The organism is Amycolatopsis sp. 3B14 (assembly GCF_050958625.1).
GTDB lineage: Bacteria > Actinomycetota > Actinomycetes > Mycobacteriales > Pseudonocardiaceae > Amycolatopsis_E > Amycolatopsis_E thermoflava.
This window is the reverse complement of record NZ_JBHZEN010000028.1, coordinates 57,672-170,322: the sequence shown is the minus strand read 5'-3', so window position 1 is coordinate 170,322 and position 112,651 is coordinate 57,672. Positions and strand designations below refer to the sequence as shown.

The 112,651-nt window shown below is 71.7% G+C and carries 108 protein-coding genes, 2 pseudogenes and 2 riboswitches (2 of these 112 only partly in view); of the genes and pseudogenes, 54 read left to right on the top strand and 56 right to left on the bottom strand.

Going from position 1 to position 112,651, the window contains the following annotated elements; genetic code table 11:
* Positions 1-1,434, bottom strand: partial view of an adenosylhomocysteinase gene (gene ahcY / locus ACCP09_RS18120; RefSeq protein WP_017984727.1) — the 5' portion only. 39 nt of this gene lie to the left of the window's left edge; the window shows 1,434 of its 1,473 coding nt (coding positions 1-1,434); the start codon lies at positions 1,432-1,434; the stop codon falls past the left edge of the window.
* Between the two features lie 86 nt (positions 1,435-1,520).
* On the opposite strand from ahcY, the gene ACCP09_RS18115 reads away from it, so the two are divergent.
* Positions 1,521-3,821, top strand: a complete 2,301-nt coding sequence (locus ACCP09_RS18115) for a hypothetical protein (RefSeq protein ID WP_433748094.1) — start codon at positions 1,521-1,523, stop codon at positions 3,819-3,821.
* A gap of 49 nt (positions 3,822-3,870) precedes the next feature.
* On the opposite strand, the gene ACCP09_RS18110 is transcribed toward ACCP09_RS18115, so the two are convergent.
* From ACCP09_RS18110 to ACCP09_RS18100, 3 genes are all read right to left on the bottom strand, one after another.
* Positions 3,871-5,406 carry an amino acid permease gene (locus ACCP09_RS18110; protein WP_027934151.1) on the bottom strand — a complete coding sequence of 512 codons (1,536 nt, stop codon included), beginning with the start codon at positions 5,404-5,406 and terminating at the stop codon, positions 3,871-3,873.
* 80 nt (positions 5,407-5,486) lie between these two features.
* The gene (locus ACCP09_RS18105) at positions 5,487-6,401 is read right to left on the bottom strand and encodes a cation diffusion facilitator family transporter (protein ID WP_123684937.1); all 915 of its coding nucleotides are present in this window, start codon (positions 6,399-6,401) and stop codon (positions 5,487-5,489) included.
* A 56-nt stretch (positions 6,402-6,457) separates the two neighbouring features.
* Positions 6,458-6,916, bottom strand: coding sequence for a DUF2000 domain-containing protein (locus tag ACCP09_RS18100; RefSeq protein ID WP_027934149.1), 459 nt, complete (start codon positions 6,914-6,916; stop codon positions 6,458-6,460).
* Positions 6,917-6,996: 80 nt separating this feature from the next.
* Between ACCP09_RS18100 and ACCP09_RS18095 the strand changes: the two genes are divergently transcribed.
* The gene (locus ACCP09_RS18095; protein ID WP_017984732.1) at positions 6,997-7,449 is read left to right on the top strand and encodes an Lrp/AsnC family transcriptional regulator; all 453 of its coding nucleotides are present in this window, start codon (positions 6,997-6,999) and stop codon (positions 7,447-7,449) included.
* On the opposite strand, the gene ACCP09_RS18090 is transcribed toward ACCP09_RS18095, so the two are convergent.
* The 6 genes from ACCP09_RS18090 to ACCP09_RS18065 form a co-directional block, all read right to left on the bottom strand.
* Positions 7,446-8,066: a maleylpyruvate isomerase family mycothiol-dependent enzyme gene (locus ACCP09_RS18090; RefSeq protein WP_433748088.1), complete on the bottom strand. Its 621-nt coding sequence runs from the start codon at positions 8,064-8,066 to the stop codon at positions 7,446-7,448. The two genes, ACCP09_RS18095 and ACCP09_RS18090, sit on opposite strands and share 4 nt — an antisense overlap.
* Before the next feature lie 36 nt (positions 8,067-8,102).
* Positions 8,103-9,326, bottom strand: a complete 1,224-nt coding sequence (manA, locus tag ACCP09_RS18085; RefSeq protein ID WP_017984733.1) for a mannose-6-phosphate isomerase, class I — start codon at positions 9,324-9,326, stop codon at positions 8,103-8,105.
* Positions 9,327-9,395: 69 nt separating this feature from the next.
* The gene (locus tag ACCP09_RS18080) at positions 9,396-10,490 is read right to left on the bottom strand and encodes a hypothetical protein (protein ID WP_017984734.1); all 1,095 of its coding nucleotides are present in this window, start codon (positions 10,488-10,490) and stop codon (positions 9,396-9,398) included.
* Positions 10,474-10,686 (bottom strand): Trm112 family protein, encoded by a 213-nt coding sequence (locus tag ACCP09_RS18075; RefSeq protein WP_020422281.1) that lies wholly within the window; start codon positions 10,684-10,686, stop codon positions 10,474-10,476. The genes ACCP09_RS18080 and ACCP09_RS18075 overlap by 17 nt, the downstream gene beginning before the upstream one ends.
* A 9-nt stretch (positions 10,687-10,695) precedes the next feature.
* A complete protein-coding gene (locus tag ACCP09_RS18070) occupies positions 10,696-12,051 on the bottom strand; it encodes a phosphomannomutase/phosphoglucomutase (protein ID WP_433748083.1) in 1,356 nt (451 codons plus the stop codon).
* Positions 12,052-12,130: 79 nt separating this feature from the next.
* The gene (locus tag ACCP09_RS18065) at positions 12,131-12,487 is read right to left on the bottom strand and encodes a DUF3499 domain-containing protein (protein WP_084022740.1); all 357 of its coding nucleotides are present in this window, start codon (positions 12,485-12,487) and stop codon (positions 12,131-12,133) included.
* A 96-nt stretch (positions 12,488-12,583) separates the two neighbouring features.
* Between ACCP09_RS18065 and ACCP09_RS18060 the strand changes: the two genes are divergently transcribed.
* Positions 12,584-13,045 carry a metallopeptidase family protein gene (locus tag ACCP09_RS18060; protein WP_017984738.1) on the top strand — a complete coding sequence of 154 codons (462 nt, stop codon included), beginning with the start codon at positions 12,584-12,586 and terminating at the stop codon, positions 13,043-13,045.
* Between the two features lie 85 nt (positions 13,046-13,130).
* On the opposite strand, the gene ACCP09_RS18055 is transcribed toward ACCP09_RS18060, so the two are convergent.
* Together ACCP09_RS18055 and ACCP09_RS18050 are read right to left on the bottom strand one after the other, a co-directional pair.
* Complete coding sequence (locus ACCP09_RS18055) at positions 13,131-15,068, bottom strand: hypothetical protein (RefSeq protein ID WP_433748078.1); 1,938 nt, start codon at positions 15,066-15,068, stop codon at positions 13,131-13,133.
* 134 nt (positions 15,069-15,202) lie between these two features.
* Positions 15,203-15,526 carry a WhiB family transcriptional regulator gene (locus ACCP09_RS18050; RefSeq protein WP_026153473.1) on the bottom strand — a complete coding sequence of 108 codons (324 nt, stop codon included), beginning with the start codon at positions 15,524-15,526 and terminating at the stop codon, positions 15,203-15,205.
* A gap of 213 nt (positions 15,527-15,739) precedes the next feature.
* Between ACCP09_RS18050 and ACCP09_RS18045 the strand changes: the two genes are divergently transcribed.
* Positions 15,740-16,519 carry a site-2 protease family protein gene (locus ACCP09_RS18045; protein ID WP_027934143.1) on the top strand — a complete coding sequence of 260 codons (780 nt, stop codon included), beginning with the start codon at positions 15,740-15,742 and terminating at the stop codon, positions 16,517-16,519.
* Between the two features lie 3 nt (positions 16,520-16,522).
* Here the strand turns inward: ACCP09_RS18045 and ACCP09_RS18040 are convergent, their stop codons facing one another.
* The 3 genes from ACCP09_RS18040 to mshB are packed head-to-tail and all read right to left on the bottom strand — an operon-like array spanning position 16,523 to position 18,428.
* On the bottom strand, positions 16,523-17,233 hold the full coding sequence (locus tag ACCP09_RS18040; protein ID WP_027934142.1) for a hypothetical protein: 711 nt from the start codon (positions 17,231-17,233) through the stop codon (positions 16,523-16,525).
* On the bottom strand, positions 17,226-17,597 hold the full coding sequence (locus tag ACCP09_RS18035) for a hypothetical protein (RefSeq protein WP_020422288.1): 372 nt from the start codon (positions 17,595-17,597) through the stop codon (positions 17,226-17,228). Before ACCP09_RS18035 ends, ACCP09_RS18040 begins: the two co-directional genes overlap by 8 nt.
* Positions 17,598-18,428, bottom strand: coding sequence for an N-acetyl-1-D-myo-inositol-2-amino-2-deoxy-alpha-D-glucopyranoside deacetylase (gene mshB, locus ACCP09_RS18030; RefSeq protein ID WP_027934141.1), 831 nt, complete (start codon positions 18,426-18,428; stop codon positions 17,598-17,600). It lies immediately after the preceding gene.
* A gap of 384 nt (positions 18,429-18,812) precedes the next feature.
* Here mshB and ACCP09_RS18025 point away from each other — a divergent pair, with 384 nt between their 5' ends.
* The 5 genes from ACCP09_RS18025 (at position 18,813) to ACCP09_RS18005 (ending at position 24,775) form a co-directional block, all read left to right on the top strand.
* The gene (locus ACCP09_RS18025) at positions 18,813-20,564 is read left to right on the top strand and encodes an ABC transporter family substrate-binding protein (RefSeq protein ID WP_027934140.1); all 1,752 of its coding nucleotides are present in this window, start codon (positions 18,813-18,815) and stop codon (positions 20,562-20,564) included.
* Between the two features lie 168 nt (positions 20,565-20,732).
* Positions 20,733-21,713: an ABC transporter permease gene (locus ACCP09_RS18020; protein ID WP_017984746.1), complete on the top strand. Its 981-nt coding sequence runs from the start codon at positions 20,733-20,735 to the stop codon at positions 21,711-21,713.
* Positions 21,706-22,644, top strand: coding sequence for an ABC transporter permease (locus ACCP09_RS18015; protein ID WP_027934139.1), 939 nt, complete (start codon positions 21,706-21,708; stop codon positions 22,642-22,644). The genes ACCP09_RS18020 and ACCP09_RS18015 overlap by 8 nt, the downstream gene beginning before the upstream one ends.
* Complete coding sequence (locus ACCP09_RS18010; RefSeq protein WP_400988568.1) at positions 22,641-23,726, top strand: ABC transporter ATP-binding protein; 1,086 nt, start codon at positions 22,641-22,643, stop codon at positions 23,724-23,726. The genes ACCP09_RS18015 and ACCP09_RS18010 overlap by 4 nt, the downstream gene beginning before the upstream one ends.
* Positions 23,723-24,775, top strand: a complete 1,053-nt coding sequence (locus ACCP09_RS18005; protein ID WP_027934137.1) for an ABC transporter ATP-binding protein — start codon at positions 23,723-23,725, stop codon at positions 24,773-24,775. The genes ACCP09_RS18010 and ACCP09_RS18005 overlap by 4 nt, the downstream gene beginning before the upstream one ends.
* A gap of 263 nt (positions 24,776-25,038) precedes the next feature.
* Here the strand turns inward: ACCP09_RS18005 and ACCP09_RS18000 are convergent, their stop codons facing one another.
* Together ACCP09_RS18000 and typA are read right to left on the bottom strand one after the other, a co-directional pair.
* On the bottom strand, positions 25,039-26,766 hold the full coding sequence (locus ACCP09_RS18000) for an ABC transporter family substrate-binding protein (RefSeq protein ID WP_433748069.1): 1,728 nt from the start codon (positions 26,764-26,766) through the stop codon (positions 25,039-25,041).
* Between the two features lie 195 nt (positions 26,767-26,961).
* Positions 26,962-28,875, bottom strand: coding sequence for a translational GTPase TypA (gene typA, locus ACCP09_RS17995; RefSeq protein WP_123684931.1), 1,914 nt, complete (start codon positions 28,873-28,875; stop codon positions 26,962-26,964).
* 137 nt (positions 28,876-29,012) lie between these two features.
* On the opposite strand from typA, the gene ACCP09_RS17990 reads away from it, so the two are divergent.
* Positions 29,013-29,174, top strand: coding sequence for a hypothetical protein (locus tag ACCP09_RS17990; RefSeq protein WP_157358800.1), 162 nt, complete (start codon positions 29,013-29,015; stop codon positions 29,172-29,174).
* Here the strand turns inward: ACCP09_RS17990 and ACCP09_RS17985 are convergent.
* Positions 29,171-29,470, bottom strand: a complete 300-nt coding sequence (locus tag ACCP09_RS17985) for a YciI family protein (protein ID WP_027934134.1) — start codon at positions 29,468-29,470, stop codon at positions 29,171-29,173. The genes ACCP09_RS17990 and ACCP09_RS17985 overlap by 4 nt on opposite strands.
* Before the next feature lie 293 nt (positions 29,471-29,763).
* On the opposite strand from ACCP09_RS17985, the gene trpS reads away from it, so the two are divergent.
* On the top strand, positions 29,764-30,729 hold the full coding sequence (gene trpS / locus ACCP09_RS17980) for a tryptophan--tRNA ligase (RefSeq protein ID WP_027934133.1): 966 nt from the start codon (positions 29,764-29,766) through the stop codon (positions 30,727-30,729).
* 65 nt (positions 30,730-30,794) lie between these two features.
* Positions 30,795-31,289, top strand: coding sequence for a DinB family protein (locus ACCP09_RS17975; RefSeq protein ID WP_433748064.1), 495 nt, complete (start codon positions 30,795-30,797; stop codon positions 31,287-31,289).
* 1 nt (position 31,290) lies between these two features.
* Here the strand turns inward: ACCP09_RS17975 and ACCP09_RS17970 are convergent, their stop codons facing one another.
* The 3 genes from ACCP09_RS17970 to ACCP09_RS17960 are packed head-to-tail and all read right to left on the bottom strand — an operon-like array spanning position 31,291 to position 33,706.
* Complete coding sequence (locus ACCP09_RS17970; protein ID WP_017984755.1) at positions 31,291-31,677, bottom strand: (deoxy)nucleoside triphosphate pyrophosphohydrolase; 387 nt, start codon at positions 31,675-31,677, stop codon at positions 31,291-31,293.
* Complete coding sequence (locus ACCP09_RS17965) at positions 31,674-32,969, bottom strand: sensor histidine kinase (protein ID WP_433748159.1); 1,296 nt, start codon at positions 32,967-32,969, stop codon at positions 31,674-31,676. Before ACCP09_RS17965 ends, ACCP09_RS17970 begins: the two co-directional genes overlap by 4 nt.
* Before the next feature lie 32 nt (positions 32,970-33,001).
* The gene (locus ACCP09_RS17960; protein WP_020422302.1) at positions 33,002-33,706 is read right to left on the bottom strand and encodes a response regulator transcription factor; all 705 of its coding nucleotides are present in this window, start codon (positions 33,704-33,706) and stop codon (positions 33,002-33,004) included.
* Between the two features lie 144 nt (positions 33,707-33,850).
* Here ACCP09_RS17960 and ACCP09_RS17955 point away from each other — a divergent pair, with 144 nt between their 5' ends.
* The 3 genes from ACCP09_RS17955 to ACCP09_RS17945 are packed head-to-tail and all read left to right on the top strand — an operon-like array spanning position 33,851 to position 36,773.
* The gene (locus tag ACCP09_RS17955) at positions 33,851-34,909 is read left to right on the top strand and encodes a LolA family protein (protein WP_027934129.1); all 1,059 of its coding nucleotides are present in this window, start codon (positions 33,851-33,853) and stop codon (positions 34,907-34,909) included.
* Positions 34,906-35,910: an ABC transporter ATP-binding protein gene (locus tag ACCP09_RS17950; protein WP_123684928.1), complete on the top strand. Its 1,005-nt coding sequence runs from the start codon at positions 34,906-34,908 to the stop codon at positions 35,908-35,910. Before ACCP09_RS17955 ends, ACCP09_RS17950 begins: the two co-directional genes overlap by 4 nt.
* A complete protein-coding gene (locus ACCP09_RS17945) occupies positions 35,907-36,773 on the top strand; it encodes an ABC transporter permease (RefSeq protein WP_027934127.1) in 867 nt (288 codons plus the stop codon). The genes ACCP09_RS17950 and ACCP09_RS17945 overlap by 4 nt, the downstream gene beginning before the upstream one ends.
* Here ACCP09_RS17945 and ACCP09_RS17940 read toward each other — a convergent pair.
* The 3 genes from ACCP09_RS17940 to ACCP09_RS17930 are packed head-to-tail and all read right to left on the bottom strand — an operon-like array spanning position 36,770 to position 40,418.
* Entirely contained in the window at positions 36,770-37,777 is a 1,008-nt protein-coding gene (locus ACCP09_RS17940; RefSeq protein ID WP_378334128.1) for an ABC transporter ATP-binding protein, read from the bottom strand. The two genes, ACCP09_RS17945 and ACCP09_RS17940, sit on opposite strands and share 4 nt — an antisense overlap.
* 2 nt (positions 37,778-37,779) lie before the next feature.
* Positions 37,780-39,381, bottom strand: coding sequence for an ABC transporter permease (locus ACCP09_RS17935; RefSeq protein ID WP_433748057.1), 1,602 nt, complete (start codon positions 39,379-39,381; stop codon positions 37,780-37,782).
* Positions 39,378-40,418: a thiamine ABC transporter substrate-binding protein gene (locus ACCP09_RS17930; RefSeq protein ID WP_123684925.1), complete on the bottom strand. Its 1,041-nt coding sequence runs from the start codon at positions 40,416-40,418 to the stop codon at positions 39,378-39,380. The genes ACCP09_RS17935 and ACCP09_RS17930 overlap by 4 nt, the downstream gene beginning before the upstream one ends.
* A gap of 22 nt (positions 40,419-40,440) precedes the next feature.
* Positions 40,441-40,550: riboswitch (TPP riboswitch) on the bottom strand.
* Between the two features lie 33 nt (positions 40,551-40,583).
* On the opposite strand from ACCP09_RS17930, the gene ACCP09_RS17925 reads away from it, so the two are divergent.
* From ACCP09_RS17925 to ACCP09_RS17910, 4 genes are all read left to right on the top strand, one after another.
* Entirely contained in the window at positions 40,584-40,874 is a 291-nt protein-coding gene (locus tag ACCP09_RS17925) for a 4a-hydroxytetrahydrobiopterin dehydratase (protein ID WP_017984764.1), read from the top strand.
* 64 nt (positions 40,875-40,938) lie between these two features.
* Positions 40,939-41,157, top strand: coding sequence for a hypothetical protein (locus ACCP09_RS17920; RefSeq protein WP_378334126.1), 219 nt, complete (start codon positions 40,939-40,941; stop codon positions 41,155-41,157).
* A 353-nt stretch (positions 41,158-41,510) separates the two neighbouring features.
* Entirely contained in the window at positions 41,511-42,203 is a 693-nt protein-coding gene (locus ACCP09_RS17915; RefSeq protein ID WP_433748052.1) for a hypothetical protein, read from the top strand.
* An 867-nt stretch (positions 42,204-43,070) separates the two neighbouring features.
* Positions 43,071-43,484, top strand: coding sequence for a hypothetical protein (locus ACCP09_RS17910; RefSeq protein WP_433748050.1), 414 nt, complete (start codon positions 43,071-43,073; stop codon positions 43,482-43,484).
* Positions 43,485-43,546: 62 nt separating this feature from the next.
* Here ACCP09_RS17910 and ychF read toward each other — a convergent pair whose 3' ends face one another.
* Entirely contained in the window at positions 43,547-44,629 is a 1,083-nt protein-coding gene (gene ychF / locus ACCP09_RS17905) for a redox-regulated ATPase YchF (protein ID WP_027934120.1), read from the bottom strand.
* A gap of 106 nt (positions 44,630-44,735) precedes the next feature.
* Between ychF and ACCP09_RS17900 the strand changes: the two genes are divergently transcribed.
* Entirely contained in the window at positions 44,736-46,238 is a 1,503-nt protein-coding gene (locus tag ACCP09_RS17900; protein ID WP_433748045.1) for an AlkA N-terminal domain-containing protein, read from the top strand.
* Between the two features lie 21 nt (positions 46,239-46,259).
* On the top strand, positions 46,260-46,769 hold the full coding sequence (locus tag ACCP09_RS17895) for a methylated-DNA--[protein]-cysteine S-methyltransferase (RefSeq protein WP_378362908.1): 510 nt from the start codon (positions 46,260-46,262) through the stop codon (positions 46,767-46,769).
* Positions 46,770-46,772: 3 nt separating this feature from the next.
* Here ACCP09_RS17895 and ACCP09_RS17890 read toward each other — a convergent pair whose 3' ends face one another.
* Both ACCP09_RS17890 and ACCP09_RS17885 read right to left on the bottom strand, forming a co-directional pair.
* Positions 46,773-49,736 (bottom strand): AAA family ATPase, encoded by a 2,964-nt coding sequence (locus ACCP09_RS17890; RefSeq protein WP_433748042.1) that lies wholly within the window; start codon positions 49,734-49,736, stop codon positions 46,773-46,775.
* Positions 49,733-50,884, bottom strand: a complete 1,152-nt coding sequence (locus ACCP09_RS17885) for an exonuclease SbcCD subunit D (protein ID WP_433748039.1) — start codon at positions 50,882-50,884, stop codon at positions 49,733-49,735. Before ACCP09_RS17885 ends, ACCP09_RS17890 begins: the two co-directional genes overlap by 4 nt.
* A 164-nt stretch (positions 50,885-51,048) precedes the next feature.
* On the opposite strand from ACCP09_RS17885, the gene rmuC reads away from it, so the two are divergent.
* Positions 51,049-51,966, top strand: a complete 918-nt coding sequence (rmuC, locus tag ACCP09_RS17880; RefSeq protein WP_020422321.1) for a DNA recombination protein RmuC — start codon at positions 51,049-51,051, stop codon at positions 51,964-51,966.
* A gap of 156 nt (positions 51,967-52,122) precedes the next feature.
* On the top strand, positions 52,123-53,163 hold the full coding sequence (locus tag ACCP09_RS17875) for a DUF6542 domain-containing protein (RefSeq protein ID WP_433748035.1): 1,041 nt from the start codon (positions 52,123-52,125) through the stop codon (positions 53,161-53,163).
* Positions 53,164-53,745: 582 nt separating this feature from the next.
* Here the strand turns inward: ACCP09_RS17875 and ACCP09_RS17870 are convergent.
* Positions 53,746-54,699 (bottom strand): 4-hydroxy-3-methylbut-2-enyl diphosphate reductase, encoded by a 954-nt coding sequence (locus ACCP09_RS17870; protein WP_400988597.1) that lies wholly within the window; start codon positions 54,697-54,699, stop codon positions 53,746-53,748.
* Between the two features lie 135 nt (positions 54,700-54,834).
* On the opposite strand from ACCP09_RS17870, the gene ACCP09_RS17865 reads away from it, so the two are divergent.
* From ACCP09_RS17865 to ACCP09_RS17840, 6 genes are all read left to right on the top strand, one after another.
* A complete protein-coding gene (locus tag ACCP09_RS17865) occupies positions 54,835-55,443 on the top strand; it encodes a lipid droplet-associated protein (protein ID WP_027934113.1) in 609 nt (202 codons plus the stop codon).
* Complete coding sequence (gene xseA, locus ACCP09_RS17860) at positions 55,440-56,678, top strand: exodeoxyribonuclease VII large subunit (RefSeq protein ID WP_027934112.1); 1,239 nt, start codon at positions 55,440-55,442, stop codon at positions 56,676-56,678. Before ACCP09_RS17865 ends, xseA begins: the two co-directional genes overlap by 4 nt.
* A gap of 3 nt (positions 56,679-56,681) precedes the next feature.
* Positions 56,682-57,080 carry a hypothetical protein gene (locus ACCP09_RS17855; RefSeq protein WP_020421453.1) on the top strand — a complete coding sequence of 133 codons (399 nt, stop codon included), beginning with the start codon at positions 56,682-56,684 and terminating at the stop codon, positions 57,078-57,080.
* A complete protein-coding gene (locus ACCP09_RS17850; RefSeq protein ID WP_017984779.1) occupies positions 57,077-57,292 on the top strand; it encodes an exodeoxyribonuclease VII small subunit in 216 nt (71 codons plus the stop codon). The genes ACCP09_RS17855 and ACCP09_RS17850 overlap by 4 nt, the downstream gene beginning before the upstream one ends.
* Before the next feature lie 85 nt (positions 57,293-57,377).
* Positions 57,378-58,448 (top strand): class II fructose-bisphosphatase, encoded by a 1,071-nt coding sequence (glpX, locus tag ACCP09_RS17845; RefSeq protein WP_027934110.1) that lies wholly within the window; start codon positions 57,378-57,380, stop codon positions 58,446-58,448.
* Positions 58,445-59,299, top strand: coding sequence for a S1 family peptidase (locus ACCP09_RS17840; protein ID WP_433748028.1), 855 nt, complete (start codon positions 58,445-58,447; stop codon positions 59,297-59,299). The genes glpX and ACCP09_RS17840 overlap by 4 nt, the downstream gene beginning before the upstream one ends.
* A gap of 1 nt (position 59,300) precedes the next feature.
* On the opposite strand, the gene ACCP09_RS17835 is transcribed toward ACCP09_RS17840, so the two are convergent.
* Entirely contained in the window at positions 59,301-60,275 is a 975-nt protein-coding gene (locus ACCP09_RS17835) for an NAD(P)/FAD-dependent oxidoreductase (RefSeq protein ID WP_433748025.1), read from the bottom strand.
* 103 nt (positions 60,276-60,378) lie between these two features.
* On the opposite strand from ACCP09_RS17835, the gene ACCP09_RS17830 reads away from it, so the two are divergent.
* Positions 60,379-61,776 carry a class II fumarate hydratase gene (locus tag ACCP09_RS17830; RefSeq protein WP_433748022.1) on the top strand — a complete coding sequence of 466 codons (1,398 nt, stop codon included), beginning with the start codon at positions 60,379-60,381 and terminating at the stop codon, positions 61,774-61,776.
* Positions 61,777-61,818: 42 nt separating this feature from the next.
* On the opposite strand, the gene ACCP09_RS17825 is transcribed toward ACCP09_RS17830, so the two are convergent.
* On the bottom strand, positions 61,819-62,838 hold the full coding sequence (locus tag ACCP09_RS17825; RefSeq protein WP_433748019.1) for an aldo/keto reductase: 1,020 nt from the start codon (positions 62,836-62,838) through the stop codon (positions 61,819-61,821).
* 123 nt (positions 62,839-62,961) lie between these two features.
* Here ACCP09_RS17825 and ACCP09_RS17820 point away from each other — a divergent pair, with 123 nt between their 5' ends.
* On the top strand, positions 62,962-63,834 hold the full coding sequence (locus tag ACCP09_RS17820; RefSeq protein WP_433748016.1) for a helix-turn-helix domain-containing protein: 873 nt from the start codon (positions 62,962-62,964) through the stop codon (positions 63,832-63,834).
* Here ACCP09_RS17820 and ACCP09_RS17815 read toward each other — a convergent pair.
* On the bottom strand, positions 63,801-64,529 hold the full coding sequence (locus tag ACCP09_RS17815; protein WP_433748013.1) for a zf-HC2 domain-containing protein: 729 nt from the start codon (positions 64,527-64,529) through the stop codon (positions 63,801-63,803). The genes ACCP09_RS17820 and ACCP09_RS17815 overlap by 34 nt on opposite strands.
* Positions 64,530-64,698: 169 nt before the next feature.
* Between ACCP09_RS17815 and ACCP09_RS17810 the strand changes: the two genes are divergently transcribed.
* Positions 64,699-65,253 (top strand): sigma-70 family RNA polymerase sigma factor, encoded by a 555-nt coding sequence (locus ACCP09_RS17810; RefSeq protein WP_027934103.1) that lies wholly within the window; start codon positions 64,699-64,701, stop codon positions 65,251-65,253.
* On the opposite strand, the gene ACCP09_RS17805 is transcribed toward ACCP09_RS17810, so the two are convergent.
* Positions 65,242-66,294 carry a HoxN/HupN/NixA family nickel/cobalt transporter gene (locus tag ACCP09_RS17805; RefSeq protein WP_027934102.1) on the bottom strand — a complete coding sequence of 351 codons (1,053 nt, stop codon included), beginning with the start codon at positions 66,292-66,294 and terminating at the stop codon, positions 65,242-65,244. The two genes, ACCP09_RS17810 and ACCP09_RS17805, sit on opposite strands and share 12 nt — an antisense overlap.
* A 44-nt stretch (positions 66,295-66,338) precedes the next feature.
* Positions 66,339-66,508: riboswitch (cobalamin riboswitch) on the bottom strand.
* A gap of 46 nt (positions 66,509-66,554) precedes the next feature.
* Positions 66,555-67,157 carry a TetR/AcrR family transcriptional regulator gene (locus ACCP09_RS17800; protein WP_378334113.1) on the bottom strand — a complete coding sequence of 201 codons (603 nt, stop codon included), beginning with the start codon at positions 67,155-67,157 and terminating at the stop codon, positions 66,555-66,557.
* A 68-nt stretch (positions 67,158-67,225) separates the two neighbouring features.
* On the opposite strand from ACCP09_RS17800, the gene ACCP09_RS17795 reads away from it, so the two are divergent.
* Positions 67,226-68,152, top strand: coding sequence for a DMT family transporter (locus ACCP09_RS17795; protein ID WP_123684911.1), 927 nt, complete (start codon positions 67,226-67,228; stop codon positions 68,150-68,152).
* The gene (locus ACCP09_RS17790) at positions 68,113-69,639 is read left to right on the top strand and encodes an ATP-dependent DNA ligase (RefSeq protein ID WP_400988605.1); all 1,527 of its coding nucleotides are present in this window, start codon (positions 68,113-68,115) and stop codon (positions 69,637-69,639) included. The genes ACCP09_RS17795 and ACCP09_RS17790 overlap by 40 nt, the downstream gene beginning before the upstream one ends.
* 44 nt (positions 69,640-69,683) lie before the next feature.
* Here ACCP09_RS17790 and ACCP09_RS17785 read toward each other — a convergent pair whose 3' ends face one another.
* The gene (locus ACCP09_RS17785; protein ID WP_433748007.1) at positions 69,684-71,216 is read right to left on the bottom strand and encodes a CehA/McbA family metallohydrolase; all 1,533 of its coding nucleotides are present in this window, start codon (positions 71,214-71,216) and stop codon (positions 69,684-69,686) included.
* A gap of 120 nt (positions 71,217-71,336) precedes the next feature.
* Here ACCP09_RS17785 and ACCP09_RS17780 point away from each other — a divergent pair, with 120 nt between their 5' ends.
* The 4 genes from ACCP09_RS17780 (at position 71,337) to ACCP09_RS17765 (ending at position 75,187) form a co-directional block, all read left to right on the top strand.
* Positions 71,337-72,362: a FecCD family ABC transporter permease gene (locus tag ACCP09_RS17780; protein WP_433748004.1), complete on the top strand. Its 1,026-nt coding sequence runs from the start codon at positions 71,337-71,339 to the stop codon at positions 72,360-72,362.
* Positions 72,363-72,603: 241 nt separating this feature from the next.
* Complete coding sequence (locus tag ACCP09_RS17775) at positions 72,604-73,623, top strand: FecCD family ABC transporter permease (protein WP_433748001.1); 1,020 nt, start codon at positions 72,604-72,606, stop codon at positions 73,621-73,623.
* A gap of 20 nt (positions 73,624-73,643) precedes the next feature.
* The gene (locus tag ACCP09_RS17770; RefSeq protein ID WP_027934095.1) at positions 73,644-74,627 is read left to right on the top strand and encodes an ABC transporter substrate-binding protein; all 984 of its coding nucleotides are present in this window, start codon (positions 73,644-73,646) and stop codon (positions 74,625-74,627) included.
* A 173-nt stretch (positions 74,628-74,800) separates the two neighbouring features.
* Entirely contained in the window at positions 74,801-75,187 is a 387-nt protein-coding gene (locus tag ACCP09_RS17765; RefSeq protein WP_433747996.1) for a hypothetical protein, read from the top strand.
* 10 nt (positions 75,188-75,197) lie between these two features.
* On the opposite strand, the gene ACCP09_RS17760 is transcribed toward ACCP09_RS17765, so the two are convergent.
* A complete protein-coding gene (locus ACCP09_RS17760; protein ID WP_433747993.1) occupies positions 75,198-75,647 on the bottom strand; it encodes a DUF309 domain-containing protein in 450 nt (149 codons plus the stop codon).
* Between the two features lie 30 nt (positions 75,648-75,677).
* Here ACCP09_RS17760 and ACCP09_RS17755 point away from each other — a divergent pair, with 30 nt between their 5' ends.
* Positions 75,678-77,117 carry a GuaB1 family IMP dehydrogenase-related protein gene (locus ACCP09_RS17755; RefSeq protein WP_433747990.1) on the top strand — a complete coding sequence of 480 codons (1,440 nt, stop codon included), beginning with the start codon at positions 75,678-75,680 and terminating at the stop codon, positions 77,115-77,117.
* Positions 77,118-77,156: 39 nt separating this feature from the next.
* Here the strand turns inward: ACCP09_RS17755 and ACCP09_RS17750 are convergent, their stop codons facing one another.
* Complete coding sequence (locus tag ACCP09_RS17750; RefSeq protein ID WP_020421473.1) at positions 77,157-78,470, bottom strand: PhoH family protein; 1,314 nt, start codon at positions 78,468-78,470, stop codon at positions 77,157-77,159.
* A 418-nt stretch (positions 78,471-78,888) separates the two neighbouring features.
* Positions 78,889-79,665, bottom strand: a complete 777-nt coding sequence (locus ACCP09_RS17745) for an isoprenyl transferase (protein ID WP_020421474.1) — start codon at positions 79,663-79,665, stop codon at positions 78,889-78,891.
* Positions 79,666-79,754: 89 nt separating this feature from the next.
* On the opposite strand from ACCP09_RS17745, the gene trhA reads away from it, so the two are divergent.
* Complete coding sequence (gene trhA / locus ACCP09_RS17740) at positions 79,755-80,420, top strand: PAQR family membrane homeostasis protein TrhA (RefSeq protein WP_027934091.1); 666 nt, start codon at positions 79,755-79,757, stop codon at positions 80,418-80,420.
* Between the two features lie 22 nt (positions 80,421-80,442).
* Here trhA and ACCP09_RS17735 read toward each other — a convergent pair whose 3' ends face one another.
* A complete protein-coding gene (locus ACCP09_RS17735) occupies positions 80,443-80,541 on the bottom strand; it encodes a hypothetical protein (RefSeq protein ID WP_027934090.1) in 99 nt (32 codons plus the stop codon).
* Between the two features lie 26 nt (positions 80,542-80,567).
* Positions 80,568-80,906 (bottom strand): annotated as a pseudogene (locus ACCP09_RS17730) (FAD-dependent oxidoreductase); the annotation flags it as partial.
* Between the two features lie 5 nt (positions 80,907-80,911).
* Here ACCP09_RS17730 and ACCP09_RS17725 point away from each other — a divergent pair.
* Positions 80,912-81,528 (top strand): annotated as a pseudogene (locus ACCP09_RS17725) (TetR/AcrR family transcriptional regulator).
* A gap of 41 nt (positions 81,529-81,569) precedes the next feature.
* On the opposite strand, the gene ACCP09_RS17720 reads toward ACCP09_RS17725, so the two are convergent.
* The 6 genes from ACCP09_RS17720 to mca are packed head-to-tail and all read right to left on the bottom strand — an operon-like array spanning position 81,570 to position 87,588.
* Entirely contained in the window at positions 81,570-81,716 is a 147-nt protein-coding gene (locus ACCP09_RS17720; RefSeq protein WP_433747984.1) for a hypothetical protein, read from the bottom strand.
* A gap of 6 nt (positions 81,717-81,722) precedes the next feature.
* Positions 81,723-83,612 (bottom strand): acyl-CoA dehydrogenase family protein, encoded by a 1,890-nt coding sequence (locus ACCP09_RS17715; protein WP_433747981.1) that lies wholly within the window; start codon positions 83,610-83,612, stop codon positions 81,723-81,725.
* 42 nt (positions 83,613-83,654) lie between these two features.
* Positions 83,655-84,227 carry a hypothetical protein gene (locus ACCP09_RS17710; protein ID WP_017984804.1) on the bottom strand — a complete coding sequence of 191 codons (573 nt, stop codon included), beginning with the start codon at positions 84,225-84,227 and terminating at the stop codon, positions 83,655-83,657.
* Between the two features lie 55 nt (positions 84,228-84,282).
* On the bottom strand, positions 84,283-86,313 hold the full coding sequence (locus tag ACCP09_RS17705; protein ID WP_433747978.1) for a thioredoxin domain-containing protein: 2,031 nt from the start codon (positions 86,311-86,313) through the stop codon (positions 84,283-84,285).
* Positions 86,314-86,350: 37 nt separating this feature from the next.
* A complete protein-coding gene (locus ACCP09_RS17700) occupies positions 86,351-86,680 on the bottom strand; it encodes a hypothetical protein (protein ID WP_027934087.1) in 330 nt (109 codons plus the stop codon).
* Entirely contained in the window at positions 86,677-87,588 is a 912-nt protein-coding gene (gene mca / locus ACCP09_RS17695) for a mycothiol conjugate amidase Mca (RefSeq protein WP_017984807.1), read from the bottom strand. Before mca ends, ACCP09_RS17700 begins: the two co-directional genes overlap by 4 nt.
* A 103-nt stretch (positions 87,589-87,691) precedes the next feature.
* Between mca and ACCP09_RS17690 the strand changes: the two genes are divergently transcribed.
* The 3 genes from ACCP09_RS17690 to ACCP09_RS17680 all read left to right on the top strand — a co-directional run bounded on the left by ACCP09_RS17690 (position 87,692) and on the right by ACCP09_RS17680 (position 89,843).
* Complete coding sequence (locus ACCP09_RS17690) at positions 87,692-88,117, top strand: DUF4307 domain-containing protein (RefSeq protein ID WP_017984808.1); 426 nt, start codon at positions 87,692-87,694, stop codon at positions 88,115-88,117.
* Between the two features lie 189 nt (positions 88,118-88,306).
* A complete protein-coding gene (gene greA / locus ACCP09_RS17685) occupies positions 88,307-88,804 on the top strand; it encodes a transcription elongation factor GreA (RefSeq protein WP_026153483.1) in 498 nt (165 codons plus the stop codon).
* Between the two features lie 247 nt (positions 88,805-89,051).
* Positions 89,052-89,843 carry an MBL fold metallo-hydrolase gene (locus ACCP09_RS17680; protein WP_433747973.1) on the top strand — a complete coding sequence of 264 codons (792 nt, stop codon included), beginning with the start codon at positions 89,052-89,054 and terminating at the stop codon, positions 89,841-89,843.
* Here ACCP09_RS17680 and ACCP09_RS17675 read toward each other — a convergent pair.
* Entirely contained in the window at positions 89,822-90,334 is a 513-nt protein-coding gene (locus ACCP09_RS17675; protein ID WP_123684903.1) for an Lrp/AsnC family transcriptional regulator, read from the bottom strand. The two genes, ACCP09_RS17680 and ACCP09_RS17675, sit on opposite strands and share 22 nt — an antisense overlap.
* Before the next feature lie 81 nt (positions 90,335-90,415).
* On the opposite strand from ACCP09_RS17675, the gene hppD reads away from it, so the two are divergent.
* The gene (gene hppD / locus ACCP09_RS17670) at positions 90,416-91,579 is read left to right on the top strand and encodes a 4-hydroxyphenylpyruvate dioxygenase (RefSeq protein WP_027934083.1); all 1,164 of its coding nucleotides are present in this window, start codon (positions 90,416-90,418) and stop codon (positions 91,577-91,579) included.
* Here the strand turns inward: hppD and ilvA are convergent.
* On the bottom strand, positions 91,576-92,781 hold the full coding sequence (gene ilvA, locus ACCP09_RS17665; protein WP_017984813.1) for a threonine ammonia-lyase: 1,206 nt from the start codon (positions 92,779-92,781) through the stop codon (positions 91,576-91,578). The two genes, hppD and ilvA, sit on opposite strands and share 4 nt — an antisense overlap.
* 77 nt (positions 92,782-92,858) lie before the next feature.
* On the opposite strand from ilvA, the gene ACCP09_RS17660 reads away from it, so the two are divergent.
* Positions 92,859-93,140, top strand: coding sequence for a hypothetical protein (locus ACCP09_RS17660; RefSeq protein ID WP_123684902.1), 282 nt, complete (start codon positions 92,859-92,861; stop codon positions 93,138-93,140).
* 41 nt (positions 93,141-93,181) lie between these two features.
* Here the strand turns inward: ACCP09_RS17660 and ACCP09_RS17655 are convergent, their stop codons facing one another.
* The 5 genes from ACCP09_RS17655 to ACCP09_RS17635 all read right to left on the bottom strand — a co-directional run bounded on the left by ACCP09_RS17655 (position 93,182) and on the right by ACCP09_RS17635 (position 98,247).
* On the bottom strand, positions 93,182-94,339 hold the full coding sequence (locus ACCP09_RS17655) for a cystathionine gamma-synthase (RefSeq protein WP_433747968.1): 1,158 nt from the start codon (positions 94,337-94,339) through the stop codon (positions 93,182-93,184).
* Positions 94,340-94,348: 9 nt separating this feature from the next.
* A complete protein-coding gene (locus ACCP09_RS17650; RefSeq protein WP_228685079.1) occupies positions 94,349-94,801 on the bottom strand; it encodes a hypothetical protein in 453 nt (150 codons plus the stop codon).
* A gap of 2 nt (positions 94,802-94,803) precedes the next feature.
* Complete coding sequence (locus ACCP09_RS17645) at positions 94,804-95,268, bottom strand: hypothetical protein (RefSeq protein WP_433747965.1); 465 nt, start codon at positions 95,266-95,268, stop codon at positions 94,804-94,806.
* A gap of 125 nt (positions 95,269-95,393) precedes the next feature.
* Positions 95,394-96,749, bottom strand: a complete 1,356-nt coding sequence (locus ACCP09_RS17640; RefSeq protein WP_433747963.1) for a hypothetical protein — start codon at positions 96,747-96,749, stop codon at positions 95,394-95,396.
* 127 nt (positions 96,750-96,876) lie between these two features.
* Complete coding sequence (locus tag ACCP09_RS17635; RefSeq protein WP_027934077.1) at positions 96,877-98,247, bottom strand: cystathionine beta-synthase; 1,371 nt, start codon at positions 98,245-98,247, stop codon at positions 96,877-96,879.
* Between the two features lie 109 nt (positions 98,248-98,356).
* Here ACCP09_RS17635 and ACCP09_RS17630 point away from each other — a divergent pair, with 109 nt between their 5' ends.
* Complete coding sequence (locus tag ACCP09_RS17630) at positions 98,357-99,577, top strand: acetyl-CoA C-acetyltransferase (protein ID WP_017984820.1); 1,221 nt, start codon at positions 98,357-98,359, stop codon at positions 99,575-99,577.
* Positions 99,578-99,633: 56 nt separating this feature from the next.
* Here the strand turns inward: ACCP09_RS17630 and ACCP09_RS17625 are convergent, their stop codons facing one another.
* Together ACCP09_RS17625 and ACCP09_RS17620 are read right to left on the bottom strand one after the other, a co-directional pair.
* Positions 99,634-100,401, bottom strand: a complete 768-nt coding sequence (locus ACCP09_RS17625) for an LppU/SCO3897 family protein (RefSeq protein WP_378334098.1) — start codon at positions 100,399-100,401, stop codon at positions 99,634-99,636.
* A gap of 150 nt (positions 100,402-100,551) precedes the next feature.
* Entirely contained in the window at positions 100,552-101,388 is an 837-nt protein-coding gene (locus ACCP09_RS17620; protein WP_027934075.1) for a Bax inhibitor-1/YccA family protein, read from the bottom strand.
* A gap of 190 nt (positions 101,389-101,578) precedes the next feature.
* Here ACCP09_RS17620 and ACCP09_RS17615 point away from each other — a divergent pair, with 190 nt between their 5' ends.
* Together ACCP09_RS17615 and ACCP09_RS17610 are read left to right on the top strand one after the other, a co-directional pair.
* Positions 101,579-103,573, top strand: a complete 1,995-nt coding sequence (locus ACCP09_RS17615; RefSeq protein ID WP_433747958.1) for an SDR family oxidoreductase — start codon at positions 101,579-101,581, stop codon at positions 103,571-103,573.
* 60 nt (positions 103,574-103,633) lie between these two features.
* Positions 103,634-105,067: a cell division protein DivIVA gene (locus ACCP09_RS17610; protein ID WP_433747955.1), complete on the top strand. Its 1,434-nt coding sequence runs from the start codon at positions 103,634-103,636 to the stop codon at positions 105,065-105,067.
* A gap of 179 nt (positions 105,068-105,246) precedes the next feature.
* Here the strand turns inward: ACCP09_RS17610 and ACCP09_RS17605 are convergent, their stop codons facing one another.
* On the bottom strand, positions 105,247-106,548 hold the full coding sequence (locus ACCP09_RS17605) for an amidase family protein (RefSeq protein WP_433747952.1): 1,302 nt from the start codon (positions 106,546-106,548) through the stop codon (positions 105,247-105,249).
* A gap of 674 nt (positions 106,549-107,222) precedes the next feature.
* Between ACCP09_RS17605 and ACCP09_RS17600 the strand changes: the two genes are divergently transcribed.
* The 4 genes from ACCP09_RS17600 to ACCP09_RS17585 are packed head-to-tail and all read left to right on the top strand — an operon-like array spanning position 107,223 to position 110,995.
* Entirely contained in the window at positions 107,223-109,643 is a 2,421-nt protein-coding gene (locus ACCP09_RS17600) for a nitrate- and nitrite sensing domain-containing protein (RefSeq protein ID WP_433747949.1), read from the top strand.
* Positions 109,640-110,050, top strand: a complete 411-nt coding sequence (locus ACCP09_RS17595; protein WP_020421504.1) for a roadblock/LC7 domain-containing protein — start codon at positions 109,640-109,642, stop codon at positions 110,048-110,050. The genes ACCP09_RS17600 and ACCP09_RS17595 overlap by 4 nt, the downstream gene beginning before the upstream one ends.
* On the top strand, positions 110,050-110,424 hold the full coding sequence (locus tag ACCP09_RS17590) for a DUF742 domain-containing protein (RefSeq protein ID WP_017984828.1): 375 nt from the start codon (positions 110,050-110,052) through the stop codon (positions 110,422-110,424). Before ACCP09_RS17595 ends, ACCP09_RS17590 begins: the two co-directional genes overlap by 1 nt.
* A complete protein-coding gene (locus ACCP09_RS17585; RefSeq protein WP_026153485.1) occupies positions 110,405-110,995 on the top strand; it encodes a GTP-binding protein in 591 nt (196 codons plus the stop codon). The genes ACCP09_RS17590 and ACCP09_RS17585 overlap by 20 nt, the downstream gene beginning before the upstream one ends.
* Positions 110,996-111,038: 43 nt before the next feature.
* On the opposite strand, the gene ACCP09_RS17580 is transcribed toward ACCP09_RS17585, so the two are convergent.
* Positions 111,039-112,064 carry a polysaccharide deacetylase family protein gene (locus ACCP09_RS17580; protein ID WP_433747944.1) on the bottom strand — a complete coding sequence of 342 codons (1,026 nt, stop codon included), beginning with the start codon at positions 112,062-112,064 and terminating at the stop codon, positions 111,039-111,041.
* Positions 112,065-112,192: 128 nt separating this feature from the next.
* On the opposite strand from ACCP09_RS17580, the gene ACCP09_RS17575 reads away from it, so the two are divergent.
* On the top strand, positions 112,193-112,651 hold the 5' end (the start) of the coding sequence (locus tag ACCP09_RS17575) for a putative glycoside hydrolase (protein WP_433747941.1). The gene runs 1,116 nt beyond the window's last position; only the first 459 of its 1,575 coding nucleotides appear in the window; the start codon lies at positions 112,193-112,195; its stop codon lies beyond the right edge, outside the window.

Sequence of the window (112,651 nt, the reverse complement as noted above, 5' to 3'; positions counted from 1 at the left end):
GTCGACGTCGATGTACTCGGCCTGCTCCTTCGTCAGCTTGGTCAGCTCGCCGCCGAGGGCCTGGAGGTGGATGCGCGCCACCTTCTCGTCCAGCTTCTTCGGCAGGCGGTACACCTCCTTGTCGTACTCCTCGTGCTTGGTGAACAGCTCGATCTGCGCGATGACCTGGTTGGAGAAGGAGTTCGACATCACGAAGCTGGGGTGCCCGGTCGCGTTGCCCAGGTTCAGCAGCCGGCCCTCGGACAGCACCAGCACGCTGTGGCCGTCCGGGAAGACCCACTCGTCGACCTGCGGCTTGATGTTGATGCGGCGGATGCCGGGGTAGCGGGCGAGCCCGGCCATGTCGATCTCGTTGTCGAAGTGGCCGATGTTGCCCACGATCGTCTGGTGCTTCATCCGGGCCATGTGCTCGGCCATCACCACGTCCTTGTTGCCGGTCGTGGTGATCACGATGTCGGCCTCGGGCAGCGCCGACTCCAGCGTCTTGACCTGGTAGCCGTCCATCGCCGCCTGCAGCGCGCAGATCGGGTCGATCTCGGTCACGATCACCCGTGCGCCCTGGCCGGACAGCGACTCCGCCGCGCCCTTGCCGACGTCGCCGTAACCGCAGACCACCGCGACCTTGCCGCCGATCAGCACGTCGGTGCCGCGGTTGATGCCGTCGATCAGCGAGTGCCGGATGCCGTAGCGGTTGTCGAACTTCGACTTGGTCACCGAGTCGTTGACGTTGATCGCCGGGAACAGCAGCTCACCCGCCGCCGCCAGCTGGTACAGCCGCAGCACACCGGTGGTGGTCTCCTCGGTCACCCCGCGCACGCCCTGGCCGATCCGGGTCCACTTCTGCCCGTCCGCGGCGAGCGACGCCCGCAGCAGCTCGAGCACGACCTTCCACTCGTCGGAGTCGTTGTCGTCGGGCTGCGGCACGACGCCGGCCGCCTCGTACTGGGTGCCCTTGTGCACCAGCAGCGTCGCGTCGCCACCGTCGTCGAGGATCATGTTCGGACCCTCGCCGTCCCAGGTCAGCATCCGCTCGGTGCACCACCAGTACTCCTCCAGCGACTCGCCCTTCCAGGCGAACACCGGCACCCCCTGCGGCGCCTCCGGAGTCCCGTGCGGGCCCACCACGACCGCGGCCGCCGCGTGGTCCTGCGTGGAGAAGATGTTGCAGGACGCCCAGCGCACTTCGGCGCCGAGCGAAACCAGCGTCTCGATCAGCACCGCCGTCTGCACCGTCATGTGCAGCGAACCCGACACCCGCGCACCGCGCAGGGGGTTCACCTCCGCGTACTCACGGCGCAGCGCCATCAGCCCCGGCATCTCGTGCTCGGCCAGCCGGATCTCCTTGCGGCCGAACTCGGCCAACTCCAGATCCGCGACGGCGAATTCCACCCCGTTGCGGGTGTCGTGCCACTTCGCAACGCTTTCGGGGGTCATAGCGGCATTTCCTCCAACGATCGACTCCACCTGAACAGTACCGTTGTCCGTTCATCGCGGAACACCCGGAAAAGGAGACAGCCGACGTGCCGCTTCCTGGTCCCGACACCCGAGTGGTCGAACTACGCGTGCCGGGCCTGTCCGGCACCAGCGGCGAAGAGCTGCTGGACGCGGCCGGCACGGTGGAAGTCGCCGGGGACGGTGTGGGCCGGGTGATCCGCCCGTCGGACCGGCTGCGGCGCCCGGCGCCCGGTCCGGTGCTGCAGGCGCTCGGCCGCTCGGTCCCCCGCACCCTCGAGGGTTACCTGTGGAGCGGCATGACCTCCGGGGGCGCCACGAAGGCGGCGTGGGCGCTGCTGTTCCCGTTCTCGCTGGCCAACGTGGCGCACTGGATGCTGCCGCCGGTGCCGGACGGCAGCCGCGCGGCGGCCGCGCTGGGCGGGCTGTGCCGGGGTGTGCTGCGGATCGCCGCGCTGCTGCTCACGATGCTGCTCGTCGCGCAGGTCGCGGTCATCACGCTGGACCTGTTCGCCGCGCAGTGCCTGGCGCCCGGCCGCCGCTGCCTGACGTGGCTGCCGGAATGGCTGCGCGACGTCGAGCAGGTCCGCCTGACCGCGGGGCTGCTGCCTGCCGCGCTCGTGGTCCTCGTGTTGTTCCGGGTGTCCGGCACGAACTGGACCGTCCGGGCGCACACCCCGCCCCCGCCCGGGGACACGCTGCCCGGTGACGCGCTGCGCGGCGACACCGACTCGCCCGTGCTGCGCTGCGTGCACACCCTGGCGGCGCTGAGCACCGTCGCGCTGCTCGCCGTCGGCGGGCCGCTGCAGGTGCCCGGCGACGTCTTCGGGCGGCTGCTGTGGGCCGCGTCCCTGGTGCTCGCCGGGGTCGCGCTGGTCACGTCGGCGTCCGGGGTACGGGACCTGCCGCGGTGGGCGCGCGGCGGGCTGCTGTGGGTGGCGGTCGCGCTGCTGGTCGCGGTCGGGGTGCGCGGCGCCGTGCCCACCGGGTCGGACGCGACCGTGGAAGGCGTCGGCGCGGCGCTGCTCGGCGCGTGGCTGGTGTTCGCGTTGCTGCTGGTCCCGGCGGCGCTGCTGGCCCGCAGGACCTGGCGCGACCTGCCGAAGCGGCTGCGGCCGTGGGCGGGTGGCTGGGCGGCCGCGCCGGCGCTGGCGCTCGCGGCGCTGCTCGGCGGCGGGTTCGGCGCGGGCCTGGCGACCGGGCTGCGGCGGCTGGCCGGCGCGAGCGACCTGCGGCTGCCGGACAGCTACCGGCTGGTGACCGCGCTGTGGGGCGGCGGCCTGGTGCTGGCGATCGTGCTGGGCGTGCTCGGGTTCGCGGTGGCCGTGCCGCTGCGGCGGCGGTCGCGCGGGATTCCCGGAGTCGTGCGGATGCTGCAATCTCCGGCGGACCAGCAGGCCGCCGCTGCCGCATGGGCCCGGTCGGCCTGGGAACGGCGGCACCTGCACCACCTCGCGCTCGGCGTGATCGCGGGACTGTCGCTCGGCGCGGCCGCACTGCTGGTCGCCTGGTACGGCTTCGGCACGTTCCCCGGCTGGCTCGACCCGCTGTCCGCGGCCGGGGTGTTCGGGCTGGGCGTGCTGGCCGTCGGGTTGCTGCGGGTGGTCTACACCGCGGCCACGAAGCCAGGACGCAACCGGCACCTGGGCGCGCTGGCCGACCTCGTGTGCTTCTGGCCGCGGGCGGCGCACCCGGCGATCCCGCCGTGCTACGCGCTGAAGGTGGTGCCGGACCTCGCGGCCCGCGCGAAGGAACACCTGGCCGAGCCGAACACACGCGTCGTGCTGGGCGGGGAGAAGCTGGGCAGCGTGCTGGCGGTGATCGCGGCCGCGCGGCTCGTGCACACGGTGTCCCCGGCGGACCGGGAACGGGTGGGCCTGCTCAGCGCCGGGTCACCGCTGCAGTGGGGGTACCAGCGGGCGTTCCCGGCGGTGCTGCCGCACGCCGCGCTCGCCACGCTGTACGGATCGCTGGACGGGCGGTGGCGCGGGCTGGCGCGCGGCACGGACATCTTCGGCGGCGGCGTGACCACCTGGCGGCACCAGGTCGACGGCGACAAGCTGACCGGCGAGGGCTACCTGCCGGACGGCGGCTGGGGCGCGCTGCCGCCGGCCGCGGCGGGCGCGACCGGCGCGCTCGTCCTTGGCGGGGACCACTGGCTGCCCGATCCGGTCCATCCGCCCTCCGGCGCGCGCCGCTGGGCGGCCGGGGTGCTCGGGCACGCGGACTACCTGGTGGACCCGGAATGGGACCAGGCGGTGGCGATCGCGGCCGGCCTGGAGACACCGGGCAAACCGGCGCGCGGGGAGGCCGAGCAGGTTCCCCTGTTCCCCGACCTACCCCGGTTCCACCTGAACCTGGCTCGCTGACCGCGACGAAAAGGCCCCCTCCGCGCGGAGGGGGCCTTTTCGTCGCGGCCTAAGGCTTCGTCGGGTCGGCGCCTTCCACCGGCATCGGCGACTCGGTCGCGCCGCGCTTGCCGAGCAGGGAGTGGCGGCGGCTGTAGGCGAAGTAGATGACCACGCCGAGCACCATCCAGGCCAGGAACCGCAGCCAGGTCAGCACCGTCAGGTTCAGCATCAGCCACAGGCACGCCAGGATCGCGAGGATCGGCACCACCGGCACCCACGGCACCCGGAACGCGCGCGGCAGGTCCGGCCGCGTCCGGCGCAGCACCAGCACGCCCGCCGACACGAGCACGAACGCGAACAGCGTGCCGACGTTGACCATCTCCTCCAGCTTGTCCGCCGGGAAGAACGTGGCCGCCACCGCGACCAGCAGGCCGACCAGCATGGTCGCGCGCGCCGGGGTGCCCCGCTCGCTCGTACGGGCCAGCGAGCGCGGCAGCAGACCGTCGCGCGACATCGCGTACAGCACCCGGACCTGGCCGAGCATCAGCACCATCACCACGGTGGTCAGGCCGGCCAGCGCGCCGATCGAGATGACGTTCGCCGCCCAGTTGACGCCGTTCGCGGCGAACGCGGTCGCCAGCGTCTTGTGGCTGCCGTCGCCCGCGTCGGTGGCCAGGTCGGTGTAGGGCACCATGCCGACGACCACGAGCGACACGGCCACGTACAGCACGGTGACGATCGCCAGCGAACCGAAGATGCCGCGCGGCACCGAGCGCTGCGGGTTCTTCGTCTCCTCCGCCGTGGTGGCCACGATGTCGAACCCGATGAACGCGAAGAACACCAGCGAGGCGCCTGCCAGCAGACCGAACAGGCCGAACGAGCTGCTCGCCCCGCCCGCGATGACCGAGAACAGCGACTGGTCGACGCCCGACTCACCGCTGGCCGCAGGCGCACCCGGCGGGATGTAGGGCGAGTAGTTGGCGCCCTTGACGTAGAACAGGCCGAGCACGATCACGAACAGCACGATGCCGACCTTGATCGCGGTGATCACCATGGACACCCGGGACGACAGCTTGGTGCCGATCGTCAGCACCAGTGCCAGCGCGAGCACCAGGATCAACGCGCCCCAGTCGACGGTGACGCCGCCGATGTCGAACGTCGTCTTAGCGCCGTCGCCGAAGATGTAGCCCAGCACCGTCTCCAGGTACACCGACCAGCCCTTGGACACCGCGGCCGCGCCGACGGCGAGCTCCAGCACCAGGTCCCAGCCGATGATCCAGGCCATGAACTCGCCGAACGTCGCGTACGAGAACGTGTACGCGCTCCCGGCGACCGGCACCGTCGAGGCGAACTCGGCGTAGCACAGCGCGGCGAGACCGCACGCGATCGCGGCGAACACGAAGGCCAGCGACACCGACGGTCCGGCGTAGTCGCCGGCCGTGCGTGCGGTCAGCGTGAAGATACCGGCGCCGATCACGACCGCGACCCCGAACACCGTCAGGTCCCACGCCGACAGGTTGCGCCGCAACCTGGTGTCCGGCTCGTCGGTGTCCTTAATGGACTGCTCGATCGACTTCGTGCGCCACAGCCCGTTACCTGGCAAGGGTGTCTCCTCCCGGTGTCCTGGGTCTCAGGTCCGGTTGGTCACCCTAACGCGAACGGGTGAGGCGAGCGAATCGGAGGTCAGACGAGCTGACGGTCCAGGTCCGGCTCCAGGTAGATCAGCCGCGCGGACGGCACCCGCTCGCGCACCCTGGCCTCGGCCGCGTCGATCTCGCCCGCCACTTCGGAGAGCTCCAGGCGCGGGGCGAGCGCGAGCTTCGCGGCGACCAGCAGCTCGTCCGGGCCGAGGTACTGGGTGCGGATGTGGATGACGCGGTCGACGCGGCCGCCGGTCAGGGCCTCGCAGATGCTGTCCAGCTCGCGGTCGGTGGCGCCCTCGCCGATCAGCAGGCTCTTCATCTCGACGATCAGGATGATCGCGATGATGCCGAGCAGGACACCGATCATCACGGTGCCGATGCCGTCCCACACCGGCTCGCCGGTCACCTCGGACAGCCCGACGCCGATCAGCGCGAAGACCAGGCCGAGCAGCGCGCCGGTGTCCTCCAGCAGCACGACCGGCAGCTCCGGCGTGCGCGACTGGCGGATGAACTGCCACCACGTCGCGTCGCCCTTGATCTTGCGCGACTCCCCGATGGCCGTGACGAACGAGTAGGTCTCCAGGCCGATCGCGACGACCAGGATGCCGACCGCGACCAGCGGGCTGGTCAGCGGCTCCGGGTGCTCGATCTTGTGGATGCCCTCGTAGAGCGCGAACACCGAGCCGAGCGTGAACAGCATCAGCGCGACCACGAACGACCAGAAGTACCGCTCCCGGCCGAAGCCGAACGGGTGCTCCCGGGTGGCCCGCCGCCGCGCCTGGCGCTGGCCGAGCAGAAGCAGGCCTTGGTTCGACGTGTCGGCGACCGAGTGCACGGACTCGGCGAGCATCGACGACGACCCCGTGATCAGGAACCCGACGAACTTCGCCACCGCGATCCCGGCGTTGGCGCCGAGTGCCGCGAGGATCGCCTTCGTTCCGCCACTTGCCGACACGCTGACCCCCTGTGAGTCTTACCCGTTTTGTCGCGATGAGCCTAAGGCCAACGGGTTCACCGCAGCAGAGGGAGCCCGCCGACCAGTTTGTCGATCTTGTTCCGCGGCCCCACCAGGCTCACGGCGTAGTACTCGAAGGCCTCCTCGTCGGTACCCGCCATGGCCTCGGTGTACTCCACGTAGGACCGGCTGGCCTGCGCGTGCTTGGACATGTCGGCGACGAAGATCCCCTCGCGGTTGGCGGCCTTCGTGCGGATCTGCAACAGCTTCGCGGCGTCGGCGGCCAGGATCGAGCAGCCGGTCCACGGCAGCCCCGCGTGCGGGCGGGCGGAGGCGTCCTCGACCTGCGGGCCGACCAGGGCGGGCAGGACTTTGCCGACCGCGGCGCCGAGGCACGCGGTCGCGTTCGCGACGAGACCCGGCCCGAGCGACGGGTCGGCGACGATCACCCACTTGACCTTCGCGGTGCGAGTGGTGGCGTCGAGCTGGACTTCAACCTGAGGATCTGTGGTCACGAGCGCACAAGCTAGGCAAAGATGTGCGAGTCAGCCAGCAAGTCCGAACTTAATTCGACGGGAGGCCCGTTTTGGCGCGATTGGACGAACTTGATCAGGCGTTGCTGCGGGAACTGCAGCGCGACGGACGGCGCACCAACCGCGAGCTGGCCGCCGCGACCGGGGTTTCGCCGTCCACCTCGCTGGAGCGCGTCCGGGCCCTGCGGGAACGCGGCGTGATCCGCGGCTACAACGTCGACCTCGACCTGGCCGAGATCGGCCGCCCGGTGCAGGCGCTCATCGCCGTCCGGGTGCGCCCGCCGTCCCGGCCGGTCATCGATGCCTTCCGGGAATGGGTGACCCTGCTGCCCGAGACGCTGGGCGTGTTCGTGGTCTCCGGCGGCGAGGACTTCCTCGTGCACGTGGCGGTGCCGGACAACGACGCCCTGTACGCGTTCGTCATCGACCGCCTCACGCAGCGCAAGGAAGTGGCCGACGTGCGGACCAGTGTCGTCTACGAGCACATCCGCAGCCGCGTGATCGACCCGGCCTAGCGGTCGCGGAGCAGAGCCACCCCGTCGCCGTCGAGCTCGTCGCAGTACGCCGTGCGACCGGTCATCGCCATGATCAGCGACAGGGTGGGTCCGGTGACCAGCGGACCGGAGCCGGTCGCGAACGGTCCGTCGGTGGCCGCCAGCCGCAACCCGCTCACGCGGCTCTTCGCGACGACGACGAGGTCGGAGCCCGCGTAGTACTCGGCCAGCCGGGTCAGCACCGGTTCCGGGTGGTCCCGCCGCAGTCCGAGCGGCCGCCGGATGTCCTCGCCGTGCACCACCGCTTCACCGAGCAGGGCGATCACCGGCAGCGGCGGCTTGGTCGTGCTGCCGACGACCCGGCGGAAGCGCGCGAGCGTGTCGGCCGGCGCGTCGCCGAGGTGCTCGGCCAGCCGCACCGCCACCTGTTTGTCGAAGTCGAAACGGCAGCGGATCACCCCCGCCAGCCACCGCATGGGCGTCAGGCTCGCCGACGCGGTGAGGTGGGCGAGCACCTCGCGCACCGACAGGCCGGCGCACAGCGACGGCGTCGCCCACTGCTTGTCGGTCAGGTCGGCGAGGTCATCCGCGAGTGCCGCCCGCTCGGCGTGCACCAGTGGCCACAGGTTTCCGGTCATGCCGCATACGACCGCTCCGGCGCGCCGGAATCATCGCTACAGGCAGCCCGAGGTGGCGCGGAACAACTGCGTCCGGCCGCTCTCCGCGGGGTGCACGGCGACCGCCGGGTCCGAAGCCGGCACCCACACCGACTGCCCGCGGCGCAGCTCGATCTCCTGGCCGCTCTCCGCCTTGATCCGCACCGAACCCTGCGTGCACAGCAGGATCTGCGGCTTGCCGTTGTCGACGCGCAGCGAACCGGTCTCGCCGGCGTCCCACTCGCACCGCGACAGCTCGAACTCCGGCGCGTCGGTCGTGTACACCTCGCCGCACGCGGACGGCTCACCGCGCAGGATCGGCATGTCCGCGCAGGTGAAGTCGACGACGCGGAGCAGCTCGGGCACGTCCACGTGCTTCGGCGTGAGCCCGCAGCGCAGGATGTTGTCCGAATTCGCCAGGATCTCCACGGCCGTGCCGTGCAGGTACAGGTGCAGGTTCCCGGCAGGCAGGTAGATCGCCTCGCCCGCGCTCAGCGTCAGCCGGTTCAGCAGCAGCGCGGCCAGCACACCGGCGTCCCGCGGGTGCGCCTCGCCCAGCTCGAGGATCGTGCGGCACTCGACGTCGAACTCGCCGTGGTCCTTCACGTGCAGCACGCACGCGTCGAGCACCTCGGGCAGCAGCTCGTCCAGCACCGGCTGCGGCAGCGTGATCCACGTGGTGAACAACGCGCGCAGGCCGTCGGAATCCGGCTGGGCGGCCAGCAGCTCGGTGTACTTCGCCAGACCGGGGGTCTCGATGGCGCGCAGCAGCTCCACCGTGCGCTCCGGCTTGCGGAAGCCCGCCAGCGCGTGGAACTCGGTCAGCGCGCACACCAGTTCCGGCTTCGCGGTCGGGTCCGGGTAGTTCCGGTTCGGCGCGTCCCGCGGGATGCCGGCGGCCTCCTCGCGGGCGTAGCCCTCGGCCGACTGCTCGGCCGACGGGTGCGCCTGCATCGACAGCGGCTCCTCGACGGCGAGGATCTTCAGCAGGAACGGCAGCCGGTTGCCCCAGTGCTCGGCGCACTCCCGGCCCAGCTGGCCGAGCGGGTCGGCCTCGACGAGTTCCAGCAGGCTGCGCTCGTCGCCGTCCGGGCCGACGATGCGCGACGGGTCGCCGGGGTGGGCGCCCATCCACAGCTCCGCCTCCGGGTGCGGCGCGGGCACCTCGCGTCCCAGCAGCTCGGGGATGGTCGTCCGGGACCCCCAGGCGTAGGGCCGCACCGCATTGCGCAGCAGCTCCACTGTCTTCTCAACTCCTTGGCTCTTCCAACCCCTCGCCCGATTCCCGCGGGATCGGGCCCGAAACCGGCGTCAGGCGGACGCGGGCTCGTAGTGCCCGCCACCACCCGTGGTGGCGGTCGCCAGCCCGAGGTAGACCGCGGCCAGCTCGAACCGTAGCGCGAGGACCCCGGCGCGCACGGGCTCGTCACCGACGATCTCGTCCGCTGGGGCGACCACTCCGGCCCCGGGAAGCGTATGCGAAGCGTCGTGGCGCGCCGCGTCGGCCGCCGGGCCGCTGTGCACCGCGAGCAGCAGCACCCGGTAGTTCGGCAGGTCGGTGTCGAAATCGGGGTCGGCGAAGATGTCCCGCTCGCCGGAGCTGCTCGCCGCGGCCTGACGCAGAGCGCGACGGGTCATCGCCTGCCGGTAGTCGGCGATGTCGGCGACGACCCCGGCGAACGAGCCCAGCGCGTAGCCGGCGTGCTGGGCGACCGCGACCGCGATCGGGTCCAGCCCCCACAGCAGCGGGATCCGGTCGGCGAGGCGCAAGGCGAGCGCCTTGGCGGGGTTGGCGAAGGAGTCGCGGCCGAGGTGGCCGCGCTCGGCCTCGGAGTCGAGCTGGTCGGCCAGCAACTGCACGTCGGCGACCAGCAGGCCGAGCGCGTTGGCGGTGAGCAGCCCGGCGGCGAGGCCGCGGGCGAAGGTCAGCTCGGGCGGCACCGGGACCCGCGGGACGAGCTGGACACCCTTGCCCGCCAGCGACGCCGCGACCGGGCCCTCGTTCGGCGCGGACAGCACCACCGTCGCCCCGTACCGCGCGGCCCGCTCCACGCCTGCGGCCAGCTCGCGGTCGAACGGGTCGTCGGTGTGCGCGAAGACGACGTCGAGCGCCCCGATCCACGGCGGCACCGCCTCGCTGACCACGACCGGCGCCGGGCAGGCCGGCGCCAGCAGCGCGTACAGCAGACGCGCGACGCTCCGGCTCACCCCGGGTCGGACGATGAGCACGAGCGCCCGCGGACGGCCGAGGTCGAGCCGGTCGGCCAGCTCGGCGTCCGCGGCGACCTCGGCGGTGGAGCGCACCTGGGCACCGGCCATCGCCGCCGCCCTCAGCAGTCCTGCGGTGTCGGCCTCCGCCAGGCGTGCGGGGTCGTCCAGGAGGGTGTCGTCAAGCACCGTCGGCACGGGACTCACCCGGGATCGTGGCCTCGTCGAGCAACAGCACCGGGATGCCGTCCCGGACCGGGTACTCGCGACCACAGGACGTGCACGTCAACGCGTCGGCCTCCGGATCGCTCGCCGTTCCGGGGCGGAGCGGCGCGTGGTCGTCGGACGGGCACGCCAGGATCTCCAGCAACTGGGCATCGAGCGCGACTGCCATGGAACCTCCCTAGCTGCGAACGATCGCGAGGACTTCGTCGGTCAGCGCGCGGACCGCGTCCTCGTCGGCGGCCTCGACGTTGAGCCGCAGCAGCGGCTCGGTGTTGGACGGGCGCAGATTGAACCACGCCTTGCCCGGCAGCTTCACCGTCAGGCCGTCCATCTCGTCGATCTCGACACCGGGACGGCTCGCGAACGCGTCCTTGACCGCGAGCTGCTTCGCGACCTGGTCGTCGACCGTCGAGTTGATCTCGCCGGACGCCGCGTAGCGCGAGTACGCGGCGGTCAGCTCGGACAGCGGCCGGTCCTGCTCGCCGAGCGCGGCCAGCACGTGCAGCGCGGCCAGCATGCCGGTGTCGGCGCGCCAGAAGTCGCGGAAGTAGTAGTGCGCGGAGTGCTCGCCGCCGAAGATCGCGCCGGTGGCGGCCATCTCCTGCTTGATGAACGAGTGCCCGACCCGGGTGCGCACCGGCTTGCCGCCGTGCTCGGCGACGATCTCCGGCACGGCCTGCGACGTGATCAGGTTGTGGATGATCGTGCCGCCCGGGTCCTTGGCCAGCTCGCGCACGGCGACCAGCGCGGTGATCGCGCTCGGCGACACCGGGTCACCGTTCTCGTCGACCACGAAGCAGCGGTCGGCGTCGCCGTCGAAGGCCAGGCCCGCGTCGGCGCCGACCTCGCGGACCTTGGCCTGCAGGTCGACCAGGTTCTTCGGGTCGAGCGGGTTGGCCTCGTGGTTGGGGAAGCTGCCGTCGAGCTCGAAGTACATCGGCACGATCTCGATGGGCAGGCCCTCGAAGACGGTCGGGACGGTGTGGCCGCCCATGCCGTTGCCCGCGTCGACGGCGATCTTCAGCGGGCGGCTGCCGGACAGGTCGACCAGCTTGCGCAGGTACGCGGCGTAGTCGGGGAGGACGTCGCGCTCGGTGACGCTGCCGGGCTGGCCGGCGAACTCCGGCACGCCCTGCTCGACGGTGTCGCGGATCTCGGCGAGCCCGGACTCCTGCCCCACCGGGGCGGCGCCCGCGCGGCAGAGCTTGATGCCGTTGTACTTGGCCGGGTTGTGGCTCGCGGTGAACATCGCGCCCGGCATGTTGAGCGACCCGGAGGCGAAGTAGAGCTGGTCGGTGCTGCACAGGCCGATCGACACGACGTCCAGGCCCTGCGAGGTGACACCCTCGGCGAACGCGGCGGCCAGGCCGGGCGACGACTCGCGCATGTCGTGGCCGATCACGACCGACGGCGATTCCGGCTTGATCAGCAGCGCGAAGGCGGCGCCGAAGTCCCGTACGAGGCTGGCGTCCAGCTGCTCGCCGACGACGCCCCGGATGTCGTAGGCCTTGACGATGGCCGACAGGTCTGACACGCGCTCTCCCCGAGAGTTGTCCATGGGCTGCGGATACCCGAGAGCCTACCGGGGGAACGCCGGGCAGATGTGGCGTGACCTACGAGATCGGGTCGGGCAGCACCCGCAGGTGGCCGCGACGGCCGGAGGGGCCCTCCGGTTCCGGCGGCGGGGCGGGCCTGTCGGACCGGCCCGCCTCCCGGACGGCCTCGGCGAGCGCCGTGAGCTCGTCGTCGGACCGGTCCGGGGCGGCGAACTCGCCCTCGTGCCGGACGACCTCCCACCCCCGGGGCGCGGTCAGGCGGAGCGCGTGCGCCTCGCACAGGTCGTAGGAATGCGGCTCGGACGCCGTCGCGAGGGGACCGACCACCGCGGTCGAATCGCTGTAGGCGTAGGTAAGCGTGGCGACGGCCGGGTTCAGGCACCCCGTTCGCGAACACTTTCGTACGCTCGACACGATCAGGGACGATAGCGCTTCCCCCTGACAAGTGCGCGCAGGCGCACCGGTGCAGGCCACCGACCGAGGCCAACGCGTAACCTTCCGGATGTGTCTATGGCTCGAAGTTCCCGGCATCGGCGGCGTGTCCGCCGGGACCGGCATGGCCGCGGGCTGCGCGGGCCGCTGTACCCGGCGACCCTGCCTGCCGCGGCCAGCCGCGCGGAGAAGTTCGACCAGCTCGTGCTCGACGCGCTCGAGCCGATCGAGGCCAGATGGCGGGACCAGCTGACCAAGCTCGACGTGGCGGTCGACGACGTGCCCGAGATCCGCGGCGCCGGCGGCCCGGTGGACGACGGGGTGCTCCACGACGGGGCGGTGCCGCTGTCCCGCCTGGTCCCGGCGGGTGTGGACCGCACCGGCCTGCCGACGCGCGCCCGGATCGTGCTGTACCGGCGGCCGCTGGAGGCGCGGGCCAAGGACCCCGGCGAACTGGCCGAACTCGTGCACGACGTGCTGGTCGAGCAGGTGGCGGGCTACCTGGGCGTCGAACCGGACATCATCGAGGGCGGCGAGTAGTTCCCGGGGCGGTGCCCGGAACGAGTGGTTTCCGGACCGTTGGTTCTCGAGTGGGCGCAGCAGCTGCGCCGGCCCGCTGGATCGCTCAGGAGTGCGCCGGCTCCGCCGTCGGCTCCAGCGGGCGTGGTTCGCGCAGCCGGGTCGGCACCGCGGTCAGCAGGGTGAACAGCGCGGCCGCGATCTGGACCAGCAACAGCACGTCCCGCAGGGTCGACGGGTGCTCGAGTGTCACCTCGGCCTGGGTGGTCGGCACCGCGACCGCCACCTGGTGCCCCCACGCCGGCACGATCGGCACCGGCTTGCCGTCCACCTGCGCCCGCCAACCGTCCTCCTGCTCGGCGGCCAGCACCAGCAGCCGCCCCGGCACGCCCTCCGACACCCGCACCCGCACGTCCGGCAGCTGCGCGTCCACCGGCGTCACCCCGAGGGTGCTCGTCGGCGCCTGCGCGGTCACCGCCTGGCGCGCCACCCCGGGCGGGACCAGCACGACCTGCCCGCCCGCCTCCAGCAGCCGCAGCACCGGCCGCCCGTCGGAGGTCGGCGCGACCGACGACGCCAGGTCGCCTGCCATCGTGACGATGGGCCGCGGATCGGCGCCCGCCGGAAGCACCACGAACAACGCCCCGGACGCCGCGGCGCCGGACAGCGCGGCCCTGGTCCGGCCCGGCTCGGGGTCGGTCAGCGCGTCCTGCCACCCGGCCAGCCGGGCGGGCGTCGCCGCGCTCACCGCCAGCTGCTCGTCCCCGAACCGCGGCATCCGGCCGCCCGTCTGCAGCGCGGGCGCGTCCCCGGCGTCCAGCACCAGCACCGACCGCCCGGTGCGGGCCAGCTCGTCGGCCTGGTCCTGCGCCAGCGCCGGCCCGCCGCCGGAGTGCAGCGGCCCGCCGCTGCCCGCCACGACGACCCCGACGGCCAGCGCCACCAGCAGCACCGCGCCACCGGCGAGAAAGGGCTTTCCGACCGGGCCGAGGCACGCGGACAGCACGATCCACAACAGCCCGGCGCCGATGACCAGCAGCGGCACCCCGGCGAAGCCCGGCGACACCGGCCCGCCCTGCAACGGCGCCACTTCCACCAGCCGCACGACCAGCAGCCCGGCGACGCCGAGCACCACCACGGCGAGCCCGGCCCCGGCAGCCCGGCTCGGGCGCACCGCGAACGCGATCACGGCCGCCAACAGCAACGCGAGCCCGGCAGGCCACGCCCCGGCGCCGCCCGGGTCCAGCCCGGCCAGGTCGACCGCGGTCACCGGATCGCCCGGCCCGCTCAGCCCGTGCAGCACCAGCGCCGGGTGGTTGACCAGCACGGTCGGCCACGGCATCAGCAACGCCAACGGCACCAGCACGACGATGACCACCGACGCGGCGCGCTTGAGCAGCGGCGCCGGCGAGGGCAGCACGACGAACCCGACGACCAGCCCGGCCAGCGCGAGCAGGTGCGCCAGCGGGGAGAACGCGCCGAGCAACGCCAGGCCGAGCGCGCACAGCGACGACGAGTGCAGCCACCGCTGCCCCGGATCGGCGAGCACGCCCGCGATGCCGGCGATCACCGGCGGCAGCAGGATGTGGGCGGCCACGACGTCGAGCCGGCCCTGCGACACCGCCGCGGTCGCGGCGGGCAGCAGCCCGTAGGCGGCGGCGATCACCGCCCGCACCCACGGCTGGACCGGCAACCGCCGCGTAGCGAAGAACGCCGACACCCCGGCGAGCGGAGCGTCGGCGATCATCAACAACGACACGAACCCGTGCGGCGTGAACACCGCACCGAAGGTGCCGAGCACGGCCAGCGCGGCCGGCGCGGCGCTCGCGGTGCCGCCGTCCACGGCGTGCCAGCCCGCGAGGTAAGCCGACCAGACCTCGCTCAGCGAACCGGCTTCGAGGAGCCGTCCGCCTGCGAGGTCGAACCCCAATCGTCCCGCGTTCACCGACAGCCCCAGCGCGGCGAGCACCACGAAAACGCCCGCCACCGGGGCGATCCTGGCCACCTTCGAGGTCCTGTCCGGGACGTTCACGTTGTCGGGCAAGGCTTCTCCAGTGGGCGGCGGCGATCGGTGAGGATCTTTGCCGCGCCAGCCTAGCTGAGCCGACCGTGACTCCACGCACCCGCACGAGCACGCGGAGACCTGTCACCTCGTTGTGAAGCAGGCGTTAAATTCCCTTACACAGCCCGCTTTTTGAGCTTCCGACGCTCCCGTTCGGACAGACCACCCCAGATGCCGAAGCGCTCGTCGTGGGCCAGCGCGTACTCCAGGCATTCGCCCTTCACTTCGCAGCCCTGGCAAATCCGCTTCGCCTCACGGGTCGAGCCGCCCTTCTCCGGGAAGAACGCCTCTGGATCGGTCTGCGCGCACAGTGCGCGGTCCTGCCACTCGGGGGGCTCGTCGTTGTCGAAGAGGTCGACGAGCTCGCCCAGCTCCACCTCCGGGCCTTCTCGCCACTCCACGACGTTCCCCCAATCCCTTCCGTCGGATTCCAACCGCACGTCCGCCTCCTCTGCTTCCACGCACTCCCCAGGCTGGCGGTCTTGCATCGCCGTCACCGTCGCCCCCTTGCAGCAACGAATAACAGCACTGTGATTACACCCGTGTAATGAGGCTAGGTCAAGCGGAGTAGCGAGGTTGGGGGATGCTTCTGCCCCGTCGCGCAAGCGGACACGCCGAACATCAACTCGCCAGGATGCGACAGACTGGACCCCGTGCAACGATCCGCGGTCCGACCAAGTCCTGTCTTCTTCGGCATTCTCGCACTCACCGTAGTGGGTGGCCTACTGGCCGCGTTCGGTGACGCGAGCACACTGCTCACTTCCGACCAAGACCCGATGGTGGTAGCCGGCGTCTTCATCCTCGTGATCGCCGGCTGGGTGCTCTCACTCACGCTGCACGAGTTCGGGCACGCCTTCGTCGCCTTCAAGGGCGGCGACTACGAGGTGGCCTCGAAGGGCTACCTGTCGATGGACGTCCGGCACTACACCGATCCGGTGCTGTCGATCGTGCTGCCGCTCGTCTTCCTGCTCATCGGCGGCATCCCGCTGCCTGGTGGCGCGGTGTGGATCAACCGCTGGGCGCTGCGCACCCGCGGGGTCGCGTCCTGGGTGTCGCTCGCCGGGCCGCTGTCCAACCTGCTGATCGGCATCGTGCTGACCGTGGTCGTGATGCTGGTGCCGATGCCGGCCGGCCTGCTGGTCGGCCTGTCGTTCCTGGCGCTGCTGCAGATCGCGACGTTCGTGCTGAACATCCTGCCGGTGCCCGGGCTCGACGGCTACGGCGCGATCGAGCCGTACCTGTCACCGGACGCGCGCGAGTTCGGCGCGAAGGCGCGGCCGTGGGCGCCGCTGGTCCTGTTCGCACTGCTGTTCGCGGTTCCCGCGGTGGGCGACGCGTTCTGGGACCTGGTCACGTTCATCTACGGAGCGGTCGGCGGCGACGACATCGCGGCGGCGGTCGGCCAGTACACCTTCCTGTTCTGGCGCCACTGAGGTTCAGGCCGCGCGGGCGAGCCACTCGTCCGCGCGGCGCACGACCCGCTTCAGCCCGCTGCGCTCGCCGAGGTAGTCGCCGACCATGCCGACCACCGGCAGCATCCCGACGGCCCGGTGGTAGAACCGGCCGTGTGGCCGCTTCTCCAGCTCGTCGGTGATGGCCAGGAGCGAGCGGCCCATGCGCCACAGCGTCTTGCCTGCCGACTTCAGCGTGATCCGGCGCGGTCGCTGCTCCACCTGGGAGAACTCGCCCGCCAGCTTGGCGGTCTCGGCGTCCTCGTCGGCGGCGTCGAAGTCCTCGTTCTTGCCCGCGGCGAGCGCCGGGTCGATGTCGCGCTGGAAGAGCACCCAGGCGGCCAGCCGGACCTTCTCGCCGACGTCGCGGATGCCGTACTCCTCCGCGATGGCGGTCAGCAGCAGGGCCTGCGTGGCCGTGCCGAGCGCGTCCTGCACCGGCAGCCGGTCGGCGAGCGCGCCGCCCAGCCCGGGGATCGAGGTGACCAGCGACGTCAGCCTGCCGAGGCGGTTGACCCACCAGTCGATGTGGCCGTCGCGGTCGGTCGCCTCCCACGCGGCCGATCCCGGCACCCGCACCGAAGCCAGGCCCTCCAGGCGGCCCGGCGTGCGCAGCGCGAGCAGCACCGGGCCGGAGGCGCGCACGACCGGGCGCAGCACGCCGACGACCTGACGATCGGAAATCGCTTCACCCACGGCTGGCAGCACCCTTCTTCGGCGGTACGGCGAGCGCGCCGCCGAGGCTCATGGCCGCCGGCAGTGCCCCGCCGGCGATGAGCAGCAACGCTCGCCAGTCCTGCAGCAACACGAGATCCCCGCCGGGCCCGAACAGCCCGACGATCACTATCACCAGTACCCACGCGACGAGCGGCGCAAACGCCGCGCGCGGCGCCACCAGCCGCCCGGCCAGCCGCACGAGCAGCGGGGTGGTGAGCGCCGCGACGAGCACGGTCACCGGGAACGGGATGGTCCCGCCCACGTACAGCGGCAGGAAGAACAGTTCGAGCACGGCCAGCAGTGCCGCGTCGAGCACCAGCAGCACCAGCAGCAGCCTGGACACCTACAGCCCTCCGAACAGGTCGCGCTCCGCGCCCTCCGCCGGGCCGCGCACGAGTACATAGTGCTCGACCTCGTCGATGGGCTGCGCGATGCCGTTGGACAACGCGAACGCCGGCGGCCGCACGCTGATCTGCGTCTCGTGGGCGGCCAGCGCCGCGATCTTGGCGTCGAGATGGTCGCGCACGTCGATGGCGGTGGTGATCTCCTCGTCCGGGGTGACCGGGAGCTCGCCGTCGGCGGGCAGCCGCCACGGCAGCCCGGGCTCCGCACGCAGGCGCGCGACCCCGCGGGCGAGCGCGTCGCGCGAGGCGGCGATGTGGAAGACCCGCCGCACGTAGGGGGCGTCCTCGACGGCGAGCATGGTTACTGCGTGTGCCCGGATGTGGTCCGGGTGCCCATACCCTCCGAAGTCGTTGTAGGTCACCACCACATGGGGCCGCGTCTCGTCGAGAACGGCCCGCAGCTGGGCGGCCTGCTCACGTGGATCTCCTCCGGAAAACGCCCGCGGGTGGTCGGCCGACGGCGTGCCGGCCATGCCCGAATCGCGCCAGCGCCCGATACCCCCCAGATAACACTGCCGGGTCAACCCGAGCGCCCGGACGGCGGAGGCCAGTTCCCCCGCTCGGTAGCCCCCGAGCTGGTCCCCCGCCCACGCCCCGAGCTGGTCGAGCCGCTTCGGGATGATCTCCCCCTCCTCACCGAGTGTGCAGGTCACGAGGGTCGTCTCGACCCCTTCGGCGGCGTAGCGGGCGATGGTCCCGCCGGTGGTGATGCTCTCGTCGTCCGGGTGGGCGTGGACGAGCAAGAGCCTGCGTGCGGAGGTAGCGGTCACGACTTCAGGTTAATTAGAAGATTGTGTGGCGTTCCTGTCACAGGCGTATGACTAGTCCTTTCGTGGGGTCCACAAAGTGGGACGCGTCGGTTATTCTCCCCCGAGCTACGCACCGCGCCGTAGCAGGGGAAATCCAAGAAGGGGTGCCCGTGCACCGAGATCCGGTGGGCAGGACCTGCGGCCACGAACGGCGACTCTCGTCACCCGTTCGAGTTAGGGACCGCGCGTCACTGTTCCATCACAATCTCACGCTGAGTGGCCGTCTCGGCTGTTCCGCTGCCTAGGTTGCACGATTACGGTGGGCAAACTCGATCACCTCGACAGTTCGCCGCCACAGGACGAGGCCGCCTCGCTACCCACGACGGCGTCGAGCAAGGAGAATGAATGTTAGGGAAGACCAAGTCACGTGCCGCCAGAATCGGCGCGCTCGCCGCGACCGCCGCGCTGGTCCTCGCCGCGTGTGGCGGCGGCGGTGGTGACAACAGCGGTGTGCAGACCGGACAGGCCTTCGCCGAGTGCGACGCCAACGCCAACGCGTGCAACTCGGCCGCCGCTGACCAGCTGCAGGACGGCGGTGACGTCACCTTCGCGATCGAGAAGAACATCCCGAACTGGAACGTCACGTCCGGTGAGGGCAACGTCTTCGAGACCGGCATGGTGACCAAGGGCATCTTGCCCTACACCTTCTACACGACGCCGGACCTCAAGCCGACGCTGGCGACGGACTTCGTGACCTCGGCCGACATCACCAGCACGAACCCGCAGACGGTGGTCTACAAGATCAACCCGAAGGCCGTGTGGTCCGACGGCACGCCGATCACGGCGGACGACTTCATCTACAACTGGAAGGTCCAGAACGGCAAGGACTGCCCGGACTGCGCCCCCGCCAGCACCTCCGGTTACGACCGGATCGCCTCGGTCGTGGGCTCGGACAACGGCAAGACGGTCACCGTGACCTTCACCAACCCGTTCACCGACTGGAAGGTCCTGTGGAGCTCGACCGGTGCGATGTACCCCGCGCACCTGGCCGCCCAGCACGGTGACCTGAACACCCCGGCCGGCCTGGCCGAGTCGTACAAGTGGTTCGGCGAGACGGTTCCGACCTGGTCCGGCGGCCCGTGGAAGATCGACAACTTCCAGAACAACGTGTCGATCACCATGGTGCCGAACCCCGCGTGGTGGGGCGCCAAGCCGAAGCTGTCGCGCGTGATCTTCCGGATCATCACCGACGCCTCGCAGGAGCCGACGGCCCTGCAGAACAACGAGGTCCAGGTCATCTACCCGCAGCCGCAGGTCGACCTGGTCAACCAGGTGCGCAACATCCCGAACGTGTCCTCCTACATCGGCCTCGGCCTGACCTGGGAGCACTTCGACTTCAACCTGAAGAACCCGGCGCTGGCCAACAAGGCGCTGCGTCAGGCGCTGTACACCGCGGTCGACGTCCAGGGCATCATCGACAAGACCGTCGGCCAGTTCACCGACAAGGTGAAGCCGCTGCAGAACCACAACTTCATGCCGGGCCAGGAGGGCTACAAGGACGTCATCTCGTCCACCGGCCAGGGCACGGGTGACATCAACAAGGCGAAGCAGATCCTCACCGAGGCCGGCTACAAGCTGCAGGGCGACCAGCTGATCGACCCGAGCGGCGCGCCGGTGCCCGCCCTGCGGATGCGCTACACCGTGGGCAACCAGATCCGCCAGAACGAGTGCGAGCTGTTCCAGCAGGCCGCGAGCCAGCTGGGCGTCAAGGTGGACATCATCCCCACCGACGACCTCGGTGACACCACCAGCAATGGCGACTTCGACGTGATCGTGTTCGCGTGGGTCGCCTCGCCGTTCCCGTTCTCCGGTGCGCAGCAGAACTGGACCACCGGTTCGGAGAGCAACTACGGCGAGTACAGCAACACCCAGGTCGACAACCTGATCGCGCAGGCCAACGCCGAGACCGACCAGGCGAAGGCGTCGGAACTGCTCAACCAGGCCGACCAGATCATGGCCGACGACGCGTACGTGCTTCCGCTGTACCAGAAGCCGACCTTCATCGCGTCGTACGACAACATCGCCAACATCCGCAACAACTCGACCCTCGACGGGCCGGTCTACAACATGCAGGAATGGGGCATCCGGAAGGGCTGACCAGCCGAGCCGGAGTACATTACTGAGAAGTAATTCGGTGGGGGAGGCCGGCGACGCCGGTCTCCCCCACCCCCTAACCGCACGAAACCACCACAACTAGACAGGTCGCGCCGCCCGGTTCCGCCGTCACGAGCGGCGTGCTGGTCGAACTTCAGCAGGAAGACCTCCATGCTCGCCTTCGCATTGCGCCGGCTGCTCGTGTCGGTGCCGATCCTCATCTTGTCGACGTTCGTCGTCTTCGTGATGGTGTCGCTGTCGGCCAACCCGCTCAGCAACCTCATCACCCGAAATCCGCCACCGCCACCGCAGACCATCGCCGCCGAGACCCACCGGCTGCACCTGGACCAGCCGCTGATGGAGCGGTACTGGAACTGGATCACCGGCATCTTCCGCGGCGACTTCGGCCCGTCCGTCAACTCGACGATGGACATCGGGTCGGAGGTCATCTCCCGCTTCGGCGTCACGTTCCGCCTGATCTTCCTCGCGATGGTCATCGCGCTGATCCTGGCGATCGTCGTCGGCGCCGTCAGCGCCGTGAAGCAGTACTCCAAGCTGGACTACACGGCCACCTTCTTCGGCTTCCTCTTCCTGTCGATGCCCGCGTTCTGGCTCGCGGTGCTCCTGAAGCAGGCCGGCATCAACATCAACAACACCGTCGGCGACCAGGTCTTCTACACGATCGGCGCGAGTTCGATCTACGTGCAGGGCGGCTTCTGGGCGCACCTCGGCGACGTGCTGGGGCACATGATCCTGCCGACCATCTCGCTGGCGCTGATCTCCTACGCCTCCTGGAGCCGCTTCCAGCGCGGGTCGATGCTCGAGGTGCTCAACAGCGACTACGTGCGGCTCGCCCGCGCCAAGGGCCTGTCCCGCGGCGTCGTGATGCGGCGGCACGCGCTGCGCAACGCCCTCATCCCGCTGACCACCGTCACCGCGCTGGACCTGGCGTCCATCATCTCCGGCGCCGTCGTGACCGAGAAGGTGTTCCAGTGGCAGGGCGCGGGTACCTTCCTGCTCGACGCCATCGCGCAGAGCGACGTGTACGCCGTCGAGGCCTGGCTGCTGATCTCGGCGACCTTCGTCATCCTGTTCAACCTTGTCGCCGACCTGCTGTACGGCGTGCTCGACCCGAGGATCCGCCATGCCTGAGCCTTCGACCACCGAAACCACCGCGACGGCCCAGCTGCAGGACAGCCCCAAGGGCACCGTCGAGCGCGAGTTCACCGTCCAGGAGCGCGGCCAGTTCCAGCTGGTGCTGCGCCGGTTCCTGCAGCACCGGCTGGCCGTGGCGAGCCTGATCCTGCTGATCGTGATCGTGCTGCTGGCCTACGTCGGCGGCTGGCTCTGGAAGTACGGGCCCGAGGACATCACGCCGGACAACTCCGAGGCGCCGTCGCTGGCGCACCCATTCGGCACCGACGCGGTCGGCAAGGACATGCTGGCCCAGGTGCTTCGCGGCACCCAGATCTCGCTGCAGATCTCCGTGCTGGTCGCGATCTTCTCCACGGTCGTCGGCACGATCTGGGGCGCGGTCGCCGGCTACTACCGCGGCTGGATCGACACGGTGCTGATGCGCATCGCCGACCTGGTGCTGACCCTGCCGCTGCTGGCCGTCGCGGCCGTGCTCGGCCACAACGCGGGCGGCAGCTGGTGGCTCATCGCGGTCGTCATCGCCGGCCTGTACTGGGCCTACGTGTCCCGGGTCGCGCGCGGTGTGGTGCTGTCGCTGCGGGAGAAGGAGTTCATCGAGGCGGCCCGCGCGCTCGGCGCGGGTGACGGGCGGATCATCTTCCGGCACCTGGTGCCCAACGCGCTCGGCTCGGTGATCGTGAACGCGACGATCCTGGTGTCCATCGGCATCCTGCTGGAGACCGCGCTGTCGTTCCTCGGCTTCGGTGTGCGGCCGCCGGACACCTCGCTCGGCCTGCTGGTAAGCAGCGCGCAGACGGCGGTCGACACCCGCCCGTGGCTGTTCTACTTCCCGGGCCTGTTCATCATCCTGATCGCGCTGACGATCAACTTCATCGGGGACGGGCTCCGCGACGCGTTCGACCCCCAGCAGACGAAGGTGCGCGCATGACCTCGTTCGACTCCCAGACGACGGCCGACCCCGTCCTCTCGGTGGAGGACCTCACCGTCCAGTTCCCCAGCGACGACGGCCTGGTGCAGGCCGTGCGCGGTGTGAGCTACCAGCTCGGCCGCGGTGAGGTGCTGGGCGTCGTCGGTGAATCCGGCTCCGGCAAGTCGGTGACCTCGCTGGCGATCATGGGCCTGCTGCCCCGTTCGGCGCGCGTCAAGGGCACGATCAACTTCAAGGGCCGCAACCTGCTGGAGCTGTCCGAGAAGCAGATGACGCGGGTCCGCGGCAGCGGCATCGCGATGGTCTTCCAGGACCCGATGACGTCGTTGAACCCGGTCTACCCGGTGGGCGACCAGATCGCCGAGGCCATCACCGCGCACCACGACGTGCGCAGGGACGTGGCCCGCAAGCAGGCCGTGGAGCTGCTGGACCTGGTGCGCATCCCGAACCCGCAGCAGCGGGCCACCGAGTACCCGCACCAGCTCTCCGGCGGTATGCGGCAGCGCGTGGTGATCGCGATCGCGATCGCCAACCGGCCCGAGGTGATCATCGCCGACGAGCCGACGACCGCGCTGGACGTGACCGTGCAGGCGCAGGTGCTGGACGCGCTGCAGGCGGCGAAGCAGGAGACCGGCGCCGCGATGGTGCTGATCACCCACGACCTCGGCGTCATCGCCGGGCAGGCCGACCGGGTGCAGGTCATGTACGCGGGCAAGGTGGTCGAGGCAGGCACGGTCGACGACATCTTCTACACCCCGCGGATGCCCTACACGCTGGGCCTGCTCGGCAGCCTGCCGCGGCTGGACATCAAGACCGACCGGCTCACCCCGATCGCGGGTTCGCCGCCCTCGGTGGTCAACATGCCGCCGGGCTGCCCGTTCAGCCCGCGCTGCCCGATGGCGCAGGACATCTGCGACCGGGAGGAGCCGGTGCTCGAGCCGACCACCGACGGTCTGCACAAGGCGGCCTGCCACTTCAGCGACCAGCTGGCCGGCCGCGAAGCCACTGATCTGTTCAACCCCACCTCGGTCGACGACGTCGACGCGGTGGCCGCGGTGACCCCCGGGGAGAAGACCGAATGAGCGAGAGCGCAGCCGGCGTGCTGCCCGAGCAGGACCAGCGGACCCCGGTGCTGTCGGCCCGCGACGTCGTCAAGCACTTCCCGGTACGCAGCGGCGGGCTGATCCGGCGCCAGATCGGCGAGGTCCAGGCCGTGTCCGGGGTGTCGTTCGACATCTACGAGCGGGAGACCCTCGCGCTCGTCGGCGAGTCGGGGTGCGGGAAGTCGACCACCGCGCGGGTGGTGCTGAACCTGCAGCCGGCCACCGCGGGCGAGGTGCGCTTCGAAGGCACCGAGCTGCACAAGCTGAACCGCAAGGACATGCAGCGCCTGCGCAGGCAGATGCAGATCGTGTTCCAGGACCCGTACGCCTCGGTGGACCCGCGCATGCCGGTCAACGAGATCATCGCGGAGCCGCTGCGGATCCACAACCTGTACGAAAAGGGCGGCCGGGAGCGGGTGCGCGAGCTGCTCGCCACGGTCGGCCTGCGGCCCGAGCACGGCAACCGGTACCCGCACGAGTTCTCCGGCGGCCAGCGGCAGCGCATCGGCATCGCGCGGGCGCTCGCTCTGCAGCCGAAGCTGCTGGTGCTGGACGAGCCGGTGTCGGCGCTGGACGTGTCCATCCAGGCCGGTGTGCTGAACCTGCTGCAGGACCTGCAGTCGGAGTTCGGGCTGTCGTACCTGTTCGTGTCGCACGACCTGTCCGTGGTCCGGCACATCGCCAACCGCATCGCGGTGATGTACCTGGGCAAGATCGTCGAGACGGCGCCGTCGGAGGAGCTGTTCGAGAACCCGGCGCACCCGTACACGCAGGCGCTGATTTCGGCGATCCCGGTGCCCGACCCGCGCAAGGAACGCTCGCGGGAGCGCATCGTGATCACCGGTGACGTGCCCAGCCCGGCGAACCCGCCGAGCGGCTGCCGGTTCCGGACGCGGTGCCCGAAGTTCGCGAACGAGTTGAGCGACGCGGAGCGCTCGAAGTGCATCGATGAGGAGCCGTTGCTCGTCGACCGCGGGCAGGGTCACCCGGCGGCTTGCCATTATGCGCAGGCGCGGCAGTTGATCTGATCTCCGCTACGCGGGTGGCTCGATCGCCGGCTTCGCTTCGCCGCGATTGAGCTCTCCCGAACCCGATCTTTCAGTGTTCGGTTGCCGAGACACCGCGTCAAGGCGGGAAAGCGTGCCTTGACCCGGTGGCTCGGCAACCGATTTGGCTGGGGATCGGGTTGCGGGAGGGGGCTGGCTCGTGGGGGGTCGTTGGCGTTCGTTGCCGGGTTGCGGTTGTGGTCAGAAGGCCCCCGGTCCGCCGGGGGTCTTCGTCGTTGCGGGGGTCAGCGGGGGCTGCGGGTCCAGTTCACGGCTTCGCTGAACGGGCCGAGCAGCGGCGGGCCCGCGGTCATCCCGGAGATGCCCTGTCCGGTGGCGAGCGTGTCGGCCAGCTGGAACAACGGCAGCACCGTGTGCTGCGCCCACAGCTTCGGCTCCAGCTCGGCCAGCGCGTCGGCCAGTGGCTTCTCCCCGGTCAGCGCCCCTTCGATCGTCGTCTGCAGGTTTTCGTCGCAGACGGCGGCCGGGTTCGCCGGGATCACGGCCACGTTCGCCGACGGCGTGGACTGTCCGGGGCGGCAGCCGAACGTCGAGGCCAGCACCGTTGCCGCGTCGCCGCCCACCGGGAGCGGCACCACCGCGATGTCGACGCCCACGGCGTTCGTGTTGCCCGTGGGGGCGGTCGAGCCCTGGCTCACCGGCAACGCCAGCAGGTTGGCGAACAGGTCGCGCGGCTGGGCGTTGAGCGTGTTCACCTGGATGCCGGCCGCGATGAGCTGGTTGCTCAGCTCCTTCGCCATGCTCGCGTACGGCTCCTGCTGCCCCGGCGACGCGACGACCAGCGTGAGCGCCCTGCCGTCCTTGCGCCAGATTCCGGCTTCCTTGACGTAGCCCGCCGCGGTCAGCAGCGACTCCGCCTTCGCCGGGTCCGGCACGCCGTAACCGGCGGGGATCGTCGGCGCGTAGCCGGCCTGCGAGGGCCACCGCACCTGCGCGTCGGCCCGCAGCCCGGCCGACGGGCCGCCCCCGGTGCCCTCGTCGATCAGCTTGTTCCGGTCGATGATCGCCGACACGGCCTCGCGCACCTGGTCGTCCACCAGCGGGCCGTTCGCCGGGCGCAGCAGCACCCCGGCCACCCGCGGGCTGGCCACCGTGCTCAGCTGGACACTCGGCCCGAGCACCTGGAACTGGTTCAGGCCGGCACTGTCGGTGCGGGACATGACGAACTGGTCGTTGCCGCTGCGCAGGGCGCCCGCCAGACCGGTGGCGTCGGACCGGCGCAGCACGATCTGGTCGACCGCGGCCGGCTTGTCCCAGTAGCGCTCGTTGCGCTCCAGGATGATCTCGCCACGCGCGTTGTCCCGCGTCTTGATCGAGAACGGCCCGCCGTAGGCCGGGAAGCTGTCCTGCAGCGCGCCCTGCCAGCCGCCCGGCGCGTCCTTGAGCAGGTGCTGCGGCAGCAGGTTCGAGAACAGCGTCTGCCAGCCCGGGTACGGTTCGGAGAACGTCACCTGGACGCCCTTGCCGCCCTCGCTGGGCTGGATGCCGCTGATCAGCCGGTACCCGGCGGGCTGCACGACACCGGGCTGGTCGCGCATGGCCTCGGCGAGGTAGACGAAGTCCTCCACCGCGATCGGCGCGCCGTCGGACCACGAGGCGTCCTGCCGGATCAGGTAGGTGACCGTGAACGGGTCGGTCGAGGTGACCTCCGCCGAGCGCATCAGCGTGGTGTCGAGCTGGTTCTCGCCGTTGGCGTCGGGCCGGAACACCGACGGCAGCAGCATCTGCGACAGCGCCGTGGTGATCGTGGACTGGTCGGCCAGGTTGTGCGGGTTGTAACCGCCCGCGATGTCGTCGACGCCGATCACGATCTGCGATGCCGTCGGCGCCGCCGAGCTCGACGACTGGGCCACCGGCGACGTCACGACCGGCGGCGGCGGGGTGCTGGTGCAGGCGGCCAACGCGGTCAGCAGCACCGTGACCAGTGCCGCCGCTTTACCGCTTCCCCGCACGCTGCCTCCCCTGATGAGCCCATGATGGTGTCACAAGGCCTGTAGCCGCGGTACCGAGATTGCCAGACCGGCCGGGACTCGCTGTCACCGGATCAGGTACCGCCGAAAGGTGGACGTTGCTGAGCGTGTCGTGGTTCCCCCGGAAAACGAGACAGGGGACGCCCACCGCGATGGACGTCCCCCGGCCCGGCGAACTCAGCCGCGCGACTTGGCGCGCGAACGCTCCTTGGCCCGCTGCGTGATCTCCAGCGTCACCTTCCGCACCCGCACCGCGTTCGGCGCGACCTCGACGCACTCGTCGGCGGCGCAGAACTCCAGCGCCTCCTCCAGGCCCAGCTTGCGCGGGCGCGCCAGGCGCTCCAGCTCGTCACCGGTGGAGGAGCGCATGTTGGTGAGCTTCTTCTCCTTTGTGATGTTGATGTCGAGGTCCTCGGCGCGCGGGTTCTCGCCCACGACCATGCCCTCGTACACCTCGGCGCCCGGCTCGACGAAGAACGTGCCGCGGTCGGCGAGCTGGATCATCGCGTAGGAGGTGACCGGTCCGGACCGGTCGGCGACCAGCGAACCGCTGTGCCGGGTGCGGATCTCGCCCGCCCACGGGTGGTAGCCCTCGAACACGTGGTTCGCGATGCCGGTGCCGCGGGTCTCGGTCAGGAAGTCGGTGCGGAACCCGATCAGGCCACGCGCGGGCAGCACGAACTCCAGCTTGATGCGGCCGGTGCCGTGCCCGCTCATATCCTCCATGCGGCCCTTGCGGGCGGCGAGCAGCTGGGTGACCGCGCCGAGGTGCTCCTCGGGGATGTCCAGCGTGAGCCGCTCGAACGGCTCGTGCAGCTTGCCGTCGATGGTCTTGGTGACCACCTGCGGCTTGCCGACGGTCAGCTCGAAGCCCTCGCGGCGCATCTGCTCGACCAGGATCGCCAGCGCCAGCTCGCCACGGCCCTGGACCTCCCAGGTGTCCGGGCGCTCGGTGGGCAGGACGCGGATCGACACGTTGCCGATCAGCTCCTGGTCCAGCCGGGCCTTGACCAGGCGCGCGGTGACCTTGTCGCCGCCGTTGCGGCCGGCCAGCGGCGAGGTGTTCACCCCGATCGTCATCGAGATGGCCGGCTCGTCGACGGTGATCCGGGGCAGCGCCACCGGGTTCTCGACGTCGGCCAGCGTGTCCCCGATCGTGATGTCCGGGATGCCCGCGATGGCGACCAGGTCACCGGCCGAGGCCTCCTGCGCGGGCACCCGCTCCAGCGCCTCGGTGACCAGCAGCTCCGAGATCCGGACGTTCTGCACCGAGCCGTCCTCGCGCAGCCACGCGACGGTCTGGCCCTTGCGGAGCTTGCCGGCGTGGATGCGGATGAGCGCGATGCGGCCGAGGAAGTTCGACGCGTCCAGGTTGGTGACCAGGGCCTGCAACGGGCTGTCCGGGTCGGCCTTCGGCGGCGGCACGTGGCGCAGCAGGACGTCGAACAGCGGGTCGAGGTTCTCGCTGTCCGGCAGGGCGCCGTCGGCGGGCTGCTCCAGACTCGCCTTGCCCGCCCGCGCGGAGGCGTAGATCACCGGCAGGTCGAGGACCGCGTCCAGGTCGGCATCCTCGATGTCGCCGGCCAGATCGAGCAGCAGGTCGTGGGTCTCCTCGACGACCTCGGCGATGCGCGCGTCCGGGCGGTCGACCTTGTTGACCACCAGCACGACCGGCAGGCCGGCCTGCAGGGTCTTGCGCAGCACGAACCGGGTCTGCGGCAGCGGCCCCTCGCTGGCGTCGACCAGCAGCAGGACGCCGTCGACCATGGACAGGCCGCGCTCGACCTCGCCGCCGAAGTCGGCGTGGCCGGGGGTGTCGATCACGTTGATGGTGACCGGGCCGTCGGCGGTCTCGCGGCGGATGGCGGTGTTCTTGGCGAGGATCGTGATGCCCTTCTCACGTTCCAGCTCGCCCGAGTCCATCACGCGGTCGACGAGCTCGGCACGTTCGCCGAAGGCGCCGGACTGCCGCAGCATGGCGTCGACCAGGGTGGTCTTCCCGTGGTCGACGTGCGCGACGATGGCGACGTTGCGGAGGTCGGTGCGGACCTTCTCGGCGGTTGCTGTGGGCACGCGAGGGCTCCTGAACATTTCGAAGGGATGAATCGCGGGCCCGCTTTGGCATACGCGATCCCGTTCAGGATACCCGGTACCACATTGTGACCAGTGCCACGGTGGATGATCACTTAGGCTCACCTAACCTGAGGGCACCCCCGAGTCGTGGAGTGGTGGTTTTGGGCAAGAAGGACGCGGACCCGCGCAAGGTCGTCCGCAAGCTCATGAAGGCGGGCAAGGTCAAGAAGAAGTGCTGCCGCTCGAAGCCCCGCTGCAAGAAGTGCCCGGTCCTCGCACTCCAGCGGGCGAAGGCGGACATCAAGAAGGCGGCCTAGACGGCCAGCGCCTCGTTCACCAAGCGGAGTTCCGGCGCGGTGCGGGTGGCGCCGAATTCGACGATTTCGTGTCGCGCGAGGCGGCGCAGGTGGAACGGGTCGGACGCCAGAATCGCCTCCAATTTCACCCGCGGCATCGGCCGCGTGATGATGACGCAACCGGAATGCGGCGTGCGCCGGCCGGCCGTCAGGAACTCGCCCGACCGGAAGTGCCGGTCCAGCCATTTCGCGTGGTCGGCCAGGTAGTAGTCGACTTCCTCCACCGGGGCCGTGTAGTCGATCAGCACGATGTACATGCCTTCACGGTAGCCCCGGCGAGGACCCCCGGGAAACAATTCTCAGCCATTTGCCAGTAATCTGTGCAACAGCGGTTCGACATTCCAAAGAATTGCTTTCCGGAAGGCAATGTGGATATTACTTTCGGGCGCTGCTACGCTGTCCGCGTGCGTACGATCGTGAACTTCTGGTGGCCGCCCGCAGGCGGTCCCTCCGACGTGCGCTGAAACCCACGACAAGGCCGCCCGCGCAGGCGGCCTTCGTCGTTCCCGGGGCCGTGGCGGGGGTGGCCACCGACCCGAGGAAGCAACCGATGCGAATTTCCGGGATCACCCCGTCCGGCCACACCCACCTCGGCAACCACCTGGGCGCGATCCAGCGCTGGGTGACCGACGGCGGGCCGGACGACCTGTACTTCGTGTCCGACCTGCACGCCATGACGACCACGCACAACCCGGGCAAGCTGCGCGGCCGGACCAGCGAGATGCTGGCCATCCTGGTGGCGGCCGGGATCCCCGCCGAGCGCGTTTTCGTGCAGTCGGACCTGTCCCGCGAGCTGGGCGCGCTGACCTGGATCCTGGAGTGCACCTGCAGCTACGGCGAGGCCGCGCGGATGATCCAGTTCAAGGAGAAGGGCAGCGGCCAGCCGGGGGTGCGGCTGAGCCTGCTGACCTATCCGGTGCTGATGGCCGCCGACATCCTGCTGCAGGGCGCGGCGGAAGTGCCGGTCGGTGAGGACCAGAACCAGCACGTGGAGCTGGCGCGGGCGCTGGCCAGGCGGTTCAACGGCACCTACGGCGAGGTGTTCACGGTGCCGCGGCCGGTGCTGCCGCCGACGGGCGCGCGGGTGCGGGACCTGAGCGACCCGGCGCGGAAGATGTCGAAGTCGGCCCGTGACGCGGCCGGGGTGGTGTTCGTGCTGGACGAGCCGGACCTGATCCGGCGCAAGGTGCGGCGCGCGGTCACCGACGGGCTCACCGGGGTCGAGTACGCGCCGGAAGAGCGTCCCGGGGTCGCGAACCTGCTGGAGATCCTGGCCGGCTGCCGGGGCGAGCGGCCCGCGGACGTGGCGGCGGAGTTCTCGTCCTACGGGGCGCTGAAGGAAGCCGTGGCGGAGGCGGTGGTCGAGACACTACGCCCGATCCGGGAGCGGACGCTGGAGCTGCTGGCGGACCCGGCGGAGCTGGCGCGGATCCGGAAGGAGGGCGCGAGCCGGGCCGCCGAACGCGGCGAGCACCGCCTGACCTCGGCGATGCGGCTCATCGGCGCGGGAATGTGACCCCGCCTTGCTGATCCGGCAAATTTCCGTGCCGACCGGGTAGAGCCCGTGCCAGGGTGGCGGCCATGCCTCCCACCACGCGCCGTCGTGACACCCGCCCGCCGAGGACCGGCCCCGGGGAGAAGGACGTGCTGGCAGGCTTCCTCGCCTACCTGCGCGCCGCGGTGGTCGCGAAGGCCCAGGGCGTCCCGGAACCGCAGGCCCGCACCCCCGGGGTGCCGTCCGGGACGAACCTGCTCGGCCTCGTCAAGCACCTCACCCACGTCGAACGCCACTGGCTCCTCGGCCAGCCGGCAGGCGACTGGGCGGCCACCTTCCACCCGGAACCGGACGAGACCGCCGACGACATCCTCCGCGCCTACCGGGAGACCACGGCCCGCGGCGACGAGGTCATCGCCGCCTGCCCGGACCTGGCCGCGCCCGGGCCGCGCCCGGGCGGGCGGCGTGGCCCGGCGCCGTCCCTGCGCTGGACCCTCACTCACCTGATCGAGGAGACCGGGCGTCACGCCGGGCACGCCGACATCCTGCGTGAACTGATCGACGGCGCCACGGGACGCTGACTCAGGCCAGCAACCGCCGCAGGTCCGGGAGCAGTTCCAGGTCCGCGGGCAGCCACTCGACGCCGTCCAGGCCGTCCGCGTCGAGCCAGCGCAATGCCTTGTGGTCCAGCGCCTCGGGCCGGGCGCGTTCGTCGGTCAGCGAAGCGGCGAACACCCGCAGCACCAGCCCGGCCCGCAGCGGCACGTCCGGTCCCACGCGCGAGCCGACCACGACGTCCACCCCGAGCTCCTCGCGGCACTCCCGCCGCAACGCGTCCACTTCGGACTCGCCGGGTTCGACGCGGCCGCCGGGCAGTTCCCACAGCCCGGCCACCTCGCGCGGGTACGCGCGCTGCTGGGCGAGCAGGGACCGGCCCCGCACGATGGCCGCTCCCACGATCACCTTCACGAGGTGGAGACGTTACCGGCCGATCGCCAGACGATCTGGAAGCGGGCACCGCCCTCGGGCGACTCGCCGACGGACACCCGCCCGCCGCGCCGCCGCACCGCTTCGGCGACCATCGCCAGCCCGAGCCCGGTGCCGCCGGAGGTGCGAGCCCGGTCGTCGCCCACCCGGTAGAACCGGTCGAACACGCGGTCGCGGTGCCCGGGCGGGATGCCCGGCCCGTCGTCGTCCACGACCAGCCGCACCGTGGAGTGCCCGGGCAGCACCGACACCACGATCTGCGAGGACGCGTACCGGCAGGCGTTGCGCAGCAGGTTGTTCAGCACCAGCTCCACCTCGGAGTGCGCCGCGTGCGCCCACGCCTGCCCGACCACCCCGGTCACGCGCACGGCGGGCGATCCGGGCGGCAGCCGGTCCGCGGCCGCGCGCGCCTCGGTGAGCAGTTCGACCGCTTCGGCGGGCGGCAGCTCCCCGGCGTCCGAACGCGCCAGCGTCAGCAGCCCGTCCAGCAGCGCGGACAACCGCTCGGCCTCGGCGAGGACGTCGGCCAGCGTCTCCTGCGCCAGCTCCGGGTCGGGGTTCGCGACGGCGACCTCGGCCTGCACGCGGATCGACGCGACCGGCGAGCGCAGCTCGTGCGCGGCGTCGCCGGTGAACCGCCGCAGCCGCTGCGCCGCCTCCTCCTGCCGCGCCAGCAACGCGTTGAAGTCCGCCGCCAGTGCACGCAGCTCGTCGTCCGCCTCGGGCAGCGGCACCCGCTGCCCCGGCGGCAGCGCACGGACCGTGCGGCGCAGACGGCTCACCCGCCGCAACGCGAACCGCACCACGAGCCAGGTCGCGATCGCGGCGAGCGCCGCGCCGATCCCGGCCGCCCACAGCAACCAGGTCGCCGCCTTCTGCACGGCCGCGCGCTGGCCCACCAGCCCGGTCCCGGCCGCGACCAGCCGCAGCTGCCCGTCCGGCGCGGTCACCACCGAGCCCAGCCACCGCATCCGGTCCACGGTCACCGACTGCCCCGCCTTGAGCGCACGCACGTCACCCGGCCCGAGCCTGGCCGCCGGGCCCCCGTCGACCGGCGCGCCCGCGGTGTCGAGCACGCGCAGGGTGACGCCGTCCGACGGCGCCGGCGGCTGCCCGGCGGACACGGCCGCGGCGGCGGGCGCGAGCGCCTCGGACAGCTCGGTGTCCACGGAGGAGTCCCGCAGCGGACCGAGGCCGCGCCCCGCCACGATGGCGAGGCCGAGCAGGAACGCCAGCGTGACCGCGGCGGCCGGCGCCGTGATCCGGAACTGCATGGACCGGCGTTCCCACCACCGGCGGAGGAACGTCACCCGGGCAGGACCTCGTCCAGCGCGGCGTCGGAGGCCAGGTAGCCGTGGCCGCGGACGGTCCGCACCAGCGCGCCCGCCCCGACCGCGTCGAGCTTGCGGCGCACGTACCCGACGTAGACCTCGACGACGTTGCGGGTCGCGGCCTGCTCGTCACCCCAGACGGCACGCAGCAGCTCGTCCTTGGTGACGACCGTCCCGGCGCGCCCGACCAGCACCTCCAGCAGGCTGAACTCGCGCGGGCTCAGCGCGACCGGGTCGTCGTGCCAGTGCACCTCGCGGGTTGCGCGGTCGACGACGAGACCACCGATTCGCAGCGGCCCGCGCGTCCCCTCGCTCGAGGCGCGCCGCAGCACCGCGCGGATCTGCGCGACCAGCACGACGAACGAGAACGGCTTGACCAGGTAGCCGTCGGCGCCCAGGTCGAGCCCGTCGGCCTGGTCGACCTCGCCGTCCTTGGCCGACACCATCAGCACCGGCGTGGTGATGCCCTGCGCGCGCAGCGCCTGCAGCACCCGGTACCCGGACAGGCCGGGGAGCATGATGTCCAGCAACAGCACGTCGAACGACCCGGTCTGCGCGAGGCGCAGGCCGCTCGGGCCGTCGGGAGCGGTGACGACGTCCATGCCCTCCGCGCGCAGCCCGCGGTGCAGCGCCTTGCGCACACCTGGCTCGTCGTCCACCACGAGGATCCGAGGGTTCACGGTTGTCTAGCATGCCCGGTTTTTCCAGCTCGGGCGCGCGCTCTCAGCGGTCTCTCAGCATCTCAGGCCCATCTCAGGGCGGATCGAGGAGTGTCAGCGGCGGGGAAAGAGCACACTGGTGCTCGGTTGACACAGGGAGAACAGATGCAGCCGAAGACGAAGGCCATCACCGCCGCGGTCACCGGATCCGCGCTCGGCGCCGCCGGGCTCGCCTGGCTCGCGATGCCCGCGGCCGCGGGCGAGGCGCCCGAGCTGCCGGCGATCAGCGCCGAGGAGCTGGTGCAGTCGGTGGCCACCACCAAGACGCCTGCGCTGGCGGGCACGGTCGAGGTGGACAACAACCTGGGCCTGCCGGTCTCGACCCTGCCGGGGGGCACGAGCCTGGACATCGACGCGGCCCGCGTCTACAACGACGGCGCGGGCAACAGCAAGCTCGCGATCGAGCAAGGGGCGAGCGAGCACACCATCGTCCGCAACGGGGCGACCGTGTGGACGTACGACTCGGCGTCGAACGAGGCCACGAAGGTCACCGTGCCGCCGGAGGCGCTGCAGAAGCCGGAGGAGTACCAGCTCAGCGACCCGGCGACGGCGACGACGCAGGTGCTCGCGAAGGTCCGCGAGAGCAGCACCGTGACGGTCGAGGGCACGGCGCGCGTCGCCGGCCGCGCGGCGTACGAGCTGGTGCTGACGCCGAAGCCGACCGAGCGCACGCTGCTGCGCGAGGTGCGCGTCGCGGTCGACGCCGAGAAGCGGGTGCCGCTGCGCCTGGCCGTGATGACCTACGGCACGTCGGACCCGGCGTTCCAGGTGGCGTTCAGCGACATCGCGTTCGCGCCGCAGCCGGCGAGCGAGTTCCAGTTCACCCCGCCGCAGGGCGCGAAGGTGACCGAGGAGCAAGCGCCGGCCGAGCACCCGGACCAGCGGGCCGTCGAGGACGCGGTGCAGGTCAGCGGTGACGGCTGGGACAGCGTCCTGACCGGTTCGTTCCCGGCCGAGGCGCTGGCGCCGCAGCAGGGCGAGCGCGGGCAGAACGTGGACCCGAAGGCCCTGCTGGCGCAGTTCGGCAAGCCGGTCAGCGGTGCGTTCGGCACCGGCTACGTGATCACCACGAAGGTCGGCACCGCGCTGGTCACCGACGACGGCCGCTTCGCCGTCGGGGCGGTGCCGGAGCAGGTGCTGATCGAGGCTCTGGGAGCGAAATGACGGAGACACTGCCGGTGGGCGCTTCGGTCGAAGCGCCCACCGCGGGTCCGGCACTCGCCGCGCGGACCAGGGGGTTGCGCAAGGTGTACCGGACCGCGGTCGCGGTGGACCAGGTCGATCTGGACGTGCCGGAAGGCGCGGTGCTGGGCATGCTCGGGCCGAACGGCTCGGGCAAGACCACCACGATCCGGATGCTGCTCGGCCTGGTCCGCCCGACCGAGGGCGAGGTGGAGCTGCTCGGGCACCGGATGCCCGACGGCGCGCCGCGGGCGCTGCCCGAGGTGGGCGCGCTGGTCGAGGGGCCGGGGTTCCACCCGTTCCTGTCCGGGCGGGAGAACCTGCGCCGCGTCGCGGCCGCCGAGCCGCGGCTGTCGTCGGCGGCGATCCCCCGCGCGGTCGACGACGCGCTGGAGCGGGTCGGGCTCGGGCACGCCGCGCACCGGCGCTACCGGGGGTACTCGCTGGGCATGAAGCAGCGGCTGGGGCTCGCCTCGGCGCTGCTCGTGCCGCGGCGGATGGTCGTGCTGGACGAGCCGACCAACGGGCTGGACCCGGCGGGCACGCGGGAGATCCGCAACATCATCGGCGAGCTGCACGCCGAGGGCGTCACCGTGCTGGTGTCCTCGCACCTGCTCGCCGAGGTCGAGGCGACCTGCACGCACGTGGCCGTCCTGCACGACGGCACGGTGGTCGCGCAGGGCGAGCTGGACGAGCTGCTGGAGTCCGGCACGCCGTCGCTGGTCGTGTCCACTCCGGACGGTGACGAGGCGCTCACCGCGCTGCGCGACAACCGCATCCCCGGCCGGCTCACACCGGAGGGCGTGCGGGCGGACCTGACCGCGGCGACCGCGCCGCAGGTGATCGAAACGCTGGTGCGGGCTGGGGTGTCCGTGCACGAGGCGAAGCGGGCCCGCACCGGGCTGGAGGACCTGTTCGCGCGGCTGACGCAACGGGATTCCGAAACCGGGGGCCTGCCGGATGTGGACGAGGGGACGTCATGACGGCGACACTGGACGCGGCGCCGGTGGAACGGTGGAGTGTGCCGTTCCACCGGCTCTACCGCGCCGAGCTGCGGTGGATCTTCCGCCGCCCGCGCACGCTGATCGTGCTCGGCCTGCTCGCGCTGATCCCGGTGATCGTCGGGATCGGGCTGACGATCGCGGGGGACAGCGGCGGCGGGCCCGGCGGCGGTGACGGCGACAACGCGCTGCTGGCGTCCGCGGCCGGGAACGCGCTGGTCCTGCCGCTGGCCACGCTCGGGCTGACGCTGAACCTGATGCTGCCGCTGGTCACGGCGATGTCGGCGGGCGACGCGCTCGCCGGTGAATCGGCCGTGGGCACGCTGCGCGGGCTGCTGCTCGCGCCGGTGAGCCGCGGCAGGCTGCTACTGATGAAGGCGCTCGGGGTGGCGACGTTCACGCTCGCCGCGGCGCTGCTGATGGCCGTGGTCGCGATGATCACCGGGCTGGTGATCAACGGGACCGGCTCGCTGTTCACGCTGTCCGGCAACACGCTGTCCTTTGTGGACGCACTGGGCCGGGTCGCGCTGGCGGCGGCGTGGGTGACGCTGCAGCTGTGGGCGGTCGGGGCCATCGCGCTGGCGATCTCGGCGTGCACCGAGCACCCGATGGTCGTGGTGGTGTCGATGCTGGCCGGCGTCGTGGTGTCGACGGTCCTGCTCCTGCTGTCGGCGGTGGACTGGCTGCACCCGTTCCTGCTGCCGCAGTCCTGGACCGCGATCGCGGACATCCTGCGCGACCCGATCCCGGCCGACCAGCTCGGCGAGGGCGCGATCCGCGCCGCGTGCTACGTCGTGATCGGCCTGTCGCTGGCCTACGCGCGGCTGTCCACGAAGGACGGTTAGCCGATCAGGGCCACGCCGTCCGGGTCCGGGGCGATGCTGATCTCGTCGCCCGGGTTGACGTCGGCGGAGACCGCCGCGACCGCGTCCACGGTGCCGGCGCTCGTGCGCACGGACAGGCGGACGTTGTCGCGGCGGTGCACCTTGGTCAGCACCTCGCCGGTGATCCCGGCGGTCGCGAGCCGCAGCCCGGCGGGACGCAGGCCGAGCCGCACCGGCCCGTCCGCGGCCTCCGGGATGGCGACCTCGCCGAACGGGCAGCGCACGATCCCGTCCGCCGCCTCGCCGTCGACGACCGTGGTGACGCCGAGGAAGCGCGCCACGTTCTCGTCCGCGGGCCGCCGCCACACCTCGCGCACGGCCCCGGCCTGGCGGATCTTCCCGGCCTGCAGCACGGCGACGCGGTCGGCGAGCGTGAACGCCTCCTCCTGGTCGTGCGTGACGAGCAGCGCGGTGATCTTCGCGCTGCGCAGCATCTCGGCCAGGTCGACGGCCAGCTGCTCGCGCAACCCGGCGTCCAAACCGGACAGCGGCTCGTCGAGCAGCAGCAGGCGCGGCTCCGGCGCGAGCGCGCGGGCCAGCGCGACCCGCTGCGCCTCGCCGCCGGACAGCTCGGTCACCCGCCGCTTCTGGTAGCCGGTCAGGCCCACGAGGTCGAGCAGCCGGCTCACGCGTTCCGCGCGCTCGGCCGACGACATCCCGTGCATCCGCGGCCCGAACGCGATGTTCCCGGCCACGTCCCGGTGCGGGAACAGCTGGCCGTCCTGGAACACCAGCCCGAACCCGCGCTTGTGCACCGGCACGCGCGCCAGGTCGGCTCCGTCCCAGCGCACGCTGCCCGCGGTGATCGGCTCCAGACCGGTGATGGCGCGCAGCAGCGTCGACTTCCCGGAGCCGGACGGGCCGAGCAACGCGAGCACCTCGCCGTCGGCGATCTCCAGGTCCACGCCGGAGACGGCGGTGAACGAGCCGTACCGCACGGTCAGGCCGGACACGGTCAACGCCATGGCTAGAACTCCCCCACCCGGCCGGACGCGAGCCGGTCGATCACGATCACCGCGGCCGCGGTGACCAGCATGAGCAGCGCGCACGCCGCGTACGCCATCTGGTTGTTGAGCTGGCCGGGCCGCGCGATCAGCGCCGCGATCGCGACCGGCAGCGTCGGCGTCTGCGGGCGCGCCAGGAAGCTCGTCGCGCCGAACTCGCCGAGCGCGACGACGTAGCCGAACCCGGCCGCGGCGACGACGGCGCGGGAGGCCAGCGGCACGTCGATCTCGCGCCACACCCGCGCCGGGCTCGCACCGAGGGTGGCCGCGGCCTGGCGCAGGCGGTCGTCGATCGACCGCACCACGGGCAGCACCGTGCGGATCACCAGCGGGATCACCACCAGCGCCTGCGCGAGCGGCACCAGCAGCGGCGACCGGCGCAGGTCGCCGGGCAGCGCGTCGAGCGTGATGAGGTAGCCGAACCCGACGGTCACCGCGGACACGCCGAGCGGCAGCATCAGCGCGGCGTCCATCGACTCACCGACCCCGCGCGCGAGCCGTCCCGGCGACCGGCGCAGCGCGACCAGCAGGACCGACGCCGACACACCGATGACCATCGCCAGCACCGTCGCGTCGGTGGCGGTGCGCAGCGAGTTCAGCGCCGCGTCCCAGCCGGAGACCTGGAGCGTGCCGTCGTTTCCGGTGCCGGACAGCGCCCGGTAGCCGGCCAGGCTCCAGCCGTCCACGGTGGACACCGAGCGCAGCAGCAACGCGACGATCGGCGTCAGCAGCAGGCCGAGCACGACGACCGCGGCGCCGACCACGGCCCACTCGCCGCCGACCGGGCGGCGCGCGGTCTCCCGCCGCGACCGCAGCCGCAGCGCGCTCTCCCGGCGGCGGCGGGCGGCCGCGCCGAGCAGCAGCGCGCCCAGGACGGCGGCGATCTGCACCAGCGACAGCGCCGCCGCGCCGGTCAGGTCGAGCAGGTTCTCGGTGCGCAGGTAGATCTCGGTCTCCAGCGTCCGGTACCGCGCGCCGCCGAGGATCAGCACCACGCCGAAACTGGTGGCGCAGAACAGGAACACGACGGCGGCCGCGGACGTGATCGCCGGCATCAGCGCGGGCAGCGTCACCGAGCGGAACGCGCGCCAGCGGGAGGCGCCCAGCGCGCGGGCGGCGTCCTCGGCCCGCGAGTCCAGCAACGCCCACAGCCCGGCGACCGTGCGGCCGACGACGGCGACGTTGAAGAACGCGTTGGCCAGCACGATGGACAGCCAGCCGCCGTCGGGCCACAGCGCCCGGAACGCCAGGCCCACCACCACGGTGGGCAGCACGAACGGGACGAGCACCAGCGTCCGGACGACCGCCACCCCGGGCAGCCGCACGCGCGCCAGCAGGAACGCGACCGGCAACCCGGCGACCACCGCGATCAGGGTCGAACCGGCGGCCTGCGCGACCGTGAACCACGCCAGCCGCCACGTCTCGCCCTCGGCCAGCGCGGCGAGCACCCCGCCGTCGGCGAAGCCCAGCCGCAGGATCGCGACGACCGGCCAGGCGAAGAAGACGACCAGGAACCCGAGCGGCAGCACAGCCAGTGCCGCCAGCCCGAGCCCGGCACGGCTCACTGGCCGAGCAAGGAGCGCCACTGCTCGATCCACCGCTCACGCCCGGCCTGCACCGTCTCAGCGGGCAGGCTCGCCGGGTTCGGCGGCAGCGGGGCGGCCGTCGTCCACGCGGCGGGCAACGCGACGCCCTCCCGCGCCGGGTAGACGTACATGTTCTCCGCCACCGTCGCCTGGAACTGCTGGGACAGCAGGAAGTCGATCACCTTCTGGGCCTTGTCCGCGTTCGGCGACCCGGCCAGCACGCCGGCGTACTCGACCTGACGGAAGCAGGTGTCCAGCAGCGCCTTCGTGCGCGGCTTGCCGTCCTCGCCGATCTCCGCCGCGGGCGAGGACGCGTAGGACACCACGATCGGCCGCGGCCCCTTGCCGGAGGAGCCGGAGAAGTCCTGGCCGTAGGCCTCCTCCCAGCCGGCGACGGCACGCATGCCGTTGTCCTTCAGCCGGGTCCAGTAGCCCTGCCAGTTCTGCTCGCCGTAGCGGGCGATGGTGCCGAGCAGGAACGCCAGGCCGGGCGAGCTGGTGGCCGGGTTCTCCACGACCAGCAGGTCCTTGTACTCCGGCTTGACCAGGTCGTCGTAGGTCGCGGGCTCCGGGATGCCGCGCTCGGCGAACCAGGTGCTGTCGACGTTGACGCAGACGTCGCCCACGTCGACGGCCGACAGGCGGTGCTCGGAGTCCACGGCGTAGCGCTGCGGGCCGCGGTCGGCCTCGGGGCTGGTGTAGGGCGCGAAGACGCCTTCGGTGAGCGCGCGCGACGCGAAGGTCGAGTCGACGCCGAAGGCCGCGTCGCCGATCGGGTTGGCCTTCGTGAGGACCAGGGTGTTGGTGAGCGCGCCCGCGTCACCCTTCTTCACGACGTTGATCGTGATGCCGGTCTGCTGCTGGAAGGCGTCGAGCACCTGCTGCGGAGCGGCGAACGAGTCGTGGGTGACGAGCGTGACCGTGGCCGGGCCGTTGTCCGCGTCGTTGCCGGCCAGCGTGCAGCCCGCGGTCAGGGCGGCGACAAGGCCGACCAGGACGCCCGTGCGGAATCTCATGACCACTCCTCGCTCGTTCCGGCGAGAAAGGTCGGGGCCCTCCCTGCGCCGGCATGATCCGGATCAGGTGCGAACGGTCGCGGGCGAACCCGCCTCTCAGCCCGGTGGACCCGGACTCCCGTGGCAACCGTGCAGCGTACTCGCCGCCGTACCACCATGGAGCACATGGCGGAACTACTGAGCGAAACCGAGATCTCCGAGGCCCTCAACAAGCTGCCGTACTGGCAGCGCGCGGGCGACGCGCTGGAGCGCACGGCCGAACTCGCCGACTTTCCGCAGGCCATCGCGGTGGTCAACCGCGTCGCCGAGATCGCCGAGGGCGTGAACCACCACCCGGACATGGACATCCGGTGGCGCACCGTGACGTTCCGGTGCAGCACCCATTCGGCGGGCGGCATCACCGCGAAGGACGTGTCGCTCGCCGAACAGATCGACAGCACGATCGACGCGCTGTGATCTAGGCCGGACCGGCAACTTCGCGGCCGGTCCCGTGCGTTGCCCCTGGTGGAGGGAACGCACCATGAGGAAGGTTGTCACGCGACTGGCCGCCGTGGGAGCCGCCGTCGCCTTGTTGCTGGGAGTGCTCGCCGGGACCGCTTCGGCGGTCACGTCCGCCGCCGTCGAACCGCCGAGCGAGACGCGGGCGGTGGTGGTCGGGACGCTGGCGTTCGGGTTGATGATCGCCGCGGCGGGTGCCGTGTTCTGGTACACGGCGCGACATCGGGGACCGCAGGAGTGATTTCGGTCACGTCGGCCGCCGGGTTGTAACGACGGGGGCGTCGCGGGCGCTGTCACGCGCGGAAGTCCCTGCTCACCCCGAGGTTCGCCGCCATGAACAGCACGCCCGCCCTGTCGCCCGTCCAGCGCGCCTGGGTCACCGGCCTGGCCACCGCCATCACTCTGCTCGCCGTTCTCGTGCTCGCCGCGCTGGGCTGAGTCCCAGCAGGTCAGCGGCCCGCCGGTGCCCCGGCGGGCCTTTTTCATGCGCTGTTGATCTGTGTCCATGACCACTCGTTGGTGACATTTCCGTGTCCTATTCGTAATGTCACGGGCGGCCATCCCCCGAACGGCCGAAAAGTCCCCTCCCCGAAAATGGTGATCTTCCGAATGGTGGGTCGACATAGATCCAAAGCGAAATCGCTGAAAGTCCCCCTGGCGATCGGCCTGGCCGCGGCGTTCGTGCTGGGCTTCGCGGTCTGGCTGACCGGTAACTTCAGCAGGCAGGACACGGCCAGCATGGCGGCGCAGATGAAGCCGCTGCCGACGACCTCGGCCCCGACGAGCACGTCGAGCAGCACGACCACCCCGCCGCCGCCTCCCCCGCCGTCGACGACCACGCCGTCCGTGGCGCCCCCGCCGTCGACCACTTCGAAGTCGACGCCGAAGTCCACGACGACGACCCCGAAGACGACGACCAAGGCGGCGAACGCCTGCTCGTCGGTGCTCGAGGGCACGTTGCCCCATGTGGCGAAGGTGGGCAACCACATCGCCGCGAAGTTCGGCGTGGACGAGATCGGCGGCCGAGCGGGCCGCTCCGGCACGAGCGACCACCCCAGCGGCCTGGCGCTGGACTTCATGGTGGACACGTCCACGGGCAACGCCATCGCGGATTACGTGCTGGCCAACCAGTCCGAGTTCAACGTCAAGTACGTGATCTGGAGGCAGCGCTACAACGACGGCAGCGGCTGGTCGACCATGGAAGACCGCGGCGACGCCACGGCCAACCACTACGACCACGTGCACGTGTCGTTCGAGTCGAGCGGCACGGTGAACGTGACCTGCTGATCGGCGCGGCGTGCGGGCACTGCCCGTGCGCCCGGTCGGTTCACGGAGAACGCCCAGGCTTCCCCCGCCTGGGCGTTCTCCGTGTTCCCAATGTCGCCCAGCCGCCAGGGGCTGCGCTGTCCCCCGAGCAGATCCCGCGCCGCCTCTGCACGACTCGCAACACCCGGCACCCGGCACGGGGGCTACGCGCTCCCCGCCCGCCCGGCACCCGGCATGCGGCACGCGGCACCCGGCACCCGGCACCCGGCGCCCGGCACGCGGCACGCGGCACCCGGCACCCGGCACCCGGCACCCGGCACCCGGCGCCCGGCACGCGGCACGCGGCACGCGGCACGCGGCACGCGGCACGCGGCACGCGGCACGCGGCACGCGGCACGCGGCACGCGGGCTACGCTCCCCGCCCGCCCGGCACCCCCACCGCCGCGGCAGGCAGCCTCGCCCTTCCCGCGCCACCGCACCAAGGCCCCGTGCCCGCAACCCGCGCCCCATATCCCCACTCGCGCGAGACCCCTGGGGTTGGGGCACCACCCCGCACCCGGGACCAGCGAACGGGCCACCAGCCGCCCGAACCCCCACGGCCCCCGTGCCACCCCACCTCCCGCGCCCGGAATCGCCATTCACGCCATGAGCTCGCGCTCCGTGGATCGAGGGCTACTTTCGGTCACGTGGTTCCCGCGCCTCGAACGTCCTGGGCCCTGTCCCGCTGGTGGCACGGGCTCATCGCGCTCGTCGTGATCGCCTCGCTCGCCGTCCCGCTGACGCTGATCTTCACCGGCGGCGCGGACGCGAACTCGGCCAGACCGGGGAAGCCTCAGCCTTGGCGTCCGCCTGTGGCGGCTCTTCAGCTACTTCACCGTCGAGAGCGACATGGTCGTGCTCGCCGCTGCTCCGGTGCCGGTGTGGCGCCCCACTTTGGACGGCCCGGTCTGGCGCGTGGCGCGGCTGGACGCGCTCCTGGGGATCCTCATCACCGGGCTGGTGTTCGCGATCGTGCTGGCGCCCCAGGTGCACCTCACCCGGAGCCACCATGTCCGCGACCATCGGCTTCCACTACATCTCCCCGTGGGCGACGATCGCTGCGTGGCTGCTGTTCGGGCCGCGCGCGCGGATCTCGTGGTCGACGGTCGCGGCGCCTTCACCGACTGGTACCCGTACCCGTTCCTGGACGTGACCGAACTGGGCCCTGGCGCAGCCATCCACAACGCGGGGCTCGTCGTGGTGCTCGCCCTGGCGTTCGCGACGCTGTTCAAACTCGCCGACGCCCGGATGCCTGCCTCCTGAGCAACGAACCCACCCGCATGTCAACGCGCGATCCCGCATAGCCATCAGCGCCGCAGGCCGGCTCAGACGTTGAAGCGGAACTCCACCACGTCGCCGTCGGCCATGATGTAGTCCTTGCCTTCCATCCGGACCTTGCCCGCGGAGCGCGCGGCGGCCATCGAGCCGGCTTCCACGAGGTCGTCGAAGGACACGACCTCCGCCTTGATGAAGCCCCGCTCGAAGTCCGTGTGGATGACGCCCGCGGCCTGGGGCGCGGTGGCGCCCTGCGGGATCGTCCACGCGCGGGACTCCTTCGGGCCCGCCGTGAGGTAGGTCTGCAGGCCCAGCGTGTGGAACCCGGCGCGGGCCAGCGCGTGCAGGCCGGGCTCGGTCTGGCCGACCGACTCCAACAGCTCGCGCACCGACTCCTCGTCGTCGAGTTCGAGCAGCTCGGCCTCGACCTTCGCGTCCAGGAACACGGCGTCGGCGGGGGCGACCAGCTTCGTCAGCTCCTCGCGCTTCGCCTGGTCGGTCAGCACGCCCTCGTCGGCGTTGAAGACGTACAGGAACGGCTTCAGGGTGAGCAGGCTCAGCTCACGCAGCAGCGCGGTGTCGACCTCCTTCTGAGCGGAGAACAAAGTCCGTCCGCTGTCGAGGATGTCCTTCGCCTTCTGCGCGGCCTCCAGCGCGGGCCGGTTCTCCTTCTTCGTCCGGGCTTCCTTCTCCAGCCGCGGCAGCGCCTTCTCCAGCGTCTGCAGGTCGGCGAGGATCAGCTCGGTGTTGATCGTCTCGATGTCCGACGACGGGTCCACCCGGCCGTCGACGTGCACCACGTCCGGGTCGTCGAACACGCGGATGACCTGGCAGATCGCGTTGGCCTCACGGATGTTCGCTAGGAACTTGTTGCCGAGCCCGGCACCCTCGGACGCGCCCTTGACAATGCCTGCGATGTCCACAAAGGACACCGTGGCCGGCACGGTGCGGGCGGAGCTGAACATCTCGGCGAGCTTGTCCAGACGCTCGTCGGGCAGCGGCACGACGCCGACGTTCGGCTCGATCGTGGCGAACGGGTAGTTCGCGGCGAGCACGTCGTTGCGGGTCAGCGCGTTGAACAGGGTCGACTTGCCGACGTTGGGCAGGCCGACGATACCGAGGGTCAGACTCACGGCCCGAAGTCTACGGGGCGGGCCCACCACCCGGCCCGGCCGCCCGTTCACGGCCATGTCGGAATTCCGCCAGTCAGGTGCCTGACCTGCTGGCAGGATCGAACCCATGACAGCCATCGCCGCACCGGCCGAGCAGGCACTCTGGCGCGACAACGAGCGGTGCTACCGCGCCGTCGCCTCGCGCGACGCCCGCTTCGACGGCCAGTTCATCACGGCCGTGCGCACCACCGGCATCTACTGCCGGCCGTCCTGCCCGGCGCTCACCCCGCGGCAGGAGAACGTGCGGTTCTACCCGACCGCCGCCGCGGCGCAAGCCGCCGGATTCCGCGCCTGCCGCCGCTGCCTGCCGGATGCCGTGCCCGGCTCACCGGAGTGGAACGTGCGCGCCGACCTCGCCGCACGGGCCATGAGGCTGATCGCCGACGGGGTCGTCGAGCGCGAGGGCGTGCCCGGCCTGGCCCGCCGCCTCGGCTACTCCGAGCGGCAGCTCGGCCGGGTCCTCACCACCGAGCTCGGCGCGGGACCGCTGGCACTGGCCCGCGCGCACCGGGCCCACTCGGCGCGGCTGCTCATCGAGCTGTCCGAGCTGCCGCTGGCCGACGTCGCGTTCGCGGCCGGCTTCGCCAGCGTCCGGCAGTTCAACGACACCATCCGCGAGGTCTTCGCCCGCACTCCGTCGCAGCTGCGCACGGCCGCGGCCGCGGCACGCCGCCGCGCAGGTGCCGCCGAGCCCGAAGCGGGCACGGCCGGGACCCGGCTGTCCCTGCGACTGCCGTTCCGCCCGCCGTTCGACGCCGCCGGACTCCTCGGCTTCTTCGCCGCCCGGGCCGTGCCCGGCGTGGAGTCCGTCGACGAGCACAGCTACGCCCGCACCCTCCGGCTCCCGCACGGCGCCGCGACGGTGACGCTGACGCCACAGGACGGGCACGTGCGCTGCGACCTGCGGCTCGCCGACGTCCGCGACCTCGGCGCGGCCGTCACCCGGGCCCGGCGTCTGCTGGACCTGGACGCCGACCCCGAGGCCGTCGCGCGCGTGCTCGCCAGCGATCCGGCTCTGGCCCCGGCGGTCGCCGCGACCCCGGGCATCCGCGTCCCCGGCGCCGCCGACGGTTTCGAGCTGGTGCTACGCGCCATGCTCGGCCAGCAGGTCTCGGTCGCCGCCGCGCGCACCGCCGCCGGCCGCCTCACCGCGGCGCTCGGCGAACCGGTCCCGTGGCAGCAAGACCTCCTGCTGTTCCCCACCGCCGAGGCGGTGGCCGAGCGTGGCCACGAGGTGCTGCGCGGCCCGAAGCGCCGGATCGACGCGATCCTCGGCGCCGCCGCCGCACTCGCCTCCGGTGAGGTCGACGTGCACGTCGGACGCGATCCCGCCGAACTGCGAGCCGAACTCCTCGCCCTCACCGGCATCGGCCCGTGGACCGCCGACTACGTGCTGATGCGCGTCCTCGGCGCTCCCGACGTGCTGCTCACCGGCGACCTCGTCCTCCGCAAGGGCGCGGCCGCCCTCGGCATCGCCGACGACATCCCCGCACTCAACGAACGCGCACAGGCGTGGCGGCCCTGGCGGTCCTACGCCGGCATGTACCTGTGGCGCTCCAGCCAAGCCTGAACCCCGTCAAGGAGAACCGACATGAGCATCGCCCACTGGTCCACGACCGACACCCGGATCGGACCGTTCACCGCCATCGTCGCGAGCGACGGCGCCGTCCTGGCCTCCGGCTGGACCGCCGACCTCGGCGAACTGACTCCCCAGATCTCCCCCTCACTGCGCCCGTCCGACCTTCGCGAGAAGCGCGACCTCGGTGCGGTCAGCACCGCGGTCCGCCGCTACCACGACGGTGAACTGGACGCGATCGACGACATTCCCGTGCGCCAGCGGTCCGGCGAGTTCCTGCAGCACGCGTGGGACGTGCTGCGCACGGTGCCCGCCGGCAAGCCGGTCACCTACACCGAGTACGCCGCCCTCGCCGGCCGACCCGCCGCCATCCGCGCCGCGGCCTCGGCCTGCGCCCGCAACGCCGCGGCGCTGTTCGTGCCCTGCCACCGGGTGCTCCGCATCGGTGGCGCGCTGGGCGGCTTCCGCTGGGGAGTCGACGTCAAGCGCTGGCTGCTCGACCACGAAACCCCGTACCGCTCCTGAAGTTCACGCCATCTGCAGCTCCAAACTCGACCCGGTGCGGGACTTGCGCACCCGCAACTGGGTCGGGATCCGCTGCCGCAGCTCCTCCACGTGGGACACCAGGCCGACCACCCGGCCACCGGCCCGCAGCTCGTCGAGGATGTTCATCACCACGTCGAGGGTTTCGGAGTCGAGCGTCCCGAAACCCTCGTCGACGAACAACGTGTCCAGCAGCGAGCCGCCGGTCTCCGCCGCGACCACGTCGGCCAGCCCGAGGGCCAGCGACAGTGACGCGAGGAACGACTCCCCGCCGGACAGCGTCTTCGCCGGACGGACCGTGCCGGAGAAGTCGTCCAGCACGTCCAGTCCCAGGCCACCCCTCGTGCCGTGCGATCCGGCCGCATCGGAGTGCACGAACGAGTAGCGGCCCTGGCTCATCGTCTGCAACCGCGCCGTCGCGGCGATGGCCACCTCTTCCAGCCGGGCCGCCAGCACGTACGACCGCAGCGACATCTTCCGCGCGTTCTGCCCGCGCCCGTTGACCACGTCGGTCAGCGCGTCGAGCTCGGCGAACTCCTCTTCCAGCGGCCGCAGCCGCTCGGTGGCGGCCGCCAGCCGCTCGGCCAGCGTGCCCAGCGCATCGGCTTGGGCCGTCGCCGACCGCAGGACCGCGACCGCAGCCTCGGCCCGTTCCCGCGCCGCCTGTGCCTTCGCCCTGGCCGACTCGACGTCCACCTCGTCGTCCGGCCCGACCCCGAACAGCTCGGGCTCGTTCAGCGTGGCCCGCGCCGCCGCCTCCGCCGCACGGGCATCGGCCAGTCGCTTCTCCAGATCACGGACCGTCGCCTCGTCACGCGCGGCGGCCCGCATCTCCTCCACGGTCTCGAAACCGGCCCGCCACAGCGCTTCCCGGACCTCGGCGCGCTGACGCTCGAGCTGTTCGGCGGCGCTAGCGGCCGCGGACCGCGCCTCGGCCAGGGCGTCCAGCGCCCGCACGATCCCCGTCAGGTGCGCGCGGCGGGCGGCGACGTCGGGGTGGTCACCGCGCGCCTCCTCCAGGCGCCGGGCGCGTTCGGCGACGCGCTCGGTCAGCGCCCGGTGCTGGGTCTCGGCGGCCGTGGCCGCCTGCAGTTCGGCCGCACGCTTCGCTTCCAGCTCCCGTTGCTCGGTCTCGGCTGCCTGCACCTGCTTCGCGAGCGGCGCCCGCTGTTGTGCCAGCGCGTCGAGCCCGGCGATCTCCCTGCGCAGCAAGGAAAGTTCCTCGGTCACCTGCGCGCCGTCCCGGCCCCGCAGACGCTCACGCAGCGCCGCGAGCTTCGTTTCGGCGTCGTGCTTGGCCGCCTCCGCCGACTTGCGGCGCCGCTCCGCCCGGCTCTCCGCCTCTTCCGCCGCCTGCTCCTGCTCCGGTGAAACGGCCTCCGGCGCGGCCATGGCCGGAGCCGGGTGATCGGAGGAACCACACACCGGGCACGGCGAGCCGGACGTCAACCGGGACGCCAGCTCGGCCGCCATGCCGTCGAGCCGCCACCTCCGCAGCTCGAGGAACCGTTCACGCGCCTCCTGGTGCTGGTCGATGGCCTCCCGGGCCGCCGCTCCGGCATCCGCCAAGGCGCGCTCGGCCGCGGGCAGGCGTTCTGCATCCCGGACCGCGGCGACCAGTTCGGACTCGCGCTTGCGGACCTCACCGAGCTTCGCCTCGGCGTCGATCGCGACGTCGAGGCGCTCCCGCAGGTCTCGCACACGCTCCGGGATGCCCGCCAGCTTCTCCCCGAGCACCTGCACGCGTGCCCTGGCCTCGCTTGCTGCCTCGGCGTGGCGCTCGATGTCCCGTTGATCGCGCACCTGCTGCTCGGCCTCGGCCACCAGCCCGGCGAGCGCACCGGCCTCCTCGCGCAGCTTCCCGGACAGCTTGCGCAAGTCCGCGGTATCCGCTTGCACGTCCGTGAATCCGGTCGCCGCGAGGGCTGCTGCCTTGCGCTCCTCGGCCTCGCGGGCTTCGTCCAGCTGCGCCGCGCACCGGTCCGCCTGTGCCGCGACACCCACCACCGCCGCCGCCCGCCTCGCCGCCTCGAGCTCGGCAGCCCAGCGCGTCCGTTCCTCTTCCTGCTCGGCCAATGCCGCGAGCCGCCGGTGCGCCTCCCGGACCCGGCGGACGCGTTCCGCCGCCGACAGCCGCTCGGCCAGCAGCTCATCAGCCGATTCGCGTGCCGCCCTTGCGCGTTTCTCGTCGTCGCGGGCCTGCTCCACGCTGGACCGGATCCGCTCGCCGGTGCGCGCGACCCAGCCCGCGACGTCCTCTTCTGGCACGTCCTCCCCGGCCACCTGGGCGAACCGCGCCGTCCACTCGCGCAGTTCCTGGCGCTGCTGGTCGAGTTCGCGCCGCCGGTCCGCCCGCCGCTCCCGGAACCAGCCCTCGACCTCGGCGAACCGCTTGGTGCCGAAGAGCCTCTCCAGCAGCTTCTCGCGCTCGTCGGTGTCCGCGCGCAGGAACCTGGCGAACTCGCCCTGCGGCAGGAGCACGACCTGGAAGAACTGCTCGGCGCTCATCCCGAGCAGACGCTGGACCGTGCGGCCGACCTCGTCGATCCGCGTCAGGCCCTCCGGGGGCTGGCCGGCGGGCGGCGGACCGACCCACCGGAGCACCGCCTTCGCCTGCTGCGTCGTCGTTCCCTCGCCGCGCCGTTTCGGACGCTGGTACTCGGGGCTGCGTTGCAACCGCAGCCGCTGCCCCTGCACGGTCAGTTCGAGCACGACCTCGGTCGGCTCGTCCGGATCCGCCAGGTCGCAGCGCAGGCGCTTGACCTGACCGCGCGCGCCGGGAACCGTGCCGAACAACGCGAACGCCACCGCGTCCAGCAGCGTCGTCTTGCCCGCGCCGGTGTCCCCGTGCAGCAGGAAGAGCCCGTCGGCGCCGAGCGCGTCGAAGTCGACGACCTCGCGGGACCGGTACGGTCCGAAGGCCGCCACCTCCAGCCGGTGCAGTCTCATGCCGCGTCCTCCCTGTCCGCCTTCTCCAGGGCCGTCCGCAGCAGCGCGGCCTCACGCTCGTTCGGCGGCGCGCCACGGCAGTCGTCGAGGAAACCGTGCGCGATCTCCTCGTCGGACCGGCCCCGCACCGCCGCGGCGTACCGCAACGCCGCGGACGTCTTCCCGTTCTCCGGCTGCCACTCCAGGTGCACGGCGTGGGGGAACCGCTCCCGCAGCAACCGCATCGCGTCCACCGGACGGACGGCGTCGGTGAGCGTGACCGACAGGTAGCACTCGATCAGCTCGTCGTGTGCCGGGTCGGCGAGCAGGTCCGCGAGCCTGCCGGTGATCTTCGCGAGCCGGCGCGGAACCGGCAGCTCGTGCCGCCGCACGCCGGTCAGGCCGGACGCGTCGAGGTCCACGATCCACACCGATTTCCGTTGCTGCGCCTCGGAGAACGAGTAGGCGACCGGGCTGCCCGAGTAACGCAGGTGCTCGGCGAGCGTCTGCGGGCCGTGCAGGTGTCCCAACGCGACGTAGTCCGCGCCGTCGAAGACCGTGCCGGGAACTTGTTCCACACCGCCGATCGCGATGGACCGCTCCGATTCGGTGGGCGCGCCGCCGGTCACGAACGCGTGTGCGAGGACGACCGAGCGGGTTCCCGGCGCACGGTTCGCGAGATCGGCGCGGATGCGGCGCATCGCCTCGGTGAGCACGCCCGTGTGCCCGCGCGCGCCCGTCACGCCGAGGGCGTGCCGCGCCGGTTCCGGCTCCAGGTAAGGGATGCCGTATATCGCGACCGGCCCGTGGTCGTCGTCGAGCAGGACCGGATCGGCGATCCGGTCGATCGTCGTCCGCAGGTGCAGACCGCCCGCGGCGGCGAACTCGCCGAACGCGCCCAGCCTCGGGGCCGAGTCGTGGTTGCCGGAGGTCAGGACGATGTGCGCGCCGGCGTGCCGGAGGCGGCTCAGGGCGCGGTTGGCGACCTGCACCGCCTCGGCGGACGGCACGGCGCGGTCGTAGATGTCGCCCGACACGAGGACGACGTCCACCCCCTCGGCGGCCACCACGTCCGCGAGGTGCCCGAGCACGGCGTCCTGCTCGGCGAGCAGGTCCAGCCCGTGGAAGGTGCGTCCGACGTGCCAGTCGGAGGTGTGCAGGAGTCTCACGTGGCCCAAGTTAGGAGGGGGGTCCGACAGAATCCCGCAGACACACCGCGATCCTTCACCCGAACGTGTGTTCGGAGTGGATCCGCGCGGGCGGGCCCCGTTTTTGTCGGTGCCCTCCGTCATGATGCGGTCACGTTCTCGACGATCAAGAAAGGAGGGCGGCAGTGGCCTCCACCGTGATCAGCACGGCAGCCGTCGCGATCGCTTTGGTCCTGGTCGTGGCGGTCGCCCTGCTGTGGCGGCTCTACGGCGACAGCATGCGCCGCGCGGACGCGGCGGCGCGGCAGGTCGAAGCCGAGCGGTCACGCGTGGATCAGCAGCAGGCCGCGTTGCGCAGGTACGAAGTGGCCTTCGCCTCGATCACCGGCAGGGGCGAGCTGGGCGAGCAGGTACTGGCGGAGACCGCGCGGGCACTGGGGTTGCGCGAGGGGCTGCACTACACGCTGCAGACGGACCTGGGTGGTGGTGGATCGGCCAAACCCGACATGGTGCTGCGGGTTGGTGGCGACCGGGCCGTGCCGGTCGACGCGAAGGCGAGCCTGGCCTGCTGGGCGGAAGCGGTCGAGACCGACGATCCGGACGAGCGGATGGACGCGTTGCGGGTCCACGTCCGCAACCTCCGCTCCCGGGCGGCCGAGCTCGCGGGCAAGGGGTACCAGCGCTGGGCCGACGCGATCTACGGCACGGTGATGTTCGTGCCGTCCGACGCGGCCGTGGTGGCGGCGCTGGACACCGATCCCGAACTGCTGCGCTGGATGCTCGACCGGCGGGTGTTCCTGTGCGGACCGACCGGGTTCGCGGTGGTGGCGTCGGCCGCGCTGTTCGCCGCGAGCGACCGGGCAGTGGTGGACGACATCGAGCGGGTGCGCGCCGGCGCGGCGGCCGCGCACCGGGCGGCAGGCAACGCGGTCGAGGCCCTCAACCTCAGCAGCACCCACCTGCAGCGGTTCCTGTCGGCGCGGCGGCGGGAGATGGAGGCGCTCGAAGGGTTCCGGGCAGCCGTGGCGCCACTGTCGGACGCGGCCGCCAGCCCGACCGAGGTGGCACCCATCCGAAGGGGGGACGAGATAGCCGCGAGCTAGCGAAAAATTCGCGTTACCGGCACGTTGCCAACACGGCCGGACGAGCCGAAACCCCTGATCACGACGGGGGCCCGCGGGGCCGCGCCAGTGGTCTGAACCGCATCCTCGGCGGGATGGGGAGCCAGTGGGGTCGGCTACAGGTTACGGTGTTGCCTCGTGACCGCCATTCCCGATCGCCGGAGCGATTCCGACGCCGACGACATCCCCGTGCCGTGGGATCAGCGTCCCATCGTCGGTGAACGCCGGGGCCTGCCGTGGTGGGGTGCCGTGCTCCTCGCTTTCGGGCTGGCGGTGATCGGCGCGGTCGTCGACATGCAGACGCAGAACAAGCTCGGCTGGCTGTTCCAGGGCGCGTACTTCGTCGGCGCCGTGGGCGCGGTGTGCGGCGTGCAGCGGCGCAGCCTGTTCGGGCCGATGGTGCAGCCCCCGCTGATCCTGGGGATCACCGTGCCCGGGGTCGTGCTGCTGGTCTCCGGGTTGCCGGACAACAGCGACATGCTGACGAAGGTGCTGGCGGTCGGCACGCCGCTGATCAACGGCTTCCCGACGATGGCGATCACGACGGGCTGCACCCTGGTGCTGGGCATCGTCCGGATCTACCGGGAGCGCAACCCGGACGCGAAGGCGAAGGCCGGCGACGGCAAGCGGCCCACGGACCCCAAGCGTCCCGGCGGCGAGGCTCGCGGCGGTGCGGCGCGGGGTGAAGCGCCGCGTCGGCGCCGTCCGGCGGAGGACCATGCCGGCGCGGAGGACCGTCCGGGCGGTGACGGTGCTGCTGCGGGTGCGGTCGCTGCCGGACGTGGTGCGGCGGGGCGACGTCCCGGACGCCGCCCGGTCGACGACGATCCGCGTCGCGCCGCGGACGAGGCGCCTCGGCGCGGTCGTCGCGGGGCGGACGGTGGCGCGCGGCGTCCGGCTGGGGACGACCCACGCCGGGACCCGGGTCTCCGGGACGACCCGCGGCGCGAAGCCCGCGGCGGCAAGACGCCGCCCCCGGGACGGCGCCCGCGGCAGCGCGGCGTGCCCCCGGAGGAAGCCGACCGCCGCGGCGGTGAACCACGCGCCGGCGGTCCGGCTGCCGACCGCCCCCGCCGGGTCCCCCCACGAGGCGGCGACCCACGCCTGGACCCGCGCCGAGCCCCCGAAGGCCGCCGCGGAAACACCCCACGCCGCCGCCCCTGGGACGACGACGCCTGAGAGTGCGGTCTGCCTGCGCTGGAACCAGGACGCCTGAGCGGGCGGTCTGCCAGCTGCGGCAGCAGGACGCCTGAGCGGGCGATCTGCGGCAGCCGGACGCCTGAGCGGGTGGTCCGCCAGCTGCGGCAGCAGGACGGGCTCAAGACAGCCACGCCCGAGATCGCAATGTGCCGACTGCCCCAGCGGGCCGGGCTTCAGCGAAGCCGGCGTGCTGGCGTTGAGGCGAGCGCGCCGGGCTCCGGTCGGGACGAGCGCCTGGGCCGTGGAGCGGACGGACGCCGAGGCTGCGGCGAGGACAAGCGCGGGCTGCAGCGGGATTGGCGTCGGGGCTGTGGAGCCGGTGCCCCAGCGCTGTGAAGTCAGTACCGGAGCAACCGGTGCGCAGAGTTCGGCCAGACGCAGCGCGCCGAGCTGGGCAGGGTCCTAGCCGCCTTCAACAACCGCAGCAGGGTCCTAGCCGCCTTCAACAACCGCGGCGGTTCAGGTCTGAGGGCACAGGGCAAGAGGCAGTTCTGGGACAGAGGTTGTCTCGGAACCGGCCAACCGCCCCGCCGAATCCGACCGGCACCAAACCCCGCGCGGTCAGACGCTTCGCAGCTCGCGGGGCAGCGCGAATGCGATCTTCTCGTTCGCGGTCGTCACTTCCTGCACCTCACCCCAACCGCGTTCGGACAGCCACGCCAGCAGGTCCATCACGAGCACGTCCGGCACCGACGCACCGCTCGTCACGCCGACCGTCGTCACGCCCTCCAGCCACTTCTCGTCGACCTCGCGGGCGAAGTCGATCAGGTGCGCGTCCCTCGCGCCGGCCTGCTTGGCGACCTCCACGAGGCGCTGGGAGTTCGACGAGTTCTTCGACCCGACGACCAGCACGAGGTCACACTCCGGCGCCATCGCCTTCACCGCCGTCTGGCGGTTGGACGTCGCATAGCAAATGTCGTCGCTGGGCGGGTCCGCCAGGTTCGGGAAGCGGCCCTTGAGCTGGTCGACGCGCTCCATCGTCTCGTCGACGCTGAGCGTGGTCTGCGACAGCCACACGACCTTCGACGGGTCCCGCACCTCGACCTTCGCCGCGTCCTCGGCCGTGTCCACCAGCTGCACGTGCGTCGGCGCCTCACCGGCGGTGCCCTCGACCTCCTCGTGGCCCTCGTGGCCGATCAGCAGGATGTCGTAGTCCTCACGCGCGAACCGGTTGACCTCCTTGTGCACCTTCGTCACCAACGGGCACGTCGCGTCGATGGTGCGCAGGTTGCGCTCCTCCGCCTCCGCCCGCACGGCCGGCGACACCCCGTGCGCCGAGAACACGACGAGCTCCCCCTCGGGCACCTCGGACGTCTCCTCGACGAAGATGACCCCACGCTCGCGCAGCGACTCGACCACGTGCCGGTTGTGCACGATCTCCTTGCGCACGTACACCGGGGGCCCGTACAGCTCCAAGGCCTTCTCCACGGCGACCACGGCGCGGTCGACGCCGGCGCAGTAGCCACGCGGCTTGGCCAGCAACACACGCTTGACGGGCTCGGAGACAGCAGTCATACGTCCAGGGTACGGGCCGCCCGGCAGGCGAACCCCGCCCCCACCGGGCACCCCTCGCCCGAATTCTGTGCATCCCGTCACGTCGCCACGCCGCACCGGTTGGGCTGAACCGCCAAGGTGCGGCACGCTGTACCCATGAAGCCACTCCCGCTTCCCCTCCGCGTCGCGGCGGGCCTGGCCGTCACCGCCGCCGAACGGGCCCGCGACCTGCCGAAAACCCTGCTCGGCCTGCCGGTCACGGTGATCTCCGGCGTGCTCCAGTTCTCCATGCGGATGCAGCAGCACGTCACCGAGCTGGCCATCCGCGGTGACGACGCCCTCGCCTCGCTGCGCCCCGTCGAGGACGCCCCGAGCTGGGCCACCTTCGACGAGGACCTGCCCGCCGACCAGCCTGCCGAACAGCCGCGCCCGGACCGCAACGGCCACCGCCCGGACGCGGTGCTCGCCGAGGTCGGCGACAGCCCCTGGGAGCAGGAGGAACGCGCGCTGGGCGAGGAGCACGTCGAGGGCGAGTTCGACAGCCCGGCCGGCACCGGCGAAGGCCCGCTCGACCTGGCCAACTACGACGAGCTCACCCTGCCCCAGCTGCGCGCTCGCCTGCGCCGCTTCTCCCTCGAAGAACTCGAAGAGCTGCTGGAGTACGAGCGCGCCCACGAGAACCGCGCGCAGTTCGTCGGCATGCTGGCCCGTCGCATCACCAACGTGCAGCGCGCCAACGCCACCGGGGACACCGAGGCGGAGTGAGCGCCGAACCCACCTCCGCCGAGAACCCGTGGCCGGTCCGCACCGTCGCGCGCAAGATCGCCGAGTGGATCAACCGGCTCGGCTCGGTCTGGGTCGAGGGCCAGGTCACCCAGATCAACGCCCGCCCCGGCACCCAGACCGCGTTCCTCACCCTGCGCGACCCGGCCGCCGACGTCTCCATGACCGTCACCTGCCCGACCGGCCTGCTGCGCGGCATCGAACCGCCGCTGCGGGACGGCGCCAGCGTGGTCGTCTACGCCAAACCGACCTTCTACCTGGGCCGCGGCACGATCTCGCTGCGGGCGACCGAGATCCGCGCGGTCGGCATCGGTGAGCTGCTCGCCCGCATCGAACGGCTGCGCCGCCTCCTGGCCGCCGAGGGCCTGTTCGCCAAGGAACGCAAGCGCCGCCTCCCGTTCCTGCCCAAGGGCATCGGCCTGATCACCGGCCGCGCGTCGGCGGCGGAGCGGGACGTGCTGGTCAACGCGCACGCCCGGTGGCCCGCCGCGCCGTTCCAGGTGGTCAACACCGCCGTGCAGGGCGTGCAGGCGGTGCCGCAGATCGTCAAGGCGCTGAAGATGCTCGACGCCGACCCGTCCGTCGAGGTCATCGTCATCGCGCGGGGCGGCGGCAGCGTCGAGGACCTGCTGCCGTTCTCCGACGAGACCCTGTGCCGCGCCGTCGCCGCCGCGCGGACCCCGGTGGTCAGCGCCATCGGCCACGAACCGGACACGCCCCTGCTCGACCACGTCGCCGACGTGCGCTGCTCCACCCCGACCGACGCGGGCAAGCGCGTCGTGCCGGACGTCAAGGAGGAGACCGAGCGGGTCCGGCAGATGCGCGACCGGGCCCGCCGCGCGCTGCACGGCTGGGTGGACACCCAGTGCCGCCTGCTCGACCAGCTGCGCAGCCGCCCCGTGCTGGCCGATCCGCTCGGCCCGATCAACCGGCGTGCAGACGAGATCGAGCTGCACCGGGAACGCGGCCGCCGCGCGGTGCTCAACCTGGTCTCGCACGAGCAGGCCGCCATCTCCGGCGCGCGCGGCAAGCTGACCGCGCTCGGACCGGCCGCGACCCTCGAACGCGGGTACGCGGTCGTGCAATACCGGGACGACGCAGGCAACCTCCAGGTGCTCCGGCACATCTCTGAAGTAGCGGACGGAACTCCGCTGCGCGTGCGCGTCGTCGACGGAGCGGTGCACGCGGTCGCGAAATCCACCGAACCTGGGGAGTAGGAAGTGCTGCGTTCCGCTCGGGCAACGTTCCTCCCGCTCACCACGGACGCCGCGGCCCGGGCCGGGGCGCAGGCCGTTCTCGACCGGGCAGGCGCCGCCGAGGCCGCGGCCGGCGCCTGCTGGGCGTCGCTGCTGGCGGGGTGCGCCGTGCCGGGCCGCTGGGACCTGGACGCGCGCCTGCGGCAGCTGTCGGAAGCGACCTCGGCCTTCGTGGGCGTGAAGTGGTGGTTCAACGAGGGCGCGCCGCACCGCAGGCGGGTCGCGCAGGCGCAGGGGTCCATCGAACTGGCGATCACCGAGGGTGACGGCCAGGAGTTCGCCACGGCCTTCGCCGGTTACGACCACGCGATGGCGAGCGCGGTAGTGTGCGCTCGTCGACCCGCGAGGAGCACAACCCGGTGACCGAAGAACTCGGCTATGAACAGGCCCGCGACCAGCTGATCGAGGTCGTCCGCGAGCTGGAGGCGGGCGGTCTGTCCCTGGAGCAGTCGCTGGCGCTGTGGGAGAAGGGCGAGCACCTCGCCAAGCTGTGCGAGCGTCATCTGGAAGGCGCGCGCGAGCGGATCGAGGACGCGCTGAAGTCCGTGGAGGACGAAACCGGCGACGAAGGGTGACATTCGCCATCACGACGCTGCCCTGCGAGCCCGCGCGAGTCTGAGAGAATCGTTACCCGCGCCAGCACGACCCTGGAGGGCAGCAATGACCAGCGGCACCCAGTCCCCGAGCTCGACCAGACGCAAGGAAGCGCCGGATCGCAACCTCGCGATGGAACTGGTGCGCGTCACCGAGGCAGCCGCCATGGCGGCAGGCCGCTGGGTCGGCAAGGGCGACAAGAACGCGGGCGACGGCGCGGCCGTCGACGCGATGCGCCAGCTCATCTCGACCGTGTCGATGCGCGGTGTCGTCGTCATCGGCGAGGGCGAGAAGGACGAAGCCCCGATGCTCTACAACGGCGAAGAGGTGGGCAACGGGGACGGCCCGGCCTGCGACGTCGCCGTGGACCCGATCGACGGCACGACCCTGATGTCCAAGGGCATGCCGAACGCGCTGGCCGTGCTCGCGGTCGCCGAGCGCGGCGCGATGTTCGACCCGTCGGCGGTCTTCTACATGGAGAAGCTGGCCGTCGGCCCGGAGGCCGCGGGCGTGGTGGACCTGTCCGCGCCGGTCGCGGAGAACATCCGCCGGGTCGCGAAGGCCAAGCACACCGAGGTCTCCGACGTGACGGTGTGCATCCTGGACCGCCCGCGGCACGAGCAGCTGGTGAAGGAGGTCCGCGAGGCGGGCGCCCGGATCCGGTTCATCTCCGACGGTGACGTCGCGGGAGCGATCGCCGCCGCCCGTCCGACCACCGGTGTCGACATGCTGTTCGGCATCGGCGGCACGCCGGAGGGCATCATCACCGCCTGCGCGATGAAGTGCCTCGGCGGCGAGCTGCAGGGGCGGCTGTGGCCGAAGGACGACGCCGAGCGCGAGAAGGCGATCGGCGCCGGGCACGACCTCGACCGCGTGCTCACCACCGACGACCTGGTGCGTGGCGACAACGTGTTCTTCTGCGCGACCGGCGTGACCGACGGCGACCTGCTGCGCGGGGTGCACTACCGCTCCGGCGGCGCGACGACCCAGTCGATCGTGATGCGTTCCAAGTCCGGCACGGTGCGGCTGATCGACGGCTACCACCGCCTGACCAAGCTCCGCGCGTACTCCTCCGTCGACTTCGACGGTGTCCTGACCGATGCCCCCGACGACGATGTGGTGCCACCGCTGCCGTGAAACGCCTCCTGCTGATCGCCGCCGCCTGCCTGCTCGCCGTCACCGGGGCGGTGCAGTCGGCGGCGGCCCGGCCGGACCTGGTCGGCGGCGTGTCCGCCGACCAGACCTACTCCTTCGTCGCGTCGCTGCAGACCACCGCGGGCAGGCACTTCTGCGGCGCGTCCCTGATCTCCCCGCAGTGGTTGCTGACGGCGGCGCACTGCGTCCACGACCAGCCCGCGGACACCTTCACCGCCCGGATCGGCAGCAACGACCGCACGCAGGGCGGTGAGGTCGCGAAACCGGACCGGGTCATCACCCACCCGAACTACAACCCGAGCGGGCCGGGCGGGGACATCGCCCTGGTCCACCTGGCCGGCCCGGTGCAGGCCGCGCCGGTCGGGCTCGGCACATCGGCCGCGGTGGGCACGTCGGTGCGGCTGCTCGGCTGGGGCCAGCTCTGCCCGACCCCGGGTTGCGGCGCCGCGCCGATCGACCTCCAGCAGCTGGACACGACGCTCGTCGACGCGGCCCGTTGCGCGACCATCGACCCGGCGACCGAGCTGTGCACCGACTCACCGGGCGGGACGGCCGGCGCGTGCTACGGCGATTCCGGCGGGCCGGAGCTGGTGCGGGCCGGTGACCGGTGGCTGCTGCTGGGCCTGACCAGCCGCTCCGGCAACAACGATCCGGCCTGCACGACAGCGCCGTCGATCTACACCTCGGCGCTGGCGTACACGCAGTGGATCACCGAGCAGACCGCGCCACCACCGCCCCCGGCCCCTGCGCCCAGCCCGACGCCGACCCCGGCGCCGGCTCCCACGCCCTCCCCCAGCCCGACGACGACCTCCACGCCACCGCCGCCCGCCTGACTCACAGGTTGCTGGAGTGCCCCGGGAACAGGTGCGCTTCCGGGTCGAGGGTGACGGCGATGTTGTTGATCGCGGTCGCGGCCTCGCCGAACCCGGTGGCGATCAGCTTGACCTTGCCCGGGTAGGCGGCCACGTCACCGGCCGCGAAAACCCGTTCCACGCCGGTCGCCATGGTCGAGTCGACCCGGATGGCGCGCTGGTGGATGTCCAGCCCCCAGTTCTCGATGGGCCCGAGGTCGGCGGTGAACCCGAGCGCGGCCACGACCGCCTGCGCGGGCAGCACCACCGGCTCCTCGCCCTTGACCTGCACCTCGACCTCGGCGAGCGCGCCGTCCGGCCCTTCGCGCAGAGCGGTCACCTCGGCGTCGATGATGATCCGCACCCCCAGCTCGCGGGCCTGCGCGACGATCGACTCCGCCGCCCGGAACCTGGCGCGCCGGTGCACCAGGGTGACACTCGACGCGAGCGGGTGCAGCGCCAGCACCCAGTCGAACGCCGAGTCGCCGCCACCGACGACCACGACGTCCTGCCCCGCGTGCGCGTCCAGCGAGGGCACGAAGTGGACCATGCCCCGGCCGAGCCAGCCGTCCCCGGCCGGCAGCGGCCGCGGCGTGAACTCGCCGATTCCCGCGGTGATCAGCACGGCCCTGGCGTGCACGACCTCACCGCCGTCGAGCACCACGTCCAACCCGTCGTCACCGCGGCGCAGCTCCTCGGCCTTGCGCCCGAGCAGGTAGGCCGGGTTCCACGGCGCGGCCTGTTCGACCAGCCCCTTGACCAGGTCGCGACCGCGCACCGCGGGGAACCCGCCGACGTCGTAGATCAGCTTCTCCGGGTACATCGCGGTGACCTGCCCGCCGGCCTCCGGCAGCGAGTCGACGACCGCCGTCGACAACCCGCGGAACCCGGCGTAGTACGCGCCGAACAGGCCGGTCGGGCCCGCACCGACGATCAGGACGTCCACTGACAGAGCCATGGGCCGCCGCCCTTCCGCCGTGATCCAAGTCACCACCGATCTAACCATTCCGGGTGCGCAAACACACGGAGCGAGCGCCCGGCGGAAGGGCCAGACTCGGGTTATGGCTGAACCTGAATACCGGATCGAACACGACACGATGGGCGAGGTGAAGGTGCCCGTCGACGCGCTGTACCGGGCACAGACCCAGCGCGCCGTCGAGAACTTCCCGATCTCCGGCCGGGGCCTCGAGCGCGCCCAGATCCGCGCGCTCGGCCTGCTCAAGGCCGCGGCGGCGCGGGTCAACGCCCGGTTCGGCGTGCTGGAGGGCGACCTGGCGAACGCGATCGCGGCGGCGGCCGACGAGGTGGCCGAGGGCAGGCACGACGCGCACTTCCCCATCGACGTGTTCCAGACCGGGTCCGGGACCTCGTCGAACATGAACGCCAACGAGGTCATCGCGACCCTGGCGAGCCGCGCGCTGGGCAGCGACGTGCACCCGAACGACCACGTCAACGCCTCGCAGTCGTCGAACGACACGTTCCCGACGACGATCCACATCGCCGCCACCGAGGCGGTGCTGACCGACGTGATCCCGGCGCTGAAGCACCTCGCCGAGACCATCGAGGGGCGCGCCGCGGAGTGGCAGGACATCGTCAAGTCCGGCCGCACGCACCTGATGGACGCCGTGCCGATCACGCTGGGCCAGGAGGCCGGGGCGTGGGCGGCGCAGGTCCGGTTCGGCATCGAGCGGCTGGAGTCCGGGCTGGGCAGGCTGGGTGAGCTGCCGATCGGCGGCACCGCGGTCGGGTCCGGGCTGAACGCGCCGGAGGGCTTCGGCGCGGCGGTGGCCGAGGAGCTCGCGAAGGTGACCGGCCTGCCGCTGACCGAGGCGCGCAACCACTTCGAGGCGCAGGCCAGCCAGGACAGCGTGGTCGAGACCTCCGGGCACCTGCGCACGGTCGCGGTGTCCCTGGCCAAGATCGCCAACGACCTGCGCTGGCTCGGCTCCGGTCCGCGCACCGGCCTCGCCGAGCTGCAGCTGCCGGACCTCCAGCCGGGTTCGTCGATCATGCCGGGCAAGGTCAACCCGGTGATCCCGGAGGCGACGCTGCAGGTGGTCGCGCAGGTCATCGGCAACGACGCGGCGGTGACCTACGCCGGTTCGCAGGGCAACTTCCAGCTCAACGTGAACCTGCCGGTCATCGCGCGCAACGTGCTGGAGTCGGCGCGCCTGCTGGCCGCGGTGTCCCGGCTGCTGGCCGACAAGGTGGTCGCCGGGATCACCGTCAACGAGGAGCGCACCAAGGCCTACGCCGAGGGATCGCCGTCGATCGTCACGCCGCTCAACAAGTACATCGGCTACGAAGAGGCGGCCGCGGTCGCGAAGCAGGCGCTCAAGGAGCTCAAGACGATCCGCGAGGTCGTCGTCGAGCGCGGCTACATCGAGCAGGGCAAGCTCACCGAAGCCCAGCTCGACGAGGCCCTCGACGTGCTCCGGATGGCGCGCGGCGGCAAGTGATCGGGTGGAGGCCACCCGGCCGCGGGTGGCCTCCACGCCGGATCAGCGCCGCCGCAGCGACTTGTCCGCGAGCGCGGGCGGGGTGTAGTCGGGGTCGACGGCGTTGAGGTCGACGCCCGGCGGGACGATCTCGTCGATCCGGTCCAGCACGTCGTCGTCGAGCACGAGGTCCGCGCCTGCCAGCAGGTCGGCGAGCTGTTCCGGCGTGCGCGGGCCGATGATCGCCGAGGTGACCGCAGGGTGCGACCGCACGAACGCGAGCGCCAGGTGCGTGAGCGGGCGGCCCAGGTCGGCGGCGACCTTCTTCAGCTCGTTGGTGGCCGCCAGTTTCGCCGCGTTCCCGGGCAGGGCCGGGTCGAACTTGTGTTTCTGCAACGCGACCCGGCCGGCCTGCAGGTCCACATCGGACGGTGTGGAGTACCTACCGGACAGCCAGCCCGCGGACAGCGGCCCCCACGTCAGCACCCCCATGCCGTAGCGCTGCGCGGTCGGCAGGACGTGCGCCTCGATGCCCCGGTTGAGGATCGAGTACGGCGGCTGCTCGGTGCGGAACCGCACGTGCCCGCGACGCTCGGCCACCCACTGCGCCTCGACGATCTGCTCGGCCGGGAAGACCGACGACCCGATCGCGCGCACCTTGCCCGCCCGCACGAAGTCCGACAGCGCCGACAGGGTCTCGTCGATGTCGGTGTTGTGGTCGGGGCGGTGCACCTGGTAGAGGTCGACGTGGTCGACGCCGAGCCGTCGCAGGCTGTTGTCCAGCGCCCGGGTCAGCCAGCGGCGGGAGTTGCTGCCGGGCCTGTTCAGGCCGTAGAAGTGCCCCTTGGTCGCGAGGACCACGTCGTCGCGGCGTCCCTTGAGCGCCTTGCCGACGATCACCTCGCTCTCGCCGTCGGAGTAGATGTCAGCGGTGTCGACGAAGTTGATGCCCGCGTCGAGCGCGGTGTGGATCATCCGGACCGACTCGTCGTGGTCGCGGTTGCCCCACGCGCCGAACATCATCGCGCCCAGCGTGTACTCGCTGACCTCGATACCGGTGCCGCCGAGAATCCGTCGTCGCATTTCGAGTTCCTCCTCTGGTGTGTGGTGCCCAAGATCGCCGCGGACGGGGAGGAGGACCAGGCAACGCTCGACCTGGGTCTGGCAGTACCAGGCAACGCGCCGGCGAATCCGGATACTGGAGGCGTGGACGGAGCTGATCTGGGAGCGTTCCTCAAGGCGCGCCGCGCGGCGCTGGACCCGCGCGACGTGGGACTGCCGCAGGGGGTGACGCGGCGGCGGGTCGCCGGGCTGCGCCGCGAGGAACTGGCGCAGCTGGCCGGAATCAGCGTCGACTACCTGACCCGTCTGGAGCAGGGCCGCGCGCGGAACGTGTCGGACGAGGTGCTCGATTCGCTCGCCAGGGCGTTGCGCCTCAACCCGGACGAGTGCTCCTACCTGCACAACCTCGCGTCGCCACGGCTCAGGCGGACCGGGCGGTGCCCCGCGCAGCGGGTGCGGCCGGCGGTGCAGCAACTGCTCGACGCCATGACGGTGCCCGCCTTCGTCTTCGGCCGCTACCTCGACGTGCTGGCCTGGAACCCGATGGGTGGCGCGATCGCGTTCGACTTCGGCTCGCTGCCACCGGACGAGCGCAACCTGCCGAAACTGTTCTTCCTGAACGAGGACGAGGCACGCGCCCTGCACCCGGAGTTCGACCAGGTCTGCGAGGAGCTGGTGGCGAACCTGCGCGCCGAGGCGGGCCGCTGCCCCGGCGATCCCCGCCTGGCCCAGCTGATCGGCGAGCTGTCACTGGGCAGCGACCTGTTCCGCCGCCTGTGGGCCGGGCACCACGTGCGGGAGAAGGCGCACGGCCACAAGCGCATCCACAACCCGCTGGTCGGCGAGCTGCACCTGCGGTACGAAACGCTGCGCCTGCCGGACGAACCGGACCAGGCGATCGTCACCTACACCGCGGAACCGGGCTCGGACTCCGAGCGCGCGCTGGGCCTGCTGGCCAGCTGGCTCGCCACGGACGACATCGATCAGGCGACGTTGCGCCGCGCTGCGGGCGGCTGATACTTCCGGGACTGCGCGGCCGGTTCGGCGAGGTCCTGGCCGGTGTCGGCGGAGCCGGTGCGGCTCGCCGGTTCGGCGCCCGCCCGGTTGCCCGGCCACGGCCACCGGCCGTCGCGGCGCGCCACCAGCACCGCGCAGAACAGGCCGAACAGCAGCGGCAGGTGGCTGGCCAGCCGTTCCCAGCCGACCCGGCCGCCGACCAGGTCCAGCACGGACAACCCGACCAGCACGGCGGCGAAGCTGAGCAGGACCGGCAGCTGGCTGCGTGCCTGTCGCGGCTTCACGGCCGCCCACAGCAGGGCGATCGCGATGGCGAAGTTGAACGCCGCGGCCTCGTGCTCGAGGTGTGATCCGGGCTGGACCGCCATCCCGTCGGCCATCCGCTGGGGCAGGAACAACAGCGACACCACGATGGACATCTGGGCGATCGCGGTGAGGACGAGCGCGAGCCGCGGCCAGTCGAGCCGCGCCGGCCGGGCGGGCGCGGGCGCGTGGTCGAGCACGCGCGCCGACACGTCCGGCGACGCGGCCGCCGGCTCGAGGCGCACCAGGCGCGTCACCGCCGCCGCCTCGTCCTGCCAGGTCAGACAGGCCGCGCAGCGCGAGACGTGCTCGTCCAACGCCACCGGATCCACCCCGGGGTCCTCACCGTCGAGGTTGGCCGAGATCGCCTCGCGCGCGGTTGCACAGTCCATATTTGCATTGTCGTCCGCCCGCGCTGGATAGTTCCCCTCACTGCTCCGGATCCTGGGATCGGTTGGGATTTCACATACCTGTGATGTTTCCTTGACGCCGGATGCCGCGAAGGCCATAAGGTCATCGGTCAGGGCCCGCACCGTCAGGCCGCACTGGGAGGAACGCGAAGTGGACGACGACGAGATCACCCGGGACGCCTTCCTGGCGGCGCGCGGCGATCGGGTGGCCGCCGAGCGCTTCGTGTCCGCCACCCAACGGCAGCTGCACCGCCTGCTGACCTACCTGTCCAACCCCGGCGTGGCCGAGGACCTGGTACAGGAGACCTACCTGCGCGCCTTCGCCGCCCTGCCGTCGTTCGCCGGCCGGTCGCCCGCGCGGATGTGGCTGCTGTCGATCGCCAAGCGCGTCGCCGCCGACCACCTGCGCGGCAACCGCCGCCGCCCGCAGACCAGCCAGGTCGAGGACTGGGTGGCCACCGCCGAGCAGAGCGGCGCCCAGACGCCCGACCACGGCCGGCTCGTCGTGCTGCGCAAGCTGATCGCCGAGCTGGAGCCGGAGCGGCGGGAGGCGTTCGTGCTCACGCAGGTGATCGGACTGTCCTACGCAGACGCGGCGGAGGTGTGCGACTGCGCGGTCGGCACCATCCGGTCCCGCGTGTTCCGGGCCCGCGAGGACCTGACCGCCGCGCTCAGCTCGAACGGGCGGGCGGCCTCACTCGGCTGAGCTCCACCGGTGCTCGACCCTGGCGAGCCGCCAGTACGCGATCGCGGCCGCCCACACCACCACGAACAACCCGACGACGATGTAGCCGACGCTGTCGAGGTCGATGTCCGCGATCCAGTCGACCAGCGCGCCCGACCAGCCCAGGTCGTCCCTGGCGACACCGACCAGCTCGATCGTGCCGATGACCAGCGCCACCGCGACGGACAGGCCGGTGATCGTGAGGTTGTAGTAGATCTTGCGGACCGGGTTGGCGAACGCCCAGTTGTAGGCGAAGTTCATGAATGTGCCGTCGAGCGTGTCGAACAGGCTCATCCCGGCGGCGAACAGCAGCGGCAGGCACAGGATCGCGTACCAGGGCAGGCCGGCGGCCGCGCCGGACCCGGCGAGCGCCAGCAGCAGCACCTCGGTGGCGGTGTCGAACCCGACGCCGAACAGCAGCCCGACCAAGTACATCTGACCCGGGCGGCGGATCGAGCGGGTGAGCCTGCCGAGGAAACGGTTGACGAACCCGCGCGAGTCGAGCCGCGCCTCCAGCTCGGCCTCGTCGAAGCGGCCGCGGCGCAGCTCACGCCACACCTTCCAGATGCCGACCAGCGCGACCAGGTTCAGGATGCCGATCAGGTACAGGAACCCGCCGGACGCGCCGGTGGAGATCACGCCGAGCACCCGGTGCGCCGACGAGCCGTCCTCGGTCCAGCTCAGGATGCCCTTCGCGCCGATCGCGACGAGCACCGCCAGCACGACGACCACGGTGGAGTGCCCGAGCGCGAACCAGAACCCGACCGAGACCGGGCGCTGGCCCTCGGCCATCAGCTTGCGGGTGGTGTTGTCGATCGCGGCGATGTGGTCGGCGTCGAACGCGTGCCGCATGCCCAGCGTGTACGCCGTCAGCCCGAGGCCGAAGCCGAACACCTGCGCGCCGACGGCGTAGTGCCCGGGCACCACGAGCAACGCGAGTATCCCGAAGGCGACCGCGTGCAACACGACGATCGCCAGCAGCAACAGGCCCGTGCGGTAGGTGTCCTGCCTGCGCCAGGACATGGTGGGTGAAGTCCCCATGGAGACCGCCTTCCAGCACCTCGTGGATGGTCCAACGTGCCGTGGCCGGTCTCCTGGCTTCGGATCGACATCCGCGGCCCGCCTTCCCGGACTCGCGTCCAGTGGCTGTCCCGGGCCGGGACTTCCCGTTCACAGTGGCGAGGGCCGCGCCGGTTTCACACCGGACTTCCCGAGCACCACGGCCCGCTCACGGTACGTTTCGGCCTCGCGGCGGGGCAAGGGCCATCCCGGTGACCGGCGCCCTACCGCCGGGACGCCGAGTTGTGCTGCGCCGCCGTGGCTTCGTCCACCAGCGACTTCGCGACGCGCTTGGCCGTGGCCACCGCCGTCGGCGCCACGTCCAGCGACGCCGCGACCGTCGCGCCCTCGACCAGGACGAGCAGCGCCTCCGCCAGCCGCGCCGGGTTCCGCGCGCCCGCGTCCACTGCCAAGTCCCGCAGGTAGCCCAGCAACCACTGCTTCGACGCGGCGATCACCTGCCGGCCCGGGTGGTCGGGCGACGGCAGTTCGGCGTGCGCGTTGACGAACGCGCAACCACGCGTGTTCTCGGTGTCGAGCCAGTCGGCGAGCGCGTCGAACACCTTGAGCAGCTTCTGGGCCGGAGTCGTCCGCGGGCCGGCGAAGGAGCGCACCCGCTCCCGCCACCGCTCGTCCCGGCGGCGCAGGTAGAGCGCGACCAGATCGGCCTTGGAACCGAACCGGTCATACAGGGTCTTCTTGGTGACCCCGGCCTCGGCGGCGATCGTGTCCACGCCGATCGCGTGGATCCCGTTGTCGTAGAACAGTTTCCCGGCGACCGTGAGGATGCGTTCGGCGGCCGGGGTCAGCGGCTTGTCCGTCTCCACGACTTGACAGTACACCGACCGGTATAGCTACCGTGGACTATACAGACCGGTATACTCATGGAGGGTGCATGCGGGGGAACGTCGTCGCCGGAAGCGGTTTCGTGCTGTTCTGGAGCTCCGGGTTCGTCGGCGCCACGCTGGGCGCCAGGTCCGGCGGCGCGGTGTCCCTCCTGGCCTGGCGGTTCCTCGCCGCGGGGCTGCTGCTCGGCGTGTGGTGGGTGGTCCGGCGGCGCTCGATGCGGCCGCGGGACGCCGCGATCCAGGCCGGCCTCGGCGTGCTCTCCCAGGGCGCGTACCTGTACTGCGTGTACGCGGCGGCCGACCTCGGCGTCGCCGCCGGGACGTCCGCGCTGATCGCGGCGCTGCAGCCGATCGTCGCGGTGGTGCTGAGCCAGTTCGTGCTGGGCGAGCGCGCGGGCGGCCTGCGGTGGGCCGGGCTGGTCGGCGGCCTGGCCGGGGTGGCGCTCGTGGTCGGCGACGACCTGTCCGGCCGCCCCGGCACCCCGCCGCTGGCCTACGCGCTGCCGTTCCTGGCGATGCTCGCCCTGGTCGCGGCCACGCTCATCGAGCGCAAGACGGCTTCCGACGTGCCGCTCTGGGACGGGCTGGTGGTGCAGTGCGTGACCAGCGCGGTCCTGTTCACCGGGGTCGCGGCGGCCACCGGCCAGCTGGTCGCGCCCGCGGATCCGGACTTCTGGTTCGCGGTCGGGTGGGTCGTCGTGTTTTCCACGTTCGGGGGATATGGCTGCTACTGGCTGGTCCTGCGTCGTAGCTCGGTGACAGCCGTGTCCGGGCTGTTGTACCTCACACCGCCTACCACGATGATCCTCGCCTGGCTCATGTTCGACGACACGATCACGCTGCGTGGCCTGCTCGGGCTGGTCGTCTGCCTCGGCGCCGTCGCGCTGGTCCTGCGTCCCCGGAAATTGTCGGTGGGTCGGGAGATGATGTCCGCATGTTGCTCGCCGACGTCGTCACAGCCTCCGCCTCGCTAGCGGCCACCCGCTCGCGCAAGGCGAAGATCGCGACGTTGGCGGACCTGCTCAACCGCGCGGACGAGCGGGAGCTGCCCGCCGTGGTCGCCTTCCTGACCGGACGGCCCACCCAGGGCCGGATCGGGACGGGGTGGCGCACGCTGGCCGAGCTGGGCGCGCGCCCGGCTGACGAACCGAACCTGACCGTGGCCGGGGTCGACGAGGTCCTCGGCGAAGTGGGAGCCGCTTCGGGCAGCGGGTCGGCCAGGCGCCGGGCCGGCCTGTTGGCGGAGCTGTTCTCCCGCGCCACCGAAGCCGAACAGCAGTTCCTCTTCCGCCTGCTCACCGGCGAGCTGCGGCAGGGGGCGCTGGAGGGCGTGATGCTCGACGCGATCGCGGCGGCGGCGGACGTGCCCGCCGAAGCGGTCCGGCGCGCGTTCATGCTGTCCGGGCAGCTGCCGGTCACCGCCGCGGCCGCGGTCACCGGTGGCGAGGCCGCGCTCGGCGGCTTCGGGCTGGAGCTGGGGCGTCCGCTGCGGCCGATGCTGGCGTCCCCGGCCGAATCGCTCGACGAGGCGGTGCGCGAGCACCCGTCCGCCATCGTCGAGTACAAAATGGACGGAGCGCGGATACAGGTGCACCGCGACGGCGACGAGGTGCACGTCTACACGAGAACGCTGCGCGAGATCACCCAGCACGTGGGCGAACTGGTGTCCCTGGTGCGCGCACTGCCGTGCCGGTCGGTGGTGCTCGACGGGGAGACGCTCGCGCTGACCGACGACGGCAGGCCACGGCCGTTCCAGGAGACGATGAGCCGGTTCGGCAGCACGCGCGAGGAGCAGGTGCGCGCGTTGCTGCTGCAGCCGTACTTCTTCGACTGCCTGCACCTGGACGGCACGGACCTGCTCGACAAGCCGTTGCGGGAGCGCAACGAGGCGCTGCGCCGGGTGGCAGGCGAGCACCTCATCCCGGGACGGACGGAACCGTCCGATCCGGACGCGATCCTCGCGGCCGCCCTCGACGCCGGGCACGAGGGCGTGATGGTGAAAGCGCTCGACTCGCCGTACGCGGCGGGGCGGCGGGGCCGGGCGTGGCTGAAGGTGAAGCCGGTGCACACGCTCGACCTCGTCGTCCTCGCCGCGGAGTGGGGCCACGGCCGCCGCACCGGGTACCTGTCGAACCTGCACCTCGGGGCACGCGACCCCGACGGCGGCCCGCCGATCATGGTCGGCAAGACGTTCAAGGGGCTCACCGACGAGCTCCTGGCGTGGCAGACCAGGACGTTCCAGGAGATCGAGACCCACCGGGACAAGTGGACGGTGCACGTCCGGCCGGAGCTAGTGGTCGAGATCGAACTGGACGGCGCCCAGGTCAGCACGCGCTACCCGGGCGGTGTCGCACTGCGTTTCGCCCGCGTGGTGCGCTACCGCCCCGACAAGGACCCGGCGGACGCGGACACCATCGACGCCGTCCGCGCGACGTTGAAGGGAGCCGCGCAGCCAGAGTGATCACCCACGCCGCGACGGCTCCCAGCCCGTCGGTCTCGGTGGGGTCACACCCGGCCGAGGAAGATCGGGTTCGTCATCGCCGCCATGGCGCCGAAATTGAGACCAGCCGACAACGCGGGAGCACCCGCCGAACCATCAGCAAGGGGGTGACGCACCTCGGCACGCACATAAGCCGACACCGCGGGCGTGGTCAGCCACGTCACGCTGCCGGTACCCGAAGCGGGAAGGCTCTGCTGGAACACCTGGCCCTCGTCGGTGATCAGGCGCACGGTCCCGTTCGGCACGCCCGACACGTCCAGCCGCACGGCGACCTTGTCTCCGGCCGCCACGGCGAGACGGTCACCGATGCCGGCGGCCTGGCCGCGCGGTCCCGTCGCGGCGAGTGACAGGTCGACGCCGGCCGACTCGGCGATCCAGCTGCGCCCGGCCCTGATCCCGTCGAGGATCGCGTCCCGGGTGAGCGCGTCGGCGAGGACGACGGTCTGTGGCAGGCCGATCGTCTGGCCGGGGTTGTGCGCGTCGCTGTTGCCCATCGCGGGCAGCCAGCTTCCCTTGCCGCGCACGGATTCCACCAGGGTGTTGTCCCATTCGGACACGGCGGCGTCGTCGTCCCACGTCCACGGGCCGTTCCACACCTCGACCGCGTCGAAGCCGGTGTAGCCGAACTTGAAGTTGCACCCGACCCACGGGCAGTACGGGTGCGCGGCGACGCAGAGGCCGCCGGAGCGGTGCACCGCACGCTGGTATTCGGGCAGTTCACCGTCGCGGGACCGGTACCGCCAGTCGATGAACTGGCCGGGCCGCACGCCGAGCGCGAGCCAGTGGCCGTTGCGGGTGGTGACCTCCTCGCCGAGCATGATCAGCAGGTCGTCGCCGGCGAACTCGCCCCACACGCCGTGCGACGACGACGTGTTGTGGTCGGTCGAGGTGATGAAGTCCAGCCCGGCCTCCCGCGCACCGGCGGCCACCTCGGACGGCAGGCGCTTGCCGTCGGAGTGCACGGTGTGCAGGTGGCAGTCGCCCCGGTACCACTGGCGGCCGCGCGTGCGGGTGCGCTCGGCCGGGTAGTTCGGGCGGTACGGCTCGCCCGCCGGGCCGTGGGTGAGCGTCACCTCGACGCGGTAGTTCAGGCCTTGCGGCGCGATCGTGTACGGGCCGAGGACGATGTGCCAGGTGCCGGGCGTGATGTCGCCGGGCAGGTAGCCGGGCGTGGCCTCGGTGCGGCTGATCGAGAAGCGGTCGCGGAAGCCGCCGGACCAGCCGCGGAAGCCGTCTCCGCCGAGAGCGGTGCCGCGGTTGTCGAAGATGCCGATGTCGCACGAGTTGCCGGGCGTCCCGCTGGGCACCGCCGGCTTGTCGTAGCTGTAGACCACCGACAACTGGCTGACCCCGGCCGGGACCTCCACCGGCAGGTACACGAAGTCCGCGGTGCCCGGCTCGAACCGGCCGGTCAGCACCTTGGTCTCGGCCTGGCCCTCGGCCGCCTCGGCGAACGCCACCGGCGCGAGCGTCACCGCGCCGGCCACCGAGGCCGCCTGCAGGAAACCACGTCGGGAAACCCCGCAACCCATGCACATGCGGCCATGTCATCAGCGGCGGATGACCTTCGTGAGCCGGCCGCCCGTACACCGCGTGTCCAGAACCTGAACGAACGTCACACTTCCGTGGTTAGGTTCGGCTAAGCTAAGTTGCAGACCGTGAACGCGATCATGTCACCCTCGGTGACCAGGACGACGCCGCGCCGGTTGGTGCTCCTGGTGTCCCTGCTGGCGGCGCTGGTCGTCGCGGTCGCGTTGAGCCTGGTCCTGGGCAGCAACCACCTCGGCATCGGCACCGCCGTCGGGGTGTTGCTGCACGACGACGGCAGCGAGGCGGCGACGATCGTCCGTGACGTGCGCCTGCCCCGCACCGCACTGGGGCTGCTCGTCGGTGTCGCGCTCGGCGCCGCCGGGGTCCTCATGCAGGGGCACACCCGCAACCCGCTGGCCGATCCCGGTCTGCTCGGCATCAACGCGGGCGCCGCGCTCGCGGTGGCGCTGGCCGCGCAGGTTTTCGGGGTGGCCGATCCCGGTGGTCAGGTGTGGTTCGGTTTCGCGGGGGCGCTGATCGCGACGGCGGCGGTGTTCGCCATCGGGTCGAGCGGGCGCCAGCTGAGCCCGGTGCCGATGGCGCTGGCCGGGGCGGCCGTGATGGCGCTGCTGTCGACCTTCACGTCGCTGGTGATCCTGAGCGACAACCCGACGCTGGACGTCTACCGCCGCTGGGTGGTTGGTTCGATCAGCGGCCGCGACGCGAGCATCAGCCTCGGGATCCTGCCGTTCGTGGTGGCCGGGCTGGTGCTGGCGATTCTGAACACGCGGGCGCTGAACGCGGTCTCGCTGGGCGAGGACACCGCGCGTGGGCTGGGCCAGTCGGTCGCGGTGAGCCGCTTGGTCGGCCTGGCCGCGGTGACGCTACTGGCCGGCGCCGCGACAGCCGCCGCCGGGCCGATCGCCGCGCTCGGCCTGATCGTCCCGCACGTGGTGCGCACCGTGACCGGCCCCGATCACCGGTGGCTGCTCCCGTGCTCCGCCCTGGCCGGCGCGGTGCTGCTGTTGCTCGCCGACGTCGCAGGCCGCCTGATCGCCGCCCCGGCGGAGATCCCGGCCGGCATCACGCTGGCCATCCTCGGCGGCGGCGCATTCGTCCTGATCGCCCGCCGAACCCGGCTGGTGAAGCTCTGATGCCACACACCCAACCCACCCCCACGACCCGACACGCAGCCGCGACCAGTGCCACCCCACCCGCCGGCCACCCAATCGCGGCCACGGCGCAACCCCCGGCCCGCATCACACCGCCCATCCTCGGCAGCGGCGCATTCGCACGCCGTCCGCAACACAGCGCCGCAATCACGGACCGGTCCGCGGCCGACCTCCCCCACACAGCCCGTGCGGCGGGCCTCGTCACCCGGGGCGGCGGGCGCGCATGACCACCACCCTCGGCGTGCGGTGGAACACCCGCGCGGCCACCGTCTGCCTCGTGGTGCTCGTGGCGCTCCTGCTGGTCACCGCGGTGGGCGTGACCATCGGCGAGTACCCCATCCCGCTCGCCCAGCTGCCCGAGCTGCTCACCGGCGGCGGGCACCGCATCGACCGGCACATCCTGTTCGACCTGCGCGTCCCGCGGGCCGTCACCGGGTGCGTGGCGGGCGCCTGCCTCGCCATGGCCGGGGCCCTCACCCAGACCATCTCCCGCAACCCGCTCGCCACCCCGGACATCCTCGGCGTCACCGGCGGCGCCTCCGCGGCCGCGGTCGCGGTGATCGTCTTCGGGGGCGGCGTCTACAGCCTCGCCAGCGGGATCACCACCATCGGCGTGCCGGCCGCCGCGCTCGTCGGCGGTCTCATCGCCGCCGCGGCCGTCTACGGGTTCTCCTGGCGCCACGGCGTCGACGGCTTCCGGCTGGTGCTGGTCGGCATCGGGTGCGGGGCCGTCCTCACGGCGCTCACCAGCTGGCTCCTCATCCTCGCCAGCATCAACAGTGCCGCCCAGGCCACGGTGTGGCTCGTCGGCTCGATCAGCGCCGTCAGCTGGGACCAGGCGATCCCCCTGCTCATCCTCGCCGCGCTGCTTGTCCCGGCCGCGCTCACGCTGCCCCGCACGCTCGCCGTCACCCAGCTCGGCGACGACGCGGCCGCCGGGCTGGGCGTGCGCGTCCAGGCATCGCGGCTGGGCACGATCGGCGTGGCCGTCGGGCTCACCGCGGCCGCGGTCGCCGCCGCCGGGCCGATCGGCTTCGTCGCGCTGGTCACCCCGCCGATCATGCTGCGCCTCACGGGCGGGTCCCGGCCGCCGCTGGTCGCGTCCGCGCTCGGCGGCGCCCTGCTCGTCCAGGCGTCCGACCTGCTCGGCCGCACCGCGTTCAGCTGGGAGGTCCCGGTCGGCCTGATCACGGCCGCGATCGGCGCCCCCTACCTCATCTGGCTCCTCCTCCGACGACGTTGACCCCGACGAAAGGTGACCCCATGACAGCGACCCGCCGGACCTTCCTCACCGGCAGCCTGGCCGTGGCCGCGACCGGTCTACTCGCCGCGTGCGGTTCCAGCGGATCGGACTCGTCCGCGAGCGGCGGCGCCTGGTCGTTCACCGACGACCTGGGCACCAAGGTCGACCTCGACGCCCGCCCGACGCGCATCGCCGGCCTCAACGACGCCATCGCGTCCCTGTGGAACTACGGCATCACGCCCGTCGCCTCGTTCGGCTACACCGGCCTCGCCGACGACGTGAACTTCACCGGCCGCGACCTCAGCCAGGTCAAGGAGGTCGGCCGCACCTACGGCGAGATCGACATCGAGGCACTCGCCGCCGCCAAGCCGGACCTGATCCTCACCCACGCCTACCCCGTGGACAGCACGGGCAAGATCGACCCGGCGCAGCCGCTGTACGGGTTCAAGGACGTGACCCAGCAGCAGGCCGTCGCCGAGATCGCGCCGATCGTGGCGCTGAAGATGGCCGGCTCCGCCACCAACGTCGTCGACCGGACCGTCGAGCTGGTCCGGGCGCTGGGCACCGAGCCTGCCGCGAACGCCAAGCAGGCCTACGAAACCGCCCGCACCCGGTTCAAGAACGCCACCGGCAAGGGCCTCACCCTGATGGCGATCGCCGCCTACCCCGGCGACGGCGTCTACATCTGCAAAGCCGCCGACGACCCGGCGCTGCGCAGCTACACCGAGCTCGGCCTGACCTACCCCGACCCGGGCGGCTCGAAGTACTACTGGGAGCAGGTCAGCTGGGAGAACATCGGCAAATACCCGGCCGACGTGGTGCTGTACTCGCTGCGCGCGATGGACAAGGACACGCTCATGCAGCAGGCGACGTTCGCCCGCACGCCGGCGGCCGCCGCCGGGCAGGTTTTCCCGTGGGAGTTCTCGTCGATGGACTACGTGGCGCAGGCCCGCACGCTCAACAACCTCGCGACGAACCTGGAGGCCTCGCGCAAGGTCGTCTGACCCGGCCGCCGCCCGTCCGGCAAACACACCGCCCGGAACGGCAAACACGGCGCCCGCCGCGTGTTTTGGCCCTCGCTGCGGCGGTTTTGCCGCCCGCGGCGCGCTGCCGCGCGCGGCGGAGCCCGCCGGGCGCCGGGGCCGGGTGGCCAGTAGCGGCTGTGGGGTGGCCCGCCATGGTCGCGGGTTGGCCCGGGCGCGGCGGCGAGGTCGCCGGGAGCGATCGCGAGCTGGCCCGGCACGGTCGCGAGGTGGCCCGGCACGGCCCCGGGGTGGCCCGGCACGGCCGCAAGCTGGCCCGGCACAGCCCCGGGGAGGCCCGGCACAGCCCCGGGGCGGCCCGGCACAGCCCCGGGGAGGCCCGGCACAGCCGCAAGCTGGCCCGGCACAGCCCCGGGGAGGCCCGGCACGGCCCCGGGGAGGCCCGGCACGGCCCCGGGGTGACCCGGCACGGCCGCGAGGTGACCCGGCACGGCCGCGAGCTGGTCGGGCGCCGGGGCGGGATGGCCGGGCGGGGTGGCTGGGTGCGGTGCGTTGTCCGCGCGGTCGCAGGCCCACCCTGACGGGAAGCGGCTAGGTGATCCGCGGGGTGCGGAGATTTTCCGGCGCCTCCGCACCCTCCCGGGCCCAGGCGACCAGGCCGGCCACGTCGATCCCGTGCGGGGACTCCGCCGCGTAGGGCTCGATCGCCGTGGCGCCGCGGGTCAGCAGGGACACCGCGCCCTTCGCATTGCCACGCGCGGCGTGCGTCAGCCCGACCGCCAGCTGCGCCAGCCCCTTCCACAACCCGCGGTCCGCGCCGTCGGAGGACTTCCACGCGTCCTCGAACACCTCGTGCGCATGGAACGGGCGTCCGGCGTCCAGCAGGCGCTGGGCCTCCTCCACCGTCTCCGCCGGCGTGCGCGCGATGCCCTCCGGCTGGCGCTCCACCCCCGGCGTCCCGTACGGCAGCGGCCGCCCCAGCCCGTCGCGCGGGCGGGCGTTTCGCGGCTTGCCCTCGGCGTCGCGGTCCCGATCGGCCATGGCGCCGATTGTGCCGTAGTCTGGGGACTCGTGCGTTTTCTCGATGGCCACGGGCCCGCTCACGACCTGACTTACGACGACGTCTTCCTCGTGCCCAACCGCTCGGCCGTGGAATCGCGCTTCGACGTCGACCTGTCCACCGTCGACGGCACCGGCGCCACGATCCCGATCATCGTCGCCAACATGACCGCCGTCGCGGGGCGGCGGATGGCCGAGACCGTCGCGCGGCGCGGCGGGCTCGTCGTCCTGCCGCAGGACGTCGACCCGGCCGCGGTCGCCCACATCGTCGCCTGGATCAAGAGCCGCCACACCACCTGGGACACCCCGCTGGTCCTCACCGCCGGTGACGCCGTCGCGGACGCTCTCAACCTGATCGGCAAGCGCGCGCACGGCGCCGTCGTCGTGGTCGACGAGGACGGCCGCCCACACGGCATCGTCGACGAGGCCGCCTGCACGGGCGTGGACCGCTTCGCGCGCGTCGCCGAGGTCGCCTACACCCCGCCCGTGACCTGCCCGCTCGACACCCCGTCGCGGGAGGTTTTCGAGCGCCTGCACGCCGCGGGCGCCCAGATCGCGCTGGGGGTGGACGCCGACGGCAAGCTCGCCGGGATCCTCACCCAGACCGCGGCGCTGCGCGCCGACATCTACACCCCGGCCGTGGACGCGCAACAGAAACTGCGCGTCGCGGCCGCCGTGGGCATCAACGGCGACGTCGCCGCCAAGGCCGAGTCGCTGCTGGCCGCGGGCATCGACACGCTCGTGGTCGACACCGCGCACGGCCACCAGGAGAAGATGATCGCCGCGCTGAAGGCCGTCCGCTCGGTCTCGCCCGCGGTGCCGGTCGTGGCGGGCAACGTGGTCACCGCGGAGGGCACGCGTGACCTCATCGACGCGGGCGCGGACGTGGTCAAGGTCGGCGTCGGCCCCGGCGCGATGTGCACGACGCGGATGATGACCGGCGTCGGCCGCCCGCAGTTCTCCGCGGTGCTGGAGTGCGCGAAAGCCGCCCGTGAGCTGGGCAAGCACGTGTGGGCCGACGGCGGCGTCCGCCACCCCCGCGACGTCGCGCTGGCGCTCGCCGCCGGCGCGTCCGCGGCCATGGTCGGCTCCTGGTTCGCCGGCACCCACGAATCCCCCGGCGACCTGCGCTACGACGAGCACGGCCGTCCGTACAAGGAGTCGTTCGGCATGGCGTCGAAGCGGGCCGTCGGCGCCCGCACGCGCACCGACAACGTGTTCGAGCGTGCCCGCAAGGCCCTGTTCGAGGAGGGCATCTCGTCGTCGCGGATGCTGCTCGACCCGCAGCGCCCCGGCGTCGAGGACCTGATCGACGAGATCTGCTCGGGCGTCCGGTCCGCGTTCACCTACGCGGGCGCGCGGGACATCGAGGACTTCCACCGCCGCGCGGTGCTGGGCATCCAGTCGGCCGCCGGCTTCGCCGAAGGACGGCCGCTGCCCGCGGGCTGGTGAGGAACGGGGCCGCCTCGCCGGAGGCGGCCCCGCCCACGCTTACCCGTGGTCCTCCAGCATCTCCGTGACCAGCGCGGCGATCGGCGACCGCTCCGAACGGGTCAGCGTGACGTGCGCGAAGAGCGGGTGGCCCTTCAGCTTCTCGATCACCGCCGAAACGCCGTCGTGGCGCCCGACGCGCAGGTTGTCCCGCTGCGCGACGTCGTGCGTGAGCACCACGCGGGACGCGGTGCCCAGCCGCGACAGCACGGTGAGCAGCACGTTCCGCTCCAGCGACTGCGCCTCGTCCACGATCACGAACGAGTCGTGCAGGGACCGGCCGCGAATGTGCGTCAGCGGCAGGACCTCCAGCATGCCGCGGTCGAACACCTCGTCCAGCACGTCCTGGCTGACCAGGGCGCCGAGGGTGTCGAACACCGCCTGCGCCCACGGCTGCATCTTCTCCGACTCCGACCCCGGCAGGTAGCCGAGGTCCTGGCCGCCGACGGCGTACACCGGCCGGAACACGACCACCTTGCGGTGCTCGCGGCGTTCCATCACCGACTCCAGCCCGGCGCACAGCGCGAGCGCGGACTTGCCGGTGCCGGCGCGGCCGCCGAGCGAGACGATGCCGATGTCCGGGTCGAGCAGCAGGTCCAGCGCGATCCGCTGCTCGGCCGAGCGGCCGTGCAGGCCGAACGCCTCCTTGTCCCCGCGGACCAGCTTGACCTTCTTGGCCGGGGTCAGCCTGCCCAGCGCGGACGAGCTGCCGGAACCCGCCACCAGCCGCAGGCCGGTGTGGCAGGGCGATTCGCCCACCTCGGGCAGCCCGTACTCGGCCAGGTCCACGACACCGTCGCGGAACAACGCGTCGACCGCCTCCTGCGGGACCTCCACGTCGACCATCCCGGTCCAGCCGGACGGCGCGACCTCCAGGGCGCGGTACTCGTCGGCGGGCAGGCCGACGGCGCCCGCCTTGACGCGCAGCGGGATGTCCTTGGTGACCAGGGTGACCGCCTCGCGCTCGACCTTGAGGTTCAGCGCGCAGGCCAGGATCCGGTGGTCATTGGAGTCCGTGCGGAACCCGGGCGGCAGGACCGTCGGGTCCGAGTGGTTCAGCTCGACGTGCAGGGTGCCGCCGGAGTCCCCGATCGGGATCGGGGCGTCCAGGCGGCCGTGCTTGAGCCGCAGGTCGTCGAGCTGACGCAGGGATTCCCGCGCGAACCAGCCCAGTTCGGGGTGATGCCGTTTCGCCTCCAGTTCACTGATCACGACCAACGGCAGGACCACGGCGTGCTCGGCGAATCTCGTGATGGCCCACGGGTCGGCCAGCAGAACCGAGGTGTCCAGGACATAGGTGTGCTGCCCTGGCACGGAACTCGGGGGTTCTGCGGTGCCCTCCGCGGAATTCGGTGAGCGGCCGGAGGCCTTACGGGGCGAACGCTGCGTAGTCACGACGGCATCTCCCTCGTGGACGTGGCACCACGCCCACACTCGCTGGGCCGGGCACCACCCTGGCTGGTCCGCTCTTCGCTGTCGCTTACGCGTCAGCGCGCAGGGCCACGAGGGCCGGGTGCCGGCCCCCTCGTGGGTATCGCGAACGGCTCATTCGCCGTCTGCTCTACAACCGCCACTACCAGGGCCTCCCGTGATGGTCCGCAAGGTCACGAGCCATCACTTCGGAAGTTACCTGCGTTCGCCGTTTCGTGCAGGCAGCCAGGCAGGTGATTCACCAGGTTGTCATCTCACCGTCGGTAGAGGAGAAATCAACGGATCGGCACGGAACGTGTTGTCAAGTACCGAAACGGCGGTGCCGCCACGCGTAGTCACGAAGTGCGCGGAGGAAATCGACCCTGCGGAAAGCGGGCCAGTAGGCCTCCGTGAACCAGAACTCGGAGTGCGCCGACTGCCACAGCAGGAAACCGGACAGCCGCTGCTCACCGGAGGTGCGGATGATGAGGTCCGGATCGGGCTGGCCCGAGGTGTAGAGGTGTTCGGAGATGTGGTCGACGTCGAGGATCTTCGCCAGCTCGCGGATGGACGTGCCCTCGTCGGCGTGCTGGAGCAGCAGCTTCTTGACCGCGTCGGCGATCTCCTGCCGCCCGCCGTAGCCGACGGCGACGTTGACCTCCATGCCGGTGCGCTTCTCGGTGCTCGCCGCGGCCGACTGCAGGCGCTTGGCGATCGGCTCGGGCAGCAGCTCCAGCGCGCCGACGACCCGGATGCGCCACGGGTTGCCGGGGTGCGCCAGCTCGTCGACGACGTCGGCGATGATCTCCAGCAGCGGTTCGAGCTCCTCGGTGGCGCGGCTGAGGTTGTCCGTGGACAGCAGCCACATCGTCACGACCTCGACGTCGGCCTCGCGGCACCAGGTGAGGAAGTCGGCGATCTTGCGCGCTCCCGCGCGGTGCCCGTCGGCGACGTCGGTGAAGCCGGCTTCCCGTGCCCACCGGCGATTGCCGTCCAGCATGATCGCGATGTGGCGCGGGTGCTTGCCCGCGGCCTGCTGGATCAGACGGCGGCTGTAGATGCCGTAGACAAGCTTGGACCCGAAGGAGCGAAGACTCACGTCCAACCAATGTACGCAGGGTCCGAAAGCGACGTGGGCCGGGCCACGGTTGACTGGCGCGGAACCTACGTCGCCGTAACCTTGTTGGTGTGACCGTAGAGACCGAACCCTTCGTCGACACCCGTCCCCGGCTCCGCGGCCATATCCACTTCTGGACGTTCTTCAGCGCGCTGGCCTGCGTGGCGACGCTGGTCGTCCTAGCCGGGACGACGGTGTCCGGCCTGGCGGCGCTCGCCACGTCGGTGTACGGGCTGACCGTGCTCGGCGTGTTCGGGGTCAGCGCGCTGTACCACCGCCGGTTGTGGAGCCCACGCGCCTACCAGTGGATGAAGCGCGCGGACCACTCGATGATCTTCCTGTTCATCGCGGGCACGTACACGCCGTTCACGCTGCTGGCGATGTCGAAGCCGACCGGGTACGTGGTGCTGGGCGTGGTCTGGGGTGGCGCGGTGGCCGGGGTGGCGTTGAAGATGCTGTGGCCGGGCGCGCCGCGCTGGCTCGGCGTGCCGATCTACGTGGCGCTCGGCTGGGTGGCGATCTTCGTGCTGCCCGAGCTGGCCACGCACGCCGGGGTGGCCGCGCTCGTGTTGCTGCTGGTCGGCGGCCTGTTCTACACCGTCGGCGCGGTGTTCTACGCGGTGAAGTGGCCGAACTACTGGCCCAACACCTTCGGCTACCACGAGTTCTTCCACGCGTGCACGGTGCTGGCCGCGCTCTCGCACTACATCGCCGTCTGGCTGGCGCTCTACGCCTGAGCTGCGGTCAGGCGCCCGACGGCTAGAAGAAGGCGAGCATGCGCCGGGCCGCGTCCGGCGCCGCGAGCATTTCCTGGATCTGAGCGGACTTCCGGGCGGCCGAGTTGGTGCGGTCGAACATCTCCCGCTCGTACTCCTCGACCGCCGCTCGGGGAGGGAGTCGAGGAGCAGGTCACGCAGGTCGGCGCGGTCGACCTCGGGCCGGTCGAGTGGGGCGGCGGGCGTGTCCTCCTGCAGCAGCAGGGTGCCGTCCGGTTCCAGGAGCCGCATGTCCTGGCCCGCGACGCGAGCGATCGCCTGGAACCGGTCGAACAGCCCGGCCTCGCGCAGCGCCTGCTGCCCGGAGTGGATGTCGAGCATGCCGCCCTGGCCGCGCGCGTTCCGCGACGAGTCGCGTTCGTACACGACGGATTCGATGCCGTGCACGTGCAGCACGCGGGCGAGGGCCAGGCCGCCCCGGCCGGCTCCGACGATGGCGATGTTCACGAGCACTGAGCCGGGAGCGGATCGTCGAGGCGGCGATCCGGCTGGCCGATGCGGACGGCCTGGACGCCGTGTCGCTGCGCAAGGTCGCCACCGAGCTGGGCGTCGGCGGCTGTACGGCTACCTCGAAACGAAGGAGGAGCTGCTCGACCTGATGGTCGACGCGGTGCAAGCCGAGGTCCGGCCCTCCGGCGAGGGCTGGCGGGAGGTGCTGCGGTCGCTCGCGGAAGCCACCCGGCAGGCCGTCCACCGGCACGAATGGCTCGCCGACCTGCTCGGCGGACGGCCCCAGCTCGGGCCGAACGCGCTGGCCAGGCTGGAGGCGGTGGTCGCCGGGCTGCGCGGCGTCGATGCGGACGCCGTCCTGCCGGTGGTCGCGGCCGTCGACTCGTACGTCATCGGCGCCGTGCGGCGGGAGATCGCGGAGCGGCGCGCCGAGCGGGCCAGCGGGATGGACAAGACGCAGTGGCAGGCCGCGTCCTGGCCGCACCTGGAACGGGCCTTCGCGACGGGCCGATACCCGGCGCTGGCAGCCTTCGTCCGCGACGGAAGCAGGCCCGACGCCACGTTCCGCAGGGGGCTGGACTTCCTGCTCGACGGCATCGGAACCCACCTCGCCCGCTGACCGCGCGGTCGTCAGCCGAGCAGGCGCCGGAGCCGGCGTCGCTAGGCGTTCCCGGGTGCCGAGCCCGCGAAGAAGCTCTCGTTGAAGCGGCTGATCTTGCACCCGGCGACGAAGACGACGTCGGCCCCGGTGGCCAGGAGTCGTTCCGCGCTCTCAGTCAGCGCCCCGAGCACGGAGGAGGTCAGCACGCGCGTCTAACGCAGCATCGCGGGGCGCAGGAACGGTTCCGGCACCGCGAAGCCGTCCACGAGCAGTCGCGCGTGGGGGCGTAGCTCGGTGCACAGGTCGTTCACCGCGGCGACCACCGCCTTCGCCCGCGCCGACGTCAGCCGGCCGTGCTCCAGGAACCACGCGCGGTCCTCTTCGACGTTCGACAGCACGTACAGGTCGCACACCCGCTCCAGCAGGGCCCGCGCGTCCTGGTCCGCACACCGGTCGATCGCCGCGACGAACGCCTCCAGCACGATCCGCTCGACGTGCACCTTCGCCGCACGCAGCACGTGGTCCTGCGCGTCGTTGAACACCTCGAACGGGTCCGCCTCCGCGGCCCGGCGCAGCCGTCGTGCGCAGCCCTCCAGCACGTGCTGCTCGCGGTCCTCGAACAGCTTCACCTGCCAGCCGCGGTCGAACAGCACATCGTCGTCGTCCCGGCCGGGCGCGGCGTCCACCAGCCGCTCGATCACCTTGCGCGCCGCGGTCCGCTCGATCACCGCGCCGACGAACTGCTCGGCCACGAACCGGGCCGTCGCCAGCGGGCTCAGGTCGGCGAAGTGGTCGCGGTAGCTCGTCAGCAGGCCCTTCGCGACCAGCTGCAGCAGCACCGTGTTGTCGCCCTCGAACGTGGTGAACACGTCGGTGTCGGCCTTCAGCGCGGGCAGCAGGTTCTCCGACAGGTATCCCGCGCCACCACACGCTTCCCGCGCCATCTGGATGCTGCGGGTGGCGTGCCAGGTCGCGATCGCCTTGATGCCCGCGGCCCGGGACTCCAGCTCGCGCTGCGCCCGTTCCTCGGCGTCCGCGGTGCCCTGGATGTCGTGCAGCGCCCGGGTCAGCTCCTCGTGCGCGAAGTGCAGCGCGTAGGTGCGCGCGATCGCCGGCAGCAGTTTCCGTTGGTGCACACGGTAATCCAGCAGCACCGTCTCGCCGTCCGCGCCGGGACGGCCGAACTGGCGGCGCTTCTCCGCGTACCGGGTCGCGATCGCCAGCGCCCGCTCGGTGGCGTGGATCGCGCCGCCCGCCACGCTGATCCGGCCGCGGATCAGTGTGCCCAGCATGGTGAAGAACCGGCGGTTGTCGCTCTCGATCGGGCTCGTGTAGGTGCCGTCCTCGGTGACGTCGCCGTACCGGTTGAGCAGCGCGTCCCGCGGCACGCGCACGGAGTGGAACGTCAGGCGCCCGTTGTCGACGCCGTTCAGGCCCGCCTTGCGGCCGTCGTCGCCGATCTCCACGCCCGGCATCGGCGCGCCCGTCTCGTCCCGGATCGGCACCACGAAAGCGTGCACGCCACGGCTTTCCCCGCCGGTGACCAGCTGCGCGAACACCACCGCCATCTGGCCGTGTCGCGCCGCGTTGCCGATGTAGTCCTTGCGCGCCTGCTCGTCCGGGGTGTCGATGACGAACTCGCGCGTCGCCGGGTCGTAGGTAGCCGTGGTGCGCAGGTGCTGCACGTCCGAGCCGTGTCCGGTCTCGGTCATGGCGAAGCAGCCGAGCAGGTCCAGGTCCATGATGCGGGCCAGGTACCGCTCGTGGTGCGGAGCCGTGCCAAGCAACTGGATCGCGCCGCCGAACAGGCCCCACTGCACACCGGACTTCACCATCAGCGACAGGTCGCCGTAGCCGAGCATCTCGAACGACACGACCGAACCGCCGATGTCTCCCCCACCGCCGTACTCGCGGGAGAAGCCGAGCCGGTGCCAGCCGCTCTTGGCCAGTTCCCGCAGGCGGTCCAGCACCCAGGCCCGGTATTCCTCCGTGCTCAGGTCGTAGGGCTCGTCCAGGTCGTACCCGGCGAACTGCGCGCGAATCTCCCGGCGCAGCTGGGCCCACTGTCCATCCAGTACCGCGGTCAACGCATCGGGGTTCATGTTCCTACTCTGGCGTAACTTCCGCGGTCCCGCATGGCGAGCTCAGCCCAGATCCGGCCCCTCCCGGCGCAGTTCGTCGACCTTCGACATGGCCTCGCGCAGCTCGCCGAGCCACTCCTCGGCGTGCTGCCCGACGAGCCGGACGGCCCAGGCCAGGGCGTCCGAACGGGATCGCGCGACGCCCGCGTCGACGAGCGTGTCGAGCACCAGCCGCTCGGGCTGGCGCAGGCGCGTCATCACCGGCACCGACTGTGTGGTGAACAACTCTTCGGTGCCGCCGAGGCGCGCGCCCCAGGACACCTTGCGCTGGTACCGGTGCTCGGCCTGGCGCGCGATCTCGATGCGGTGCTCGCGGGTCTCCTCGCGGAACCGGCTGATGCGCCCCGACTCGGCGGCGGCGCGGGCGGCGTCGTCGGCGAACTCGTCGGTGAGCGCAGGCAGTTCGCCGACGATCAGGATCTCCTCGCGGTCCACCGTGATGTCCGGGGCGCCGGTGAACCAGCCGTCCGGGAGCCGTCCGGCGAACCAGCCCGCCGCGTCGTCCGCCGGCGGCGCCTCGGCCTGACCGCGGCCCTTCCAGCCTCGTCCCCACTGTGCGTGTGTGCGCATGTCCATCGCCTCCGCGATTACATGATTACGTTGCAACACACGCTACGCCGGAACGAGCGCGTCAGATCCCCTGTTCACTGCGGGCGGACAAGGCCGAAACGAGGTCGTCGGGGCTGGTCACGGGCCGGTCGCAGACGTAACCGCGGCACACGTAGGCCGCGGCCTGTCCGCTCACCAGCGGCCGGTCCGCGAGCAGCGGCACGCCCGCCGCGTCCGGCTCCCCGGCCAGCACGACCGCGCCGCCGTGCGCACGACGGGCGGCCACCGCGCGCAGCAGGTCCCGCTCGGTCGAGTCCGGCCCGGCGATCGCGACCTGGACGGGCCCGGCCAGCAGCGCCTCGGCCGCGGTGAGCCAGTGCCCGGCGAAGCGGGGCGCCTTGGCGATCAGCTGGCCCGTCCGGTGCACGGCCTCCTCGGCGGCTGCCCGGTACCGCGCGGAGCGTTCCGGCCCGACCAGCACCGACGCCGTGACCAGCGCGTTCGCCAGTGCGGAAGCCCCGGAGGGGCTGGCGTTGTCGGTCGGGTCCGACGGCCGGTGCACGAGGACCTCGGCGTCGTCCGCCGTGTCGTGGTACGCGCCCGGGGTGTCCGCGACGGCGAAGTTGGCGAGTGCGGTGTCCAGCAGGTTCGTGGCCTCGGTGAGCCAGCGCGGGTCCCCGGTCGCCTGGTGCAGGGCCAGCAGCCCCTCGGCCAGGCAGCCGTAGTCCTCGAGCACGCCCGCCGCGTCGCCGGCGGTCCCGTCCCGCGAGCTGCGGCGCAGGCGGTTGTCGCGGAGGTGGATGCCGAGGACCGCGGACGCGGCGTCCAGGGCCGCGGACACCCAGTGCGGCTCGTCGAGCGCCACGCCCGCCTCACACAGCGCGGTGATGGCGAGGCCGTTCCAGGCCGCGATCACCTTGTCGTCGCGTCCCGGCTGCGGCCGCTCGTCGCGGGCGGCCAGCAGCGCCGCGCGGACCCGCTCGAAGCGTTCCCGGTCGTCCGGGTCACGCCGCAGCTGCAGCACCGAGGTGCCGTGCTCGAACGTGCCGGATTCGGTGACACTGAACAGTTCCGCGGCCCACGCGCCGTCGTCGTCGCCGAGCACCTCACGCAGCTGCGCGGGCGTCCAGACGTAGGTCAGGCCTTCCTCGCCGAGGGTGTCCGCGTCGAGCGACGCGGCGAACCCGCCCTGTTCGGTGCGGAGACGGGCGAGCAGGAACTCGCCGGTCATGCGCGCGACCCCGGCGGCCAGGGCGGAGCCGGTGCGGCGGGCCAGGTGCGCGTAGATCCGCAGCAGCAAAGCGTTGTCGTACAACATCTTTTCGAAGTGCGGCACGACCCAGGACGCGTCCACGGAGTAGCGGGCGAAGCCGCCGGCGAGCTGGTCGTGGATGCCGCCCCGGGCCATCGCCTCGGCGCAGGATTCCACAAGGGACAGCGCCTCGGCGGAGCCGGTGCGTTCGTGGTGGCGCAGCAGGAATTCCAGCACCATCGACGGCGGGAACTTCGGCGCGCCACCGAAACCGCCGCGTGCGGGGTCGGCCTCCCCGGTCAGCTTCAGCAGGGCGGCGTCGAGCACGCCCGCGTCGACCGGGGCCGGCGGCAGCGGCCCGAGCTGCCCGGCGAGGTGCTCGACGATCTTGCCTGCGCCCTCGCGCAGTTCGTCGCGGCGTTCCTGCCAGGCCTGGGCGACGGCGACGAGGAGGTGCTGGAACGACGGCATGCCCGGCCGCGGCTGCGGCGGGTAGTAGGTGCCGCAGTGGAACGGCTCGCCGTCGGGGGTGAGGAAGCAGGTCATCGGCCAGCCGCCCTGGCCGGTCATCGCCTGGGTCGCGGTCATGTAGACCGCGTCGATGTCGGGACGCTCCTCGCGGTCGACCTTGATGTTGACGAAGTGCTCGTTCATCAGGCGCGCGGTCTCGGCGTCCTCGAAGGACTCGTGGGCCATCACATGGCACCAGTGGCACGCGGCGTAACCGATCGAGAGCAGGATCGGCACGTCCCGGCGCTTGGCCTCGGCGAGCGCCTCGGCGCTCCACGGCCACCAGTCGACCGGGTTTTCGGCGTGCTGCAGCAGGTAGGGGCTCGTCGCGGCGGCGAGTCGGTTGGCCATGCCACCAGGGTGTCACGGCGCCCGTAGCGCCGCCGCGCTAGCTGCTCTCGCTCTTCTCAGGCTGCTTGACCGGCTCCGAATCGGGCACAGCCGGCTTCCCGGCCTCGTCCTTCTCGGCGGCGTCGTCGGCCTCGGCTTCGGCCTTCTCCTCCGGGTCGAAGGTGGCCGGAACGCGCTTGAGGTGCTTGGTCATCGAGCGCACCAGCAGGGCGACGGCGATGAGGAACAGCAGGAGGATCAGGAACCCCAGCGGCGAGGACTTGCCGAAGTCCTCGCCCTGGCCGCCGTTGTCGCCGTTGCCCGGCTGCTGCGCGAGGACGAGGGCGGTCGTGGCGACCGGCGCCGTCACCGGCAACAAGAGACTCATGTGTTCACCTTCTCACGGACGCCCGCGAACAGGTCGTCCTCGGGCAGCGTGCTGTCCACGAGCGAACGGACCAGCTCGTACTCCTCCGTCGGCCACACCCGGCGCTGCATGTCCAGCGGCACGAAGAACCACCGGCTGTTCGGGTCGATCTGGGTGGCGTGCGCCTTCAGCGCCTCGTCGCGGACCTCGAAGTAGTCGGCGCATTCGATGCGCGTGGTGACCCGCTCCATGACGTCCGCGCGGTCCGGGTCCCACTTGCCGAGCCACTCCGCGTACGGCGACTCCAGGCCGGCCTCGACGAGCGCGTCGTGGAAGGCCTGCATGCGGGCGCGGGAGAAGCCGTGCATGTAGTACAGCTTGAGCGCCTGCCACGGCTCGCCCGCCTCGGGGAACTTGTCCGGCTCGGCGGCGGCGTCGAAGGCCGCCATGGAGACCTCGTGGGTGCGGATGTGGTCCGGGTGCGGGTAGCCCCCGTTCTCGTCGTAGGTCAGCACCACGTGCGGGCGGAACTCGCGCATGACCTTGACCAGCTCGCGCACCGGCTCCTCGAGCGGGGTGAGCGCGAAGCAGCCCTCCGGCAGCGGGGGCAGCGGGTCGCCCTCCGGCAGGCCGGAGTCCACGAAACCCAGCCAGCGGTGCTGGACGCCGAGGATCTTGGCGGCCTTGGCCATCTCCTCGCGGCGGATGGCGGACATGTTGGCCAGCACCTCGGGCCGGTCCATGGCCGGGTTGAGGATGCTCCCGGCCTCGCCTCCGGTGCAGGTCACCACCATGACCTCGGCGCCCTCGGCGACGTAGCGCGCCATCGTGGCCGCACCCTTGCTCGACTCGTCGTCGGGATGTGCGTGCACCGCCATGAGACGCAGGCGCGATCCCGTCCCGGACATCAGCTCGTCAGAACCCACCATGCGTCCAACGACCCCTTCTGAATCCCTATTCCGCCCCGGAGAGATACTGCGGTTGCCTCCATTGTCCCCGGGGGTACGACAAGTTCGATCGGAGGCCCGGCACTTGAGCACCGCCAGCGCCCCGCCGTCCCTGCCGGACGGCCGCTACGGGCGGCCGCGCAGGCCGAGCCGCCGCTGGCGGGTGTGGGTCTTCACCGGGATCGCGCTGGTCGTGAGCTGCGCCGTCGCGTGGATCGGGTACGTGAACCTGGGCGCCGCGCCCATCAGTGCGGAACGTGTCACGTTCGAGGAGCTGCCCGGCAACGCGATGACGATCTCGCTGAACGTGACGCGGGACGAGCCGGACCGGCCGGGCGTGTGCATCGTGCGGACGCGGGACATCAGCGGCGCCGAGAGCGGGCGGCGGGAGGTCTACATCCCGGCGAACGACAGCCGGGTCGACGTGGTCGTGCGGAGCATCGACCGCCCGGTCACCGCCGACGTGTACGGCTGCTCATACGACATCCCGGAGTATCTGTCAAGGAGTTAGCGGCCAACGGGGTGAATGACGCGACGAATGCCCGGTTTCTGAGAAAGACACCGGCGCTGACCTGCCCTGCCGTGGTACCCTGATCTACCGGCACGGCCCAGACGGGCCGTGTTTTTCCTTTATCCAGCCGCACTCGATCGAGTGCGGCTGCCGGCATGAACACCCATGTCCGGCAGGCACGACGAGGAGATGGTGGCCGTGAGCGACACCCAGGTGACCTGGCTGACCCAGGAAGCCTACGACAGGCTCAAGCACGAGCTCGACGAGCTGATCGAGAATCGTCCGGTCATCGCTGCGAAGATCAACGCCAGCCGCGAAGAAGGCGACCTCCGCGAGAACGGCGGTTACCACGCTGCCCGCGAGGAGCAGGGCCAGCAGGAGGCCCGCATCCGCCACCTGCAGGAACTCCTGCGGTCGGCGAAGGTCGGCGAGGCCCCCAAGAACGACGGGGTCGCCGAGCCGGGCAAGGTCCTCACCGTGCGTTACGACGGTGACGACGAGGACGAGAAGTTCCTGCTCGCCACGCGCGAAGAGGGCGCCGAGGGCGAACTCGACGTGTACTCCCCCGAGTCGCCCCTGGGCAAGGCCCTGCTGGGCGCCAAGGAAGGCGAGTCGCGCGAGTACGAGCTGCCCAACGGCAGCACGCAGAAGGTGACGCTGGTCAAGGCCGTGCCCTACTCCGGCTGAGACCCACACTTTTTTCGGAGCGGCTGCTCCGGGCGGGAGCATCGTCCGGAGCAGCCGCTTCGCTGTGTGGACAGGTTCGGCGGAGAGCCGACCGACACCCGCGGTTACCGCCGGCCGGCAACGGAAGCCCGGAACCCCCCGAGCCAGCCCCCTCCCGCAACCCGATCCCCAGCCAAATCGGTTGCCAAGATCCGGGGGTAGCGAAGCGCAGCCCGGCGCCCGAGAAACCCGCGTAGCGTCAGGAAACATGAACCCCATCTGCGTGACCTGCGGCATGCAGTACGCCTCCCCCCGCGCGGACTGCCCCATCTGCGAGGACGAGCGCCAGTACGTCCCACCATCGGGCCAGCGGTGGACCGACTTCGCCACGCTCCGAGCCGAGCACGAGCCCCTCATCAAGCAGGAGGGCGAAGGCATCACCGGCATCGCCTGCACCCCGAAGTTCGGCATCGGCCAGCGCGCCCTCTTCGTCGAGACCGCGAGGGGCAACTTCCTCTGGGACCTCACCGCGTACCTGGACGACACGATCGCCGAGCACATCACCAGCCGCGGCGGCATCACCGGCATCGCGATCAGCCACCCGCACTACTACACGACCTGCGTCGAGTGGGCCCACGCCTTCGACGTGCCGGTCTACCTGCACGAAGGCGACCGCGAGTGGATCGGCCGCCCGGACGAGCGCATCGAGTTGTGGAGCGGCGAGACCAAGCAGGTCGGCGACGACCTCACACTGGTCAACCTGGGTGTGCACTTCACCGGCGGCACGGTCCTGCACTGGTCCGGTGGCGAGGACGGCCGGGGCGCGCTGCTGTCCGGCGACATCGTCCAGGTGATCCCGGACCGCCGGTTCGTCGCGTTCATGTACAGCTACCCGAACCTGATCCCGGAGCGGCCGTCGGTCGTGCGGCGCGCCGCGGAGATCCTCGCCGGCTACCGCTTCGACGCAATCTACGGCGCGTGGTGGGACGCGGTGGTGCGGCAGGACGGCTACGACGTCGTGCAGCGCTCGGCCAAGCGCTACCTGGAGTTCGTCTCGTAGGCGAGCCGTTCCAGCAGCGGCCGGACGCGCGGCGGCACGGGCGTGGACAGAGCCAGTGACGTCGACGTGCGCCGCACACCCGGCACGCTCACCACGGCGTCGATGACCCGCTGCAGGTCGTCGTGGTCGCGCGCCACCATCCGGACGAACAGGTCGCCCTGCCCGGTGGTGGCGTGCACCTCGCAGACCTCCTCGATGGCGTCCAGAGCCTCGGACACCGAGGTGCGCTGGCCCTGCGCGATCTCGATCACCGCGAACGCGGTCAGCCCGTACCCCATGGCCGCCAGGTTCAGCTGCGGCGGGAAGCCGCCGAGGATGCCCTGTTCGGTGAGCCGGTCCAGGCGCGCCTGCACGGTGCCCCTGGCGACGCCGAGCCGGCGCGCGCACTCCAGCACGTTCAGCCGCGGCGCGTCGGTGAGCAACAGCAACAGCCGGGCGTCGAGCGCGTCCACCGCATCCTCCTGGTCACATTGCCCGATTTGATAGATCATCCTCGGCGAACACTGGTCAATTTGTCCAGAGAATGGCGCCACTGTTGCCCAGGATGCGACGAACTACGCATTCTGCCAGACATGACGAACGCTCTCGACGATGTCGACTACGACCAGTTGCGCCAGCTCGTCGGTTTGGTCGAGCACGATGAGACCGCCGATCCGTTCCCCGTGAAATCGCTCGATGCCGTCGTGTTCATCGCCGGCAACGCCACCCAGACCGCGTGGTACTACCAGCACGCGTTCGGCATGCGGCTCGTCGCCTACGCCGGGCCGGAGACCGGGCAGCCGGACCACAAGGCGTTCGTGCTGAAGTCGGGTTCCGCGCGCTTCGTCATCACCGGCGGCGTCCGCCCGGACTCCCCGCTGCTCGACCACCACCGCCGCCACGGCGACGGCGTCGTCGACCTCGCGCTCGAAGTGTCCGATGTGGACAAGTGCGTCGCACACGCGCGCGCCCAGGGCGCCACGGTCCTGGAGGAGCCGCACGACGTCTCCGACGAGCACGGCATCGTGCGCAGGGCCGCGATCGCGACCTACGGCGAGACCCGGCACAGCCTCGTCGACCGCTCCCGCTACACCGGCCCGTACCTGCCCGGCTTCCAGGCGCGGGAGACGCCGCAGCGCAAGCGGCTGTTCCAGGCCGTCGACCACTGCGTCGGCAACGTGGAGCTCGGCAAGATGGACCACTGGGTCGACTGGTACCACCGCGTCATGGGCTTCACGAACATGGCGGAGTTCGTCGGCGACGACATCGCCACCGAGTACTCGGCGCTGATGAGCAAGGTCGTCGCCAACGGCAACCACCGGGTGAAGTTCCCGCTCAACGAGCCCGCAGTGGCGAAGAAGAAGTCGCAGATCGACGAGTACCTGGAGTTCTACGGCGGCGCCGGGTGCCAGCACATCGCGCTGGCCACCAACGACATCGTCGGCACGGTCACCGCGATGCGCGCCGCCGGCGTGGAGTTCCTGGACACCCCGGACTCCTACTACGACGATCCGGCGCTGCGCGCGCGGATCGGCGAGGTGCGGGTGCCGATCGAGACACTGAAGGAACACCGGATCCTGGTCGACCGCGACGAGGACGGCTACCTGCTGCAGATCTTCACCAAGCCCGTCGGCGACCGGCCCACGGTCTTCTACGAGCTGATCGAACGGCACGGCTCGCTCGGCTTCGGCAAGGGCAACTTCAAGGCCCTGTTCGAGGCTATCGAGCGCGAGCAGGAGCGGCGCGGCAACCTCTAGCCGACGACGGTGAACCCGGCGCGCTGGAGTTCGGCGTGGACCTCCTCGCAGTGGTCGGGCCCGCGGGTCTCCAACTTGAGCGCGATCTCGACCTCGCCGAGGGCCAGCGCGCCGGAGATCCGCGAGTGCTCGACGTCGAGGACGTTCGCGCCCAGGTCCCGCACCCGGGACAGCACCGACACCAGCGACCCCGGCCGGTCCGGCACGCGCAGCCGCAGCGCGAGGTAGCGCCCGCCCGCCGTCATGCCGTGCTGGATGATCTGCAGCAGCAGCAACGGGTCCACGTTGCCGCCGGACACCACGGCCACCACCGGCGCCGCGAACTCGCCGGGGTACTGCAGCAACGCCGCCACCGCCGCCGCACCCGCCGGCTCCACGACCAGCTTGCGGCGCTCCAAGCACAGCAGTACCGCGCGGGACAGCGACTCCTCCGACACCGTGAGGACGTCGTCGACCTTCGCGGCCACGTGTGCGAAGCTCACCGGCCCCGGCTGGCCGACCGCGATGCCGTCGGCCATCGTCTGCATCTCACGCAGGCGCACCGGGCCACCGGCCGCGAGCGACGGCGGGAACGCGGCCGCGTCCTCGGCCTGCACCGCGACGACCCGCACGTCCGGCCGCGACGCCTTCACCGCGCACGCCACGCCCGCGACGAGCCCGCCGCCGCCGGTCGGCACCAGCACCGTGGCCGCCTCCGGCACTTGCTCCAGGATCTCCAGCCCGACGGTGCCCTGCCCGGCGATGATGTCCGCGTGGTCGAAGGGGTGGATGAACACCGCGCCGGTCCGCTCCGCGAACGCGATCGCCTCGGCCAGGGTCTCCTCCAGCACGTCACCGTGCAGGTGGACGTCCGCGCCGTAGCCGCGGGTGGCGGCCAGCTTGGGCAGCGGCGCGCGGGTCGGCATGAAGACGGTCGACGAGATGCCCAGCAGCGACGCCGCGAGCGCGACGCCCTGCGCGTGGTTGCCCGCGCTGGCGGCCACGACCCCACGGGCCCGCTCCTCGGCGCTCAGCCCGTGCAGACGGGTGTAGGCGCCGCGGATCTTGAACGAGCCGGTGCGCTGCAGGTTCTCGCACTTCAGGTGGACCGGGCCGCCGTGCGCCCGCTCCAGGTCACGGGCGTGCTCCATCGGCGTGACGCGGATGATCCCCTCGAGCAGCTTCCGCGCCTCGCGGATGCGGTCGACGTCCACCAGATCCATATCCCGGATCATGCCACTCGCACCTCACGGGTTTCGGTACCCTGGGAGCCGGTCAGTACGGCGAATCGGGAGTAGCCATGCCAGCACGGGGTGAAACGGGCGGACGGGTCCGCCGCGCCACGCGTGCGGCCGGCCTGCTGCCGTTGGTCGCGGGCGTCACGTCCGCCCTGGCCCTCACCGGCGCGGCGGTCTACACGGTCGACAGGGCCAACTGCGGCGACCCGGCCCAGTACATCCGGCACGACAACTACGTCGAGCTGGTCGGCGGGTGCGTGAACGGCTCCGACCTGGAGGGCATCCGCACCGGCACCACCACCGGGGACGCCAAGACGGCCGAGCTGAACAACTACCGGCCCTGACCGAGCGGGGAAGCGCCGCGACGCTCCCCCGCCGTCGCCTCTCAGCCCAGCGCAGCCCGCAGGTCGTCGCTCAGGTCGCGGACGTCCTCGATGCCGACGGACAGCCGCAGCAGGTCGTCGGGCACCTGGAGCATCGAGCCGGCCACGCTCGCGTGCGTCATCTGGCCCGGGTGCTCGATCAGCGATTCGATGCCGCCGAGCGACTCGGCCAGGATGAACAGCTCCGTGCGCGCCGCGGTGTCCAGCGCGGCCTGCCTGCCGTCGACGTGGCGGAACGAGATCATGCCGCCGAAGCGGCGCATCTGCTTGGCCGCCACCTCGTGGCCGTCGTGCCCGGGCAGGCCCGGGTAGTACACCTCGGCGACCTTCGGGTGCGCCGACAGCATCTCGGCGATCTGCTCCGCGTTGTCGCAGTGCCGGTCCATCCGCACGGCGAGGGTCTTGAGCCCGCGCAGGGTGAGCCAGGCGTCGAACGGGCCGGGCACCGCGCCCGCCGAGTTGCGCAGGAAGAACAGCTGGTCGCGCAGCTCGTCCTCGCTGGTCAGCACGGCGCCGCCGACGACGTCGGAGTGGCCGCCGAGGTACTTGGTGGTCGAGTGCACGACGATGTCGGCGCCCAGCGCCAGCGGCGTCTGCAGGTACGGCGTCGCGAACGTGTTGTCGACGACGAGGCGGGCACCGGCGCCGTGGGCGATTTCCGCCAGCACCGCGAGGTCGGCGATGCCGAGCAGCGGGTTGGACGGCGTCTCGCACCAGATCAGCTTGGTTTCGGGGCGGATCGCGGCACGCACCTCGTCCGGGTTCGCCAGGTCCGCGACCCCGTATTCGACGCCCCACAGCTTCAGCACCTTGTCGATCAGCCGGAAGGTGCCGCCGTAGGCGTCGTTGCCCAGGACCAGGTGGTCGCCGGGGCGCAGCACGGTGCGCAGGACCGCGTCGGTGGCGGCCATGCCGGAGGCGAACGCCAGGCCGTGCCGCGCGCCCTCGAGCGAGGCCAGGGCCTGCTCCAGCGCGGTGCGCGTCGGGTTCGCGGTGCGGGAGTACTCGTAGTCACCCTCGCGGGTGCCCCCGACGCCGTCCTGCGCGTAGGTGGAGGTCTGGTAGATGGGCACGATGACCGCACCTGTCCGCGGGTCAGGCTCCTGACCTGCGTGGATGGCGCGCGTCTCGAAGCCGGAGCGGGAAAGGTCGTGCGTCATTTCCCCAGCCTACGACCAGCCCTGGGTCACCCATCGTCCGGTCGGCGGCAGGCACGCCAGCACCAGCGTGCCGATCGCGGGCACGCACAGCACGCCGACGTAGCCGAGCGGCACGTCACCGTCGAGGAGGCCGAGGAAGTACACCCCGAACGCGCCGAGCACCAGCACCAGCAGGTACACGAAGAGCGCCGCGGCCGCGCCGATGATCGTCGCGACGCGGCCGAACTCCTTGGCCAGCACGAGCCCGACCCCGCCGGTGATGAGGGCCGCGGCGAGCACCAGGTGCGTGGCGAACGTCAGGAGGCTGCGCCCGAGGTCGCCGTCGCCGGCGAGCAGCACCGCGCCACCGGCGACGCCGACCAGGTGGAACAGGCCGCCGAGCAGGGCCAGGACGGCCGCCGTGATGCCGGCGCCGCCGCCGCGGGATGCCGCGGCCGCTTCGGATTGGGACGGAAAGGTCACCACTACCAACTACCAGCCGGGCGGTGCCGCAGGTACCGGAAGGTCCAGGGAAGCACCGCGAGGACGAACACGAGCGGGCCGCCGACCACCGCGCCGACGCGCACGAACGCGTCGTCGGGGGCGAAGCGGAACATGGCGGCGAAGAAGTCCCCGAAGTAGCCGGGGTAGAGCAGGACCGGTTCGCAGATCACCGCGGCGACCGCGAGCAGCCCGCCGACCAGCAGCAACACCGCACCGGCGACCGCGCGGAAGAACGTGGTCAGCGCGCCGGCGAGCAGGACCAGCGCGGCGGCCGAGTAGACGCCGAGGACGCCACGCACCTCGCCGTCCATGCCGGCGAAGCCGTAGTCGACGAAGAACTTCAACGGCAGGTAGCCCAGCAGGCCGGCCAGCACCAGCCCGAGCAGGCCGGCGAGGATCGCGGTGGTCCCGCTGGGGCGCGGCTCGTGGCCGTTTCGACTCGTCACAGCGCCCCCGGGGGATCGGTCCGTTCCGGCGCTCACCCTAGCCGCGTTCCCGGCGCACGGACATCAACTGGGAAAAAGACGATGCCCCCGGCACGCGCCGGGGGCATCGTCGTCAGATCAGCTGGTCACCACTGCTGGGGCGGCTGACCGGGCTGGCCGTACTGGCCGGGCTGCTGCGGCGGCTGGCCGTACTGACCCGGCTGCTGGCCGTACTGGCCCGGCTGGCCGTAGCCGGGCTGCTGCCCGTACTGGCCGGGCTGACCGTAACCGGGCTGCTGCGGCGGCTGACCGTACTGACCGGGTTGGCCGGGCTGCGGGAAGCCACCGCTCTGCGGGTTCGGCCCACCGGGCTGGCCGTACTGTGCCTGGCCGTGCTGGGGCTGGCCGTGGGGCTGCCCGAACTGACCGGGCTGACCCGGCTGCGGGAAGCCACCGCTCTGCGGTCCACCGAAGCCGCCGGGACCGCCGAAGCCACCCGGGCCGCCCTGCTGACCGCCACCCTCGCCGAGACCGACGAACTGCTTCGTGGCCGGGACGATGCCGAGCGCACCGATCGCCAGCACCACGATGCCGAAGATCATGTACATGATCGCCTTGCCGGGCGTGTCGACCTCGCTCGGGAACGCGGTCATGAACAGGATCGCGAACAGCAGGAGGAGGAACCCGCCGACCGCGGTGACGATCGGCGCGATCTTCTTCAGCGAGGCGCTGAGGCGCCCGGCGAGCGCGATCAGCACGCCACCACCCAGCGCCGCGAGGCCGCCGACCAGGATCATGATCAGGTAGAACCAGACCAGGCCCGGGCTCGGCAGACCGTACTGGTCGGCCTGCTCGCGGATCCCCTCGTACACGTCCGAGTAGTCACTCGCGTCGCCGAAGTCGACCAGGACGAAGATGGCCGAGAGCAGACCCAGGAGCGCGGCGACACCGCCGGCGATGTAGCCGAAGAGCGCGTTGCCCCCACCGGCGCCGCCGCCCTGCTGGGGGTAGCCCGGCGCGCCGAAGCCCTGCGGCTGGCCGAACCCACCCGACGGCGGGCCGTAGCCCTGCGGCGGCTGGCCGTACGGGCCCGGCTGCTGCTGCCCGAAACCGGGCTGCTGCTGGCCGAAGCCCTGCTGCCCGAAGCCCTGCTGGGGATTCACCGCACTGGGGTTGTCCGCGGCGCTCGGCGGCGGCGAGTACGGGATGGCCGGCGGCTGGGAGCCCGGGGGCACCAGCTGCGTGGACTCCGCGCCCGGCTGCTCACCCGGGTTGACCTTCTGCGTGGCGTTCGGGTCCCCACCCGGCTGGACCACCTGGGTCGGCTCCGCGGTCTCGCCGAACGAGCCGCCCTCGGACGGCTGCGACTGGCCGGGCTGCACGACCTGGGTCGGCTCCGACGAGCCGAACGGGTTGTCTTGCTGCTGCTGGGGACCGCTCGGCGGGCCCTGAGGCGGCTGACCGCCACCCCAAGGCTGGTTGGGCGGCTGCGGAGCGCTCATGTGGGTCTTGAACCCCCTCGAGAGGACTGACAGTGCGTATTCACGTTGATCCGGGTGGCCACACGCTATCGGATACCGGTCATAGACGCTCGTAACGCCCCGACGGTTCCGCGCGATGAAGTCTGGTTCACCGTCCGGCGAGGTAGCCCAGCAGGTCGTGCCGGGTGAGCACGCCGGCGGGCTTGCCGTCGACCAGCACGAGCGCGCCGTCCGCGTTGGACAGGGCCTTCATCGCCGCGCCGACGCCCTCGCTGGCGCCGATGGTCGGCAGCGGCGGCGACATGTGCTTGTCCAGCCGGTCGGCGAGCTGGGCCTTCCCGGTGAACAGGGCCTCCAGCAGCTCCCGCTCGTTGACGGCGCCGACCACCTCGGCGGCCATCACCGGCGGCTCGGCGCTGACCACCGGCATCTGGCTGACGTCGAACTCGGACAGGATCGCGACAGCCTCGGCGACCGTCTCGTTCGGGTGGGTGTGGACCAGGTCGGGCAGCGATCCGGTCTTGGCGCGCAGCACGTCGCCGACCGTGGCGCCGGAGGAGTCCGGCGGCAGGAAGCCGTAACCGGCCATCCACTGGTCGTTGAAGACCTTGCCCAGGTAACCGCGGCCGCCGTCGGGCAGGAGCACCACGATGACGTCGTCCGGGCCGAGCCGCTCCGCGAGCTTGAGCGCGGCCGCGACCGCCATTCCGCACGAGCCGCCGACCAGCAGGCCCTCCTCGAGCGCGAGGCGGCGGGTGACGGCGAAGGACTCGGCGTCGGAGATGGCGATGATCTCGTCGGCGATGCCGCGGTCGTAGGTGTCCGGCCAGAAGTCCTCGCCGACGCCTTCGACCAGGTAGGGCCGCCCGGTGCCGCCGGAGTAGACCGAGCCCTCCGGGTCGGCGCCGACGACCTTGACGCGGCCCTGGGAGGCTTCCTTCAGGTAGCGGCCGGTGCCGGAGATCGTGCCGCCGGTGCCCACGCCGGCGACGAAGTGGGTGATCTTTCCGTCCGTCTGCTGCCAGATCTCGGGGCCGGTCGAGTGGTAGTGGCTCTCCGGGTTCTGCTGGTTGGCGTACTGGTTGGGCTTCCAGGCGCCCTCGATCTCCTGCACCAGCCGGTCGGAGACGGAGTAGTAGGAGTCCGGGTGCTCGGGCGGGACGGCGGTCGGGCACACCACGACGCGGGCGCCGTAGGCCTTCAGCACGTTGCGCTTGTCCTCGCTCACCTTGTCCGGGCAGACGAAGACGCACTGGTAGCCCTTGCGCTGGGCGACCATCGCCAGGCCGACGCCGGTGTTGCCGGAGGTCGGCTCCACGATGGTGCCGCCGGGCTTGAGCTCGCCGGAGGCTTCGGCGGCTTCGACCATCCGCAGCGCGATGCGGTCCTTCACGCTGCCGCCTGGGTTGAAGTACTCCACCTTCGCCAGCACGAGCGGCGCCAGGCCCTCGGTGAGGGAGTTCAGCTTGACCAGCGGGGTGTTGCCCACGAGGTCGACGATGTGCTCGACGTAGTCCACGGCCCCACCCTAGACGTGGTACTGGTCGCGTAGGGGTTTGACCGCGCGCTCCCAAGGTGCAGGATGTGGGTAAGCACGCGCTTAGTCCGACCCGAAGGAGTGTCAAGCCATGCCTGAAGCCGTCATCGTCTCCGCGGCGCGTTCGCCCATCGGCCGCGCCGGGAAGGGCTCGCTGGTGAGCATGCGGCCGGACGACCTGGCCGCGCAGATGGTCCGCGCCGCGCTGGACAAGGTGCCGCAGCTGGACCCGAAGGACATCGACGACCTCATGCTCGGCTGCGGCCTGCCCGGCGGCGAGTCGGGCTTCAACATGGGCCGCGCCGTCGCGGTCCAGCTCGGCTACGACCACCTGCCCGGCTGCACCATCACCCGCTACTGCTCCTCCAGCCTGCAGACCACCCGGATGGCGCTGCACGCGATCAAGGCGGGCGAAGGTGACGTGTTCATCTCCGCCGGGGTGGAGACGGTGTCGCGGTTCGCGAAGGGCAGCTCGGACTCCTGGCCCGACACGCACAACCCGCTGTTCGCCGACGCCGAGGCCCGCACCGCCAAGGTCGCGGCCGAGGGCAGCGACACCTGGGTGGACCCGCGCGAGAATGGGCAGCTGCCCGACGTCTACATCGCGATGGGCCAGACCGCGGAGAACCTCGCCCGCCTGAAGAACGTCTCCCGCGAGGAGATGGACGAGTTCGGCGTGCGGTCGCAGAACCTGGCGGAGAAGGCCATCGCGGACGGGTTCTGGGCCAAGGACATCACGCCGGTGACCCTGCCCGACGGCACGGTCGTGTCGAAGGACGACGGTCCGCGCGCCGGCGTGACGATCGAGGGCGTGTCCGGCCTGAAGCCGGTGTTCCGCCCCGACGGCCGGGTCACCGCGGGCAACTGCTGCCCGCTCAACGACGGCGCCGCCGCGCTGGTGATCATGTCCGACACCAAGGCGAAGCAGCTCGGCATCACGCCGCTGGCGCGGGTCGTGTCGACCGGCGTGTCCGGTCTGTCGCCGGAGATCATGGGCTACGGCCCGGTCGAGGCGTCGCAGCGCGCGCTGGCCCGCGCCGGGATGTCCATCGGCGACATCGACCTGGTCGAGATCAACGAGGCGTTCGCCGCGCAGGTCATCCCGTCCTACAAGGACCTGGGCATCGACATCGAGCGGCTGAACGTCAACGGCGGCGCGATCGCCGTCGGCCACCCGTTCGGCATGACCGGCGCCCGCATCACCTCGACGCTGATCAACTCGCTGCAGCACCACGACAAGCAGTGGGGCCTGGAGACGATGTGCGTCGGCGGCGGCCAGGGCATGGCGATGGTCATCGAGCGGCTGAGCTGACCCGCACGCGAAAAGGGGCCCGGCTGCGTGCCGGGCCCCTTTTTCGGGTGCGTGGATCAGGCGCTGGCGCCGTTCTTCGCGACCGCGCACATGGTGGTGGCGGGCTCGGAGTAGGTGACCGCGCCGTCGATCTCGAGACCCTCACAGGCGGCCTCGTCGGCCTGGCCGGTGACGACCTTGAGGAACTCGATCTCGGCCGTCGGGTCGGTGCAGGGGACCCGCTTGTAGCCGTCGGTCGAGGACGTCACGTTGGCGAAGCAGTCGCCGTCGTGCGCGTTGATCATCAGGCAGAGCTTGTAGTCGCCGCGGCCGCTGACGCTGTACTCGTCGTAGTCACCGGTCGGGCAGCTGTCGGACGCGTTGTCCAGCTTGACCGCGATCTTGACGTTCGCGTTCTGGTCGCCGCAGTCCTTCTTCGTCGGCTCGTCGCCGTTGGTCTTGAACTCGGTGATCTGCAGGCAGTCGCCGACCGCGGCCGATGCCGGGGACCCGACGAAGTTGATGATCGCGGCGATGCCGACACCGACCACCACGACGATCGGCAGGACGATCCGCAGCCAGGTGAGCTTGCTCTTCTTGGCGGGCTGGCCGGGCGGCGGGCCGAACGGCTGCCCCGGCGGGGGCCCGAACGAGCCGGGCTGACCGGGCTGACCCGGCGGCGGGAAGGCCGGCGGGGCGCCGGCGGGCTGCCCGAACTGGCCCGGCTGACCGGGCTGGCCCGGCTGGCCGAACCCGCCGGGAGCGCCCTGGTTGCCGGCGGGCGGCTGGTTGCCGAAGGGCGCCGGCTGCCCTCCAGGCGCAGCCGGCGGTGGGGGGACGCTCACGCGAACCTCACAAGTGTGAACTGGACAGGAGTCCTCGTATCCAACACTGCGTAGTCAACGAGACGATCACCGGGCCACCGAAAGGGTGAGCACAAAACAGAAGGACACCCGGTTGGTAACCGAGTGTCCTTCTGATGTTCGACCGAGGCGCTAGTCGTTCTGCAGGTACGACAGGAGGCGGAGGATCTCCAGGTAGAGCCAGACCAGGGTGGTCATCAGGCCGAACGCGGCGAACCACGCCCACTTGGCCGGCATGCCCTGGCGGATCATCTGGTCCGCCATGTCGAAGTCGAGCAGGAAGTTGAACGCCGCGACACCGATCACGACCAGGCTGAAGATGATCGCGAGCGCGCCGCCGTCCCGCAGGCCCATGTTCACGCCGAACAGGCCGAGCACGAGGTTGGCGAGCATGAGGATCGCGACACCGGCGGTGGCGCCGATGATCCACTTCGTGAGCTTCGGCGTGACCTTCACGGCGCCGGTCTTGTAGACCACCAGCATCGCGACGAAGACACCCGCCGTGCCCAGGATCGCCTGCAGCGCGATGCCCGGGTAGATGAACTCGAAGAGCCCGGTGATCGCACCGAGGAACACACCCTCGGCGGCCGAGTACAGCAGCGTCATCGGGCCGCTCGGCTTCTGCCGGAAGATCATGATCAGCGACAGCACCAAGCCGACGACCATGCTGCCGAGCATCAGCCCGAGCACCGGGCCGAGCGCCTGCGCGTCGGCCTGGGTGTGGGCCCAGATCGCCGCGATCACACCGGTGACCAGTGCGGTGCCGAGGCTCGCGCCGGTCTTGATGACGACGTCGTCGACCGTCATGGGGCGTTCGGTCGCCGGCGCCTGCTGCGCGCCGTACCCCGACGGCATGCCGTAGCCGGGCATGCCCTGGGGCTGGTTGAAGCCTACGTTCGGCCCGTAGGAGCCGTATCCCGCACTGCCGGTGGGCAGGTTGCGGAACGCTGGGTTGCTTGTGGAACGCACCTGATCCTCCTGGATCTACTGGCACCTGCATCAGGTTCAACGTCGGCAGCGCCCTGCCGGTTCCCGTCAAGTAAAGGCGACTTTACTCGCGTCCACTGATCGTTCCGGGGACCCGGTGCACTATGACTGTGGTCACGACTGCCACGGCGGCGGACAATGCAGCCGGGCTACGACGGCGGAGGGCAGGCACATGACCGGGTATCTCGTGACCGGGGCGACCGGGCTGATCGGACGCCAGTTCACCCCGCTGCTGCTGGCGCGGGCGGAGGTCGACCGGGTGTTCCTGCTGGTCCGGGAGAAGTCGCGGGAGCGGCTGGCGGACCTGGTCAACGGCTGGCCGCACCCGGAGAAGGTGACGCTGGTCGACGGCGACATCGGCCGCGAGGACCTCGGCATCGCCGAGGATGTGCGCGCCGGGCTGCGGGGCCGGGTCGACGGTCTGGTCCACCTGGCCGCGCTGTACGACCTGACCGCCGACGACGCGACGAGCGTCAAGGCCAACGTCGACGGCACGCGCCACGTGCTCGACCTGGCCGCGGACATCGGCGCCGGTTGTCTGCACCACGTGTCGTCGGTGGCGGTGGCAGGCGACCACGAGGGCGTGTTCACCGAGGACATGTTCGACACCGGTCAGCGCCTGCCGACGCCGTACCACCGGACGAAGTTCGAGGCCGAGCGGCTGGTGCGGCAGCAGTCCGAGGTGCCGTGGCGGGTGTACCGGCCCGCCGTCGTGGTCGGACACTCGCAGACCGGCGAGATGGACAAGATCGACGGCCCGTACTACCTCTTCCCCGCGATCAGCAGGCTCGCCGCGTTGCCGAACGTGCCGCTCGCCGGCCCGGACCTCGGCGACACGAACATCGTCCCGGTCGACTACGTCGCCAGGGCGCTGCTGGAGCTGGTGGTCAAGCCGGGTCTGGACGGGCGCGCGTTCCATCTGGTCAGCCCGGAACCGCAGTCGGTGATCCGCGTCTACAACGCCTTCGCCCGCGCGGCCGGGGCGCCGACGATCAACGTCGAGCTGGACCGGCGGCTGTCCCGCGGCCTGCTGAAGCTGGCCCGGCTGACCGAGCACGTGCCGGGCGTCACGATCACCCGCGACGCGTTCCTGGAGCGCCTCGGCATCCCGGCCGTCCTGCTGGACACGCTGTCGTTCCCGTCGGTCTTCGCCTCCGCCGCGACGCGCAAGGAGCTCGCGGCCAGCGGTGTCGACGTGCCCCGGATCGAGGACTACGCGCCCGCGCTGTGGCGGTACTGGCGCGAGCACCTCGACCCGTTCCGCGCCCGCAAGCACGGGCCGCGGGGCGAGCTGGACGGCCGCCGGGTGATCATCACCGGCGCGTCGTCGGGCATCGGGCGGGCGACCGCGCTGAAGGTGGCGGCCGAGGGCGGGGTGCCGCTGCTGGTCGCGCGGCGGGAGCCGGAGCTGGCGGAGGTGCGCGACGAGATCGTCGCCGCGGGCGGCTACGCCTCGATCTACCCGGCCGACCTGACCGACGAGGAGGCCGTGCGCAAGATCGTCGACCAGATGCTGGCCGAGCACGGCCGCATCGACATGCTGGTCAACAACGCCGGCCGGTCGATCCGCCGCTCGATCAAGCTGTCCTACGACCGCTTCCACGACTACGAGCGCGCCATGGCGATCAACTACTTCGGCGCGGTCCGGCTGATCCTCGCGGTGCTGCCGCACATGGCCGAGCGGAAGTTCGGGCACGTGGTCAACGTGTCGTCGATCGGCGTGCAGGGCATCGCGCCGCGGTTCTCCGCGTACGTCGCGTCGAAGGCGGCGCTGGACTACTTCAGCAAGATCGCGGCGACCGAGACCCACGGTGACGGCATCACGTTCACGACCATCCACATGCCACTGGTCCGCACGCCGATGATCCGGCCGACGAAGATCTACGACGCGTTCCCGACGAAGTCGCCGGACCAGGCCGCGGACATGGTGGTGCGCGCGCTGAAGAACCGGCCCAAGCACATCGGCACCCCGGAGGGGTATCTGATCCAGGCGGCGTACACGCTGCTGCCGGGGCTCGTCGACGCCATCGCGTACGAGGGTTACCGCGTCTTCCCCGACTCGACGGCCGCGGGCGGCAGTGGTGAGCTGCGGATCGGGAAGGGCGAGCGGCACCTGTCCCGCGCGGCGAACGCCCTCGTCAAACTGACCAGGGGTTTCCACTGGTGAGTGACACACCGGGCGTGGGCCTGACCGTGTTAACGCGCTGTGCGCGGGTACGGTTTTCGCATGGTCTCTGAGCGCGACAGCCTGCTCCCGTTGCGGCGTGAGTACAACCAGGTGTGGCACGGCTTCGACCGCGGCCAGGTGCTGCAGTACCTGGACCACGTCGAGGCGAACCTGCGCCGGGTGATGGCTGATCGCGACAACGCGATGGCCAAGGTGTCCAACCTGTCGCGCGAACTGGAGGGCGCGCGCGGGGAGATCGCGCGGCTGCGGAACCGGGTAGAGGAGTTGAAGCGGCCGCCGGAGCGGGTCGAGGACCTCGACGAGCGCATGCAGCGCACCGTGGAGCTGGCGGAGATGCGCGCTGAGGAGATCACGTCGCGCGCGCAGGTCGCGGCGGAGGAGCACTGGAGCGCGACGACCGAGCTGTCCGGGAAGCTGCGTGAGCGGTACCAGAAGCTGCTGGCGGAGCTGGACACGCACGGGCAGGCGCTGCAGGCCGAGCACAAGCGGGCGCTGGAGGCGACGAAGGCGGAGGTCGAGCGCCTGACGGCGGAGGCGACGCGGCGGCGGACGCAGCTGGACATCGAGGCCGAGCGCAAGCGGCGCACCGTGCAGCACGACTTCGAGCAGTCGATGGCGTCGCAGCGGGCCGCGCTGGAGAAGCACATCGCCGACCAGCAGACGGCGAGCAAGCAGCAGGCCGAGCGGCGCATCGCGGAGGCGACCGCCGAGGCGAAGCGCCTGGTCGACGAGGCCAGCGCGAGGGCGCGCGCGATGGTCGAGGACGCCACCGCGAGGGCCGAGAAGCGCGAACGCGAGGCGCGGCAGCTGGTGGAGCGCCTGACACGGATCAGCACGGAGGTCGCCGCGCGGCTCCGCAAGACCGACGAGGTGCTGGCCCGCAGCCAGTCGGCGCTGGAGCCGCTGCGGGAGGAGTCCGTGGTGGACATGAGCCGCCCGGTGGACGATGCGGCCGACGGCATGAAGACGGTGCCCGCGGTGAAGCCGCCGACGGTGAACTCCGCGGCAGTGAAGACGGCGGTGGTGAAGCCGGTCGGTGGGCCGGGTGCTGGTGGGCCGAGTGCTGGTGGCGCGACCGCCGGTGGGTCCAGTGCCGGTGGGCCGGGTGCCGGTGGCGCGACCGGTGCGGCGAAGCCGGCCGCCCCGGCGCAGCCGGGGGCAGCTGCACAGTCGGGGGCCGCGGCGAAGCCGGCGCCGGGTGCAGGCGGTGCGCAGGGCGACCGGTCGCCGAGCGCGCCTCCGAGCGCGAGTCGCCAGGGCGGTTCGGGCACCGACAGCCAGAGTGGCCCGGCCAGTGAAGCTCCGGCAGGTGGCAAGCCCAACCAGCCGAAGGCACCGGCCCCGAAGCCCGGTGGCGGTGCCCGCCCCGTGACGGGCAAGCCGCCCGCGGCGCTCGCGGGGCCGGCCGCCATGGCGGAGGGGCAGCAGCCGCCGAAACCGCTCGCCAAGCGGCCCCAGTCCACCAAGAAGTAGGCCGCCGGAGGGCCCCGCGACCGGGTAGTCCACCGGAGGCGGTGACCCCACCGACCGCCGATCCCTTCATCGGCTGGTGCCCACCAAGCCAGTTGGTCGAACGGTGCCGCCGGAGGCGGCGTCCGCGGCAACCCCGGCCAGCCCCACCGCCCTGAGGGTGGAGCCTGGCCGGGACCCGGCTAGGGCAAGCGGGGCCAGGGGTTCAGCGCCTCCAGCTGCGCGGCCAGCGCCAGCAGCCGTGACTCGCCGCCGGGGCGGGTCACCAACTGCACCCCGATCGGCAGGCCGTTCGGGGTGCGGCCGGCCGGCACGGAGATCGCCGGGTAGCCGGACAGGTTCCACAAGCCCGTGAAACCCGCCAGTGCCACCGAAGGCAGCGCGTTCGCCAGGCACGACCTCGCGTGCCACGCCGCCGCCTTCGGGGGCATCGTCGCGAGGGTCGGGGTGATCAGCACGTCCTGGCCGGTGAAGAACTCCGCCGCCCGTGCCGTCCAGCGGCGGGCAGTACCAGGTGTCACCAGCCTCCGCACGGCACGCCCGATCCGCACGTGCCGCTGCGTCCGCGGCTGCAGCGCATCGAAGTCCACCTCGGACGCCTGCTCGGCCGGGCCGGCGAACCACCGTTCCAGGATCCCGGCCACCGGCTCCACCCCATACCGCGGCCGCGCGCGAGACACGCGATGCCCGGAGGCCGCCAGCAGGTCCGCCACCCGCTCGACCGCCGCCGTCAACGGGCGCGGCACCGGCGCGCGCGTCAGCGGCACCTCCGTCGACACCGCGATCCGCAACCGCCCCGGCTCGCGTACCTCGGCGAACTCCGGCCGGCCCGCCAGCACCGACAACAGCAACGCCGCGTCCGCCACCGTCGTCGCCAGGCTGCCGTGCGCGGACATCCCGAACCAGCCCTCCTCGGCCAGCACGTCCGCCCCCGGCTTGATCCCCACCAGCCCGCACATCGCCGCGGGCAGCCGGATCGAGCCGAGCCCGTCGGTGCCGTGCGCGACCGGCACCAGCCCCGCCGCCACCGCCGCCGCACTGCCGCCCGACGAACCGCCCGCCGTGTACTCCGGCGCCCACGGGTTGCGCGTCACGGCTTCCGGCGAGTCGGTCATCGGCCAGATGCACAGCTCCGGCACGCGCGTGATCCCGACGACCACCGCACCGGCCTCCCGCAGCCGCCGCACCACGAAATGGTCCGAACCAACCGGCCGGGCCGTGGCGGTCCCGTTCGTCACGGTCTCGCCCGCGATCCCGGCGACGTCCTTCACCGCCACCGGCACCCCGGCCAGCGGCAGCTCCCCCAGGTCCGCACGCGAGCGCAGCGCCGCGGCCTCCGCCACGGCCTCGTCCGCCCGCACCCGGCGGAACGCCCCCACCACCCGGTCCGCGGCCTCGATGCCCGCGATCACCCGTTCGGTCTCCCGCACCGGGTCCACCGTCCCGGCCCGCACCGCTTCGGCCAGCGCCTTCGCCGTCACCATGGGAAAACCCTATAGAACAATTGGCGGCGCAATTGCCGGTGGCGTGAGCACCCGATCACGCAACGAGCCGGGCGATGTCGGATTCGTCACGGTTATCGGCGCACGAAACGTGATCAGTGCGTGCACCCACCGTAAGACGACCTGATCAGAGCCATTCTCCGAAAAGGACCCGCGACCGCCGACGCGGCCGGGGCCCCTTGCGCCACAGTTAGAATCTCGTTCGGAACCCCGGTACCTCATCGATAAAGGTGTGACAGATCACAGAAGGAACGAGCGCGACACCGCCCGCTACGACCATCCGGAGTAGCCGGCAAGACCATCCAGCGGAATAGAACCCGCGGAACGCTTCGGCATTCCCCGGACTCGCCAAGGATCTGCGCGGCCCATCAGTCGGGACGTAACGAGATCATATAGCGGGACGACAATATCCGCGCGGCTGACAAAGCCCCTGACCACTCAGCGGAGAGGCGGCGAGCGCGGACGGAACGTGAAGTTGACTCATACTTGTCCGGGCTGGTTCACTCTCCCGGTCGCAGAACCCGCCGCGGTTCCTGTGCGCAGCGTCAACTCGGGTCCGGGGGCCGAGGCCATCACATCGAGTTGCGGGAAGGCTCTTCAGAGCGTTGAAAAAGGTATTCGGAACACGTAGGCGGCGTGCTTCGATCCGGTCGAGGGTGCTCGCGATCGCGATCGTGCCCAGCGTCGCCCTGCTGCTCGCCGGCGTGGCGCTCGCGGGCTACCTGGTCGTGCAGGCGGTGAACGCCCGCGAATTCGCGACGAAGGTCCACGATTCGGCCGAGCCCGGCGCCCTCTTCTTCGGCGCGGTGCGCGCCGAGCGCGTGCTGACCCTGCGCACGCTGGCGAGCAACGGCGCGCCCGGCGCGGATCTGATCCAGGCCCGCGTCAAGACGGACACCACGGCCGCGCGAATGGCCACCGTGCTGCAGGACATGGTCGACGACGCGCCGGAATCGGTTCGCCAGAGCATCGCCAAGACCAGCGCGAACTTCGCGCAGCTGCCGGAGCTGCGGCAGCGCGTGGACAGCAGGCAAGCGTCGCCGCTGGAGGCCTACGCCTTCTACAACCGCATCATCGACGAGTTCGCCACCGGTCTGAACGGCGTCGCCGAGGGCGCGCCGGACGCGCAGACCGCGTTCCTCCGCGTCACCGCGATGCCGCTGTTCACCGCGGCCGACGCGATGTCCCGCGGTGACGCGCTGGCGGCCGCCGGCATCGCCGGGCGCGGTCTGTCCGAGGAGGAGTTCCGCACCTACATCAGCCAGGTCGGCGCCTACCACGCCGAGCTGGAGGTCGCCGCACCGCAAATGATCCCGTCGGTGCGCGCCAAGTACGAGGCGCTGCTCGCGAGCCCGGCGTGGGACACGCTGAGCATCGTTGAAAACGCTTTCCTACGCGGCAACCAGGACTCGCTCCCGGTGCCCGAGGCGCAGTGGCGCGACGCCGCGACCCAGGTCGGGAACGCGCTGATGGGCCTCTACATCGAGCAGAGCTCCAACGCCACGAACGTCGGCCTGGAAAGCGGTGACCGGACGCTGGTCACCTCGATCATCGCGGGCGCCGCGGCGCTGATCGTGTCCTTCGCGGTGTTCTTCTTCGCCTGGCGCCTGTCCAACCGCCTGATCCAGCGCCTCGGCCGGCTCCGCGAGGAGACCCTGGAGGCCGCCGAGACGCAGCTGCCGCAGCTGGTCGAGCGGGTCCGCACCGGCGAGGCCGTCGACCTCGACACCGAGGTCGCGCTGCTGGACCACGGCGAGGACGAGATCGGCCAGGTCGCCGACGCGTTCAACAAGGCGCAGCAGACCGCCATCGCCGCCGCCGTCGACGAGGCCAAGACCCGTGAGGGCACCAAGAAGGTCTTCCTCAACATCGCGCACCGCAGCCAGGTGCTGGTGCACCGGCAGCTCAAGGCGCTCGACGAAGCCGAGCGCAAGCAGGAGGACCCGGACCAGCTGGACATGCTGTTCCGCCTGGACCACCTGTCCACCCGCGCCCGCCGCAACGCGGAGAACCTGATCATCCTCGGCGGCGAGCGGCCGGGACGGCAGTGGCGCAACCCGGTCGCGCTGGCCGACCTGATCCGCGGCGCCACCGGCGAGACCGAGGACTACGCCCGCGTCACCGTCGGCAAGCTGCCGAACGTCGCGGTCGCCGGCCCGGTCGTCGCCGACCTCGTGCACCTGCTCGCCGAGCTGCTCGACAACGCCACCTCGTTCTCGCCGCCGAACTCGCGCGTCGAGGTGTTCGGCGACGTCGTCGGCAAGGGCGTGGTCATCGAGATCGAGGACCAGGGTCTCGGCATCGAGCCGGAGCAGGCCGAGGAACTGAACGCGATGCTGCGTGAACCGCCGGACTTCAGCGTCATGGCGCTGTCCGCGGAGCCACGCCTCGGTCTGTTCGTGGTCGCGCGGCTGGCGTCCCGGCACGGGATTTCGGTGACCCTGCGCGATTCCGCCTACGGCGGCACGCGCGCGATCGTGCTCGTGCGGTCCGAGCTGCTGGCTCCGGTGCCGCAGCCGGAGGACGGACAGCAGCCCGAGGAGGCGCTGGTCCCGGCGCAGAGCGTGCCGTCGCACCGCTGGCCGGAAGAGGCCGACACCCCGCCCGAGCCGCCCAGCACCAACGGGCACCGCGAGGAGCCGCCGGCGCGGGTGGACCTGTTCCGCGCCAACGTCCCGGCCGCTCCGCCGGAACCGCCGCCCGCCCCGCAGCAGCAGCACCACGCGCCACCGCAGCGGCCGCAGGTGCCGTTGCGGCCGCCGCTGGACTCGCGGCCGCCGCTGGACACCCGCATGCCGATCGACACGCGGCCGCCGCAGGCCCGGCCCCCGCAGCACGCAGGGCCGATTTCGCCGGACCGCCCGCCGCTGCCGCGGCGGCGACGGCAGCAGAACCTGGCCCCGCAGTTGAGGAAGGACGAGGAGACCACCACTTTCAGCGCCGCCACCGACCACAGCACCGTGCCCTCGGACAGCCCGGAGCAGGCCCGCAGCCGGCTTTCGGCGTTCCAGCAGGGCACCCGCCGCGCTCGTGAACAGGATCCGAGCACCACCGACATTCTGGGAGAGCACACGTGACGAACGCGGGAATCAACGAGCTGGACTGGCTCCTCGACGACCTCCTGCAGCAGGTCGTCGGAGCGGACCGGGCGGTTGTGCTGTCGGCCGACGGTCTGCTGATCGGCCGGTCGACCAATCTGTCCGAAGAGGACGGCGAGCACCTGTCGGCGGTGGCGTCGGCGTTCCAGAGCCTCGCCAAGGGCACTGGGCGCCACTTCGGCGGCGGCGCGGTGCGCCAGACCGTCGTGGAGATGGACCACGCCTTCCTGTTCGTCACCACGGCCGGGCACGGCGCGTGCCTCGCGCTGCTGACCGCGGCCGACGTCGACATGGGCCTCGTCGCCTACGCGATGAACATGATGGTCAAGCGGGTCGGCGCGGCGCTGAGCGCGGCGCCACGAGTTGAGCAGCAAAGCACGCCATGATGATCAGGCGGGACGACGACACCTGGTTCGATGACGCCGCGGGCCCGATCGCCCGGCCGTACACGATCACCGGCGGCCGCACCCACGCCGGCGACATCGACCTGCAGCTGCTGTCACTCGTGGTCGCCCTGCCCGGACTGGCCGAAGCGGCCACCATGGCACCGGAGTACGCCCGGATCGTGCGCCTGTGCCAGCGGCCGCTGTCGGTCGCCGAGGTCGCGGCGCACCTGGACCTGCCGGTGCCGATCGTGAAGGTGCTGCTGGCCGACCTCATCGAGCGCGGCCACGTCATCTACCGGACGTCCCAGCCCATCTCCGACACCCCGGAACAACACGTACTTCAGGCGGTTCTCGATGGCATTCGCAGGCTCTGAGCCCCGGCGGAACGTCTCCGCCACCGTGGTGAAGCTGCTGATCGCAGGCGGCTTCGGGGTCGGGAAGACCACCATGGTCGGCTCGGTGAGCGAGATCTCCCCGTTGCGGACGGAGGAATCGATCACCCAGGCCTCGGCCGGGGTCGACGACCTCACCGGGGTGGAGAGCAAGACCACCACGACCGTGGCGCTGGACTTCGGCCGCATCACGATCAACCCCGAGCTGATCCTGTACCTGTTCGGCACGCCGGGGCAGGACCGGTTCTGGTTCATGTGGGACGAGCTCGCGCAGGGCGCGCTGGGCGCGGTGGTGCTCGCCGACACACGCAGGTTGGAAAGTTGCTTCCCGGCCGTGGACTTCTTCGAGCGGCGCGGGCTGCCGTTCGTGGTCGGCGTCAACTGCTTCGACAACGCCTACCGCTACGGCACCGAAGAGGTGCGCGCCGCGCTCGAACTGGACGACACGGTGCCGATCCTGCTGTGCGACGCGCGGGACCGGGAGTCGACCAAGCAGGTGCTGGTGATCCTGATGCAGCACGTGATGGCGAACGCGGCGCTGGCGCGACGCTAGCGACCCGGCTGGTCCATCCGGTGTGGACGGACGGGCATCGGCCCTAGTACGGGTTCACCTTGTCCCGGAACTTCGCGGCCACCTCGTCGGTGTCGGACTTCGGGTAGGAGATCCGCGCCGGGTCGCCGTCCGAGGTGTACCTGCTGTCCGCGTTCTGGGCGAGCTTGTCCAGCCATACCGCCGAACCGTATTCGGCCTCCTCGCCCGTCGCGCTCTGCGAACGGATGCGCGGGATGTTCAGCGGGTCGAAGTCGGCCGTGAACGGGGACGCGGACGGGTTCGAGCCCACCAGGAACGCGCCCTGGTAGCGGTAACCGTTGCCCTGCAAGGCGAGTTCCTTCGGCCGCGGGTGGATGCCGAACGGCAGCGCGATCGTCGTCGGGTTCGCCTGCGGCGCCGCGCGCCGGATCAGCGCGTCCAGCTCGCCGATCTCGGCCTGCGCGGTCTCCTTGTCGGCCTCGCGCAGGTTCGCGTGCGTCTTGGTGTGGTTGCCGACGTCGAAACCGTTGGCCAGCAACCACGGGATGGTGCGGGCGCCGCCGGGGTCGCCGAACGGCTCCGCGTTGACGTAGAACGTGGCCACCGGCCGGAACCGCGGGTGGCTGCGGGCGAAGTCGAGCATGATCGCGACCGCCGTGCCGGGCACCGGGTTGCCGTCCGGGCCGAGCGCGAACTGGCTGGGGTCGCCGTCGTCGAAGGTCAGCACCACCGGGTGCGAGCCTGCCGGGACGTCGATGCGGCCCGCGGTGAAGTCGGCGGCCGACACGGGCACGTAGCCCTCGCGGTCGAGCCGTTCCAGCTCCGCCCGGAAGTCCTCCGGCGTGCGGTCGTAGACCGATTCGGTCTCGGGCACGATGCGGTGGTACATGAGCACCGGGACCCGCCCCAGCTCGTTCGCGCGCACCGCGGCCGGCTGGGCCGGCGCCGCCGGGGCCGCGGACCGCAGCGGCGCGAACGCGGCCCACTCCTGGCCGTCGCCGCGCTGCTCGTGCGGCTGGCCGTCGACGACCGTGGTGCACGCCGTGAGCAGGAACAGGACCGCTATGAGGGAAGCCAGCTTGGGTGTCACGCCTTCCAACGTGCGCCCTGCGTAGCACGAAGGCAACGGGGTGTAACTCGAAGGGATGGATTCCCGAATGACCCGGTCGATCCGGGGAATGAGCCCGCTGCTCGGCACAACCGGCGCGGGAGGGTTACATGGGCAGGCACCGGACGCGGTCCCAGAACTCGATTCTGGTCCTCGTGGCCATCATCGCCACGATGGCCATCGCGGTCACCCCGGCGGTGGTGCAGTCGCTCCCGTTCGGGCTGGCCATCCAGGGCCTCGGTGACGACGTCACCACCAACGCGGAGTCGCTGCGTGACATCCGGGTGCTGGCGGCGCGTGACAGCGACCTCGACCGGGTCGCGGTCACCCTCGACGACCAGCCGGTGACCACGAACCGTGACGGCGGACGGCTGGTCCTGCCGCCGCTGAAGATCGGCGACGGCGAGCACACCCTGGCCGCCCGGCTGCCGAACGAGGTCCCCGGCCTGCCGGACGCCGTGGTGACCCGCACCTTCACCGTCGACAACACCGCCCCGGAGCTGAGCTTCCAGCCCATCGAGATCAGCGACCCGCGCAAGCCGGTGACCCTGCGCGGCATGGCCAAGGGC

Excerpts from the sequence above, each read along its gene's own strand:
- ACCP09_RS17770 (WP_027934095.1), top strand. The coding sequence starts at position 73,644 with ATGACAGCGACCCGCCGGACCTTCCTCACCGGCAGCCTGGCCGTGGCC.
- ACCP09_RS17610 (WP_433747955.1), top strand. The coding sequence starts at position 103,634 with ATGGTCTCTGAGCGCGACAGCCTGCTCCCGTTGCGGCGTGAGTACAAC.
- ACCP09_RS17630 (WP_017984820.1), top strand. The coding sequence starts at position 98,357 with ATGCCTGAAGCCGTCATCGTCTCCGCGGCGCGTTCGCCCATCGGCCGC.
- ACCP09_RS17785 (WP_433748007.1), bottom strand. The coding sequence starts at position 71,216 with ATGTGCATGGGTTGCGGGGTTTCCCGACGTGGTTTCCTGCAGGCGGCC.
- ACCP09_RS17815 (WP_433748013.1), bottom strand. The coding sequence starts at position 64,529 with ATGGACTGTGCAACCGCGCGCGAGGCGATCTCGGCCAACCTCGACGGT.
- ACCP09_RS17950 (WP_123684928.1), top strand. The coding sequence starts at position 34,906 with ATGACGGAGACACTGCCGGTGGGCGCTTCGGTCGAAGCGCCCACCGCG.
- ACCP09_RS17680 (WP_433747973.1), top strand. The coding sequence starts at position 89,052 with ATGAACCCCATCTGCGTGACCTGCGGCATGCAGTACGCCTCCCCCCGC.
- ACCP09_RS17705 (WP_433747978.1), bottom strand. The coding sequence starts at position 86,313 with ATGGCCAACCGACTCGCCGCCGCGACGAGCCCCTACCTGCTGCAGCAC.
- ACCP09_RS17925 (WP_017984764.1), top strand. The coding sequence starts at position 40,584 with ATGGCGGAACTACTGAGCGAAACCGAGATCTCCGAGGCCCTCAACAAG.
- greA (WP_026153483.1), top strand. The coding sequence starts at position 88,307 with ATGGTGGCCGTGAGCGACACCCAGGTGACCTGGCTGACCCAGGAAGCC.
- ilvA (WP_017984813.1), bottom strand. The coding sequence starts at position 92,781 with ATGGATCTGGTGGACGTCGACCGCATCCGCGAGGCGCGGAAGCTGCTC.
- hppD (WP_027934083.1), top strand. The coding sequence starts at position 90,416 with ATGACGAACGCTCTCGACGATGTCGACTACGACCAGTTGCGCCAGCTC.
- mca (WP_017984807.1), bottom strand. The coding sequence starts at position 87,588 with ATGGTGGGTTCTGACGAGCTGATGTCCGGGACGGGATCGCGCCTGCGT.
- ACCP09_RS17605 (WP_433747952.1), bottom strand. The coding sequence starts at position 106,548 with ATGGTGACGGCGAAGGCGCTGGCCGAAGCGGTGCGGGCCGGGACGGTG.
- ACCP09_RS17835 (WP_433748025.1), bottom strand. The coding sequence starts at position 60,275 with ATGGCTCTGTCAGTGGACGTCCTGATCGTCGGTGCGGGCCCGACCGGC.
- ACCP09_RS17865 (WP_027934113.1), top strand. The coding sequence starts at position 54,835 with ATGAAGCCACTCCCGCTTCCCCTCCGCGTCGCGGCGGGCCTGGCCGTC.
- ACCP09_RS17965 (WP_433748159.1), bottom strand. The coding sequence starts at position 32,969 with ATGCAGTTCCGGATCACGGCGCCGGCCGCCGCGGTCACGCTGGCGTTC.
- ACCP09_RS17715 (WP_433747981.1), bottom strand. The coding sequence starts at position 83,612 with ATGAACCCCGATGCGTTGACCGCGGTACTGGATGGACAGTGGGCCCAG.
- ACCP09_RS17940 (WP_378334128.1), bottom strand. The coding sequence starts at position 37,777 with ATGGCGTTGACCGTGTCCGGCCTGACCGTGCGGTACGGCTCGTTCACC.
- ACCP09_RS17930 (WP_123684925.1), bottom strand. The coding sequence starts at position 40,418 with ATGAGATTCCGCACGGGCGTCCTGGTCGGCCTTGTCGCCGCCCTGACC.
- ACCP09_RS18025 (WP_027934140.1), top strand. The coding sequence starts at position 18,813 with ATGTTAGGGAAGACCAAGTCACGTGCCGCCAGAATCGGCGCGCTCGCC.
- ACCP09_RS18020 (WP_017984746.1), top strand. The coding sequence starts at position 20,733 with ATGCTCGCCTTCGCATTGCGCCGGCTGCTCGTGTCGGTGCCGATCCTC.
- ACCP09_RS17920 (WP_378334126.1), top strand. The coding sequence starts at position 40,939 with ATGAGGAAGGTTGTCACGCGACTGGCCGCCGTGGGAGCCGCCGTCGCC.
- ACCP09_RS17825 (WP_433748019.1), bottom strand. The coding sequence starts at position 62,838 with ATGCGACGACGGATTCTCGGCGGCACCGGTATCGAGGTCAGCGAGTAC.
- ACCP09_RS17760 (WP_433747993.1), bottom strand. The coding sequence starts at position 75,647 with ATGGCCGATCGGGACCGCGACGCCGAGGGCAAGCCGCGAAACGCCCGC.
- ACCP09_RS17615 (WP_433747958.1), top strand. The coding sequence starts at position 101,579 with ATGACCGGGTATCTCGTGACCGGGGCGACCGGGCTGATCGGACGCCAG.
- ACCP09_RS17735 (WP_027934090.1), bottom strand. The coding sequence starts at position 80,541 with ATGTTCGACCGCACCAACTCGGCCGCCCGGAAGTCCGCTCAGATCCAG.
- ACCP09_RS17790 (WP_400988605.1), top strand. The coding sequence starts at position 68,113 with ATGTTGCTCGCCGACGTCGTCACAGCCTCCGCCTCGCTAGCGGCCACC.
- ACCP09_RS17955 (WP_027934129.1), top strand. The coding sequence starts at position 33,851 with ATGCAGCCGAAGACGAAGGCCATCACCGCCGCGGTCACCGGATCCGCG.
- ACCP09_RS18090 (WP_433748088.1), bottom strand. The coding sequence starts at position 8,066 with ATGACCGGAAACCTGTGGCCACTGGTGCACGCCGAGCGGGCGGCACTC.
- ACCP09_RS18015 (WP_027934139.1), top strand. The coding sequence starts at position 21,706 with ATGCCTGAGCCTTCGACCACCGAAACCACCGCGACGGCCCAGCTGCAG.
- ACCP09_RS17700 (WP_027934087.1), bottom strand. The coding sequence starts at position 86,680 with ATGAGTCTCTTGTTGCCGGTGACGGCGCCGGTCGCCACGACCGCCCTC.
- ACCP09_RS17655 (WP_433747968.1), bottom strand. The coding sequence starts at position 94,339 with ATGACGCACGACCTTTCCCGCTCCGGCTTCGAGACGCGCGCCATCCAC.
- ACCP09_RS17870 (WP_400988597.1), bottom strand. The coding sequence starts at position 54,699 with ATGACTGCTGTCTCCGAGCCCGTCAAGCGTGTGTTGCTGGCCAAGCCG.
- ACCP09_RS17895 (WP_378362908.1), top strand. The coding sequence starts at position 46,260 with ATGAGCATCGCCCACTGGTCCACGACCGACACCCGGATCGGACCGTTC.
- ACCP09_RS17890 (WP_433748042.1), bottom strand. The coding sequence starts at position 49,736 with ATGAGACTGCACCGGCTGGAGGTGGCGGCCTTCGGACCGTACCGGTCC.
- ACCP09_RS17830 (WP_433748022.1), top strand. The coding sequence starts at position 60,379 with ATGGCTGAACCTGAATACCGGATCGAACACGACACGATGGGCGAGGTG.
- ACCP09_RS18005 (WP_027934137.1), top strand. The coding sequence starts at position 23,723 with ATGAGCGAGAGCGCAGCCGGCGTGCTGCCCGAGCAGGACCAGCGGACC.
- ACCP09_RS18075 (WP_020422281.1), bottom strand. The coding sequence starts at position 10,686 with ATGGCAGTCGCGCTCGATGCCCAGTTGCTGGAGATCCTGGCGTGCCCG.
- ACCP09_RS17775 (WP_433748001.1), top strand. The coding sequence starts at position 72,604 with ATGACCACCACCCTCGGCGTGCGGTGGAACACCCGCGCGGCCACCGTC.
- ACCP09_RS17900 (WP_433748045.1), top strand. The coding sequence starts at position 44,736 with ATGACAGCCATCGCCGCACCGGCCGAGCAGGCACTCTGGCGCGACAAC.
- ACCP09_RS17590 (WP_017984828.1), top strand. The coding sequence starts at position 110,050 with ATGATCAGGCGGGACGACGACACCTGGTTCGATGACGCCGCGGGCCCG.
- ACCP09_RS17985 (WP_027934134.1), bottom strand. The coding sequence starts at position 29,470 with ATGTACATCGTGCTGATCGACTACACGGCCCCGGTGGAGGAAGTCGAC.
- ACCP09_RS17795 (WP_123684911.1), top strand. The coding sequence starts at position 67,226 with ATGCGGGGGAACGTCGTCGCCGGAAGCGGTTTCGTGCTGTTCTGGAGC.
- ACCP09_RS17710 (WP_017984804.1), bottom strand. The coding sequence starts at position 84,227 with ATGGACATGCGCACACACGCACAGTGGGGACGAGGCTGGAAGGGCCGC.
- ACCP09_RS17765 (WP_433747996.1), top strand. The coding sequence starts at position 74,801 with ATGGTCGCGGGTTGGCCCGGGCGCGGCGGCGAGGTCGCCGGGAGCGAT.
- trpS (WP_027934133.1), top strand. The coding sequence starts at position 29,764 with ATGCGAATTTCCGGGATCACCCCGTCCGGCCACACCCACCTCGGCAAC.
- ACCP09_RS17640 (WP_433747963.1), bottom strand. The coding sequence starts at position 96,749 with ATGAGCGCTCCGCAGCCGCCCAACCAGCCTTGGGGTGGCGGTCAGCCG.
- ACCP09_RS17915 (WP_433748052.1), top strand. The coding sequence starts at position 41,511 with ATGGTGATCTTCCGAATGGTGGGTCGACATAGATCCAAAGCGAAATCG.
- typA (WP_123684931.1), bottom strand. The coding sequence starts at position 28,875 with ATGTTCAGGAGCCCTCGCGTGCCCACAGCAACCGCCGAGAAGGTCCGC.
- ACCP09_RS17910 (WP_433748050.1), top strand. The coding sequence starts at position 43,071 with ATGGTCGTGCTCGCCGCTGCTCCGGTGCCGGTGTGGCGCCCCACTTTG.
- ACCP09_RS18060 (WP_017984738.1), top strand. The coding sequence starts at position 12,584 with ATGGCTCGAAGTTCCCGGCATCGGCGGCGTGTCCGCCGGGACCGGCAT.
- ACCP09_RS17805 (WP_027934102.1), bottom strand. The coding sequence starts at position 66,294 with ATGTCCTGGCGCAGGCAGGACACCTACCGCACGGGCCTGTTGCTGCTG.
- ACCP09_RS17945 (WP_027934127.1), top strand. The coding sequence starts at position 35,907 with ATGACGGCGACACTGGACGCGGCGCCGGTGGAACGGTGGAGTGTGCCG.
- ACCP09_RS17675 (WP_123684903.1), bottom strand. The coding sequence starts at position 90,334 with ATGATCTATCAAATCGGGCAATGTGACCAGGAGGATGCGGTGGACGCG.
- ACCP09_RS17975 (WP_433748064.1), top strand. The coding sequence starts at position 30,795 with ATGCCTCCCACCACGCGCCGTCGTGACACCCGCCCGCCGAGGACCGGC.
- ACCP09_RS17585 (WP_026153485.1), top strand. The coding sequence starts at position 110,405 with ATGGCATTCGCAGGCTCTGAGCCCCGGCGGAACGTCTCCGCCACCGTG.
- glpX (WP_027934110.1), top strand. The coding sequence starts at position 57,378 with ATGACCAGCGGCACCCAGTCCCCGAGCTCGACCAGACGCAAGGAAGCG.
- ACCP09_RS17660 (WP_123684902.1), top strand. The coding sequence starts at position 92,859 with ATGCCAGCACGGGGTGAAACGGGCGGACGGGTCCGCCGCGCCACGCGT.
- ACCP09_RS18010 (WP_400988568.1), top strand. The coding sequence starts at position 22,641 with ATGACCTCGTTCGACTCCCAGACGACGGCCGACCCCGTCCTCTCGGTG.